We start from the raw sequence: 113,837 nt of genomic DNA, 5'->3' as shown, positions 1-113,837 counted from the left end.
AGCGTCCCGGCGCGCGGCTCGCGCTGCTGGCCGCGCTCGCGCCGTACCGGATCACGGACGAGGACGTGGCGGCCTGGCGGCGGCCGGAGCACACCGACCACTGTCTGGTGCACCTGGTGGCGTACGGGGCCTTCCTGGCCGTGGACCGTGTCGAGTCGGCCCTCAATCGTCCCATCGCCCGGACATAAAGGGGCACATGACGCATCGGCGGCGAGGCGCTGTGACGGCCCGGGCACGGAGCGAGTTGGCACTTCCGTCGCACAGGGAGTCGTGTGAAACTGGCGCCCCGTCCGCAGTGCGGACCGCTTCCGCACCGTCCCCCACGAAAAGTGCGCCGTGCGTTCTCTCTCCCTGCCGCTCGCCCTCACCGCGCGCCTGTCGCCCGTCGTCGTGCTCGCCACGGCGGGCTGGGCGCTGACGTCCGGTCCGTTCGCCGCGACCTCGGCCGCCGAGCACAAGGAGGCGCAGAAGACCGACACGCAGTCCGCGTCCGCGCCGGCGACGGCGGCCGCGTCGAAGGCCTACCCCACCGCACCCGCCCCGTGCGACAGCCTCGCCGAGAAGACGGTCAAGTCGCTCGTGCCGGGCGCCAAGACGGCCGGCAAGGAGATTCCGTCCACGGACTCGAAGCTGCGCCGCACCTGCTCGTGGAACGCCCTCAAGGGGTACGACTACCGCTGGCTGGACGTCTCCTACGAGATCACGGACTCGGACGACAAGGCGCGGCAGTCGTACCAGGGCAACGTGTCGGACAAGAGCGGCGGCGGGGACGTCCCGGGGCTCGGGGACTCGGCGTACTCCGTCGTGAACCTCACCACCGAGGACAAGCAGCAGACCCGCGAGGGTGTGGTGATGGTGCTCGCGTCGAACGCGCTGGTGACCGTCACGTACAACGGCAGCGACTTCGAGTCGAGGAAGGCGCCCAGTACGGACGAGATCAACAAGGGCGCCATCAAGGCCGCCAAGGAGGCGGTCGCGGCACTGGAGGACGGCCGGAAGAGCTGAGTGCCCTCCCAACCGCCCTCCAGCGGCACGGCGTTCGGCCTCACGCCTCCAGGCGGTCCCTTCCACGCGCCAGCATCAGCGCCACGTACAGCACCATCGACGTACCCAGGCCCACCGCCCAGCCGTAGTCGGCCAGCGGTTCCAGCGCCGGGACGGGCCTTCCGTCGATCAGCGGCTTGAAGCTGGCGCCGCCGACGGCGAGCACGCCGCCGACGACGAAGGCGACGACGGCCCGCCAGTTCCAGCCGCCCTCGTACCAGTAGCGGCCGCCCGTGCGGTACAGGTCGGTCAGGTCGAGCTTGCCGCGGCGCAGGATCCAGTAGTCGGCGATGAGGATGCCGGCGACCGTGCCGAGCAGACCGCCGACCAGGCCGAGCCAGGTGAAGATGTAGCCCTGCGGGTCGGAGTACAGCTTCCAGGGGAAGATCAGCACGCCGATGACACAGGTGGCGAGGGCGCCAGCCCGGAAGGTGATCCGGCGGGGCGCGATGTTGGAGAAGTCGAAGGCCGGCGACACCAGGTTGGCCGCGACGTTCACGGACAGGGTCGCCACCAGCACGGTGACCAGTGCGAACAGCAGACCCACGACGTTGTCCGTCTTGGCGGCGAGCTGTACCGGGTCCCAGATGGTCTCGCCGTAGACCGCCTGCGAGCCGGAGGTGACCATCACCGACAGCAGCGCGAACAGCGTCATCGTGGTGGGAAGGCCGAGGGCCTGCCCCCACGTCTGCGCCTTCTGGCTCTTGCCGTACCGGGTGAAGTCGGGGATGTTCAGCGAGAGCGTGGACCAGAAGCCGATCATGCCCATGAGGGACGGCCAGAACAGCTTCCAGAAGTCGGCGCCCCAGCCGAGCTTGGAGGGCTGGTCGAGAAGCGGGCCGAAGCCGCCCGCCTTGTTGCTCATCCAGATCAGCATCACCAGTGCGCCGACCAGCACGAAGGGCGCAGCCCAGTTCTCGAAGCGGCGGATCGTCTCCATGCCCCGGTAGATGATCGCGACCTGGATCGCCCAGAAGATCCCGAACGACAGCCACATGGTCCAGGGGTGGCCGCCGAACGAACCGGCGTCGCTCCAGCCGTTCCCGATGAGCTTCCCGGCGAGGAAGTAGATCGCCTCGCCGCCGATCCAGGTCTGGATGCCGAACCAGCCGCACGCCACCAACGCGCGGACGACGGCGGGGAGGTTGGCGCCGCGGATACCGAAGGAGGCGCGGGCGAAGACCGGGAAGGGGATGCCGTACTTCGGTCCCGCGTGCCCGGTGAGGAGCATCGGGACCAGCACGATCACGTTGGCCAGGGCGATGGTGAACACCGCCTGCTTCCAGTCCATGCCGACGGCTATCAGACCCGAGGCCAGGGTCCAGGACGCCGTGTTGTGGGCCATGCCGACCCACAGCGCGGAGAAGTTGTACGTGGTCCAGGTGCGCTTCTCCACCGGGACCGGCAGCAGGTCCTCGTTGGCGTAGGGGCCGCTCGGGGCGGGGGCGCCCGGGGCGAGCTCCACCCGGCCGTCGGCGAGGGTGACTTGGGCGGACGGCGGTATGGCCGTGGGAGCGGTGTCGGTCATGGGCAGGCCAATCAATGAAGGGTGGGTCCGGAAAGGCCGTGCGGGCTCCGGCTCCCTCCCCCGGGCAGGGGGAGGGAGGAACTGGAGTGGGGGGATGGGGAGTTGAGCGGTGCGGGGCTGGGTCAGGCGTTGACGGCCGGGATCACCTTCGTGCCGTACGCGTCGATGGTGGCTTCCTGGGCGTCGTGCATGTCGTACACGGCGAACTGGTCGACGCCCAGCTCGCGCAGCGCGTGCAGCTTCTCGATGTGCTTCTCGACCGGACCGATGACGCAGAACCGGTCGACGATCTCGTCGGGCACGAACTGGGTGTCGGGGTTGTCGGCGCGTCCGTGGTGGGAGTAGTCGTAGCCCTCGCGCGCCTTGATGTACTCGGTGAGCTCGTCGGGTACGGCCGCGGAGTGCTCGCCGTACTTGGAGACCAGGTCGGCGACGTGGTTGCCGACCATGCCGCCGAACCAGCGGCACTGGTCGCGGGCGTGGGCGAGCGCCTCGGGCGAGTCGTCCTCGGTGACGTACGCCGGGGCGGCGACGCAGATCTTCACCTCGGAGGGGTCTCGGCCGACGGCGACGGCCGCGTCCTTGACCGCCTTCACCATGTACTCGGTCAGGTAGAGGTCGGAGAGCTGGAGGATGAACCCGTCGGCCTCCTCCCCGGTCATCTTCAGCGCCTTGGGGCCGTACGCGGCCATCCAGACGGGGAGTTCGGCGCCGGGCCTGATCCACGGGAACCTGACGACCGTACCGCCGAGGTCGGCCTCGTCGCCGCGGCCGAGCGCCCGGATGACCTTCATGGCCTCGCTGATCCGGGCCAGGGTGTTGGGCTTGCGGCCGGCGACCCGCATCGCGGAGTCGCCGCGGCCGATGCCGCAGACCGTGCGGTTGCCGAACATGTCGTTGAGAGTGGCGAAGGTGGAGGCGGTGACCTCCCAGGTGCGGGTGCCCGGGTTGGTGACCATCGGGCCGACCTTCAGCTTGCTGGTGTTGGACAGGATCTGGCTGTAGATCACGAACGGCTCCTGCCACAGCACGGCGGAGTCGAAGGTCCAGCCGTAGGTGAAGCCGTTGCGCTCGGCCCGCTTCATCAGGCTGATGACCTTCGAGGCCGGCGGGTCGGTCTGCAGGACGAGTCCGAAGTCCATGGGCGCCACTCCTAGTTGAGGTACTGACAGGTGGAGCGGGGGGTGTAGACGCCGTGCCCGGCGTGCCCGGTGTACTCCCGCTCGGTGATGACGAGTTCGCCGCGCGAGAGGACGGTCTCGACACGGCCGGTGAGGCGCTTGCCCTCGTACGCCGAGTAGTCGACGTTCATGTGGTGCGTCTCGGCGGAGACGATCTGCTCGGCGTGCGGGTCGTAGATGACGACGTCCGCGTCGGCGCCGGGGGCGATGGTGCCCTTCTTCGGGTACATGCCGAACATCCGGGCCGGGGTCGCGCAGGCGATCTCGATCCAGCGCCGGCGCGAGATGTGCCCGTCGACGACGGCCTGGTGGAGCAGGTCCATACGGTTCTCGACGCCCGGCAGGCCGTTGGGGATCTTCGAGAAGTCGCCGCGGCCGAGCTCCTTCTGGCCCACGAAGCAGAAGGGGCAGTGGTCGGTGGAGACGACCTGGAGGTCGTTCGTCCTGAGGCCCTGCCAGAGCTTCGCCTGGTGCTCCCTGGGGCGAAGGGGCGTCGAGCACACGTACTTCGAGCCTTCGAAGTCCGGCTCGGCGAGGTTGTCCGTCGACAGGAACAGGTACTGGGGGCAGGTCTCGCCGAAGACGTTCAGGCCCTCGTCGCGTGCCCTGGCCAGTTCGGCGACCGCCTCCATCGCCGAGACGTGCACGACGTAGAGCGGGGCGCCCGCGACCTGGGCCAGCCGGATCGCCCGGTGGGTGGCCTCGGCTTCGAGGAGCGCCTTGCGCACTTCCCCGTGGTAGCGCGGGTCGGTCTCGCCGCGGGCCAGCGCCTGCTCGACCAGCACGTCGATCGCGATGCCGTTCTCGGCGTGCATCATGATCAGGCCGCCGTTCTCGGCGGAGCGCTGCATGGCGCGCAGGATCTGGCCGTCGTCGCTGTAGAAGACGCCCGGGTAGGCCATGAACTGCTTGAAGGAGGTGACGCCCTCCTCCACCAGCAGGTCCATCTCCTTGAGCGTCTCCTGGTTCACATCGGAGACGATCATGTGGAAGCCGTAGTCGATCGCGCAGTTGCCCTCTGCCTTGGCGTGCCAGGCGTCCAGGCCCTCGCGCAGGGAGTGGCCGACGCTCTGTACCGCGAAGTCGACGATGGTCGTCGTGCCGCCCCAGGCCGCCGCCCGGGTGCCGGTCTCGAAGGTGTCGGAGGCGAAGGTGCCGCCGAAGGGCAGCTCCATGTGGGTGTGGGCGTCGACGCCGCCCGGGATGACGTACTTCCCGGTGGCGTCGAGGGTGCGCTCGGCCGTCCAGGCCTCGGCGGCCGCGGTGCCGGAGGCGGCGAGGGCGGCGATGCGGCCGTCCTCGATCAGGACGTCTGCGTGGATCTCGTCGGACGCGGTGACGACGAGGCCACCACGGATGACGGTACGGCTGCTCATGCGTGGACGCTCCGCTGGTTCGTGGTCGAAAGTGCGGGTCGTGGGTGGCTGGTCGCGCGGTGCCCCGCGCCCCGGCCGGGGCGCGGGTACCGGCCTGCTACGGCGCGGTGATCGGGGCGTACGCGTCCGGGCGGCGGTCGCGGTAGAACTGCCAGCGGTCGCGGACTTCTCGCAGCTTGGCCAGGTCCAGGTCGCGGACCACCAGTTCGGTCTCCTTGTCGCCGGCCACCTCGCCGACGAACTGGGCCTCCGGGTCGACGAAGTACGACGTCCCGTAGAAGTCGTTGTCGCCCAGCTCCTCGACGCCGACCCGGTTGATCGCTCCGACGAAGTACTCGTTGGCGGCGGCCGCGGCCGGCTGCTCCAGCTGCCACAGGTAGGCGGACAGGCCGCGTGAGGTCGCCGACGGGTTGAAGACGATCTCGGCACCCTCCAGCCCCAGCGCCCGCCAGCCCTCCGGGAAGTGCCGGTCGTAGCAGATGTAGACGCCGATCTTCCCGACGGCGGTCTCGAAGACCGGCCAGCCGCTGTTGCCCGGGCGGAAGTAGAACTTCTCCCAGAAGCCGGGCACCTGCGGGATGTGGTGCTTGCGGTACTTGCCGAGGTACGAGCCGTCCGCGTCGATCACGGCGGCGGTGTTGTAGAGGACGCCGGGCTGCTCCTCCTCGTACATCGGCAGCACGAGGACGAGGCCGAGTTCCTTGGCCAGTGCCTGGAAGCGCTTGACGATCGGGCCGTTCGGGATCTGCTCGGCGTACTCGTAGAACGCCTTGTCCTGGACCTGGCAGAAGTACGGCCCGTAGAACAGCTCCTGGAAGCACAGGACTTGAGCACCCTGTGCGGCCGCGTCGCGCGCCGCCTGCTCGTGTACCTGGATCATCGACTCCTTGTCGCCGGTCCAGGCGGTCTGGAAGAGGGCGGCACGGATCACTGTGCTCATCGGGACCTCCGGTCGCTCGGTGTGCCGTGAGCCTAGGAAGTCGCGTGGTGGTCTTTGAGTTGCACCGTGTCACGTCTGAGGGCGTGCGGCGTGCCACGGTGTCACTCTGCCGTGGGCCCATGTTTCACCGCCGTTTTCCCAGGTCGTTCCACGTTTCAGCCCTGTTGCGCGTCGTGCGCGAGGAGTGCGATGTGCACCGAGGCGGCCTGCTCGAAGTCGTCGAGGTCGACACCGAGCCGCGCCTGTATCGCCTCCAGTCGGCGGTACAGCGCCGGCCGGGAGACGTGGTGGAGCTGTGCGGTGCGGGACTTGTTGCGGCCGGAGGCGAGGTACGTCCGCAGGACGGCGAGCAGGTCGTCCCCGGTCGCGCACAGCAGCCCGTCCAGTTCGCGCTCCGCGAAGGACTGCACGTGCGGGTCGTCGCGCAGCAGCCGGATCAGCCCGCGCAGATGGACGTCCTTGAGGCGTACGACGGCCGGCAGGTCCAGCACGGCCGAGGAGTCCGCCACGGCGTCGGCGACGTGCTGGGCCTCGCGCAGTCCGGCGGGGACGTCGTCCCAGCCGGTGCACGCGTCGGCCGCCGCCACCACGGCCTTCGACGAGCCGGACTCGGTCCGCAGCCGCGCCACGAAGTGCGCCGTGAGGGCGGGCGCGTCCTGGTCCCGGGCCAGGCTCAGCAGGACGGCGACGGCACCGTCGGCCAGTTCGGCGACGATGCCGGAAAGCCCCAGCATGCGCAGCACGCGGTCGAGCTGGGGCGTCTCACCGTCGCGGACCACCAGCGGGACGAAGGTGCGCCGGTTGACGGGCAGTCCGGCCGCGCGGGCCCGGGGCAGCAGCTGCCGTGCCGGTACGACCCCGCTGACCAGGTCGGTCAGCAGGCCCTGCGCGGACTGTTCCTCCCAGGTGTGCGCGGAGGTGCCGCCGAGCATGCGGTGCAGCACCAGCGCCTCGGCGGCCCGGTCGGCGAGCAGCCGGCCGGTGGCGGTGTCCCCGCGGTAGCCGCACAGCGTGATCCGGCCCCAGCGCTCGCCGCGCCCGGCCAGCTCGGCGCGGATCCAGCCGTCGCCCTCGCTGCCGCCGGCCTGGCGGGCGATGCGCTCCCAGTCGCGCAGCACGTCGTCCACGGCGGGCCGCTCGCCGGCCGTGGCGAGGACGCGGTGCGCGAGGTTGGTGACGACTACGGGGCAGCCGCTGTGCTGGGCGACCTCGTCGAGCAGGTGCTGCAGGGGCGCGCCCGCGGTGATGAGCCCGGTGAGGGCGGTCCGTACGGCCTCGGACAGGCTGACGGCGGCGAACTTCCGCCGGACCAGGCGGGCCTGGACCTCCTCGGTCAGCTCGGCGAAGGGGAAGGGCCGGTGGAGCACGACCATCGGGAGCCCGCACCGCTCGGCGGCCCGCCGCATCACGTCCGGCGTGGCGGGGAACGCGCGGCCCAGGCCCAGGACGACGGCGGCCGCCTCGGCGCGGTGCAGGGACTGGATGTAGTCGGCCTGCGCGCCCTCGTCGCCGGCGAGCAAAACCCCGGTGGTGAGCACCATCTCGCCCCCGCTGAGCATCACGCCCACGTCGGCCGCCTCGGCGACGTGCACCCAGCGCACGGCACGGTCGAGCTGGCTCGCGCCGGCCACCACCTCGGGCTCCCCGGCGAGGACCCGTTCCAGGGCGAGGACCTGGCGGACCGACAGGGTCGGTTCCACTGGCTCCCAGGTGTCCGGGGTGGTGGTCATGGCGGTGTTTCCCTTGCTCGGGATGGTGCTACTGGATGCTCCTCAGAGCGCCTTCGAGGATCGCGGCGCCTTCCTCGGCCTCCGCGACCGTGAGGGACAGGGGCGGGGCGACCCGCAGGGCGCTGGTGTTGTGGCCGCCGCCCTTGCCGATGAGCAGTCCGCCCTCGCGGGCCGCTTCCAGCACGGCCGACGCCGTGTCCGGGTCGGCCTGGTCGGTGCCGGGTTTCACCAGCTCGATGCCGAGCATCAGCCCGCGTCCGCGCACCTCCCGGACGGCCGGAACGTGCGCGGCGACGGCCCGCAGCCGTTCGAGGAGCAGCCCGCCGACCCGCCGGGCGTTGCCCTGGAGGTCGTGTTCCAGCAGGTACGTGAGGTTGGCGAGGCCGGCCGCCATGGTGATCTGGGTGCCGCCGAACGTCGAGATGCTGTTGGCGTCGAGGCAGTTCATGATCTCGCCGCGGGCGACGACCCCGCCGATGGACATGCCGTTGCCGATGCCCTTGGCGAAGGTGAGGATGTCCGGCGGACCGTTCTGCGCGTGCGCCTGCCAGCCCCAGAAGTGGTCGCCGGTGCGGCCCCAGCCGGTCTGCACCTCGTCGGCGATCCACAGGATGCCGCGCTCCTTGAGCACCTCGCGGAAGGCCGCGTACAGGCCGTCCGGCGGTGAGGTGAAGCCGCCGACGCCCTGGACGGGTTCGGCGATCAGGGCGGCGGGCGGGCGGGTGTGACCGAGGACGTCCCTGAGGTCGTCGACGCAGGCGTCGATGAACTCGGCGTCACTCAGCGCCGCGAAGGGGCCCCGTGTCCGCACGCCTCCGTGGACGTACAGGGTCTGCAGCGGGGACAGGGAGGTGGGCGACCAGCCGCGGTTGCCGGTGATGCCGACCGTGCTGAACGAGCGGCCGTGGTAGCTGTTGCGCATCGCCAGGACGGTGTTGCTGCGCCGGTACGTCGTCGCCAGCAGCAGGGCCGTGTCGTTGGCCTCGGTGCCGGAGGTGGTGAAGAAGACGCGGGCGTCCGGGATGCCGCTCAACTGGGCGATGCGCTCGGCGAGTTCGACCATCGGCCGGTTGAGGTACAGGGTCGACGAGTGGATGATCCGCCCGGCCTGTTCGGTCACCGCCTTGGTGATCTCGGGCAGGGCGTGCGCGGTCATCGTCGTCAGGATGCCGCCGAAGAAGTCGAGGTACCTGTTGCCCTCGGCGTCCCAGACGTGGCGTCCCTCGCCGTGGGTGATCTCCAGCGGGTCCTCGTAGTAGAGGGCGAGCCAGTCGGGCAGGACGCTCCGGTGGCGGCCCAGCAGGTCCTTGGTCACGGCTGCACCAGCCCGTCGTAGGCGTCGGGTCGTCGGTCGCGGTAGAACGCCCACTGTTGCCGTACGTCCTCGATGAGGTCGAAGTCGAGGTCGCGGACGACGAGTTCCTCCGTCTTGTCGCTGGCGGTGTCGCCCACGAACTGTCCGCGCGGGTCGACGAAGTAGCTCGTCCCGTAGAAGTCGTTGTCGCCGTACTCCTCGACGCCGACCCGGTTGATCGCGGCGACGAAGTACTCGTTGGCGACGGCCGCGGCCGGCTGTTCGAGGCGCCACAGGTGGGAGGAGAGCCCGCGGTGGGTGGCGGAGGGGTTGTAGACGAGCTGGGCGCCGTTGAGGCCCAGCTGCCGCCAGCCCTCGGGGAAGTGCCGGTCGTAGCAGATGTAGACGCCGACCTTGCCGACGGCGGTGTCGAAGACCGGCCAGCCGACGTTGCCCGGCTTGAAGTAGTACTTCTCCCAGAAGCCCTTGACCTGGGGGATGTGGTGTTTGCGGTACTTGCCGAGGACGGTGCCGTCGGCGTCGATCACGGCCGCGGTGTTGTAGTAGAAGCCCGACTGCTCGACCTCGAAGACCGGGACGACGATCACCATGCCCGTCTCGCGCGCGAGCTCCTGCATACGACGGGTGGTCGGCCCGTCGGGCACCGGCTCGGCCCAGCGGTAGTGCTCCGGCTCCTGGACCTGACAGAAGTAGGGCGCGTTGAAGACCTCCTGGAAACCGATGATCTTCGCACCCCGGCGGGCCGCCTCGCGGGCGTACTCCTCGTGTTTCGCCACCATGGACTCGGTGTCGCCGGTCCAGGTGGCCTGGACGAGGGCGGCACGTACGACGTTGGCCATGAGCTGCTCCTTCGGCGGGTCGTCAGAGCCTCTACGCCCGTAGACGCAGGTCGTAGAGGCACGAACGTAAGCCTCACCGGGAGCCTTGCCAAGACCATCGTCGTTAACCCGCTGAGTCGATCACGTTTCACACTCCTGTGGGTGAGTGAGAAGGGCGGTACGACCGTCTCTCAGGCGGGGTGACCGGCGACCCGCAGGGCGTGCAGCAGGTCCCGGTGGCGCTCGCCCGGGATGCCCCGGGCGGCCTCCAGCAGGAGCGGGAGGAGGGTCTGGGGATCGGGCTCGACGCTGCCGGCGACCTCCTCCGGGGTGCGGGCGCGGACGTACACGTGCAGGAGCGTGCGGGCCTCGCGGTGGCGGCCCTCGGCGGTCAGCCCGAGTACGGCGCGCCCCATCTCGTCGGCGGGCCGCCCCACGCCCTGCCTGAGGATCTGCTCCCCGTCGGCGACGTGCCCGGCGGCGGTCAGGGCGTCGGCCGCGGCCACCAGCCCGCCGGGTGACAGGGAGGCCGCCTCCCACAGCAGGGTCGCCCAGTCGGCGCCGAGGCCGGCGCGCTGCATGTCGGCGGCGAGCAGCGGGTAGCGTGCGGCGGGCCAGTGGGCCAGCTCGGCGAGCAGGGCGTGGGCCTCGCCGCTGCGGCCCTCGCCGCGCAGCCGGCTCAGCCTCTGCACGACCCCGGCGGACTCGCGCCGGGCCGCCTCGTCCAGCGGCTCGGCCTGCGACTGCGGACGTACGTCAGCGTCCGCGGCCCTGGCGTACCGGGCTCCGCGCAGGCCGCGGCCGGTGCGGGCACGGGGGGCGGGCAGGTCCGGTACGGCCGCCGGGGGGACGACCACGGGGGTGGCCTCCTCCTCGGCCATCCCGGCGAACCGGGCACCGCCACGGCGCCGCTTGCGCTGTCTGGCGGCGGGCGCGGGCTGCTCCTGCGGGGCTGGAGCCGTGGGCTGCGGGGCGGCGGGAAGGGAGTGGTGCGAGGCGGCGGCCGCGTGGCCGTGACCGGCCTGCCCGGCGTCGTCCTCCGTTTCGGGTGCGGACCGCTCGTCGCGCTGCTGCGGCATGCTGGGGAACCCGCCGTCGTACGGATCGTCGTACGCGTCGTCGCGCCGGCCCGGTGGTGTGCCGTACCCGTCACGGTCGTCCGGCGGGGCGGGGTGGGACCACGACGGGACGTACGCCTCGTGCGTGTCGGAGACGGCGCCGTCGGAGTCACGACCGCCGGAGGACGTGCCGTACGTGTCATGGACACCCGTGGGACCCGGCGCCTCTCCGTAGGCCGTGCGACCGGCCGGCGGACGGCTGCCGTAGGCGTCGCGCGCCCGGGCCCCCATCGAGCGCTGGTCCAGGTCCTCCATCCGGGCGCGGAGTTCGGCGCAGCGGCGGGTCGCGCGCTCGTGGTCGTCGCGGGCCCAGGCGAGGTCGAGGCGGATGGTGTCGGCCTCTTGCCGGGTGGTGGCGGAGGCGAGTGCGCGGCCCAGTTCGGCCTGCCGTTCGGCGGCGTAGCGCTGTTCGCGGAGCATGACGTCGAAGCGGTCGCCCAGCGCGTCACGGCCACCGGGCCGGGCGTCGTGGGCGACGAGCGCGGCGGCGTGCAGCGGGCGGGCCCGGTCCACCTCGGGGGCGGCCACGGCGGCGCCGTACTCGGTCGCGAAGTCCTGGAGGAGGGCCTCGACCACGTCCCAGGGCGGTATCTCACGCCCGTCGAGGCAGGCCCGCATGCCCTCGGGGTCGCGTTGCCAGAACACGCCGCACCAGCCGGCGCCCTGGTCCAGGCGGGCCAGCAGACCGTCCAGGTAGTTCGCGAACTCCCGCACTCGACCGGGGAGTTGATCCAAAGTCATCGCTCAACTCCCGCCAGACCGGAGCACTCCGCTCCGTAGGCAACACCAGTCGTGTTACGGGGGCGCTACGGGGAGTTTTCCGGCGTAGTGCATGAGGCTCATCGCGCGACCTCGACCGAGTGCGGGTCAGGCGGCCGACGAGCGCCCTTCAGACCCCCGCCAACGCGCACCGTTGGGCCAGTTCGTCCATCGACAGACCGAGCGCGCGGGCCAGCGCCGCCACGGTGAAGAACGCCGGCGTCGGCGCACGGCCGGTCTCGATCTTACGGAGGGTCTCCGCGGAGATTCCGGCCTCGGCCGCGACCTCCGTCATGCTGCGGCCGCCGCGGGCCTCGCGCAGGAGGCGGCCGAAACGTTCGCCGCGTTCGCGCTCTTCGGGAGTGAGGGGGGTGCGCACCATACCGTCATTGTAATACCGGTATAGTAATTGGCATGGTAGAGCTGAAGACGGATACATCGATCGACGCCATGTACGAGGCGGGACAGGTCGTCGGACGTGCCCTGACGGCCGTCCGCGACGCCGCCGACGTGGGGGTCTCCCTGCTGGAGCTGGACGAGGTGGCACACGACGTGCTGCGGGAGGCCGGCGCGGGCTCACCCTTCCTCGGCTACCGGCCCTCGTTCGCGCCCACGCCGTTCCCGGCCGTCATCTGCGCCTCCGTGAACGACGCGATCGTGCACGGCATCCCGACCGCCTACCGCCTGCGCGACGGGGACCTCGTCTCCATCGACTGCGGAGCGGAGCTGGGCGGCTGGGCCGGCGACTCGGCGATCAGTTTCGTGGTGGGCCGAGCGCGCCCGGCCGACGTCCGCCTGGTCGAGACCGCCGAGCGGGCGCTCGCGGCGGGCATCGGGGCGGCGGTCGTGGGCAACCGCGTCGGCGACATCGCGCACGCGATCGGCACGGTGTGCCGGGCCGCGGGATACGGCATCCCGGAAGGCTTCGGCGGTCACGGGATCGGCCGGCGCATGCACGAGGACCCGCCGGTCCCGAACGAGGGCCGGCCAGGACGCGGGCTGCGGTTGCGGCACGGCATGGCCCTCGCGATCGAGCCCATGCTCATCGGCGGCGGCACGGACGGCTACCACGAGGCGCCGGACGGCTGGACCCTGCGCACGAACGACGGTTCCCGCGCGGCCCACGCGGAGCACACGGTGGCGATCACGGACGCGGGGCCCCGGATCCTGACGGCACGCTGAGCGGGGGCGGACGTGGGTGCGACGCGTCCGCCGCCGCCCACGAGCCCGGTGTCGTCGGCCACCAGGGCGATGAGCATCGGCGCGAACAGGGCACCGCCGAGCGCAGGGCACCCTCCGCCTGAACATGCCCCCTCCCACCGATCGTGCGAAGGTGTTCTACGAAGCACGCCCAGGGGTGTAACCGACTGCCACCCGGGTTACCCGACCCCGGCACGTCGATCAGCGAGGGCGTCCCGGGCCCCGTAGGGACGCCGGATGGGAACGCCATGACCAGCGGCTTCACCGGCTCAGAAGGGTACGACCCCTTCGGAGAATTCCTCGCCCGCTTCTTCGGCGGACCGCGTCCCGGTCCGCGCCAGATCGACCTCGGGCGGCTGCTCAGTCAGCCCGCGCGGGAGCTGGTGCGGGGCGCCGCCCAGTACGCCGCCGAGCACGGCAGCCGGGACCTGGACACCCAGCACCTGCTGCGGGCCGCGCTGTCCGCCGAGCCGACCCGGAGTCTGCTCAGCCGCGCCGGTGCGGATCCGGACTCGCTCGCGTCGGAGATCGACGAGCGCTCGGGGCCGGTCCAGCATCCGCCGGGCGAGGTGCCGCCGCCGACCTCGCTGTCGCTGACCCCGGCCGCCAAGCGCGCCCTGCTGGACGCGCACGACCTGGCCCGGGCGCGCGGCGCCGGCCACATCGGCCCCGAGCATGTGCTCAGCGCCCTCGCCTCGAACCCGGACTCGGCGGCCGGGCACATCCTCAACTCGGCCCACTTCGCGCCCTCGGGCCTGCCGCCCGACTCGGCCGCGGACGGCGGACAGTCCCGCAGCGAGCGCCCCGGGCCCGCCGCCACGGGCACGCCCACGCTGGACAAGTACGGCCGCGATCTCACCGACCTGGCCCGGCAGGGCCGTATCGACCCGGTGATCGGGCGGGACCAGGAGATCGAGCAGACCATCGAGGTGCTCTCCCGGCGCGGCAAGAACAACCCGGTCCTCATCGGTGACGCGGGCGTCGGCAAGACCGCCATCGTGGAGGGGCTCGCCCAGCGCATCTCCGAGGGTGACGTGCCGGACGTGCTCGTCGGGCGGCGGGTGTTCGCCCTGGACCTGACCGGGGTGGTCGCCGGGACCCGTTACCGGGGCGACTTCGAGGAGCGGCTGAACAACATCGTCGGCGAGATCAGCGCCAACTCCGACCGGCTGATCGTCTTCATCGACGAGTTGCACACGGTGGTGGGCGCCGGTGGCGGGGGCGACAGCGGGTCCATGGACGCCGGCAACATCCTCAAGCCGGCCCTGGCCCGCGGCGAGCTGCACATCGTGGGCGCGACGACCCTGGAGGAGTTCCGCCGGATCGAGAAGGACGCGGCGCTGGCCCGCCGCTTCCAGCCGATCCTGGTGCCGGAGCCCACCCCCGCGGACGCCATCGAGATCCTGCGCGGGCTGCGCGACCGCTACGAGGCCCACCATCAGGTGCGGTACACCGACGAGGCCCTGGTGGCGGCCGTCGAGCTGTCCGACCGCTATCTCAGCGACCGGCGCCTGCCGGACAAGGCGATCGACCTGATCGACCAGGCCGGTGCCCGCGTGCGGCTGCGGGCACGGACCAAGGGCACGGACGTACGGGCCATGGAGCACGAGGTCGAGCAGCTGGTCCGGGACAAGGACCAGGCGGTCGCGGACGAACAGTACGAGCAGGCCATGCAACTGCGGGACCGCATCACCGAGTTGAAGCAGCGGATCGACGAGGCCGAAGGGGGCGTCGAGGGCGACGAGGGACAGCACCTGGAGGTGACCGCGGAAGCCATCGCCGAGGTGGTGTCCCGGCAGACCGGCATTCCGGTCAGCAGCCTCACCGAGGAGGAGAAGGACCGGCTGCTCGGCCTGGAAGGGCATCTCCACGAACGGGTCGTGGGCCAGGAGGAGGCGGTCCGGGTGGTCTCCGACGCGGTGCTGCGCTCCCGCGCCGGGCTCGCCAGCCCCGACCGGCCGATCGGCAGTTTCCTGTTCCTCGGCCCGACCGGCGTCGGCAAGACCGAGCTGGCGCGGGCGCTGGCCGAGGCTCTGTTCGCCAGCGAGGAGCGGATGGTCCGCCTCGACATGAGCGAGTACCAGGAGCGGCACACCGTCAGCCGTCTGGTCGGCGCGCCGCCCGGGTACGTGGGCCACGAGGAGGCCGGCCAGCTCACCGAGGTCGTGCGCCGGCACCCGTACTCGCTGCTCCTGCTGGACGAGGTGGAGAAGGCGCACCCGGACGTCTTCAACATCCTCCTCCAGGTGCTCGACGACGGACGGCTCACCGACTCCCAGGGCCGGACGGTCGACTTCACCCACACCGTCATCGTCATGACCAGCAACCTCGGCTCCGAGGCGATCATCCGGCGCGGCACCGGCATCGGGTTCGGGGCGGGCGGCGCCGAGGCGGACGAGGAGGCGCGGCGCGAGCAGATCCTGCGGCCGCTGCGGGAGCACTTCCGGCCCGAGTTCCTCAACCGCATCGACGAGGTCGTCGTCTTCCGTCAGCTCACCGCCGCGGAGCTGCGGCGGATCACCAACCTGCTGCTGGAGCGGACCCGCGGGCTGCTGAACGCGCAGGGCATCGCGGTGGACATCACCGACCCGGCCGTCGACTGGCTCGCCGAGCGCGGCTACCAGCCCGAGTACGGCGCCCGGCCGCTGCGCCGCACCATCCAGCGCGAGGTCGACAACCAGCTGTCCCGGCTGCTGCTGGACGACCGGATCGCCGAGGGCGGCCGGGTGACGGTGGACGTCGAGGACGGGCGGCTCGCCTTCCGTACGGAGGAGCTGCCGCCCGCGCCCGAGTTGTGACCGCTAGCCGGCCGGCCGCACGACCATCGCCGAGCCGCCGCCGCGACGTACCTTCTCGGCGGCGGCCAGCCACCTCCCGTCGGACAGCCGCTGAACGGCCGTCGCGGCGCCGATCTCCGGGTTGAGCTTGAAGGAGTGCCCGATGGCCTCCAGCCGCGTCCGCAGCCCACTGTCGTAGAGGCCGGGTTCGAGTTCGGTCTGGGCGGCGTTGCGCTGGCTGGCGCGCGGTGCGGCGATCGCGTCGACCAGAGGCGTCCCGCGGTCCAGGAACCGGGTCAGGGTCTGCAGCACGGTCGTGATGATGGTCGCGCCGCCGGGCGAACCGAGCGCGACGACCGGCTTGTCGTGCCGGTCCAGCACGATCGTCGGGGAGATCGACGAGCGCGGCCGCTTGCCCGGCCCGGGCAGGTTCGGGTCGTGGACGGCCGGGTTGGCCGGTGCGAAGGAGAAGTCGGTCAGCTCGTTGTTGAGGATGAACCCGCGGCCGGGCACCGTGATGCCGCTGCCGCCGGTCTGCTCGATGGTGAGCGTGTAGGAGACGACGTTCCCCCACTTGTCGGCCACCGTCAGGTGCGTGGTGTTCTCGCCCTCGTACGTCGTCGGCGCCGCCGTTCCCCCGGTGGCGCAGGCCGCCGGGTCGCGTGGGTCGCCGGGCGCGACGGGGCTGGTGAGGACCGCGTCGTCCTTGATCAGGCACTCCCGCGAGTCGGCGTAGCGCTGTGACAGCAACTGCTTGGTCGGTACGTCCTCGAAGGCCGGGTCGCCGACCCAGCGCCCCCGGTCCGCGAACGCGATCCGGCTCGCCTCGATGTACCGGTGCAGGTACTGGACGTCGGTGGCCTTCGACAGGTCGGTGTTCTCGAGGATGTTGAGGGCCTCGCCGACCGTCGTGCCGCCGGAGGAGGAGGGCGCGATGGAGTAGACGCCCAGACCGCGGTAGGAGGTCTTCGTGGGCTTCTGGAGCTTGGCGCGGTAGGCCGCGAGGTCCTTCTCGGAGAGGTCGCCCGGGCGGGCGTTCCAGCCGGAGGCGGGGTCCACGGGCGGCTTGTTCACGGTGTCGACGATGTCCTCGCCGAGGTCGCCGTGGTACATCGCACCGACGCCCTCCTTCGCCAACTGGGCGTAGGTGCGGGCGAGATCGGGGTTCTTGAAGGTGGAGCCCACGACCGGGAGCGCGCCGTTGGGCAGGAACAGCTTCGCGGTGTCCGGGAAGTAGCGGAAGCGGGTCTCGTTGGACGCCGTCTGGGAGCGGAAGGTGTCGTCGACGACGAACCCGTCGCGGGCGAGCCGCTCGGCGGGCGCCAGGACGCTGCCGAGTCTCTTGCTGCCCCACTTGTCGAGCGCCTTCTGCCAGGTGGCGGGCGTGCCCGGGGTGCCCACCCCGAGGCCGCTGCTGACGGCGTCCGCGAAGGCGAGCGGTTTGCCGTTCTCCAGGAACAGGCCGGAGTCGGCGGTGCGGGGGGCGGTCTCACGTCCGTCGATCGTGTGGACGGCTCGGGACCGGGCGTCGTAGTAGACGAAGTAGCCGCCCCCGCCGATGCCGGAGGAGTAGGGCTCGGTGACACCGAGCGCGGCGGCGGTGGCGACGGCCGCGTCGACGGCGTTGCCGCCCTTCTTCAGGACCTCGATGCCGGCGGCGGAGGCGTCCGCGTCGACGCTGGCGACCGCGCCGCCGTAGCCGACGGCCAGCGGGACCTTCTGGACGGGTGTGCTCCGGGCCGTGGGTGGCGCGGCGGCCCCCACCGAGACCACGACGGCCGAGACCGCCAGAACCGACAGTTTCCGTGCGACAGGGCGGCGACGCATCCGAACCTCCAGTCAGAGACCGTCCGCGCAGCCTATGCGATCGCCATGCCCTCGTCAGCGTGCCCTCAACGAGTCGGTTTCGAACACTGGTTTGCGTTCGCCCGCTAGCATGCGCGCCCATGAATGACGACGTGCGCAACATCGTTCTGGGTGTGGTGGCCGCCGGTATCAGTGCCGCGCTCGGCTGGCTGGCCCGCACCTACCTGTGGAAGCGGAAGCTCCGCCGCAAGCAGGCCTTCTTCGGGCTGCCCGACAACTCCGAGTCGCTCCTGGTGGTCAACCGCGGCGCCGCCGGCCCCGAGCTGGCGGTGATGCGCTACGACGTGTTCGCACTGCTCGAACTGGCCGCGCTGATCAAGGACTGCAACGCACACGCCCAGGTCGTCCCGCACGACGCGGCACGACAGGGTTTCGGTGAACGCACGGAGTTCTGCGTGGGCGGCCCGGCGTCCAACCGCCGTATGGCAGCCCATCTGTCCTCACTCCTTCCCGGTGTGCGGGTCAACGTGGACAGCGAACCGAGCCCGGACCGCGGCGCGTTCCAGGTCGGCTCCGAGCGCTATCGCGTGGAGGTCGGCCGGGCCGAGTACACACTCCTGGCCCGGCTCACCGTCGACCAGAGCCACGGGACCCGGCCGGTGTTCCTTTTCTGCGGTCAGACCGCCATCACCAACCAGGCGACCACCCGCTATCTCGCCCGCAACCACGAACGCCTGACCCGCAAGTACGGCGACACCGCCTTCGTCCTGCTCCTGAAGGTCGTCAACTCGCAGGCGTACGGCCCCGATGTCGTCGAGCTGGTCGCGGACGTCACCCGGGAGGCACAGGCACCCCTGCCCACGCCCGCGGCTCCGCGCAACTCCCACCGCGCGTCCTAGGTTCCAGCACATTTCAACAATCGTTACTCGCACGTAACTTACTGACGGGTTACCTCCGGTAAGAAAGCGAGGTTACCGTCTGGTCACTTTGCACTGACACGAGTGAACAAGTCAGGAGTGACCCGTGGGACACCATCGCAAGGCCCTGCGTACGACCGCCGTGGGTGCCGTCTCGGCGACGCTGATCGCCGGCAGCGCCCTCGGGCTCGCCCCCGCCGCCCAGGCCGCCACCGCCGTCCGCTTCGTCGACATCACCGGCGACGGCGGAACCGTCCTCAAGGCCAACGTCATCACCCCCGCCGGGGCCGACGGCACGCGCCGCTACCCGCTCCTCGTGCTGCCCACGAGCTGGGGCCTGCCCCAGGTCGAGTACCTCGCCCAGGCCCGGAAACTCGCGGACTCCGGTTACGTCGTGGTCAGTTACAACGTGCGGGGCTTCTGGCAGTCCGGCGGGGAGATAGAAGTCGCGGGCCCACCCGACACGGCCGACGCGTCCCGGGTGATCGACTGGGCGCTCGCCAACACCCCGTCCGACGCGCGGAAGGTCGGCATGGCGGGCGTCTCGTACGGCGCCGGCATCAGCCTGATCACCGCCGCACACGACAAGCGCGTCAAGGCGGTCGCCGCCCTCAGCGGCTGGGCCGACCTGATCGGCTCGATCTACTCCGGCCGCACCCAGCACGTCCAGGCCGCCGGGCTGCTGGACGGCGCCAGCCTGGTCACCGGCCGCCAGAGCGCCGAACTACGGCAGATCTTCGACGACTTCTACGCCTCCGACCTGTCGCGGGAACAGGACATCCTCGACTGGGGGAAGAAACGTTCCGCCGTCACGTACGTGGACCAGCTGAACAAGAACGGCGCCGCGGTCATGATGGCCAACGCGTGGGGGGACACGGTCTTCCCGCCCAACCAGTACGCGGACTTCTACGAGAAGCTCACCGGGCCCAAGAGACTGGAGTTCCGGCCCGGCGACCACGCGACCGCCGAGCTCACCGGACTGTTCGGCCTGCCCAACGACGTGTGGACGGACACCGAGCGCTGGTTCGACCACTACCTCCGGGGCGAGGACAACGGCATCGACCGTGAGCAGCCCGTGCGGCTCAAGTCCCGTTCCGCGGGCGGCTACGAGGGCTATCCGGACTGGAAGTCGGTCGGCGCGACCCGGCAGAAGATCGCCCTCGCGGGCACCACCACGATCCGGGCGAACGTCGACTCCGGGGCGAACGGCGGGGTGGTCTTCCTGTCCAGCATCCTCGACCAGGTCGCCCAACTGCCCCCGCTCGCCTCGATCCCGCTGCTCCCGAGGCGCTGGGCCGCCGTGTGGCAGTCGGAGAAGTACGGCACGGCCCGACAGGTGCGCGGCACCACCAGGTTGCACACCACCCTCACTCCGACCAAGGAGAGCGGCACCCTCGTCGCCTACCTCTACGACGTGGGCCCGCTCGGCCTCGGCAAGCTGGTCAGCAACGCGCCGTACACCTTCCACGGGCAGACACCCGGCAAGCCGTTCGGCGTCGACCTGGAGCTGTACTCCACGGCCTACGACGTCCCGGCAGGGCACCGGCTGGCCCTGGTGGTCGACACGGTGGACCCGCTCTACGTCGAGCACAACCCGTCCGGCGCGCAGCTGACCTTCTCCTCGCCGGTCTCCGACCCGTCGTACGTGTCGATTCCGCTGCGCGAGCAGTGATCTCCGGCTGCCGCCGGGCGGGTATGGCTCTGTGAGCTGCTACCCCCTAGGTCTTCTCGGGGCCGTGGGGACCCCCACCCGGCAGCAGCGGATGAACGGCAAAGCGTAGTCGAGGTTCCACGTGCCGGGTCGGCCGGCGTGGGAGAACCCCTCGTGGGTGAGCGGGAGCCCCAGCGTGAACGCGGCCTTTTTCCGGCCGTGTTCACGGCGTGCACGCCGTGCACGCCGGAGCGGAGCACTTCGGCGAACGCGGGAGGGTGGTAGAGGGTCACCGTGGGTCCGGTGCCGCTGACGGGGTTCGGGGCTCGGGATGTCGTAGGGCGCGGTGGCGGTGGTCATCGGACGACGCCCCACTTCATCCCCGGCGCGGGGAACCGCGCGCGGTCGGTGGGGGTGGTGATCGGGTAGTCGGGGGCCGGGCACACGGGTGGCAGGGGACACGGATCGCGCTCCCCCGCTCAGTGCTTGAGAATCTTGGAAAGGAAGTCCTTGGCACGGTCGCTGCGCGGGTCGGTGAAGAACTCCTCGGGGGTGCGGTCCTCGATGATGCGTCCGCCGTCCATGAACACGACGCGGTGGGCGGCGGAGCGGGCGAAGCCCATCTCGTGGGTGACGACGACCATGGTCATGCCGTCACGGGCGAGTTGCCGCATGACTTCGAGCACCTCGTTGATCATCTCCGGGTCGAGGGCCGAGGTCGGCTCGTCGAACAGCAGGGCCTTGGGCTCCATGGCGAGGGCGCGGGCGATGGCCACACGCTGTTGCTGACCGCCGGAGAGCTGCGCGGGGTACTTGTCCGCCTGGTCGGCGGTGCCCACCCGTTCGAGCAGTTCGCGGGAGCGCCTGTCGGCCTGTTCCTTCTTGGTCCCGCGGACCTTGACCTGAGCCAGGGTGACGTTCTGCAGGACGGTCTTGTGGGCGAACAGGTTGAGGGACTGGAACACCATGCCGATCTCGGCGCGGAGCTTCGCGAGGGCCCGGCCCTCCTCGGGCAGCGGCTGTCCGTCGAGGGTGATGGAGCCGGAGTGGATGGTCTCGAGCCTGTTGATGGCCCTGCACAGCGTCGACTTCCCGGAGCCGGAGGGCCCGATGACCACGACCACCTCCCCCCTGCCGACGGTGAGGTTGATGTCCTGCAGGACATGCAGCTCCCCGTAGTACTTGTTGACGTCACGCAGCTCGATCAACGGATCGATTGCCATGCCCAGCCCTACTCACTCTCAGCCGTGTCGTAGGTGCCGCAACTTATCGGGGCAAGATCGGCACCAGAGCACGACACGCACCTTTCGGGCATTAGCCGTATTTACGTCGGCGCGTGGGCCAGGGACTCACGCTTCGGCGACCTCGGCGTACAGCTGCGAGAGTTCGGGCACGCCGCTGGCGGCCCACTCGTGACCGGTGGCCACCACGTCGAACTCCCGACCGGAGGCGAGCCTGATGACGGGCTGGCCGCTGGGCCACAGGTCCCAGGTGGCGCCGGGGACCGTGCGGACGATGACCGTGCCGAGATAGAGGCCGGCGTCGTTGCCGAGCCAGGGCAGCACCTCCTCGTCGTCCCGCCAGCGCGGCACCAGCTGGTCCAGTGCCTCCAACGAGGCTGCCGTGTCGTCGAGTTGGACGCCCTCCCGAGACGCCTGCGAGCGCAGCAGCTCGCATTCGGCGAGGAGTTCGGCGATGCCCTCGGGGTCGCGGGCGCCGGGCTTCTCCCGCCGGTGGCCCAGAAAAGGGATCTTCATACACCCAGCGTGTCATTGACACCGCCGTGTGCACCACAGGCGCGCAGACGGCTCGGCACCTCGGCCGCACGGCCCGGCTAGGGGCAGCGGGGCGGGGCGAGGGGAATCGAGGCGGGGCGGGGCGAGGGGGGCGGGGCGAGGGGGGCGGGGCGAGGCCGGGGGGGGGAGAGAGAAGGACGCCGGGCATCGCCGCCGCTGTCCGCCGGGGGCCCGGCACCCCCGGGCCGGCCACGCCATGACGTTCGGATGAGTTCGAACGCCGTTCACTCCCACCTCGTTGACGTGCGTCCGTCCCGTCCCTACCTTCAGGCACGCCTGACATCACGTCAGCTTCATGAGGAGAGGAGCGGGACGTGCGTGTGAGTCTCCGAGGCGCGGGGGTCGTGCTCGGCCTGCTCGCGGGTCTGGTGCCGGTCACCTCCGCACGGGCGGCCGGGCCGACGTGGGCCGAGCCGCTCCCACTGGAGCGGCACTTCGACAACAGGGCCGTCAGCGCCGACGACCGGCCGGGCGAGGCGGACTTCGACGGCTCGGGCGCCTCCCTGTCCGCGCAGGACCTCGCGGCCGCGGGCTGGACGCCCGGCCGCGCGCTCACCGTGCAGGGGGCGCGACTGACCTGGCCGGAACGCCAGGCGGGCGAGCCGGACAACGTCCGGGCCGCCGGGCAGGACGTCCGGGTCGGCGGTCGCGGCGACGCACTGGCCTTCCTGGTCGCGGGCACCGCCGGGGAGCAGGTGAGCGGCACCGGGACGGTCGCGTACGCCGACGGCTCGCGCTCCCCGTACCGGCTGACCGCCTCCGACTGGCGCGGTGGCCCGCTCGCCACCAAGGCGGTGGCGCCGCACATCAACACGCCCGACGGCCAACTCACCGAGCGGGCACGGCTGTACGTCGTGACGGTGCCGCTGTTGCCGGGGCGCCGGGTCGTCTCGGTACGGCTGCCGCACGCGAGGGACCTGCATGTGTTCGCACTGTCGGTGCGCGCCTTGACGTCCGGCTGGACGGGGAGTTGGGCGGCGGCGACCTCCGGCTACGCCGCTGTGGGGCCCTGGTCGGACCGGACACTGAGGCTCGTGGTGCACACGTCGGCGGGCGGGCCGCGCGTGCGGCTGCGGTTCGACAACACCTTCGCCTCGGGGCCGGTACGGATCGGGGGCGCGACCGTGGCGGTGCAGGCGGAGGGCGCGTCGGCGCGGGACCTGCCGGTGGCGTTGTCGTTCCGGGGTGCGGCCGGTGTGGAGATCCCGGCGGGGGCGCAGGCGTTCAGCGATCCCCTCGACTTCTCGGTGCCGGCCGACACCAGTCTGCTGGTGAGCTTCCATCTGCCCGAGACGGTGGCGGCGGCACCCCTGCACCGGCTCGCGGCGCAGCGGTCGTACGTGAGCGAGCCGGGTGACCACACCGCGGACGGTTCCCCGGCGGCGTACACCTCGGTGCTGACGAGCTGGCCGCTGCTCACCGGTGTGGACGTGGGCGGCGGCCCGGGATCGGTGGTGCTGCTGGGGGACTCGATCACCGACGGGGACAGGTCCACGGTGGACGCCAACCGACGGTGGCCCAACGCCCTGGCCACCCGCCTGCTGAACCAGGACGCGGTCCCGCCCTACGGGGTGCTGAACCAGGGGATCTCCGCGAACCGTGTGGTCACCGACCGGTACCCCGGCGACGGGGTCTCCACGGACACCGGCGGGGTGAGCGCCCTGAACCGGTTCGACCGGGATGTCCTGGCGCAGACGTCCGCGCGTACGGCGGTGGTGTTCGAGGGTGTCAACGACGTGCGGTGGGGCGCGAGTGCGGAGCAGGTGATCACGGGGCTGCGGGAGCTCGCCGCGCGCGGGCACGCCCGGGGGCTGCGGATGCTGGCGGCGACGATCCTGCCGTGCGAGGGGGAGGCCCGCTGCACGGCCGCCGTCGACGCCGAGCGGGCCGCGGTCAACACGTGGATCCGCGAGAGCGGCGCGTTCGACGCCGTGCTCGACTTCGACGGCGTGGTGCGGGATCCCGGCCGTCCCGCCCGGATGCTGCCCGAGTACGACAGCGGCGACCATCTGCATCCGGGCGACGCGGGTCTGGCGGCCCTCGCCGAATCGGTGGACCTGGAGCTGCTGTGAGGACCGGGGCCCCCTTTGGCGGACCAGGTCACAGGAAATCGGCGGCGCCTCGTCGACGCGGGTGATCGGGGTTCCGCGGCGTGGTCCGCCGGGTCGGCCCTAGACGTCCAGGTCCACGACCACCGGCGCGTGGTCCGAGGCGCCCTTGCCCTTGCGCTCCTCGCGGTCCACGTAGGCGTCGCTGACCGCCTTGGCGAACGGCTCGTTGCCGTACACCAGGTCGATGCGCATGCCGCGGTTCTTGGGGAAACAGAGCTGGCGGTAGTCCCAGTACGTGAAGGGGTGCTCGTACTTCAGGGGCCGCGGGACCACGTCCGACAGGCCCGCCTCGCGCAGGGACGCGAGGGCGGCGCGCTCGGCGGGAGTGACGTGCGTGAGGCCCTCGAAGGCGGCCACGTCGTGGACGTCGTCGTCCGTCGGGGCCACGTTGTAGTCGCCGAGGACGGCGAAGGGGCGGCTGCCCGCCGCGTCGCCCGCGACGGCCGCCTTCAGGGCCTCGAACCACTGGAGCTTGTAGGCGTAGTGGGGGTGGTCCACCTCGCGGCCGTTCGGCACGTACACCGACCAGACGCGGACCGGGCCGCAGGTCGCGGAGATGGCGCGTGGCTCGGGGGCGCCGTCGTAGCCGGGGTCACCGGCCAGGCCCTTGACCACGTCCTCGATGCCGACGCGGGAGATCACCGCCACGCCGTTCCACCGGCCGGTGGCGTGCACGGCCGCCTCGTAGCCCAGCTCGCGCAGCTGGTCGAACGGGAACTGCTCCTCGGCGACCTTGGCCTCCTGGAGGCACAGCACGTCGGTGCCGCTGCTCTCCAGCCAGGCCAGGAGCCTCGGCAGGCGGGCGGTGATCGAGTTCACGTTCCAGGTCGCGATGCGCATGTCCCACAACCTACCGGCCGGGTACGACAACGCGGTCCGGCCGGGGGGCAGGGGGTCGGGGACGTCACACGTCCGTCGAGGCTCCCGGCGCCAGCCGCAGGTGCTCCGAGCCGCCCAGGGCGCCGATCTGCCGGTCGTAGATCGGGCGGGCGAGGTCCGTGAGCAGGGCGTCGTGGATGTCGTAGGCGCGTCGCGGGGCCACCTCGCGTACGTAGTCGATGACCTCGGAGATCTTGCTCCAGGGGGCCATGACGGGGAGCATCAGCGTCTCGACGGTGTGGTCGGGGACGGTGAGGGCGTCGCCCGGGTGGAAGACGCGGCCGCCGTCGACGAGGTAGCCGACGTTGGTGATGCGCGGGATGTCCGGGTGGATGACGGCGTGCAGTTCGCCGTGCACCTGGACCTCGAAGCCGGCGGCGGTGAAGGTGTCGCCGTGTCCGACGGTGTGCACGCGGCCCGGGAAGGCGGCGGACAGCTTCTCCGCGACCGACTTCAGGGTCCAGATCTCGGTGGCCGGGTCGGCGTCCATGGCGGCCCGCAGCCGCCCCTCGTCGAAGTGGTCGGGGTGCTCGTGGGTGACGAGGATCGCCTCCGCGCCGACCGCCGCGTCCTCCTCGCTGAATCCCCCGGGGTCGAGAACGAGCGTGCGCCCGTCCTTCTCGAGGCGGACGCAGGCGTGCGACTTCTTCGTGAGCTTCATGAGTCCATCCTGCCCGGGGGCGCACGCCGGGGCTCACTCGGTGGGTGTGGTCTCCTCCCGGATGACCTGCTGGGCCACCTTGAAGGCGCTGTTGGCGGCCGGTACACCGCAGTAGACGGCCGCCTGCAGCAGCACTTCCTTGATCTCGCCGGGGGTGAGGCCGTTGCGCAGGGCCGCGCGCACGTGGAAGGCGAGCTCTTCGAGGTGGCCTCCCGCGACCAGCGCGGTGAGGGTGACGCAGCTGCGTGAGCGCCGGTCCAGGCCGGGCCGGTCCCAGATCTCGCCCCAGGCGTAGCGGGTGATGAACTCCTGGAAGTCGCCGGAGAACTCGTCCGCCTGCGCCAGCGCCCGGTCGACGTGCGCGTCGCCGAGCACCTCTCTTCGGACCTTGAGGCCGGCGTCGTACGGGTCGGGTCGCCCCATGATCTGCGGTTCCACCGCGGCCGGGGCGATCTCGGGGCGCGGCGCGGGCTGCGGCGGCGCGGCGGACAGCACCGGCTTGACCGGTGGCGCCACGATCGCGGCCATCTGGCCGGTGGTGGAGTCGAAGGCCGGCTGCCATGCGGTGGAGAAGTGCCGCACCAGGAGGTCGGTGACGGCGGCCGGCTGCTCCACCGGCACCAGGTGGGAGGCCCCGGGTACGACGGCGAGCCGGGCGTCCGGGATGCCCGCGACCAGGGTGCGGGCCTCGGCGGGGCCGGTGACCTGGTCGTCCGAGCCGACGAGTACCAGGGTGGGGGCGCCGACGCTGCCGAGTTCGGCCCGTACGTCGAACGCGGCGAGCGCCTCGCAGGCCGCGATGTAGCAGCCGGGGTCGGTGGTGCGCACCATCTGCACGGCCCACTCGGTGATCGCGGGCTGTGCGGCGGCGAATCCGCCGGTGAACCAGCGGTCGGGGGACGAGCGGGCGATGGGGTCGAGACCGTTCGTCCGCACGATCACGCCCCGCTGCCGGAACTCGTCGGCCGTGCCGAAGCGCGGCGACGCGGCGATCAGCGCGAGCGAGGCGAGGCGCTCGGGGTGGCGCAGGGCCAGCTCGATACCGACCGCGCCGCCGAGCGCGCAGCCCGCGTAGCCGAAGCGCTGCACGCCGAGGCTGTCGAGCGTGGCCAGCAGCCTCGCGCTGAGGTCGCCGACCGAACCGGCCGGGTACGCGGGGGCGCCGCCGTGGCCCGGCAGGTCGAACCGGAAGACACGCCACTGCTTGACCAGCTCGGGGACCTGCCGGTCCCACATGTGCCACGTGGTACCGAGCGAGGGCCCGAGGATGAGCACCGGGGCGTCTTCCGGACCGTCGAAGCGGAACTGGAGGGCAGGAGTCTTCGTCTCACTCACCGCTCCACGCTAACCGGCTTTTCGTACGGCCCGACCGCTGGGCCCCCACTCCCCACACCTGCCTCCCGCACATCAGCGGGGAACTCTCACACCGCCTCCACGGTCGGGCGGGGGTGTGCGGCTGAGCCGGCCGTGTCCCGACCCCTCCCTCGCGCTGTCGCCCCTCAGAACTCTCCGGCGGCTCCCAGGCCCGTCAGGGCACCGACCGGGTCCAGGTCGGGGGTGCCGCGGGGCCACCAGTCGTCGTGGCCCGGCTCGGACTCGTAGGCGTACCAGAGACCGTCCCGGCCGAGACGGAGCTGGACATGGCCGCGGGGGTGGGTGAGGTGGTTGTGCCGGGGGCGGAACGCGGGGAGGTCCGCGGCGAGAAGCAGGGGGCGCGCGCGGTCGAATCGGCCGGCCGGCGGGTCCCACGGCTCTTCGAGTACGGCGAGACCCTCCAGCCCGCCCTGCCGCCACGCGGCGACCGCGCGGGCCAGTTCGGACGGGGTGCGGCCGGCCGCGGCGGCGAGGGAGGCGTAGAGGGCTCGGGTGCCGGCGGTGAGTCCGGAGCCGGGGCGGGCCGCGGCGAGCCGCACCGCGTCCTGCCACAGGGTCAGCTCACCGACCGGGTCGAGGCCGGTGGCGAGCAGCGCGTGGGCGCGGGCCGCCGCGTCGGTCGCCAGCTGGTCCAGCGCGAAGGGGTCCGGGCCGCCCGGGGACGCCGGGTACACCGGAGGTTGCTCGGGATGCGGGGGCTGTGGCAGGGGCGCCGGAAGGGGCGGGAGGCGACGGGGGGCGAGGGCGTCACCGGCCCGTACGCCGGGCAGCACGGCAGGTGCCTGGTCCTGCGCGGCTCGGGCGGCGCGGGTGGCGCTCAGCCGGGACAGGGCGTCGAGCAGGTCGCGTTCGCCGCGGCCGCGCAGCAGGAGCAGTACGAAGGGGTCGGCGTCGAGCAGACGGGCCGTCTGGTAGCAGAGGGCTGCGGCGTGCTTGCAGGGGTGACCGCGGTCGGGGCAACTGCAGTGCGGTTCCAGGTCTCCGGGGCCTGGCAGCAGCCGGACGCCACCCTCCGCGAGGGCGTGCGGCATCTCCTTGTCGAGCAGCGCGGCGATGTGCCCCGGCCGCTCGGCGGCGCTGTCCAACAACCGCTCCCAGTCGGCGTCCTCGAGCGTGCGCAGCCGCACCTGTACCCGGTACGGCCGGGGGCGGCTGCCCCGCACGTAGGCGAGGACGAGGCCCGGGGTCACGGTGATGGCGTCCACGTTGCCCTGCTCCGCGTACCCGCGGCCACGCGCCAGCCGCTGGGCGTCCAGCGCGCCCTCCTCCAACGCGGCGACCCACGCGTTGCCCCACCATGTCGCGGCGAAGCCGGTGCCGTCCGACGGCAGGGGCGGGAAGGCGGGGAAGGTACGCCGGAGGTCGCCGTCCCGTGCGGGGGCGGCCATGGACGGCAACGTCGGCGTACTGACGGCGGCGTCGGCACGGTCCCGGTCGTCGGCGGAGGCGGGGGCCGGAACGGGGGCGGGGGCAGGAGCGAGGGCGGGGGCGGGGGCGGGAGCAAAGGCAGAGGCAGAGGCAGGGGTCGCGGAATCCGCCTGCGGTGTGACGTCGTCGTCCCGCGATTCCTGCCCGGGCTCCTCCCGCGGCGCGTCATCGTCCGCGGGCATCCGGAAGGCGTCGGCCAGCAACTCCCGTACGTCACGCGCCCGGCGGGCGGCCTCCTGGCCCGGTGCGCCGCCTCGGGACCGGGAGGCGGCGCCGGGGTCGGCCACTGCCCGGGAGGCGGCGGCCGGGTGGGCTCGACGCGCTCCGCGGCCGGTGCCCGTCCCCTGGGCCAGGGCGTCCTCCCGGGCCTGGCGTGCCGCGTCGCGAGCCGCGCGCAGGGCCTCGCGCGCGACATCCGCCGGCCGCGCACCCGGCCCGGTGCCGTCGGGGCGGTCCTGGCCGGGGCCACCGCGGTCGGCAGCGCCGTCGTTGTCGCTGGCGCCGCCAGGGGTTGCGGACGCGGCTGGGGTGCCTCCTGTCGGGTCGGCTGGAGGCGCGCCTGCTGTGCCGAGAGGTGTCGCCGGCGTTTCCGTCGGGAGGGTGACGTGCGGGTTGGTCGAGTCGTCAGGGCCGTTGTCGTCCTCGGTGACGTCGGCAGCGGCGGTGACGTCGGCAGCAGTGGCGTCGAGAGCCCCGCCACTGTGGCGGGTGGCGGTGGCGCCGGTGTCAGCAGGAGGGTCGATGGCGTCGGCGTCTGCGTCCGCCGTCGGGACACGGCGCTTCGCCGCGACCGCCCGCCGCAGCGCCTCGCGCGCCACGTCCGCCGGCCGGCGCTCCGGCTGCGTCTGGGCACGAGCCTGGGCCTGGGCACGAGCCTGGGCCTGGGCTTCCGCAGGCTCCTCCGGCGCTGCGGGCCATTCGCCTTCCGTCACCGTCTCTGAAGCGTCGGCGTCGCCGCCCGGCATCCGCCCCTCACCGAACACCGGCGCTCCCCCGGTATCCCCGGCCTGCCCGGATACCAGGCCCTCCTGGGCCGCCCCGGCCTCCTGGGAACCCGTCCCCCCGTCAGGCTCCCCGGTACCCCCGGGGGTCCCGGGCTCGTCGGGATCCTCCGTCCCCGGCACTGCGCGGGCCCCCGGCATCGCCCGCCCGGACCTGGCCGCGCGCCCGGCGGCCCCCGGGTCCGACTCCCGCGCCGCTCGCTCTCGCGCTGCCTGCAGGGCGCGGCGGGCCTCGTCGGCGGCTCCGGGGGTCATGTCGGCCTCCGGAGGGACACCAGGTCCGAGAGCTCACGGTCGCCCAGTTCGGTGAGGGCCGACTCGCCGGAGCCGAGGATCGCGTCGGCGAGAGCACGCTTGGCCTCCAGCATTTCGGCGATGCGGTCCTCGACGGTGCCCTCGGTGATGAGCCGGTGCACCTGGACGGGCTGGGTCTGGCCGATGCGGTAGGCGCGGTCGGTGGCCTGTTCCTCCACGGCGGGGTTCCACCAGCGGTCGAAGTGGACGACGTGGCCCGCCCGGGTGAGGTTCAGCCCCGTGCCGGCCGCCTTCAGCGACAGCACCAGGACGGGTGTCGCGCCGCTCTGGAAGCGGTCGACCATGCGCTCGCGCTCCGGCACCGGTGTGCCGCCGTGCAGCAGGTCCACCGGAACGGCGCGGGCGGCGAGGTGGGCGGTGATCAGACGGGCCATCCCGACGTACTGCGTGAAGACGAGCGCCGAACCGTCCTCGGCCAGCAGCGTGTCGAGCAGCTCGTCGAGGAGGGCCATCTTGCCGGAGCGGGCCGGGAGCCGGTCGAGGGCGGACGGGGGAACGTCCTCCTTCAGGTACAGCGCGGGGTGGTCGCAGATCTGCTTGAGGGCGGACAGCAGCTTGAGCACCAGGCCCCGGCGGGCGATGCCCTCCGCCGTCTCGATGGCCAGCATCGACTCGCGCACCACCGCCTCGTAGAGCGCGGCCTGTTCACGGGTGAGTGGAACCGGGTGGTCCGTCTCCGTCTTGGGTGGCAGCTCGGGGACGATGCCGGGGTCGGACTTCTTGCGGCGCAGCAGGAAGGGGCGGACCAGGCGGGCGAGCCGGGTGACCGCCTCGTCGTCCTCGCCGTTCTCCACCGCGCGGGCGTGGCGGGCGCGGAAGGACTTCAGGGGGCCGAGGAGCCCGGGTGTCGTCCAGTCGAGCAGCGCCCACAGCTCCGACAGGTTGTTCTCCACGGGTGTGCCGGTGAGGGCCACGCGCGCGGGGGACGGGATCGTGCGCAGGGCCTTCGCCGTCGCCGAGTAGGGGTTCTTGACGTGCTGTGCCTCGTCGGCGACGACCATGCCCCACGGCTGCTCGGCCAGCCGCGCCGCAGCCGACCGCATGGTGCCGTAGGTGGTGAGGACGAAGCCGCCGTCGAGGTCGTCCAGGGTGCGGTCCGGGCCGTGGAAGCGGCGCACGGGGACGCCGGGCGCGAACCGGGTGATCTCCCGCTGCCAGTTGCCCAGCAGGGAGGCCGGGCAGACCACCAGGGTGGGTTCGGAGTGGGCCCGGCGCAGGTGCAGGGCGATGACGGTGATGGTCTTGCCGAGTCCCATGTCGTCGGCGAGGCAGCCGCCGAGGCCGAGGGAGGTCATGAGGTCCAGCCAGGCCAGGCCGCGGAGTTGGTAGTCGCGGAGGGTGGCGTGCAGGCCGGCCGGCGGCTCGGCGGGCCGGATCCCGGCGGTGAGGCGGTCGCGCAGGGTGGCCAGGGCTCCGGCGGGGACCGCCTCGACGGTCTCGCCGTCGACCTCCGCGCTGCCGGTGAGGGCGACGGACAGGGCGTCGACCGGGTCGAGCAGGCCCAGTTCGCGCTTGCGGGCCTTGCGAACCAGGGCGGGGTCGACCAGTACCCACTGGTCGCGCAGGCGGACGACCGGGCGGTGCGCCTCGGCGAGCGCGTCCATCTCGGCCTCGCTGAGCGGGTCGCCGCCGATCGCCAACTGCCAGCGGAACTGGAGCAGTTCCTCGCTCTCGAAGAAGCCGGTGCCGTCGGTCGCCGAGCCGGGCGCCGGGCGTACCACCGCGGCCGCGGTCAGGTCGTGGGCCAGGTCCCGGGGCCAGTGCACGGCCACTCCGGCCGCCGCGAGCCGGGGGGCGGCCATCCCGAGCAGGTCGCCCAACTCCTCGTCGGACAGGGCCAGTACGTCGGGCACGTCCTGCTCGGAGAGGCGGTCGAGGGGAGGCCACACGCGGGCCGCGCGCCGCACCGCGAGGGCCGCGTCCACCCGGGCGCGGGGGCCGAAGGCCACGTCCGCGTCGCCCGCCCACAGGGCCGCCGCGTCGACCACGAGGGTGGGGTCGGCGAGGCTGTGCACCTGGACGATCGCCGCGCCCGCGTGGCGCGCTCCGTCGCCCTCGTCGTCGAACAGGTTGTACGCGGACAGGTCCAGGCGCAGGGAGATCCGCACGCCCGCGTCCATGCCGGCGGCGACCTCCGCGGCCCAGTCGGCGGCGTCGGGCAGGCGCTGTGGCTCGCGTGCCGCGAAGGGCTTGCCGGAGGCGTACGGAGCGGCCGGGGTGCGGGGCAGGGTGTCCGCGACGGCGTCCAGGAAGGCTCGCATCAGCGCTTCCGGCTCGGGCAGCCGGATCGCGCCCGGGCCGGGCAGCGGGACCGCATGGCCCTCGTAGGGCAGGGCGGCCGCGAGGGCGCGCAGGTGGGCGATGTCGTCCGGGTCGAGCGGTCCGGCCCGCCAGGCGTCGTGGCCGGTGGCGGTGAGGCCGGGCAGCAGCCGGCCGCGGGCGGTGAGCCGCAGCGCGTGCAGCGCGGCGGCGCCCCAGCAGGCGGTGGCGGGATGCGCGGCGGGGTCCCGCCGGGCGCGGACGAGCAGCGGCAGGGCCTCGCCGAGGGTGAGGGACAGCGCCGGCGTGGTGCGGCGGCGCACTCCGGCACCATGGCGTCGGACGACGGTGAGCTCGGTGTCGGCGAGGGGCGGCTGTCCGTCCTGCGGGTCCCAGAAGGCCATCCGGCCCTCGCGCGGGAGGGGCGCGGGCAGGAACACGGCCGCGAGCCGGACGGGGACGGACTCCACCCGTGGCTCGACCGTCGCCGTCATGTCGCTCATACGTCCTGTCACCTCCCGCCCCGTGTGCCGGATCAGTCGTCTTCGACTCTACGGGCGGGGTCTGACAACCGGCCCCGGCGACCGGCTGAGGCCCGTCGTCCTAGGGGACCGTGCGCGAGACGACGTAGACCATGGGGGCGTTCGGGTCGGACGTGTTCACGACGATGTCCTGGGTGGGGGCCGGGTTCTTCTGCGCGTGGACGATGCCGTGCCACGGGCCGGGGCTCTTGAAGGACCAACCGCTGACGCTCTGGTCGCGCGCGCTGATGGTGATCTTGCCCGGTTCGAGGTCCTGGCGGTTGACGCCCACGCCGGTGAGGAAGGCGTCGAGGCCGGCGTTGCTGGTCCGGAACTGGACGTAGAGGCGGCTGGTCTTCCAGTTGTTGGTCTCGTAGTAGGCGGGGAAGTCCGCCGGGTGCGGGACCGGGACCTGGTAGATGCGGCGCTGGACCTTGGAGGGGTAGCCCGGGGTGAGGCCGGTCGCCGAGTACTTCGCCTCCTTGTCCTTGCCGCTGTTGCGGCTCTGGTTGGCGGAGATCACCAGGTAGCCCGCGGGGACGCCGATGAGCAGCACGATGATGAGCAGGGTGAGCGCCCTGCGGCGGATGCGGTGCCGGCGGTCCTCCGGCTCCCGTGGCTCCTCCGGTGACGCGGCCTGGCGCGGCAGGGACGCCGTCACGCCGTGTCCTGGGTGTCCTGGGAAGTACGACGGAACTCGGCGAACCGCTCGTAGCGCTCGAAGCGCTCCACCCGGCGGCGCTTGGCACGGCGGAAGCGGCGGGCCACCAGGCGGGCGAGGTCGGCGGCGCCGACCATGCCCGCCTCGGGGCCGAGCTGGGCGCGGGCGATCCGGGCCTCGGGACGGTAGCCGCGGCCGGTGAGCTGGCGTCTGAACGCGTCCCGGGCGGGGCCGATCAGCAGGTCGTCGGCGGCCGACACGCCGCCGCCGATCACGAAGCAGGAGGGGTCGAGGGCGGCGGCCAGGTTGGCGATGCCGACGCCGAGCCACTGACCGATGTCCTGGAGCAGCTCGATGCACATGGCGTCGCCCTCGCGGGCCAGCTCGGTGATCATCGGGCCGGTGATGTCACCGATGTTGCCCTTGACGTGCTCGATGATGCCGTAGGCCACCGGGGAGTCGGCCGCGGCCAGTTCGCGCGCCTCGCGCACCAGCGCGTTGCCGGAGCTGTACTGCTCCCAGCAGCCGCGGTTGCCGCACGGGCAGCGGTGCCCGCCGGGCACGACCTGCATATGGCCGAACTCACCGGCGACGCCGTACTTACCCCGCTTGACCTGGCCGTCCTCCAGTATGGCGCCGCCGATGCCGGTGCCGAGGGTGATCATGACCAGGTGGTCCTCGCCACGGCCCGCGCCGAAGCGCCACTCCGCCCAGGCGGCGGTGTTGGCGTCGTTGTCGACGAGGACGGGGACCGACAGGCGGCCGGAGAGGCGGTCCCTGAGGGGTTCGTTGCGCCAGGACAGGTGGGGCGCGAACAGGACGCGGTTGCGGTCGGCGTCGACCCAGCCGGCCGCGCCGATCCCCACCGCGTGCACGTCGTGGCGGTCGGACAGGTCCAGCACCAGCTCGGCGATCGTGTCCTCCACGACCTTCGGGCTCTTGGACTTGTCCGGGGTCTCCGTGCGGACCTTCTCCAGGATGTTGCCGTCGGCGTCGACGACGCCCGCCATCACCTTGGTGCCGCCGATGTCGATGCCGACGGTGGGCACGCGGGGTGCGGTCAGGTGCGAGCGGCGCTCCCGTGTGCCGACCGTGCGGAGCGCGGGCGCGCGGCGGGAGCCGATGGGGGCGCTGAAGTTGCCGTAGGTGCTCATCGGCCCCGATTCTGCCGCACGCTCACGCTGTGTGCCGAGCGGGGCGGCATTGCGGGGCGCGCGATTCGTCCCGGGTTCAGGCGCTTTGTGGCTGGTCGTGCGACGCCCGGCACTCCTGAGTACGAAGCCCGGCGCTCCTGGGTGCGACGCCCGGCACTCCTGAGTACGAAGCCCGGCACTCCTGGGTGCGACGCCGGCACTCCTGAGTGCGACGCCGGCACTCCTGGGTGCGACGCATCGGGCCGACCCCGGCCCGGCCCGGTGGTCCCGGCGGAACGTCCGACTCGGTCGCCTTGTCCGGACAATGCGACGAATCGGAACCTGAAATTCAGGGGCGTACGAGCAGCTGGAACTCGAAGGAGTAGCGGCTCGGCCGGTAGGTGTGGCTGCCGAACTCGACCGCGCGGCCCGTGTCGTCGTACGTCGTGCGCTGCATGGTGAGCAGCGGGGCGCCCTCCTTCTCGGCGAGCCGCTCCGCCTCGGCGGCGGTGGCCGCACGGGCGCCGATGGACTGGCGGGCGCTGTGCAGCGTGATCCCGGCGGAGCGCATCATGCGGTACAGACCGGTGACCTCCAGCTGCTCGGTGTCCAGGTCGAACAGTCCGGGCGGCAGGTGGTTGCAGAGGTACGCCATCGGCTCACCGTGCGCGAGACGCAGCCGCTCCACCCGGTGCACGTCGCTGTCCTCGGCCACACCGAGCGCGGCCGCGATCTCGGCGGTCGCCGGCACGACGGTGTTGACCAGGACCTTCGTCGCGGGGCGCTGGCCGGCCGCCTCCAGGTCATCGTAGAGGCTGCTGAGCTCCAGGGGTCGCTTGACCTGACTGTGCACGACCTGGGTGCCGACGCCGCGACGGCGCACCAGCAGGCCCTTGTCGACGAGCGACTGGATGGCCTGGCGGACGGTGGGCCGGGACAGGCCGAGCCGGGCGGCGAGCTCGATCTCGTTGCCCAGCAGGCTGCCGGGGGTGAGCGCCCCGTGTTCGATGGCCGCCTCCAGCTGCTGGGACAGCTGGAAGTACAACGGCACCGGGCTGCTCCGGTCCACACTTAGCTCGAGCGTCACGGTCGGGTCCACTTCTGGTTTCGGCACGGCCCGAGCGTAGCTCTGTGGATGGTTGACGGGAAGTTGTGTAGTTCGGTTGTCCGGACATGCGCATTGACAGCGCGCCCGGTCCGACCGCAGTTTGGTCACATGCGCATCGGAGTCATCGGTACGGGTCGCATCGGCACCATCCATGCGAACACCCTCAGCCGGCACCGGGAGGTCGGTTCCCTGATCCTCACGGACGTGAACCCCGCGCGGGCCCAGGATCTCGCGCACCGCCTGGGCGAGACGGCGGCCCCGGGAATGGACGAGATCTTCCGGTGGGGCGTGGACGCCGTCGTGATCACGACGGCGACGTCGGCTCACGCCGAACTGATCGGTCGGGCAGCACGCTCGGGCCTTCCCGTGTTCTGCGAGAAGCCGATCGCGCTCGATCTGGCGGGGACCTTACAGGCGATCGGTGAGGTGGAGTCGGCGGGCACGATCCTGCAGATGGGCTTCCAGCGCCGCTTCGACACCGGCTACACGGGCGCGCGGGAGGCCGTGCGTTCGGGACGGCTCGGGCGGCTGCACACCGTGCGGGCCCTGACGTCCGACCAGTCACCGCCTTCGGCAGCGTGGCTGCCGCTGTCCGGCGGGCTCTACCGGGACACCCTGATCCACGACTTCGACGTGCTGCGCTGGGTGACGGGGCGCGAGGTGGCCGACGTGTACGCGGCCGGGTCCGACGCCGGTCCCGCGATGTTCCGCGAGGCGGGTGACGTGGACACGGGCGCGGCACTGCTCACGCTCGACGACGGCACGCTCGCCACCGCCACGGCCACCCGGATGCACGGGGCGGGGTACGACGTGCGCATGGAGCTCGCCGGGGAGCTGGACCAGATCGTGGTCGGTCTCGACGACCGCACGCCGATCGCGTCCACCGAGCCGACCGGGCCGCCGGCGGCCGACAAGCCGTGGTCGGGGTTCCTGGAGCGGTTCGGGCCCGCCTACGAGGCTGAGCTGTGCGCGTTCGTGGAGGTCGTACGGGGGGAGCGGGCCAACCCCTGCGACGGGCGGGAGGCGCTGCAGGCGCTGCGGATCGCCGAGGCGTGCGAGATGTCGCGGCGGGAGCGGCGGGGCGTGTGGCTGGCGGAGGTCCCGGGAGGGACGGGCGCCGCCACGATCTAGACGGACCGTGGACCCCGAGGCGCGCCTTCGCCTCAGCTCATCCTCGTGTCCACACCTCCTCGTGTCCGTTCGTCGTCATGTCCGTTCCTCGTCGTGCCCCCACCCCGTCGTGTCCGCACCCCCTCACCACCGCATTCCCTCACCACCGCATTCCCTCACCACCGCACCCCCTCACCACCGCACCGGCAGTCGCCGCAGCCCCCGCATGAGCATCCCCGGCAGCCAGTCGCCGGGCTGTCCGTCGAGGGCGAGGCCCGGGGCCCGCTCCAGCAGGGTGCGGATGGCGGTGCGGGCCTCCAGGCGGGCCAGGGGCGCGCCCAGGCAGAAGTGGATGCCGTGGCCGAAGGCGAGATGGCCGCGGGTGTCTCGGCGGATGTCGAAGCGGTCCGGGGCCGGGTAGCGGGAACCGTCACGGTCGGCCGCCGTGAGGCCGATCATCACGCCGTCGCCCTTCGCCACGGCGGTACCGCCGATCTCCAGTGGCTCGGCGGCGAACCGGAACGTCGCGTTCTCGACCGGGCCCTCGTAGCGCAGGGTTTCCTCTACCGCGGCGTCGATCAGGTTCATGTCGGCGCGCAGGACGGCCAGTTGATCCGGGTGGGTGAGCAGGGCGTGGATGCCGGTGGTGATGAGGTTGACCGTCGTCTCGTGGCCCGCGATCAGCAGGATGAAGGCCATGCCGCGCAACTCCGGCGCGGACAGCCGGTCGCCGTCCTCGGCGGTGGTGCGGATGAGGTCGCCGAGCAGGTCGTCGCTCGGTCCGGAGCTCCGCTTGTCCTCGATCAGCTCGGTGAGGTACTCGCCGAGCCGCACTAAGGCGTCGTACTCGCTGTCCGCGCTGGTCGGCGCGACCGCCTCCGTGGACAGCTTCCGGAACTCCGCGCGGTCCAGCTCGGGCACTCCGAGGAGCTCGCCTATCACGGTGATCGGCAGCGGGTAGGAGAACGAGTCGACCAGGTCGGCGCGGCCGAGTGGCAGCATGGCGTCGAGCAGTTCGTCGGTGATCTGCTGGATCCTGGGCCGCAGTTGCTCCACCCGGCGCATGGTGAAGGCCCGTGCGACGAGTCCGCGCAGCCGGGTGTGCTCGGGCGGGTCGGCGATCAGCAGATACTGCCCGATCAGCTCCTCGTCGAGGAACCGCATCCCGATCTTGCGTCCGTCCTTGGCCAGGCGCGGGTCGGCGAGCGCCGCGCGCGCCTCCTCATGCCCCACGACGAGCCAGGTCTCGTGGTGGGCGTCGGGGCCCGGCAGCCGCACCCGGTGCACGGGGCCACGCTCACGCAACCGCGCGTACACGGGGTGCGGGTCCCTGCGGAACGCGTCTCCGTACCGCCCGAGTTCGATCACATCTGCCATGTCATTCCCCCCTCGTACCGGACAACGCGCCGGCCGGCACGCTAGTGCCCGCTGTCGCCCTGTTCCTCGAGCAGTCCCGCGTCGTAGGCCAGCAACGCGATCTGCACCCGGTTGTTGAGGTCGAGCTTGGTCAGGATGCGGGAGACGTGCGTCTTGACCGTGGCCACGCTCATGAAGAGGCCGGCGGCGATCTCGGCGTTGGACAGGCCGCTGCCGACGGCGACCGCCACCTCGCACTCGCGGTCGTTGAGGACCGCGACGCGGGCACGCGCACGCGTGCGGCGCGTGTCGACGGCGTTGCCGGCGGCGTGCGCCATCAGCCGGCGGGTCACGGTGGGCGACAGAACGGGGTCGCCGGCCGCCACCCGGCGTACCGCGTCGAGGATGTCGGCGGGCGGGGTGTCCTTGAGGACGAATCCCGCTGCGCCCGCGCGCAGCGCCCGCAGCACCTGCTCGTCGGCGTGGAAGGTGGTCAGGACCACGACCTGCGGGGCGTCCGGCCGGCCGCGCAGCAGCTCGGTGGCGGTCAGACCGTCCACCGACGGCATCCGGATGTCCATGAGGACGACGTCCGGACGGGTGCGGTCGACGAGCGCCTCGACCTCGTCGCCGTCGGCGGCCTCACCGACGATCTCGATGTCGTCGGCGCCGCCCAACATGAGGGACAGCCCGGCCCTGACCAGCGGGTCGTCGTCGACGAGGAGCAGTCTGATCGCAGTCATGGGCCTACGTAACCACGGTTGTGCGGTACGGGTTCACGGTTGCGCCACATGAGGTGCGCACGGGGACAACTCCCTTACCTCGCCGCCGGGTTCACCCCCACGGCAGCCATGCTCGCACCCCGAACCCGCCGTCCCCCTGCGGGCCGTGCTCCAGGCGCCCCCCGGCCAGCGTCGCGCGTTCGGTCAGACCGATCAGGCCCTGGCCGGAGCCGGGGACGTGCGGGATCTCGCCGTCGGGCCGTGGGTTGCGGACGGAGATGGTCAGACCCTCCCCCGGGGCTCCGGAGACGGACACCGTGACCTCGGCTCCCGGGGCGTGTTTCCGGGCGTTGGTGAGGCCCTCCTGGGCGATGCGGTAGGCGGTACGGCCGACCGAGGCGGGGACGGCCGCGGGGTCGGTGACCCGGTTGTCGAGGGTGACCTTCGCGCCTGCCTCGCGGGACTCGGCGGCCAGGTGGTCCAGGGCGGCCAGCGTCGGCTGGGGACGGCCCGCGTCGTCGGCTTCACCCGCCCGCAGGACGCCGATGATCTCCCGGAGGTCCTGCAGGGCCTCGTGCGCGCTCTCCCGGATGACACCGGCAGCGCGGGCGACCTCCGCGTGGGGCGCGTCCGGCCGGAACTCCAGGGCGCCGGCGTGCACGCTCAGCAGGGTCAGCCGGTGCGCGAGGACGTCGTGCATCTCCCGGGCGATGGCCTCCCGGGCCAGCTGCTGCGCCTGCTCCGCCCGCAGTCGCGCCTCCGTCTCGGCACGCCGGGAGCGGTCGCGCAGGCTGAGCATCAACTGCCGCTTGGCGCGTACGAGCAGGCCCCAGCCGACCAGGACAGCGGTCAGCAGCACGAAGATGACGACCGCGACGAAGTACGTCAGCTCGGGGTCGGGGCGCAGCCAGAAGTAGAGCGGGATCAGCGCGATGGTGACGCCACCCACCCAGGCCACGTACCGGAAGGGCCGGTGCACGGCGAGGGTGAACAGGGCGATCATGCACGCCCCGCCCGCGGTGTCCGAGAACATCCCGACCGGAATCGTCGCCACGGCCAGCCCGACCGGCCAGCGTCGGCGCAGCCACACCGCGGCACAGGCGAGCGCGCCGGTCCACTGGTCGACGACGGCGAGCGCGTGCGGGACGTGCGGGTTGTCGGTCACGGCGTCGGCGCCGACGATGCCGACGAGGACGGCCAGCAGGAAGCAGGTGAAGTCGACGATCCAGTCGCGGGCGGTACGCCGGGGCCGCCGTCCGGGCCGGGAGGCGTCGGGTTCGAACTCGTGGATCACAGCGGAGGGCAGCAGCCAGTGCCGCCCTGAGTGTTCCGGCGGTTCTGGCACCCTCACGTCAGCACTCACGGTCGACAAATCTATGCGGCCGCGGCCCGTGCCACTCCCCCGCGCGCGGGATCGTCGACCAAAGTCGTGACAGCGGAGACTTTCGGCGCGGGCCGGCCGGCGGACCGGGACTTCCGTCGGACGTGCCTCGCCCCGCGGCCGATGTGGGTGGGGGGTCCGCGGGGCGAGGGTCTTGGCATGAAACAGCTGCTGGAGCTAATCGGTTTCCTTGCCCTGGTACAGGGCGTGATGGGCCTCTTGCACGAGTTCACCGACTGGAACATCGGCTTCGTGCAGCGGGTCGGTTTCCTCGACGGCTACGAGATCTTCGCGAGCGTCACCCTGGTCGTGCTGGCGTTCGCGCTGTTCGCCGTCGCGGAGAGCCAGAGGTGAGGGCAAGCGAGTTCAGCAGCCGTGGTCGACCAGGTCGAACGACTCGTAGTGGTCGGCCGTGTAGTAGTCCTCCTGGTTCTCCTCACCGGTCACGATGCGGCGGGCACCGCGCGTGGAGGATCCGGGCGTGATGACCGTGTACTCGTGGTAGTAGCCGGTCGACTGGCCGGGCAGGACGCCTTCCCGGTTCTGGAACACGGTCCCGTCCTGCGAGTACGGGTAGGGACCACCCTGCTCGATCAGGTCGAGCGTGTCGTGGGCCTGGGAGGGCAGGTCGCTGTAGCAGATGCTGCCGACCGCCGTGGCGGCCGCGTTCGCCGACGTGGCGGTGACGGTGCCGCCCACGAGGAGGGCGGACAGGAGCGCGGCTGCGGCGCCGATACGAGCGGTGCGTGGGGGGAATCTCATGACCTCATGATGACGCGCGTAGACGATGGCATGTCAATGTCAACCTGGTGGATTTTCACGTCAAGTCCGAGGAGTTTTCGGGAAGTTAACCTGCGGGGAGCTCGTAGGAGCCGTACTCCGGGCGGCCCGTCACGTCGTACGACTGGATGGAGACGCCCGCCCCGGTGACGCGTCCGTCGACGTGCCGGAGGGCGGTCGGTACGGCGCCGTCGGCGAACAGGCGGTGACCGGCGCCGAGCACGACCGGGAAGGTCAGCAGGTGCACGGTGTCGACGAGGTCGAGGGCGAACAGGGACCGTGCCAGGGCGCCGCTGCCGTGTACCTGGAGCTCGCCGTCGGTGCGCTCCTTGAGGGCGGTCACCTCCTTCGCCAGGTCGCGGCCGATCACGGTGGTGCCGGCCCAGCCGGGCTCGGTGAGGGTGGAGGAGGCGACGTACTTCGGCAGGGCGTTCAGCTTCGAGGCGACCGGGTCGGCCGGGTCGGTGTTCTTCGGCCAGTACGCGGCGAAGATGTCGTAGGTGCGACGGCCGAGGAGGAAGGCGCCGACGCGGCCGAAGACCTCCTCGACGAACCGGCCGAAGTCGTCGTCCCAGTACGGGACGGTCCAGCCGCCCTGCCGGAAACCGTCGCGGGTGTCCTCCTTGGGACCACCGGGGGCCTGGTGGACGCCGTCGAGGGTGACGAACGAGGTGAGGACGAGCTTGCCCATGACGGGTGCCTGCCTTTCGTGGTGGGGTCCGCTTTCATCAGGGCAGACCCCGTAGGCCCTCGCAACTCATCGGTCGGCGTGTCGGTCGGCGGTGTCGGTCGGCGGTGTCGGTCGGCGGCCGGGCCGTAGCGTGAGCTCCGCGTGCTCGTGAGCTCGGCGTCCGTTTGCCGCCAGCGTCCGGAGTCGGCCGCCGCTGAGATGGGCCCATGACGAAAACCAGCGGCACCAACGGGATCAACGGCGGGATCAACGAAATGGGCGGGCGCGACGGGATCGGCGGGAACGACGGGCTCTTGAACGGCAAGGTGGCCCTGGTGACCGGCGGCAGCCGTGGCATCGGCGCCGCGACGGCTCTGCGGCTGGCCCGGGAGGGCGCCGACGTCGCCCTGACCTATGTGAACGGCAAGGAGGCGGCCGACGACGTCGTACGGGCCGTCGAGGCGCTGGGGCGCCGGGCGGTGGCCCTGCGGGCCGACTCCGCCGACGTGGAGGAGTCGGCCGGGGCGGTGGCTCGGACGGCGGAGGCGCTCGGAGGACGGCTGGACGTGCTCGTGAACAACGTGGGGGTCGGGCTGCTGGGGCCCTTGGAGAGTCTCTCCGTCGCCGATGTGGACCGGGTGCTCGCGGTGAACGTGCGCGGGGTCTTCCTGGCGTCCCAGGCGGCCGCGGGCCTGATGGTGGCGGGTGGGCGGATCATCACCGTCGGCACGTGCATGACCCAGCGGGTGCCGGGGCCCGGTGGGGCGCTGTACGCGATGAGCAAGTCCGCGCTGATCGGCATGACGAAGGCGCTGGCGCGGGAGTTGGGGGCGCGGGGGATCACCGCGAACATCGTGCATCCGGGGCCGATCGACACGGACATGAATCCGGCGGACGGGGTGTTCGCGGAGGGGCAGGCTGCGATGACGGCGCTGGGGCGGTTCGGGACGGCGGAGGAAGTGGCGGGGACGGTGGCCTATCTGGCGGGGGCCGCGTATGTGACGGGGGCGGAGTTCTCTGTGGACGGGGGGCATGCGGCGTGATGGGGCGGTTTTATCGCCCCCGCCGCCCCTTCTCGTCCCTCCTGAAGGGGCTCCGCCCCTTCGACCCCGCCGGGGCTGCGCCCCGGACCCCCTTCGGCCCGAAGGGCCTCGTCCTCAAACGCCGGACGGGCTGGTAGTGCCGAGCGCCTTGCCATGTGGCCCACCGAGTCGGGCGGGGGGGTGGGCATAGGCCAGGATGCGCGCGCAGGATGTCCGCCCCGCTCAGCCGCCCAGTTCCCGGTGACGGGACGCCAGCGTCGTCGCGCCCGTTTCGGTCAGGGTGCCGAACAGGCGCAGGCGGGAGATGCCGCCGTCCGGGTAGATGTCCACGCGCGCGTGGGTGCCGACGGCCGGGGCCGGGAGGACGAAGCGGTGGTTGGTGTCGGGCTGGAGGCGGGTGCGCGGGAGGATCTCCGTCCACTCGCCGTCGCCGTCCCTGACCGACACCGACGCCCAGCCCGCGCTGTTGCCCTTGAGATACGCCGTGTCGATCTCCAGGGCGCGGATCCGGGACTGCGCGGCCAGGCGGTAGCGGATCCAGTCGTTGCCCTGGTCGCGGCGGCGCCGGGTCTCCCAGCCGTCGTCCATCTTGCGGGAGCGGCCCGGCTGGATGGTGTTGGAGGCCGGCGAGTAGAAGAGGTTGGAGGCGTCCTCGGCACTGCCGCCGTTCTCCAGGGCGACCACGTCGAAGGTGCCGAGGGCCTCCAGCCACTTCGGGTCGGGGACGACCTCGCCGTGGACGCGCAGCCGGGCGATGCCCCCGTCGGGATGCTGGTTGACGCGCAGATGCGTGAAGCACTGCTCGGCCGCGACGGCGAAACCGTTCGCCGCGTGGCCGCCCACCGCCGTGCGAGGGACCAGCGTCGTCCACTTCACGTCGTCCCCGAGGAGGTCCTCCGGCGACGGGGAACCCGGCACCGACGTGCCCTCGACGGACACCGCCTGCGGGTAGTTGCCGCGGAAGTGGGCTGTGTCGACGACGATGCCGCGGACCACCCCGGGCGCCCCGAGGCGGACCAGCGCCCAGTCGTGGTCCTCCGGCGTGGGCCAGGGGTGGGCGGCGGAGGCACCGCGCCGCCGCCGCGTCTCCCAGCCGTCCATGATCTTGCCCTTGTGCCCGAAGTGCTCGGGGTCGAACTCGGCGGCCCCGGGCATCAGCAGGTTCTCGCGCTGGGCGAAGAACTCGTCGTTGGCGGCGATCACTCCGGCGCCGAGCTGCCGGTCGGCGAGGTTGGCGTACTGGGTGAAGGGGAAGTCGGCGGTGCGGTAGTCCGCGTAGGGGTCACCGCCTCCGTAGGGGTTCGCGTCGCCGGTGAAGCTGGGTATCGCCGTCACGAGATGTGCCTTTCGGGAGTCGGCCGCTGCGGGTGCGGGAGGGTGGCTCAGGGGGTGCGGGTGAGGAGTCGGCCCTTCGGGTCGGTGAACTCGCCGTCCACGACGATGCGTTCGCCGCGCAGCCAGGTCGACTTCACCACGCCGTGCAGGGTCCTGCCCGCGTACGCCGTGACACGGTTGCGGTGCTGGAGGGCCGCCGGGTCCACGGTGAACGTCTCGTCCGGTGCGAGGACCGCGAAGTCGGCGTCGCGGCCCGCCTCGATGGCTCCCTTGCGCGCGTCGAGACCGACCAGACGCGCCGTCCCCGTCGACATCCAGCGGACCACGTCCTCCAGGCCGTGACCGCGCCTGCGGGCCTCGGTCCACACGGCCGCGAGGCTCAGCTGGAGGCCGGAGATGCCGCCCCACGCCGTCGCGAAGTCGTCGGTCTTCAGGTCGGTCGTCGAGGGCGAGTGGTCGGTGACCACGCAGTCGATGGTGCCGTCGGCCAGCGCCTGCCAGAGCAGGTCCTGGTTGGCGGACTCCCTGATGGGCGGACAGCACTTGAACTCGCTGGCGCCGTCAGGGACTTCCTCGGCGGTGAGGGTCAGGTAGTGCGGGCAGGTCTCGACCGTGATGCGGACGCCCTCCGCCTTGGCCGCCGCGATCAGCGGCAGTGCGTCGGACGAGGAAAGGTGCAGCACGTGCACGCGCGCGTCGAGACGCCTGGCCTGGGCGATGAGCTGGGCGATCGCCGTGTCCTCCGCGTCCCGCGGACGGGAGGCCAGGAAGTCGGCGTACTTGGGACCGCCCTGCTGCGGGGCGGCGTCCAGGTGGTGCGGATCCTCGGCGTGCACGATCAGCAGACCGCCGAAGGCGGCGATCTCGGCGAGGGACTGGGCGAGTTGGTCCTGGCCCAGGTGCGGGAACTCGTCGACGCCGGACGGCGACAGGAAGGCCTTGAAGCCGAAGACCCCGGCCTCGTGCAGCGGGCGCAGGTCCTTGACGTTGTCGGGGAGGGCACCGCCCCAGAAGCCGACGTCGATGTGGGCCTTGTCGGCCGCGACCTCCTTCTTGGTACGGAGGTGGTCGACCGTGGTCGTCGGCGGGAGGGAGTTGAGCGGCATGTCGACGAGGGTGGTGATACCACCGGCGGCCGCGGCCCGGGTGGCGGTCCAGAAGCCCTCCCACTCGGTGCGACCGGGGTCGTTGACGTGCACGTGGGTGTCGACCAGGCCGGGCAGCAGGACGTGGTCGCCGACGTCCTCCAGGCGGGCGCCGGCCGGCACCTCTGCGTCGTACGGCAGGACGGCCGTGATCGTCCCGGCGGCGACCGCGACCGAGGCGGCGCGCGTCCCCTCCGGGGTGATGACGCGCGTCGAGCGCAGCACCAGTTCTACGTCGGACACCCGGACCCCTCTCGCTGTGCCGCTGTCTCCGTCCGCTTCCGTTACTTCCGGGAAACGGGATTTACGTCCACGTAACGGAATTCAACGTTCTGTTGAAGGAGTCTTCACTCCCGCCCTCGCGCCGTCAAGGGCACACTTCTTCAGGGGACCACAACGGCGCCCACTCTGGACGTTTCCACAAGGCGGAATTAGAATTCCGGCACGCAGAACGTAGCTACGCACAAGCGGGGAGTCAACCGACCGGCGGGTAGGCTTCTGCTCTTCCCGCCTGTCCCGAAAGGAACGCGCCGTGCCGACGTCCAGCGCCAGCACCACCGACTCCGCGAAGTCCGCCAGCGGCGGAGTCCAGTCCCTCGAGCGCGCCTTCGATCTGCTGGAGCGCATGGCGGACGCGGGCGGCGAAGTCGGCCTGAGCGAGCTCTCCGCGAGCAGCGGGCTGCCTCTGCCGACCATCCACCGCCTGATGCGCACCCTCGTGGCCTGCGGATACGTACGCCAGCAGCCCAACCGCCGCTACGCGCTCGGCCCCCGCCTGATCCGCCTCGGCGAATCCTCCTCCCGACTGCTCGGCACCTGGGCGCGCCCCTACCTCGCCCGCCTGGTCGAGGAGACCGGCGAGACGGCGAACATGGCGCTTCTGGACGGCGACGAGATCGTCTACGTGGCACAGGTGCCGTCGAAGCACTCGATGCGGATGTTCACCGAGGTCGGCCGGCGCGTCCTGCCGCACTCCACGGGCGTCGGCAAGGCCCTGCTCGCCGACACCCCGGACGCCGAGGTGCGCGCCCTCCTCGCCCGCACCGGCATGCCCGCCGCCACGGAAAAGACGATCACCACACCGGACGGGTTCCTCGCCGCGCTGGAGGATGTACGGCGCCAGGGCTTCGCGATCGACGACAACGAGCAGGAGATCGGGGTCCGCTGCCTCGCGGTGTCCGTCCCCAACTCCCCCACCTCGGCGGCCATCTCCATCTCGGGCCCGGCAGGCCGGGTCACCGAGGCGGCGACGGAGAGGATCGTGCCGGTGCTCCAGCAGGTGGCGGTGGAACTGTCGGAGGCACTGGCGACCTCGACGCCGAACACCTGAACCGCCCCGACGGAACCGTCACACCCGATCCGCCATCCCTGAACCGCTCCACCCGGACCGTCACACCCGATCCGCCACCCGTGATCCGCGGCACCGAAGCCGCGGCGCCGGAGCCGCGGCGCCCGGACGGCCACCGGACGTTTTCACCGCCGCGGCGGCTCCCCGAACAGGTCCACCGCGTCACGCACCTTGGACAGGCCCCCCGACAGGGCGCTGACCGAGCCGATCGCGCCCGCGATCACCAGCAGCGACCGGCGCAGCCGGGAGACCTCGGGCGTTCCATCGACGGTCATCGCGGCCAGCGCCGCGAGTTCGTCCTCGGCGATACCGCGGTCGGGGAACTCGGCCGGATGCGCGGCGAGTTCGCGGCGCAGGCGGGAGACCGCGGTCCGCAGTGCCGCCACCCTCAGGTCCTCGTCGCTGCCGCTCACCGGCCTGCGCCCCAAGCTCCGCAACACGGCACTCCCCCTCGCACTCCGTTGTGCGCCTGCACACTCTCCGGTCCCTTCGCGCGTCCCCGCGCGCTGGTCGGGCGCCGGGGGGACGCGGGTCAGTAAACGCCACGCCGTGGCGGCCGCGCCACTGCGCGGACCGAAATTCAGCCCTGGGAACCCGGCGCTCGCCGGAGCGTCGGGTATGCAGGACGCATGACGGACAACGCACCGATGGTGGCCGGGCTGCTCCTCGCCGCGGGAGGCGGACGCCGGCTCGGCGGCCGCCCCAAGGCCCTGCTCGAACACCGGGGACGGCCACTGGTCGAGTACGCGGTCGGCGTGCTGCGCGCGGCCGGCTGCACCCGCGTCCACGTGGTCCTGGGGGCGGCGGCGGGCACCGTACGGGAGCGGGCGGAGCTCGGCGACTGTGTGCTCGTGGAGAACCCCGGCTGGGCCGACGGCATGGGTTCGTCCCTGCGGGCCGGGCTGGACTCGCTCACCGGCACGGGAGCCGGGGCCGCCCTCGTCTCCCTCGTCGACCAGCCCGGCATCGGGGCGGACGCGGTCGGCCGGGTGCGCGCCGCGTACGAGTCCGACCGGTCGCTGGCCTGCGCCGCCTACGACGGCGTCCGCGGCCACCCGGTCCTTCTCGGCGCCGCGCACTGGGCGGGGATCGCCGCGACCGCCACCGGCGACCGGGGGGCACGCGCCTACCTGAAGGCGCACGAGGAGGCGATCACGCTCGTCGAGTGCGGAGACGTGGCCGAGCCGTACGACATCGACACGGCCGTGGACCTGAAACACCTTGAGTGAGCGGGGTGGCACCGAGCGCCACCTTGCCTCGACTCGGAGAATCTCGACATCAACAAACTATTGAAGTTCCACGATGAGGAAACTAGTATCCACTGTTCAGAAGCGCTCGGCGGCTCCCGGGCGCTGCCCGCCCTACCGTGGTCGACTGGCACCCGGTGCCACGCTCGCTGAAGGAAGTGACAGCTCATGTCCGCACCAGCGCCGTCCCCGCTGGCCATCGTCGACGCCGAGCCCCTGCCCCGGCAGGAGGAGGTCCTCACCGAAGCGGCCCTCGCCTTCGTGGCCGAGCTGCACCGCCGGTTCACGCCCCGGCGTGACGAGCTCCTCGCCCGCCGTGCGGAGCGCCGCGCCGAGATCGCCCGTACCTCCACGCTCGACTTCCTCCCGGAGACCGCCGCGATCCGCGCCGACGACTCCTGGAAGGTGGCCCCCTCCCCTGCGGCCCTGGACGACCGCCGGGTCGAGATCACCGGCCCCACCGACCGCAAGATGACCATCAACGCCCTCAACTCGGGTGCCCGGGTCTGGCTCGCGGACTTCGAGGACGCCTCGGCGCCGACCTGGGAGAACGTGATCCTCGGTCAGGTCAACCTGGCCGACGCCTACACCCGCGCCATCGACTTCACGGACCCGGTGTCCGGCAAGTCGTACGCCCTCAAGGGCGACGACGAGCTCGCCACGGTCGTCATGCGCCCGCGCGGCTGGCACCTGAACGAGCGTCACCTCGTCGCCGCGGACGGCAGCCAGGTTCCCGGCGCCCTCGTCGACTTCGGCCTGTACTTCTTCCACAATGCCCAGCGGCTGCTGGACCTCGGCAAGGGCCCGTACTTCTACCTCCCGAAGACGGAGTCGCACCTGGAGGCCCGCCTGTGGAACGAGGTGTTCGTCTTCGCGCAGGACTACGTCGGCATCCCGCAGGGCACCGTCCGCGCCACCGTGCTGATCGAGACGATCACGGCCGCGTACGAGATGGAGGAGATCCTCTACGAACTGCGCGACCACGCCTCCGGCCTGAACGCGGGCCGCTGGGACTACCTGTTCTCCATCGTCAAGAACTTCCGTGACGGCGGCGCCAAGTTCGTCCTCCCGGACCGCAACGCGGTCACGATGACGGCCCCGTTCATGCGCGCGTACACCGAACTCCTCGTCCACACCTGCCACAAGCGCGGCGCGCACGCCATCGGCGGCATGGCGGCGTTCATCCCCTCCCGGCGCGACGAAGAGGTCAACAAGGTCGCCTTCGAGAAGGTGAAGGCCGACAAGGACCGCGAGGCCGCCGACGGTTTCGACGGCTCCTGGGTCGCCCACCCCGACCTGGTCCCGATCGCCATGGCCTCCTTCGACGCGGTCCTCGGCGACCGGCCGAACCAGAAGGACCGGCTGCGCGAGGACGTCGACGTCAAGGCGGCCGACCTGATCGCCGTCGACTCCCTCGACGCCAAGCCGACGTACAACGGTCTCGTCAACGCCGTCCAGGTCGGCATCCGTTACATCGAGGCCTGGCTGCGCGGTCTCGGCGCGGTCGCCATCTTCAACCTGATGGAGGACGCGGCGACCGCAGAGATCTCCCGCTCGCAGATCTGGCAGTGGATCAACGCGGGCGTCGAGTTCGAGAACGGCGAGAAGGCCACGCCGGAGCTGGCCCGCAAGGTCGCGGCGCAGGAGCTCGCCGAGCTCCGCGCCGAGCTCGGCGAGGACGCGTTCAACGCCGGTCACTGGCAGCAGGCCCACGACCTGCTGCTGGAGGTCTCCCTCGACGAGGACTACGCGGACTTCCTGACGCTGCCGGCCTACGAGCAGCTCAGGGGCTGAGGCTCAGGACGCCGGCTGGTCCGAGTGGCCCAGGGACTTGCCCGGGGCCACTCGGTCGCGTACCGCCTGCTTCACGGCGGTGGGCTCCGGGAAACCCTGCTCGCGGCGGTCCCACACCACCTCGCCGTTCACCCGGACGACGAAGACGCCGCCCTTGCCGGGCACCAGGGACAGCTCCGTGAGCTCGTTCTCGAACGTCGTCAGCAGTTCCTGGGCCAGCCAGGCGGCCCGCGGCAGCCAGCGGCACTGCGTGCAGTACTCGATCTCGACGCGCCGCGGCCCGCCCGAGGAGGTCTCCGTCATCCGAGGTGTACCGACCAATCCTGTTCCGCCGCCGGCTTGCCGTGCAGGTCGGGGACCCGCTTGAGCCAGTCCGGCCGGCCCTGTTGCGTCCTCGCCGCCCGGACTTCCTCCTCGGCGGCGAGCTCCTCCCGGGTGGGGAAGTCGGTGGGCAGCCACGCCTCGGAGGCGCGTACGCGCGCGTGGAGGTGGTCCACGTACGCCGTGCGGGCGTCCTCCGGCGTCGCGAACCCGTCGTCGCCGGTCAGCCAGGCGTCCGGGACCTCCGCCAGGATCTCCCGCAGCAGCCGCTCGGTCACCAGCGGCGCCAGCTCCGCGTCGGCTGCGCGCACGTCGGGGGCGTAGTGGCCGAGTGCGTGGTGCCGGAAGTCGTACGCCTTCGCGGGGTCCGAGCCGTCCCAGCGGTGGTGGAACACCAGAGCGGCCCCGTGGTCGATCAGCCACAGGCGCGGCGGTACGGTCCCGAAGGTGGGCCAGACCATCAGGTTGGAGCTGTGGACCGTACGGTCCACGTTGGCCGTCAGGGCGTCCAGCCAGACGACCCGGCCGGCCTCCAGCGGGTCCACGCGGAAGGCTCCGGCGATCTGCGGGGTGAAGTCCTTCGCGCCCGGCAGGAAGTCCATGCCGAGGTTGATTCCGGCGCTCGCGGCGTGGAGTTCGCGCACCTCCTGGTGCGGCTCGCTGTCGGCGATCGCCGGGTCGAAGTGCACGAGGACCAGTTCGGGGAAGCGCAGTCCCAGGGCGCGGGCCAGCTCGCCGACGACCACCTCGGCGACCAGCGCCTTGCGGCCCTGCGCGGAGCCGGTGAACTTCACGACGTACGTGCCGAGGTCGTCGGCCTCGACGACGCCGGGGACGGAGCCACCGGACCGCAGGGGTTCGACGTAGCGCGTTGCGGTGACCTCTCTCAGCACCTGGGCATCCTAACCGGGCAGGCAGGCGGGGCGAGTGGTGAGCGGGGCCCTGCGCACGGGGCCCTGCACCGGTCGCCGCCCGGGCAGGTGTCAACGCCCCGGCCGCTGCCCCCTGATGCGCCGGCCCACCTCGCCGTTCTCGGTCTCCCACCACGGATGGACGACCTCCGGCCCTGATGCCGGCCCCGGTGCCGCGGGCGTCACCGGGACCGACTCCGCGTCCAGGCGACGGTCCAGGGCGGCGGTCTCGGCACGTTCGGTGTGCGCCCACTGCACCAGGAGGGCGAGCAGGAAGGGCAGCGCCACCAGCTCGGCGATGCCGATCATCGCGCCGCCGCCGAGCTGCTGGTCGTGGTGTACGTCCGGCGCCCAGGAAGGGGCGTGGCGCAGGTACCAGGTGCCGGCGATCAAGGTGCCGTGGGTCATCACCACGATGCCCGGCACGGCGTCGACGACCCCGTCGAGGAACACCAGCGCCGCCCGCACCGGATGAGTGCACCACCTCGGCAGGGCCTCCTCGCGGGTGAGCACCGGCACCACGAAGAGGCTGCCGGCGAGCAGGAGGTGCAGATACATCAGCTCGTGCAGCCAGTCGTCCCGCAGGGCGGTCTCGAAGTAGGGAGTGAAGTACACCGTCAGTTCGGTCACGAGGACCAGGACCGTGCTGACCAGGGGGAAGGTCAGCAGGCGCACCAGCCGTCCGGTCATCACCCGCCGCATCCGGTCGGCGGCCGGTGGGGACAGGGCTCGCAGGGCCAGGCCCAGCGGATCGCCCAGCGCCAGCCCGAGCGGGGCGACCAGGTCGAGGAGGACGTTCTGGACGGCGGCCGGCCAGAACAGGGCACGGTCGTACACGGCCAGCGGGGACATCGTGGCCACGACGAGCGCGCCGAGGCCGAGCGACGTGAAGGCCACCACGCGGGCCACCGGCCAGCGCTCACCCCGTCGCCGCAGCCGCAGCACTCCGCGCGCGTACAGCGCGCCCAGCAGGACGACCAGCAGCAGGGCGGGCACGTCCAGGTGCCATGAGGTGAGCAACCGCCCCGTGGTGAGCTCGGGCGGACTCTCCATGGCGACCTCCCACCGCACAAGGGCTACAGACGTCCCGAGACCCTACGCGGCACCCTCACCCGGATCGGTCGCGTACGGGCCTGAGTAGCCCTCGTCATACCTGCCTCATACCGAGTTCGAAACCGAACCCCCCTTCGTCCGCGTTCACACTCGACTCTTAACCAGGCTCCAACCCCCTTCAGGAGCAGCCGGGTTGAGCGCGGCGAGGCCCAGGCGCCGCGTGTTCCGACGGCACCGCCCTCGTGATCGGCGGTTAGGTTTGCCTGCACTAAGCGCGGCCTGGCCGGTATGCGGCCGGGCCGTCGTGTGCCCGAGAGGAGTTGCCTGGTGTGGGACAACGCGCTCCCGAGCTTCCTGATCGGCCTGCGGGAGGGGCTGGAAGCCGGCCTGATCGTCTCCGTTCTGGTCGCAGCCCTGGTCCGCTCCGGCCACCGCTCCCGGCTGCCCCACGTATGGACCGGGGTGCTGGCCGCGGTGGGCGTGTCGATGGGGTTCGGAGCGGTACTGACGTTCACCGCGGCCGACCTGTCGGGACGGGCGCAGGAGGCGTTCGGCGGTGTGCTCAGCGTGGTCGCGGTCGTCTTCGTCACCGCGATGGTGTTCTGGATGCGCCGGTCGGCGCGGAGTCTGTCCGGTGAGCTCGAAGAGCGGGTGAGCGCGGCCGTGGGCATGGGCGCCGGCGTGCTGGTCGTCACCTCGTTCCTCGCGGTCGGGCGCGAAGGTCTGGAGACCGCGCTGTTCCTGTGGACGACGGGACAGGCGGCCGGGGAGTCGGCCGGTCCGCTGACCGGCGCGGGGGCGGGTCTGCTGCTGGCCGCCGCGGTGTGCCGGGGCCTGTACCGGCGGGTGCTGCACCTCAATCTGACCCGGTTCTTCACCGTCACCGGCGCCGGGCTCATCGTGATCGCGGCCGGGGTCCTCGGCTACGGGGTGCGTGACCTGCAGGAGGGCGGTGTCCTGCCGGGGGCGGCGGCGTTCGCCTTCGACCTGTCGGCGCGGGTCGATCCCGCTTCCTGGTACGCCACTCTGGCCGCCGGCATGTTCAACCTGACGCCGCAGATGACATGGCTGCAGGCCACGGCCTACGGCACCTACCTCCTCGTGGTGATGGCGCTGTTCGTTCGCGGGGTACGCGGCACGGCCGTCTCCGCCGCGGCGTCGCCCGTCTCCGGCACGGCCTCTCCCGTTCCCACCACGATCTCTCCCGGCCCCGCCGCAGCCTCTCCCGGCCCCGCCGCGGCCTCTCCCGTCTCCACCGCGGCCTCTCCCCCGGCGGCGGCACCCTCTTCGACGCCCGCCGCCGAACCGGCTGCTTCGCAAGACGAGCCCCAGCCCGTCCAGGCCGGGTCCGCAGCGGCGCCGACCGCGGGACGACGCCTGCCCCGGTGGGTGGTGCCGGTGGCCGCGCTGGCCGCTCCGGCCGTCCTCGCGGGCCTGCTGGTGGCCGTCGGCGGCGACAAGCCCGCCTCCGCCGCCACCATCACCGTCTCCCCCGCGGACTGCGGCGGGGGATTCACCGCGCCCAAACCCGGCCGTCAGTCCTTCCAGGTGCGCGACACCGGCCGCGGCACCGTCGAGGCCTACCTGATCGATCCGGTCACGGCGGCCGTCTACGGCGAGGTCGAAGGCGTCGCCCCCGGCACGACCCGCACGTTGACCGCCACGATCGGCACCGGAAGCTACGCCTGGCGCTGCGTGCCCGCCTCGGGCAGGGCCGTCACCTCCGCCGCGGTCCGGGTCACGGGCGGCGGTACGAGGACGGCCGTACTGCCGGTGGCGGCGAAGGACCTCGCCGCACCGCTGGCGTCCTACCGCGCCTACGTACGGCAGGGCCTGGCCGGTCTGCTGACCAGGACCCGGACCCTGCAGCGCGACGTCGACGCCGGACAGCTCGGGAGGGCCCGGAAGGACTGGCTGCCCGCGCACGAGGCGTACGCCGCGCTCGGCGCCGCCTACGGAACGTTCGGGGAGTTCGACGCGAAGATCAACGGGACGACGGCCGGGCTCCCCCGCGGGGTGAAGGACAGCGGCTTCACCGGGTTCCACCGCGTCGAGTACGGCCTGTGGCACGGCGAGTCGGCCGCCTCCCTCACCGGGGCCGTACGGCAGCTCACCGCCGACGTCACCGCCCTGCGGAAGGACTTCCCCCACCAGGACTTCGACGCCGGCGACCTCCCGCTGCGCACCCACGAAATCCTGGAGGCCACCCTCCAGCAGGAGCTGACCGGCGCCACCGACTACGGCAGCGGAACGGCTCTGGCGACCGCCGAGGCCAACATCAGGGGCACCCGGGTCCTGCTCGGCCTGCTGCGCCCCCTGATCCGGCAGCGCGACCCCGAGGTCCTGACGAACGTGGACAGGTGGCTGCGACGCACCGAGCACCTGGTACTCGCCGCCCGCCACCCGGACGGCAGTTGGACACCCCTCGCGAGCCTCTCCGGCGCCGCGCGCCGACGGCTCGACGGTGCCATGGGCCAGTCGCTGGAGGAACTCGCCCCGATCCCCGACCTGCTGGAGATCCGGCGGGCGGCCTGAACCCCGTATCCGCGTAAGCGAGCCCGAGCCCGCCGCCCCAGGCACCCGCGCCCAACCACCCGCGCCCAGCCACGCCCGCACCAGTGCGACACCAGGAGAGGACCATCTCGATGCCCACCCAGCAGCCGGGCCCCGCAGCGGGTTCGGAAGGCGCTTGTCCCACCGGCCGCCGCACGTTCGTCCGGACCGCCCTCGGTGTCGGCGCGGCGGGTGCGGCGCTGGCCGGAGCCGGGTTCGCCGGCGGGCGCGCCAGTGCCGCGGAAGGCGGCATCCCGGCCGCCGGCGCGGTGGCCTTCCACGGCGCCCACCAGGCCGGGATCATCACCCCGCAGCAGCGGGCAGCCGCTTTCGTCTCCTTCGACGTGATCGCCGAGAACCGCGGTGAACTCACCGACCTGCTGCGCACCCTCACCGCCCGGGCCCGGTTCCTGACCGCCGGCGGCACCCCCGAGGACCTCGGCGTGGGCGCCCCGCCGTCCGACAGCGGCATCCTGGGCCCCGACGTCCCGGCCGACCGTCTGACCGTCACCGTGGGCCTGGGCGCCTCGCTCTTCGACGACCGGTACGGTCTCGCCGCCGCCAAACCGCGCCACCTCACGGCGATGCGCACCTTCCCCAACGACGACCTCGACCCGGCCGAGTGCCACGGCGACCTGTCCCTGCAGATCTGCGCGGGCCACTCCGACACCGTGCTGCACGCCCTGCGCGACCTCGCCCGTCACACGCGCGGCGCCATGCAGGTCAAGTGGCGCGTCGACGGCTTCCAGAACCCCGCCCGCCCGTCCGGCGCGCAGCGCAACCTCCTGGGCTTCAAGGACGGCATCGCCAACCCCGACACCTCCTCCGCCCGTGAGATGGACCGGCTGGTGTGGGTCACGGCGGCCGACGGCGAGCCGTCCTGGGCGGTCGGGGGCAGCTACCAGGTGATCCGCGTCATCCGTATGCGGGTGGAGTTCTGGGACCGGGTCTCCCTCACCGAGCAGGAGAAGATGATCGGCCGTCGCCGCGACACCGGCGCCCCGCTCGACGGCGCCCGCGAGACCGACACACCCCGCTACTCCAGGGACCCGCGCGGCGAGGCGATCCCGCTGGACGCCCACATCCGCCTCGCCAACCCGCGCAGCGCGAGAACGGACTCCTCGCGTCTGCTGCGCCGCGGCTACAACTACGACCGGGGCGTCGACCGGGCCGGCAACCTCGACATGGGTCTGGCGTTCTGCTGCTACCAGCAGGACGTGGTCCGCCAGTTCGAGGCCACCCAGGTGCGTCTGATCGACGAGCCCCTCGTGGACTACATCACCCCCACCGGCGGCGGCTACTTCTTCGCCCTCCCCGGCGTCCGCGACCACTCCGACTGGCTCGGCCGCTCCCTGCTGCACGGCTGACGCGGCCGGGGCGTGCGGGAGTGCCGGCGCTCACCCGGCCAGCGGGTTGGGCAGCGGAAGGTAGCGGGCGTCGGCGCCGTCCGCGCCCGTCCAGCGCAGCAGCAGGTTGGTCTTGCCGGGCAGCGTGGGCGAGGCGAGCAGGGCGGCGATCTCGGGCAGGTCGTGCCGGGACAGTTCCCGGCGGACGGCGGGCCAGGGGTCCAGGCCGGCGTGGCGCTCGGCGAGGGCCCCGGCCACCTCGCAGAGGTGGTTGACGACGAGGCAGTACACCAGCCGCTCCCAGCCGGCCTCACGCGACACCTCCGGCAGCAGCTTCACGCCCTCGGCGTCCCGGAACAGCGCCTGCACGGGGGTGCCGTGCGCGTCCACGGCGACCAGCGCGTTCTGCAGATGTGCCTCGAGGACGACGCCGTGGTCGGCGAAGGCCGCCAGGGCCGGGGGCACGACCTGGGCCAGGTAGGCCTCCCACCACGCCGCCGGGTCCTCGGCGCCGTCGAGAGGGCTGCCGGGGAAGCCCTCCACGAGCCCGGCGGCCAGCAGCGGGGTGGCGCCGGGCAGCAGCCGGTCGCGCAGTCCGTCGCGGACCAGGACGGCGAGTTGTTCGAACGCGAAGTCCGCGGTGCGGTAGCCCCGGTCGCTCAGCCAGGCCGCCGGGCCGTCGACCGCGTCGAGGGCCCGCCGCGCGGCGGTGTCGGTACGGCGGAGTCTCAGCAGGTCGTGGCGCCAGAGCCGGCGGATGTCGTTGGTGATGCGCACGTCGAGGCTGAACTTCAGGAAGAGGTCGTGTCCGGGCGCGTAGAGCGTGCGGATCGCGGCCGTGGGCCAGGCGTCGGAGGCGGTCGTGCCGAGGTGGATCAGGCGGCCGTCGGCGAAGGCCGGGGCGAGGTCGCGGGCGGCGAGGGCGAGCTGCCAGGGGTGGGCGGGCAGCAGCCGGTAGCCGGGCGGGGCCTCGCCGAGCGTGTCGAGGGCCGAGGTGTCGCCGTCCTCGACGACGGCGTCCGCGCGCAGCCCGAGCAGGGTCAGCGGGAAGCGGGCGTGCGCCTCGGGGGCGTAGGGCAGCCAGGCGGCGACCGGGCCGCCGCCGCGGGCCTTGGGTGCGGGGTGGTGGGGGTGCCCGGTGATCAGGGACTGCTCGGAGAGCAGGTACGGGTCCTCGGGTGGCGTCGTCCGGGCGCGGGCGGCGAGCAGCGCGGCCACCGCGTCCCGGCTGTCGATCATCTCGGCGGGCAGCTCGTGGTTGGACAGGCCGGTGTGCCCGACCAGTTCCTCCGCGACGAGCTTGACGAGTTCGGGATGGCTCAGGCGCTGCCGGCCGTCCGCGGTGCGGACCTCGGGTTCGGCGGGCCGCCTGCTTCCGCGCACCCGCAACACCCTGCCCCCCGGCAGCCGGTACTCGTGGTGCCCGCCGGGTCCGTCGGGGGGTGGCAGGTGTTCGGCCACCTCCCGCAGCAGGCAGTTGAGGAGGGGCGCCGCCGCGAAGGCGTCGGCGCGCTCCGCCACGTCGTCGCGCGAGGCGGCGTCGTCGGCGGGGGGCGGGGGGATGAGATCCACGCGTTCCACTCGTTCTCTACGGTCCGTTCGGGCGGAGACGATCAGTATGTCTGTCGTCACCGCCTGTCGTGACACCCCCTTCGTACCCGAGGAGCCCGCCCGTGCACCGTCCCTTCACCGCCGAGGCCGAGGTCGCCGGCGAGCTGGCCGCCCTGCGGCCGGGCCTCGTGCCGCGGTACTCGGCCGAGCTGCCCGGTGCCCGGGCGGCCGTGCTGACCCGGCTGTGGCGTGCGTTCACCCATGAGCCGCTGCCCTGGCTCGCGGGGCGCGCGGCCGGCCGGGACGGAGTCACCCTGCGTCTTGCCGACGGGCGTCGGCTGCACGGCCCGCACCCGGACCCGTACGCCACCTCCGGGTACGTCACCGAGGTGCGGCTCGACGACCGGCCGTACGCCGACCCGGTGCGGCTGGTGACCGCGCTGGGGGTAGCGCACGGTACGGACTTCGCCGCCGAACTCGGCCACAGCGCCGCCTCGTTGGCACTCTCGCGGGCCGGGCGGCCGGTCCACCCGAAGGAGTGGCCCACGGACGACTGGGAGTGGGAGCAGCGGGTGGTGGACGGGCATCCGTACCACCCCAACTGCCGCTCGCGGCCCGGCTTCTCGGTGGCCGAGCAGCTCGCCTACGGGCCGGAGCACGGTCCGGTCGTCCAGCTGGGGACGCTGCCGGTCCCGGCGGGCGACTGCCTGGTGACGGGCGAGTGGCCGGACGGGATGCGGGACGGGGGGCGACTGTTGGTGCCGGTGCATCCGTGGCAGGCGGAGCACGTGCTCAAGCGGCCCTGCGGGGAGGGGTTCGCGGCCCACCCTTTGATGGCGCTGCGCACCCTCGCCGAGCCGGACGGACGGCACGTGAAGACCGCGCTGAGTGCCCGGCTCACCTCCTCGGTGCGGGACATCTCCGTCTACTCCGTAGGCCAGTCCGCGACCCTGTCGGCGTTCGCGCACGCGGCGGCGGCCCGCATGGACGGGCTGCTGCACGTGACGCGCACCCTGGGCGCGGTCACGGCCGACTCGCCCGACCTGGCGGCGGTGCTGCGCGAGTCGCCGCAGGCGTACGCGGACGCGGGGCGCGGCGAGCGGGTGCTGCCGGTCGCCGCCCTCACCACCACCGGCCTGCCCGACTCCCCCGCCTGGCTGGCCGGGTTCACGCGCCTGGCCCTCACGGTGGGCCTGAGCATGCTGGAGCTCGGGGTGGCTCTGGAGGCGCACGGACAGAACCTCCTCGTCGTGCTGTCCGCGACCGGCGACCCGCTGCGTCTGGTCTACCGCGATCTCGCCGACATCCGTGTCAGTCCTGCCCGGCTGGCCCGGCACGGGGTCTTGGTACCGGAGCTGACCGGACGGACCGTCACGGACGACGAGAGGGCCCTGCGGCGCAAACTGTTCGGCTCGCTGGTGGCCGGGGCGCTGGCAGCCACGGCCGGGTCGGCGGGGGCGCTGCGGGAGGCGCTGGCGTCGGCCGTACGGGAGCTGCCGCGCACCCCGGATCTCGTGGCCCTTCTCGAAGAGCCCCTGCCCACCAAGGCGTTGACACTGATGCGGCTGTCACCGGGGACGCCCGGGGATCAGTGGGCCCAGCTGCCCAACCCCCTGCGCTGACGCACCCCCGGAGCGCTGGGCCGGCTTCCCCGATCGAGGACCCTGTGCCGGCCTTCCGGTGTCCGCTCCTCACGGCCGTTTTGGATCCCGGCACCCCTGATCAATAGGATCCGCCGATGATCACAAGTAAACGGCTGGCGGCAGGAGTGTGCGCCCTGCTCGCCGCCCTGACGGCCGGGGTCGCCTTCCCGGCCGCGGCCCTCGCCGGTGAACCCACGGGCGAGGCCACGCCCCAGGTCGACCTCGTCCTCGACGTCAGCGGTTCCATGCGGACCCGGGACATCGACGGCGGGACGCGGATGGCGGCGGCGAAGCAGGCGTTCAACGAGGTGCTGGACGCCACGCCGGAGGACGTCGAGCTCGGCATCCGGACCCTCGGCGCCAACTACCCGGGCGACGACCAGAAGACGGGCTGCAAGGACACCGCTCAGCTCTACCCGGTGGGTCCGCTGGACCGCACCGAGGCCAAGACGGCGGTGGCCACCCTCTCCCCCACCGGCTGGACCCCGATCGGCCCGGCGCTGCTCAAGGCGGCCGACGACTTCGACGGCGACGGCTCCAAGCGGATCGTGCTGATCAGTGACGGCGAGGACACCTGCGCCCCGCTCGACCCGTGCGAGGTGGCCCGCGAGATCGCCGCCAAGGGCATCGGGCTGACCATCGACACCCTCGGCCTGGTCCCGAACGCCAAGATGCGGCAGCAGCTGAGCTGCATCGCCGAGGCGACCGGCGGGACGTACACCTCGGTCGAGCACACCGACGAACTCACCGACCGGGTGAACCAGTTGGTGGACCGCGCGGCCGATCCGGTGGTGACGCCGGTGGCCACCGAGGGCGCCGCGTCGTGCGCGAAGGCGCCGACCCTGAAGTCCGGTCTGTACACGGACCGCGAGGAGTTCGGGCAGCAGCGCTGGTACCGGGTCGACGTGGAGCCCGGCAAGGAGCTGCGCGCCTCGGTCAGCGTGGGCGCGGACCGGGCCGTGAACCCCTCCTACGGGGTGCTGCTGCGGGCGGTCACGGTGCGCGGCCGGGAGATCGTGCGCGGCGAGGCGGCGGGGGACGGTCGTACGGACGCGGTCTCGACGGGACTGCGTTATCCCAAGGCGGAGAGGGAGAACGAGGACGAGGCGGCGGCCGAGTCCGTCTGCCTCCAGGTCACCAACTCCTTCTCGGCGGCCTCCGGTGTGAAGACCACGCCGGGTCTGCCGCTGGAGCTGACCGTGGACGTGGTGGACGGGCCGTCCCAGGCGAGTGACGTGGCCTCCTTCGGCCTCGGGCGCGGCTGGTGGCTGCTCGGCGCCCTGATCCTCGCCGGCTTCGTCGCCGGTCTGCTCTGGGGCTGGCTGTCGCGCTGGCGGGTCGCGGTCTGGAGGACCAACTGATGCGGATCACACGTGTGCTGGGCGCCGCGGCGCTGATGTTCGGCCTCGCGGCCACCCCGGCGGCGGCCGACTCCTCGCCGTCCCCCTCGGCTTCGACGGACAGCGAGGCCCCCACCACGGCGGGTACCTCCTTCCGCACGGCGACCGAGATCGAGCAGGGCCAGACGGCCACCGCCGACGGCTCGGCCGGTGACTACCTGTACTGGTCGTTCCCCGCGGACGCCGGGCAGCGCCCCACCGTGCGGGCGACGGTGAAGCTGCCCGAGGCGCACGCCGCCGAGACCTGGCAGGTCGACGTGTACGACGGTCTGCGGCGCCGCCAGGCCTGCCAGTACGGGGCGCAGACGCGCACCGCCGCCGCGGGGGCCGGCTCCGTGGAACTGGCCTGCGTGCTGCGCACGGTCCGTGCCTGGTCGGAGCCGTGGGCGAACGACCCGCTGCCCGGGACGTACTACGTCCGGCTGACGGTCGTCGACCTGACGACGGGCGACCTGGGTCTGCCCGTGCGGGCCGAACTCCGGGCCGACTCGAAGGACGTCGGCGGCGCGGCCGCGGTCGACGGCTCGCTGGCCGAGCCGCTGGTGCCCGGGATCGCGGTCACCTCGGCGGACGACGAGGACGGTTCGTCCGCCTCCGCGGTGCTGTCCAGCATCGAACCGGACGACGGCTGGTCCTCCGGCTGGTGGTCCGACCGCTGGGTGTGGACGGCCCTCGGCGGGGCGCTGGCCGCGCTCGCGGGAGTCGGCGGGTACGCGCTGACGCGCGGCGCGGGGCGGCCCTCGCGGGTGCCGCCGGGCGCCTGATCCGACGCTCCGGCAGGAGGCCCGCGGGCGGCGTGGTGACAGAAGGTCCGCCGTCAGCGGGCCTTCTGTCGTCTCACGCCTCGCGCAGCGCCTTCGCCAGGGTGCCCTCGCCGGTCACCTCGACCCGCCCGCCCCCGATCGCGTCGGCCAGGGTCAACTCCCCCCGGCCGACGGCCGTACAGGTGTCGGTGTCCATCACCAGCCGGGCGTCGGGCTCGCCGGGTGCGGGCCCGTCGCCGTACACCGGGCCGCCCTCCGCGCCGACGCGCACATGGAAGTCCCCCTCCTCCAGCCGGACTTCGACCAGCCCCTCGTCCTTGGGCCCCGCGCCCTCCAGCGCGCGCAGCAACGGCAGCGCGAACCAGTGCGCGCGGACGGCGTCCGTGGGCCGCCGCTCGCCCAGCTCGGCCTGACCCCAGGTGCCGAGCGCCTGCAGCACGGGCAGCAACTCCCTTCCGCGCCCGGTGAGTTCGTAGACGTACGCGGCGCCCGGCGGCGGCAGCCGGCGCCGGGTGGTCAGCCCGTCCCGTTCCATGTCCTTCAGCCGAGAGGCGAGTACGTCCGTGCTGACGCCCGGCAGGTCGGCGTGCAGGTCGGTGTAGCGGCGCGGACCGGCCAGGAGCTCCCGGACGATCAGCAGCGTCCAGCGGTCGCCGACGACGTCGAGCGCCCGGGCGGCGGAACAGTACTGGTCGTAGCTTCGGCGAGGTGACATGCGACGCAGTCTAGACATGTTGTTGGACTTTCCAAGCTCGAACTTGGTAAAACCAAGTAACACCACAACCGGAGGGGCGTAAGCGCATGGAGTTCCGGCAGTCGAGCAAGCTGAGCGAGGTCTGTTACGAGATCCGCGGCCCGGTGATCGAGCACGCCAACGCGCTGGAGGAGGCGGGCCACAGCGTGCTTCGCCTCAACACCGGCAACCCCGCGCTGTTCGGCTTCGAGGCGCCGGAGGAGATCCTCCAGGACATGATCCGCATGCTGCCGCAGGCGCACGGCTACACCGACTCCCGTGGCATCCTCTCCGCCCGCCGGGCTGTGGCCGGGCGCTACCAGACGCTCGGTCTCGAGGTAGGCGTCGACGACGTCTTCCTCGGCAACGGCGTCTCCGAGCTGGTCTCCATGGCCGTCCAGGCGCTGATCGAGGACGGCGACGAGATCCTCATCCCCGCCCCGGACTTCCCCCTCTGGACGGCCGTGACGACCCTCGCGGGCGGCAAGGCGGTCCACTACCTCTGCGACGAACAGGCCGACTGGTACCCGGACCTGGACGACATGGCGTCCAAGATCACCGACCGCACCCGGGCCGTGGTCATCATCAACCCGAACAACCCCACCGGCGCGGTCTACCCGAAGGAGATCGTCGAGGGCATCCTCGACCTCGCCCGGCGGCACGGCCTGATGGTCTTCGCCGACGAGATCTACGACCAGATCCTGTACGACGACGCCGTGCACCACTCGGCCGCCGCGCTCGCCCCCGACCTGGTCGTCCTGACCTTCTGCGGACTGTCGAAGACGTACCGCGTGGCCGGCTTCCGCTCGGGCTGGATGGTCGTCACGGGTCCGCGGCAGCACGCGAAGAACTACCTGGAGGGCCTGACGATGCTGGCCTCCATGCGGCTGTGCGCCAACGCGCCCGCGCAGTACGCCATCCAGGCCGCGCTCGGCGGCCGCCAGTCGATCCGCGAGCTGACCACACCCGGCGGGCGTCTCCACGAACAGCGCACCGTGGCCTGGGAGAAGCTCAACGAGATCCCGGGCGTGTCGTGTGTGAAGCCGAAGGGCGCGCTGTACGCGTTCCCGCGCCTCGACCCCAAGGTGCACAAGATCCACGACGACGAGAAGTTCGTCCTCGACCTGCTCCTGCGGGAGAAGATCCAGGTGGTGCAGGGCACCGGGTTCAACTGGCCCACCCCCGACCACTTCCGCATCCTCACGCTGCCCTACGCGGACGACCTGGAGGCGGCCATCGGGCGGATCGGGCGCTTCCTCAGCGGGTATCGGCAGTGAGGTGGACGCAGGCGGTGGGGGCGGCTCGGCGGAGGGAGCCGGGAGCGGTGGGAGCGGCTCGGCGAATGCCGCCGCGAGCGGTGGGCTCGTAGCCTGTGACGCATGGGTGATCTCTTCCTGGTCCGGCATGGCGAGACCGCGTGGTCGCGGTCCGGACGGCACACCGGCCGCACGGACGTGCCGCTGACGGAACGCGGGCGGCAGGAGGCGCGCGGCCTGGTGCCCCTGATCCGCTCGCACCGGATCGGGGCCGCGTTCGTCAGCCCGCTGCAACGGGCGCGGGAGACCGCCGAGCTGGTCGGGCTGCACGACGTGCGGATCGATCCCGACCTGCGGGAATGGGACTACGGCGGGTACGAGGGCATCACCACCGTGGAGATCCAGCGCACCCGGCCGGACTGGTTCCTGTTCACGGACGGGGTCGCGCCCGGGCCGCCGGACCGTCCGGGGGAGAGCCCGGAGCAGGTGGGCGAGCGGGCCGACCGGATGCTCGCCAAGGTGGACGCGGCGCTCGCCAACACCGAGGGCGTGGTCGTCCTGGTGGCTCACGGGCACTTCCTGCGGGTCCTCACCGCCCGACGGCTGGGGCTGCCGCCGTCCGGCGGGGCACTGTTCCAGCTGGCGACCGGAACGGTGTGCCGGCTGGGCACGGAGCACGGGCGGCCGGTGATCGCCGGGTGGAATGTCAGACCGCCGTCGTAGTCTCGTAGAGGTTGATCGCATCCGCCCCGGGCGGCGGATCGGACCGCTTCGAGCAGGCCGTTCACCGGGAGGAGCACGCCGTGACCCGACCGCCCACCGCAGCGCAGCGGCGTGTCATCGACGCGGCCGAACCGGTCACCGGGCGGCTGAAAGGGACGGAGACGCAGCTCGCGGCGCTGGTGAAGCGGGGGCTCGCCTTCCGCCACCCGCGGCCGCCGCACGACCACTTCCTGACGCCCGCGGGACATCGGATACGGGACACGCCTCCGGAATCCCCGGTGTCCCCGGCGTCCCCGGAATCCGCCGCCTCCGTCGAGCCGCGTCCGGCGGCCGGTGTCTTCGCCGCCCGCATCGGTGACGCAGAGGAGCCGGAGGCCGGGCCGGGCCGCGACCGCGAGGTGCACAGCGCCTGGCAGGGGCTGCTGGAGCTGCGCAGGATGACCAATCCGGACGGTTCCGTGGACCGGCCGTGCGGCTGGGAGCGCGCGCACCTGGTGCAGGCGGCGGCGCTCGCCCTGGAGGCGGCGGGCCACCGGCCGTCGGGACGCGAGTCCGAGGGGTACCGGGTGCGCGCCACCCCGCAGCCGGAGGCCGTCGCCGTGCACGCGCCGGACACCGGCCCGCTGCGGGCCTGCGCGGCCACGCTGGAGGGAGCGGGCTGGCAGGTCGGCGAGCACACCGAACCGCGCACGCGCGCCCGCTATCTGCTGGCGTCCCCGCGCCGCACGTGATGAGCATGCCAAGATCGGTCGATCAGATGATCCACGATCAGAAGGGGCAGCCGTGACCGACCCGTTTTCCGTCCCGGTGACCGTCCGTGGCTATGAGACGGACGTGCAGGGACACCTCAACCAGAGCGTGTACATCAACTACGCGGAACACGCCCGCTGGTCCCTGCTCCGGGCCGCCGGGATCAGCCAGGCGGGCCTCATCGGCAGGGGCGTGGGCCCGGTGGCCCTGGAGACCACCATCCGCTACCGGCGGGAGTTACTGGCGGGCGACGAGGTCGAGGTGACGTGCGACTTCGAGTGGGGCGAGGGCAAGACGTTCCGCATGCACCAGACGATCCGGAAGACCGACGGCACCGTGGCGGCCGAGATCACGGCCGTCGGCGGGCTGATGAACCTCAAGGAACGCCGGCTGGTGGCGAATCCGCGGGACCACTTCAAGGAACTGGCCTCGGATCCGAGCCTGTTCGGGCTCTGAGCGGCACCGAGCAACCCGGGGCCACGCCTCGACCAGCTCCGTCGGAGCGCTCTCCCCCTCACCCGTGCCGGGATAAGGCGAGTCGCTCACCGGCACGGGCTTCCGGCCGGCCCCCGATCGCCAGTGCTGTGACCGCATAGACAACTCAGGGTTCTAAGGCGTCGAGTCCTCGTCGGTGAGTCCGTGGTTTCCCCAGCGATTCCAGAGCGTGCGATGCCAGTCGTCGGCGTCGGGTCCCGGGCGTGTCACGGCTGGCAGTGGTCCTGAGCTGGTCTCGATCAGGTGCAGCAGCGACCAGGCGACGCCATAGCAGTCATCGGGGCCGAAGCAGCCGGCCAGAGCATGAGCCTCGTCGGGTGTGACTGGCGCGGAGATGGCCTCGATTTGCCGGAATCGGCGGTCAACGAGCTCCTCGTCGTCGGTGTCCCAGTCGGGGAGGGGGCCATCGGCGACGAAGGCCTGAACTTCGGGTCTCATCCTTGAATGATCGACTGCTGTGGGTGATCTGAGCAAGGTAGCCGCAGGTCAGGCGGCCGCCGTTTCCACCGTCGAGGACGGTGCGGGGAAGGCAGCCTGCTCGTCGGACGTTCGCCGTGCTGGAGGCAGTGATAGAGCCGGCCGAGCGCGGTTGAAGAGGTTCCTCTGAGCGGCTGTTCGCACCCAGCGGCGCGGGCGGGTCACCTTGGACGGGCCTGCGAGGGACCGCGGTGCTGCGGTCCCGGGTACTCAGGGGAGGAACGTCACTGCTGGGAAGGCCGGGGACGGCCCGTCGAGCAGGTGCCCCCGACGGTGGCGCAGGTGCTCGTCGAAGAACGCGAGCGGGTACGCCTGCTGGATCTTCACCCCCTGGTCGGGATCGAGGGTGCCGATCACCTCCTGGAGCTGCTGCGCGCTCCATCCGAACAGCTTCGCCACCTGCGGGAACAGTGCCTCATTGTCGCCGTACGAGACGTGGACGGCGCCCTGGGCCTGAATGTCCAGCCGCCAGCCCCGCAGGTGCGACCAGAATGCGGCGGCCTCGGGATCCGTGGCCCGGGTGAACGCGGCGGACATCATCATGAACGGTCGGTCCAAGTCGCCGGCCAGTGGCGGGTTCATCTGCATCGGGCCGTCGAGGCTCAGCCCGGCCCGGATGCGCTCGTCCGCGAGCATGGCGCAGGCGGTGGCCGTCCCGCCCTTCGACCAGCCGAACGCGCCCATGCGCCGCGGGTCGAGGGAGCCCAGCAGCCCGGCCGGCAGTTCCCTGTGGTCGACGTCGGGATTGCACCCGGCGGCGAGCTGCTCGACGCAGTCGAGGACGAAGCGCAGGTCAGCAGCGAAGTCCCCGGGCAGCGTCGGCGCCTGCCTGTCGCGGAGCGGGACGGCGATCCGGCCGTCGGGGAACTCGGTGTACGTGTCGTACTGGTGAGCCACCGTCACAGCTGCGTATCCGTGGCTGGCGAGCTCTTGGACCATGACGGTGTGGTCGCCCTGGTGACTGTGCGCGCCATGCGAGAACACGACGACGGGCAGCCGTCTGCCAGATCGCCGCATCGGAGCGCCCACGTGGCCGGCAGTGAGCAGCTCCAGGGGGGTCAGAGCGCCGAACCCGGCGTCGGCGAGGAACGCCTGAAGTGCGCCGGCTGGCATCCAGGGCGCCACCGGGTACCGCTGGACGTCCCGGGCGGGGTACCAGACGGTGGCCATCAGCTCGCGGAAACGCCCAGGGCCCGCGATGTCGTCCGGACGCGACCGGTCGACGAGGTGCAGCTGGACCGTGCCCACCGGGTGCGGCCCGGTCGGCACGGGCAGCATGAACCGTGTCGCGGCCGGCTCGGCCCACGCGGGGCCGCCGACGGCGGCAAGCGGCACCGCGGCCCCGGCGGCCAGCGCGGCTCCCAGCATGCTGCGGCGCGTCATGCCCTTCCGGCTGATGAACGGTGTGGTGGTCATGGGCCCTCCGTGGTGATGGATCGTCAACCGTGCCGCGATGGCTAGTCCGTGGGCACAGGGGAACGCTGCCACGTGCCCCTCCCGCGGAGCATCGGCCCACCGTTTGATTACTCGCGGGGCATAGGCCCACGGGTTTACGCCCTGGGGACGATGAGGTCAGCGGTGTCGTCCGCTTGCGAGGCCACCCCGATCACCTCGGGCTCGCGGTCCAGAAGGATCAATCGTTCCCGCTCCAGCCACGACTCGTAGCTCACGTGGTCGCTCACTGTTGCCGAGGAGAAGATCCCGCGAGGGTGGCCGCCCTTGGCCAGCGGAACTCGCGTACCGAATCGGCAGTCGAGGTCCTCTGACTGAAACCCTGCCCGAGCGGATCGCGTTCGGCGACAGGGACTCCGCGGGCGGCGTACATCCGGTCCATGCCGTAGAAATGCCGCCAAACCACGGTCAGGGGCACCACTGACAACGGGCCCTGCCGTGATGCGGGCAGCGCCCGTTTCCCTGCCGGGCTGCGCTCCCCTGCCAGGGAGTGTCCGGTGTTGGAGAGCCTGCTGCCGCAGCTGCCCCAAGGGTCGCAACCTTCAACTTTCAACCGGAGTGGCCGATTTCGGACTTGTTCGTCTCATGCGTCCCGAACAACCCTGAAGTCAGATTGACCCCCAGACATCCGAGGGGTCATCAGAAACGGGGGAACGCACCATGCGCATACCCATGCTGGCGGTCGTGACTGCGACCGCTGCCCTCCTGTTCGGAACCGGGGCGACCGCTGCCACCGCCGCGCCGGGCTCCGACACAACGCGCGTCTCGGCGGCAAGCGCCGGACAGCCCTTCGCGGACCAGGCCGCGAAGGCGCACCTGACGAAGGCCCAGACCACATCGCTCCAGGCGAAGGTCGACCGATATGTGAAGCGGACCGGCGGGAAACAGGTCGCACTCAACGAGATCGACCTCGGCGGCGACGCCACACTGATGGTCGCCCTGCCCGGAGAGAAGCACCCGAGGGACTTCGCGTCCGGCGACAGCTCTCGGGCCGCGTTCGACCCCTGCCTGCAAGGACAGGTCCACAGTGGCTGGTTCTGCGCCTACAGCCGGGAGGGATTCAACGGCGACGCCCTGCGCTGGTACGAATGCGGAAGGCGTGGCATGCCGTGGGGAGACTGGGGGTCGTGGATCAACGATCAGACCCCCGGCACGAGGGCGATCTTCTTCGGTGCGGACGGATCCGCCTACGACGCCACCCCGGCACCGTACAGCTCCAACTCCCGCTACTACTGGACGCCCGTCTGGAGCATCAAGAACTGCTGACGGCGATTCCGGGCGCGGCCCGTGTGTACGGCGCTGGGGGCTCCGGCAATGGCCGGAGCCCCCAGCGCCGTTCCGTCGCCCCCCTTAGACCGGGAGAAGCAATGCGCAAAGCCATACTCGGCTTGTTCGTGGCACTGACCGCGGTGCTCGCGGCAGCACCCCTCGCCGGCTCCGACCAGACCCAAACCGTCGCCTGCTGCGGCGGCACACCCGGCTTTCCGTAAGCTTGTCGTTTGACTTCAGGCGCTCGGTGGGGTCGTGGCAACGGTGACCTGAGCTGTCCAGGACCCGGGCTCCCGGGGCGGATCCCAGGTCACATCGAGGTCAGCGTCGTGGAAGTCGTGTGCGAGCCCCACCACCATGGCAGCCACGGCGGCCTGTGCCTCGGCTGGGTCGGTGTCGGCCGCCACGTCGGCAAGGCGTCCGCAGAACATCCCGCCTTCCTCGGTGAGAACACTGTGGCGCCAGCCGTCCGGCGTCGCCAGCAGGACGATGCCTCTCGGCATGCCGAAGGGAGGCCGTCTCTTCGTCACGCGCTCTCGTCGCACCATGGAGCTATCCAACCTCGTGGGGTTCCTGGAGGTGCGTGCGGGCGGAAGTCCAGGCGCCGCGGCGGGGTTCGGTGCCGACCTTGCGGTGGGCCGGCCGTATGCCTCGCCGGTGGCGAGGACCCGCCCGACTCGTGGCGGGGTGCCGATCGCTGGTTTCTCGAACCCGGTGGCCGACCCGGACCCGGTCGGGAAGCTTGCGGTGCACCAGCCGGGGAGCCGGTCCTTGTCCGTCCGGATCGGTACCCGCCGCCGGTCACCCCTCCCCCGTGAACACCTGCCTGTGGTCCTCGGCCCACTCCCGGTACGTCCGCGCCGGCCGCCCCAGGGCCTGCCGTACGTCGTCCGTGACCAGGGTGTTGCCGCCCTCGCGGGCGAATCCCACGCCGCCCACGACGCCCTCGACGGCCGCCTCGTCCAGGCCCGACGCGGTGAGCTGCGCGCGGATCTGATCCGGCGTCAGGGTGAGGGTCCGCACCGGGCGCCCGAGGACGGCGGCGAGCACGGCGGCCTGGTCGGCGGCGCGGATCGCCTCGGGTCCGGTCAGTGTGTAGGTCCGCCCGGAGTGCCGGGAGTCGGTCAGCGCCTCGACGGCCGTCTCGGACACGTCACGCGGGTCGACCACGCCCTGCCGGCCTTCCCCCGTCATGTCGGGCACGGGCCGCCCCGCCCGGATCGGTTCGGCCCAGCCGAGGGTGTTGGAGGCGAAGGACGAGGGCCGCAGGATCGTCCACTCCGCCTCCCCGGCCCGCAGTGCCTCCTCTCCCGGCAGATGCCAGGTGCCGAAGGGACCGTAGGCGGGGTCGCCGGTGCCGATGGAGGAGAGCTTCACCAGGCGGCCGACACCGGCCGCCCGCGCCAGCTCCACCAGCCGTGCGTCCCGGCCGCCGTCGGCCGGTCCGAGCACCGCCACCAGGAAGGCGGCCGTCGCGCCCTCCAGTGCCACCTCCAGGGACTCCTGGTCCAGGAAGTCCCCGCGCACCACCTCCACTCCGGCCGGCATCCGGGCGCCTCCCGGGTTCCGGGTCATGGCGCGCACCTTCTCGCCGCGCGCCGCGAGCTGTCGTACGACTTCGCTGCCGATGGTGCCCGTGGCACCGGTCACTAGGATCATGGCCTCCACGCTGGCGGGCGGCAGGCGCCGGCCGCTAGGAGATTCCGGCACGGTTGTGGCGTACCCGAGAGCGGGGCGCGCGTTTACCGTGGGTGGGTGACCAACGCCCTCGCCGAGCGCACCGCGACCGTTCCCACCGCTCTGCGTCCCTGGATCACCGGCATCGAGTCCGTGGCCGCCAGGGACGCACTGCCGGCGTCCTTCACCCATGTCCCGGACACGGCGACGAAGTTGGTGGTACGCGTCGAGGAGGGCGGCCGTCGTGACGCGGTGGTCGTCGGCCCGCGCACCCGTGCCTCGTACTACGCGGACGCGGACCGGCGGGTGGCGTCCTGCGTCCAGGTGAGCCTGGGGCCGGGCACGGCCCGTCCGCTGCTCGGGACGCCGGCCGCCGACCTCGTCGGGCGGGTCGTGCCGCTGTCCGCGCTGCCGACCGCCACGGCACGTCAACTAGCCTCCGACATCGTCGACTTGGAGACCGAGGAGGTGATCGCCCACCTGGCGGAACTGCTCCCCGGCCTGCCGGCCCCGGCCGGCGACCGCTCACGCACCCGGGTGCTGCGGGCCGCCGTGGCCGCCCTGTCGACGCGCTCGGGCCACGCGCCCGCCCAGGTCCAGGACGTGGCCCGCGAACTCGCGGTGAGCGAGCGGCAGTTGCGCAACCTCTTCACGGAGGGCGTCGGGCTCTCCCCCAAGCACTACGCCCGCATCGACCGCGTACGGCATGTACTGACGCAGGCGCCGCGGGGTGACTGGGCCGAACTGGCCGCCGCCACCGGCTACTACGACCAGTCCCACATGACGGCCGACTTCCGCACCCTGATGGGTGTCCCGCCCCGCTCGTACTTCACCGGGCGGCTGCCGAGCGCCCGGCCCTGTCAGGCGTTCCGGCAGGTGTGAGGCGCGCTCAGTGCGCGCCGGCCGGGCGGGCCCCGGCGATCTCCTCCCCCGCCTCCATGGGATGCGTGACGTCCTGGGCGTCCCGGTCCCTGCCGAGGTGGTTGAAGACCAGGTTGAGCAGCACCGCGGCGACGCAGCCGGTCGATATGCCCGAGTCCAGGACGATCCTGGCGGTCTCCGGGAAGGCGTGGTAGAACTCCGGCGCGGTGATCGGGATGATGCCGACGGCGAGTGAGACGGCCACGATCAGGACGTTGTTGTCCCGGTCCAGGCCGGCCCGTACGAGGGTCTGGATACCGCTGGCGGCCACCGAGCCGAACAGGACGACACCCGCGCCGCCGAGCACCGGGCGCGGTACGACGGCGATGAGCGAGGCGGCCATCGGGCACAGGCCCATCAGTACCAGGAAGGCTCCGCCGGTGGCGACGACGTACCGGCTGCGGATCCGGGTCATGGCGACCAGGCCGATGTTCTGTGCGAAGGCGCTGCACATGAAGCCGTTGAAGAAGGGGCTGACGGCCGAGCCGAGGGTGTCGGCGCGCAGGCCGGCCGCGATGGTCCGTTCGTCCGCGGGGCGTTCGACGATCTCGCCCAACGCCAGCATGTCCGCGGTCGATTCGGTCATCGAGACCACCATCACCACGCACAGGGAGAGGATCGCGGCGAGCTGGAACTGCGGTGCGCCGAAGTGGAACGGGGTGGGGAAACCGACGAGGTCCGCGTCGGCGACCGGCCCGAAGTCCGTGACACCGAACGGGATCGCCACGAGTGTGCCGACCACCAGACCGAGCAGCACGGCGATCTGTTTGACGAAGCCGCGGGTGAAGCGGCGCAGGAGCAGCACGATCACGAGCGTCGCGGCCGCCAGGCCCAGAAAGGTCGTCGAGCCGTAGTCGGCGGCCGCCGGATCGGGGCCCTGCGCCCAGCCGAAGGCGACCGGCAGCAGCGAGACGCCGATCAGTGTGATCACCGTGCCGGTGACGACGGGCGGGAAGAAGCGGACCGCCTTGCTGAAGAAGGGGGCGGCGAGGAAGCCGAGCAGGCCGGCCACCATGACGGCGCCGAAGATGATCGGCAGGGCGTCGGACTTGTCCTCGGTGGAGGCGACGACGGCGGTCATGGGGGCGACACCGGCGAAGGTGACGCCGTTGACGAAGGGCAGCCGGGCGCCGATCCTCCAGATGCCGAGCGTCTGGAGGAAGGTGGCGAGCCCCGCCGTGAAGAGGCAGGCGCCGGTGAGGAAGGTGAGTTCGGTGCCGGTCAGGCCGATGGCGGCGCCGACGATCAGAGGCGGGGCGACGACCCCCGCGTACATGGCGGCCACGTGCTGCAGACCACTGGTCGCCATCTTGAGCGCGGGGAGTTTCTCGTCGACGGGATGGACGGGGACGGTACTGACGGACACTGCGGCTCTCCTCCGGTCGGTTACACGTCGGCTCTGACGTGGGTGTCAGGGAGGTGGTGCGGTGGTCGTGCGGGACCGGGACGGAGACCGTTCGACAAGAACGGTGGCCGTTCGACAAGAACGGTGGCCGTTCGAAGGAACGGTGGCCGTTCCGGGGCGCGCACGTCCATGCGCGCCCCGGACCCGGCCGCCATGGACCCGCTGGGGTCCACGGCCACCGGTCGAGGGCCGTCCCCCTCGACCGGAGATCTTCAGCTGGTCAGCTCCGCCCGGCGATCTCCGCCAGCCGCCGCGCCTCGGCCCGCGTGGAGCGGGCGATCGCGTCCTCGTCGGCGGTCAGCAGCCGGTTGTCCTCGACGATCTGGCGGCCGTTGACGAAGGAGGCGGTGACCGGCGCCGCCGCGCCGAAGACCAGCGCGGTCACCGGGTCGGCGATGGAGGCGTGGGCCAGTGTGTCCAGCTTCCACAGCACCAGGTCGGCGAGCTTGCCGGGCTCCAGGGAGCCGATCTCGGCGCTGCGGCCCAGTACCTGGGCGCCGCCGTAGGTGCCCAGGCGCAGGGCCTGACGGGCGTTCAGGGCGGCCTCGCGGTGGGCGCCGAGGCGGTTGATGAGGAGGGCGTTGCGCAGTTCGGTGTGGAGTTCACCGGACTCGTTGGACGCGGTGCCGTCGACGCCGAGGCCGACGGGGACGCCGGCGGCGAGCATGTCGGGGACGCGGGCGATGCCGGCGGCCAGCCGGGCGTTGGACGAGGGGCAGTGGGCGACGCCGGTCCTGGTACGGGCGAAGGCGGCGATGTCGGAGTCGTTCATGTGGACGCAGTGCGCCATCCACACGTCCTCGCCGAGCCAGCCGGTGGACTCGAAGTAGTCGGTCGGACCCATGCCGAACAGTTCCTTGCAGAACTGCTCCTCCTCCACGGTCTCCGAGCCGTGGGTGTGCAGCCGTACGCCGAGACGGCGGGCCAACTCGGCGCCCTGCCTCAGCAGTTCGGTCGACACGGAGAAGGGCGAGCAGGGGGCCACGGCGACCTGCGTCATCGCGTCGAAGGAGGCGTCGTGGTGCTGCCCGACGGTCTCCTCGGTCGCGGCGAGAGCACCGTCCAGGGTCTCCACGGCGAAGTCCGGCGGCAGGCCGCCGTCCTTCTCGCTGCGGTCCATGGAACCGCGGGCGAGGGTGAAGCGGACGCCCATCTCGCGGGCGGCACCGATGATCGCGCCGGACAGGTCGCCGGAGCCCTTCGGGAAGACGTAGTGGTGGTCCATGGCGGTGGTGACACCGCCGCGGGCCATCATGGCGAGGGAGCCCTCGGCGGCCGCCCGGACCATCGGCTCGTCGATGCGCGCCCAGGTCGGGTAGAGCGCGACGAGCCAGTCGAAGAGGTTGTGGTCGGTGGCCAGGCCCCGGGTGATCCACTGGTAGTAGTGGTGGTGGGTGTTGACCAGGCCGGGGGTCACGAGGTGGCCGGTGGCGTCGATACGGCGGTCGACGTTCTCCAGGTTGTCGGGGGCCCTGCCCGCGCCGAGCGACTCGATGCGGTTGCCGGCGACGACGACGTGTCCGCTCGGGTACTCGGTGTCGTGGGCGTCGACGGTCGCGATCGCACAGTTCTCGATGACGAGGCGCCGGTCTGCTGCCATGATGCGTCCTTTTCGCTCAGTGGACTCAAGAGAGAGGGCACGGCAGGACCCTGGAGATTTGAGTGCCGTGGCCGGTGCGGGTGCCCCGGCCACGGGTGCCGAGAAATGGAGTTGATCAGAGGTTGGTGAGGTCCACGGGGATCCTCGGCTCGCAGCCGTCCCGCAGGACGGTCGCCTCGATCAGGCCGTAGGGCCGGTCGGCGGCGAAGTACACCTCGTTGTCGTTCTTCAGCCCGAAGGGCTCCAGGTCGACGAGGAAGTGGTGCTTGTTCGGGAGCGAGAAGCGGACCTCGTCGATCTCGCTGCGGCTGTTGATGATCCGTGAACCCATTTGGTAGAGGGTCTGCTGGAGCGAGAGGGAGTAGGTCTCGGCGAAGGCCTGGAGCATGTGCTTGCGCGTCTGCTCGTAGGACTTCTCCCAGTGGGGCATCCGCTGCTCGTCGTCGGTCCAGTTGAAGCGCCAGCGGGCGGAGACCTGGGTGGCCAGGATGCGGTCGTACGCCTCCTTGAGCGTCGTGTACCTGTCCTTGACGTAGCCCCAGAACTCGGAGTTGGTCGAGTTCATCACCACGAGGTCCTTCAGCCCGGAGACGACCTCCCACGACTGGCCGTCATAGGTGATCTGCGTCAGCCGGGTCTCCTGGCCCTTGCGGACGAAGGAGTGCTTGACCTCGTCGGCGCCGATGAACCGGGAGTCGGCGTCGGAGGCCTCGATCCGCTCCCAGGCGTACTCCTCGATGCGGATCCGCGCCGTCGTGATCGGCTCCTGCGACGTCACGAAGTGGCGCGCGAGGTGGATGCCGAACTGCTCGGCGGACTCGATGCCGTGCTCCTTGGCGAACGCGTACACCGTGTTCTTGGTGGTGTCGGTCGGCAGGACGTTGGCGTTCGAGCCGGAGTAGTGGACCTCCTCCATGTCGCCGGAGAGGGCGACGGAGACGTTCAGGTCCTTGATGTGGTGGGTGGCGCCGTCCCGCGTGATCCTGACGACTCGGTTCTCGGCCTTGCCGTACTGGTTCTGTCCCAGGAGCACCGGGCGGGCAGGGCGGGAATTGTCTGTCATCTGTAGCTAGCTCCCTCGGTATACGGAGTAGCCGAACGGGTTGAGCAGCAGCGGTACGTGGTAGTGCTCGCCGGGCTTGACTGCGAAGGTGATCGCTACCTCTGGAAAGAACGCATCGCTGTCCCGATTCGCGGGGGCGTCCTGCTGCGCATCGGCTTGCTTCTTCTCACAACGCTCGAAATACGCCTGGACGGCGAAGTCGAGCCGTACATGGGTGGTGCCCTCCGGCAGGGCCGGCAGGTCCTTGCACCGGCCGTCCGCGTCGGTCACGGAGCCGCCGAGCGCCTGCCAGTCCGCGTCACGCCCACCGCGGGCGGACAACTGGACGGCCACCTCCCCGGCGGGGCGGCCGATGCTGGTGTCCAGGATGTGGGTGGACACCGAGGCGGTGGTGCTGGTGCTCATGCTGCTCAGTCCTCTTCGACGATGCGGGCGAGGCGGATACGGTTGATCCTGCCCAGCTCGGTGCGGACGATCTCCCGCTCCCGCTCCGGCGTGTTGCCTATCCGCTCCTTCACCGCGTCGCGCATCTGCTCGCCGGTCCGGCCGGTGGCGCAGATCAGGAAGACATGGCCGAACCTCTCCTGGTAGGCCAGGTTCAGTTCCAGCATCTGCGCCTTGAGCCCCTCGGAGGCGCCGGCCATGCCGCGCTGTTCCCGCGCCGAGGCGGGGTCGCCCGGCTTGGGGCGGCCGATGGGCGGGTGTCCGGCCATCGCCTCGGCGAGGTCCTCGGCGCTCAGGGCCGCCGTGGCGGCGTCACTGGCGGTGTAGAGGTCGTCGGGGGTGGCGTAGGGGCGGGCGGCGAGCAGCCGCTCGGCCCAGGCCGTGGAGGCGCACGCCTCGCGGAGTGCGGCGAAGGCGGTGTGCTCCTCCAGGGCGTTGAACCGGGCCAGGCCCGGGGGCGTGGAAGTCGACGTCACGGGAGCCTCCGTGGCCGCGAACGGCCTTCGTGCTGATCGGGCTGCCGCTAGCTAACGCCCTCCCGAAGGCCGCGTCAACACTTTGTTGAAAATTCCGGGTTACGGGACCGGGGCGGCCCCGCGGACTGCCCAGCGGCCCGCTCAGCCCTCTTTCTCACGGTTGAGGTAGTTGTAGACCGTGAAGCGGCTCACGCCGAGCGCACCGGCCACGGTCTCCACGCCGTGCCGTACGGAGAAGGCGCCGCGCGCCTCCAGTATGCGCACCACCTCCTGCTTGGCCTTGCGGTCCAGGTCGGCCAGGGGCCTGCCCTTCTTGCGCTCCATGGCGGCCAGGATGTGATCGAGGGAGTCGGCGAGCTGCGGCAGACGCACGGCGACCACGTCGGCACCCTCCCAGGCGAGCACCACGTCGTCGGGGCCGGCCTCGTCCGGCGGGAGCAGTTCGCCCCCCATCGCGTCGACCAGCGGTTTCACGGCCGCGATGAAGGGCTCGTCCCCGGTGCCGGTCACTTCCCACCCTCCCCGCCCACGCCCTCGTCGAGCACGCTCTCGTCGAGCACGTTGAGCTGGAGCGAGATCCGGGTGGCGCCGGACTCCAGGGTCCGGCGCAGCAGGGCGTCCACGGCGGTCAGCACGGCCTCGGAGCCACCCTCCGCCGTGTTGCCGAACGGACCGACGTCCACCGCGTCCAGCTCGGCCGCCTCGATGACCTCCCGGGCCACCACCGCGTGCGCGGGCGCCTCGTCGAGGTCGAAGGGCTCGGTCGTGAACTCCACTCGCAATCGCACGCGCACAACCTAACGCGCGGTGCCGTTTTCCGCCGAGCCCTCTTGACAAGCTCCGATCCCCGACGGCAATCTTCCATTAAGCAGAAACAAACTTCCGTAATACGGAAAAAGCAATCACACGGAAGGGAGCGCCGCACCCGATGCCAGGTTTTGAGTCGAGCACCGCCGCAGGCCAGCGCTTCAACGTCAACCTGTCGATCCTCTTCACGGAACTCCCGCTTGTGGAGCGCCCCGCGGCCGCCGCCGCGGCCGGCTTCACCGCGGTCGAGCTGTGGTGGCCCTGGACCGACTCCCCCACGCCCGAGCGGTCGGAGCTCGACGCCCTGAAGGGGGCGATCGAGGACGCGGGCGTCCGGCTCACCGGCTTGAACTTCTACGCCGGACAGCTGCCCGGACCGGACCGGGGCGCCCTGTCCGTCCCCGGCGAGGAGTCGGAGCGCTTCCGCGCCAACATCGACGTGGCCGCCGACTTCGCCGAGTCCCTCGGCTGCACGGCGCTCAACGCCCTGTACGGCAACCGCGTCGAGGGCGTGGACCCGGCCGAGCAGGACGCGCTCGCCCTGCGGAACCTGGTCCTCGCGGCCCGGGCCGCCGACCGGATCGGCGCGATCCTGCTGATCGAGGCCCTCAACAAGCCCGAGTCGCCGCGGTATCCACTGGTGAGCGCCCCCGCCGCGGTGGGGATCGTCGACAAGGTCAACGAGGCCTCGGGGCTGGGCAACGCGCGGTTCCTGATGGATCTGTACCACCTGTCGATGAACGGCGAGGACCTGCCGTCGGTGATCGAGCGGTACGCCTCGAAGACCGGCCACGTGCAGATCGCCGACAACCCCGGGCGCGGGGCGCCGGGCACTGGCTCGCTTCCCCTGGAAGACCTCCTCGACCAGCTCCGGAAGGCCGGTTACGAGGGCTGGGTCGGCCTGGAGTACAAGCCGGGCGACCGTCCGAGCGCGGAGGCGTTCGACTGGCTGCCGGCCGAGGCACGCGCCGCCCGCTGAGTGGCGACCCACAGACGTAGAACAGCAGTCAGAGAGGCACCCTCATGAGCACGAACCTCCCCAAGATCGCCTGGATAGGCCTCGGCATCATGGGTTCCCCGATGTCCGAGAACCTGGTCAAGGCGGGTTACGACGTCACCGGCTTCACCCTGGAGCAGGACAAGCTCGACCGCCTGACCGCGGCCGGCGGCACCGCGGCCGGCTCGATCGCCGAGGCGGTCCGGGACGCCGACGTCGTGATCACGATGGTGCCCGCCTCACCGCAGGTCGAGGCCATCGCGTACGGCCCGGACGGCATCCTGGAGAACGTCAGGGCCGGCGCGCTGCTGATCGACATGTCCTCCATCACCCCGCAGACCTCGGTCGACCTCGCCAAGGCGGCGGCGGACAGGGGCATCCGTGTCCTGGACGCGCCCGTGTCCGGCGGTGAGGCCGGCGCGATCGAGGCCGTGCTGTCCATCATGGTGGGCGGCGCCCAGGCCGACTTCGACCAGGCGGCGCCGATCTTCGAGGCGCTCGGCAGGACCATCGTGCTGTGCGGTCCGCACGGCTCGGGCCAGACCGTGAAGGCCGCCAACCAGCTGATCGTCGCCGTGAACATCCAGGCGTGCGCCGAGGCCGTGGTCTTCCTCGAGAAGTCGGGCGTGGACCTGGAAGCGGCCCTCGACGTCCTCAACGGCGGCCTCGCCGGCTCCACCGTGCTGACGCGCAAGAAGGACAACTTCCTCCACCGCGACTTCAAGCCGGGCTTCCGTATCGACCTGCACCACAAGGACATGGGCATCGTCACCGACGCCGCCCGCAACGTCGGCGCGGCCCTGCCCGTCGGCGCCGTGGTCGCCCAGCTGGTCGCCGGCCTGCGCGCGCAGGGTGACGGCGGCCTCGACCACTCGGCCCTGCTGCGGGCGGTGGAGCGCCTGTCCGGCGCCCGGATCTGACGCCCTTCCCCAAGCCCCGGGCGGCGTCGGCGCTGACATCTGTCCTGTCGCGCCCAGGCGTCGGCGCCGCCCGGAATCCACTTCAACAAATTGTTGACGTCCAGATCGCCCCAAACCCAGGCTCCACGAAGCGGAAGCACTTTTCCGAAGACTCCGCTGACTCTCGTACGGAAGGTCCACGATGTCGAAGCGCGTGCTCACCACCGAGTCCGGCGCCCCGGTCGCCGACAACCAGAACTCAGCCTCCGCCGGCGCCGGCGGCCCGCTCCTCCTCCAGGACCAGCACCTCGTGGAGAAGCTCGCCCGCTTCAACCGCGAGCGCGTCCCGGAGCGCGCGGTGCACGCCACACCCAGCTCGCGGTGAACGCCCCGAAGGCCGCGCCGGTCAGCAACCACGGCCGGGACGGCCTCATGGCCTCCAACTCCCAGGGCCGCGCGGCCAGGAACTACGAGCCCAACTCGTACGACGGCCCTGCCGAGACCGGCCGGCCCCTGTCGGCCCCGCTGGCGGTGGACGGCTGGACAGGCACCCACGAGGCTCCCCTCCACACCAAGGACGACGACTTCTTCCAGGCGGGCGAGCTGTACCGGCTGATGTCGCAGGAGGAGCGGTCCCGGCTGGTCGCGAACATCGCCGGTGGCCTGTCCCAGGTCTCCCTCGATGCCGTGATCGAGAAGAACCTCACCCACTTCCACGCCGCCGACCCGGAGTACGGCAGGCGCGTGGAGGAGGCGGTCCGCGCCCTGCGCGAGGACTGAGCTCGAGCTCCCTGACCGCGCCCGACCGCCGGCGACCCGGATGAGGGGTGGTCGACCGGTACCGGGCACGGGCAGGGAACGGACCGCGGCGGCGTGCGAGCCAGTGCGGTGGTGAAGGACCCGGACCCCCTTCTCGACCTGAGGGAAGGGCCTCGGGGCTCCGTCGCAGCCGCCGCGGTCCCAGATCGACGACGAGCGCCGGACGCGGACCGTTCCGCACCGGCGCTCTCGGCGTTCCGTCACGAGCGCGGGGCGGCCGCCGGGGTGCGGATCCCCGGCGCCCGCAGGAGCCTGAAGGCATGGCACCTCCAGCACACCCCGCGCAGCACCCGCACATCGTGGTCCACGCCCCCGCCCTGGACGGCTCCCGCCGCGTCACCCGGGACGACGAGAACCTCGGGGTCGCCTCCCACCTGGACGACGTCGTCGAGCTCCTGCGGCTGGCCGACCTCGACCAGGTCGAGGTCGAGGAGAGCGACATCGTCGAATGGCAGGGCGGCGGCCCCGACGACTGGCCGGGGCTGTCCGACCACCATGAGGAGTGAGCCCCGCAGCGCGGGCACACCTCCCCGCACGACCCACGTACGTCACCGGACGTACGTGGGCTACGGAATCCTCAAATCCACCTCTGAACCGGGCCCGGGAGGCTTCACCAGCCCCCGGGTCCGGGCACATTCTCATCAGGCGGGGCCCGCCGGCACGGGGGCGGCGGGCTCCGCACCCACCGACGGCGCACCGCTCCGGGTCGTGGCACCCACCGCGAGGGGCGGCCCATCCACGGATGGGCCGCCCCTGGACGGCTGAGGACCGGCGTCAGACCTTCAGCGTCCTGATCGAGGTCGGGGCGTGCCCCGGCTCGGTGGCGATCTCCTCGAACTCGACGACGTTGCCGATGTCGTTGGTGGTCGACATCGAGATGTTGGTGACGCGCTCCAGGATCGCCTCGACGACCACCGGCACCTGGAACCGGGCGGCCAGCTTCTTCGCCTGCTCGAGGGCCGCGCCCAGTTCGGCCGGGTCGGTCACCCGGATCGCCTTGCAGCCGAGGCCCTCGGCGACCTTGACATGGTCGACGCCGTAGACGCCCAGCTCGGGCGAGTTGATGTTCTCGAACTCCAGCTTGACCTGGAAATCGATGTCGAACGCCCGCTGCGCCTGGCGGATCAGGCCCAGGTAGGAGTTGTTGACGAGGACGTGGACGTAGGGGATCTTGTGCTGCGCGCCGACCGCCAGTTCCTCGATCATGAACTGGAAGTCGTAGTCGCCGGAGAGGGCGACGACCTGCGCCTCGGGGTCGGCCTTCGCGACGCCGAGCGCGGCCGGGATCGTCCAGCCCAGGGGGCCCGCCTGTCCGCAGTTGATCCAGTGGCGCGGCCGGTAGACGTGCAGCATCTGGGCGCCGGCGATCTGCGAAAGGCCGATGGTGGAGACGTACCGGGTCTCCGGTCCGAAGGCCTTGTTCATCTCCTCGTAGACGCGCTGCGGCTTGATCGGGACGTCGTCGAAGTGCGTACGGCGCTGGAGGGTCGCCTTCTTCTCCTGCGCGGCGGCGGCCCAGTCGGAGCGGTCGGGCAGCCGGCCGGCGGCCTTCAGCTCCCGTGCCACCGCGACGAACAGCTCCAGCGCGGCCCTGGCGTCGGACGCGATGCCGTAGTCCGCCGCGAAGATCCTGCCGATCTGGGTGGGTTCGACGTCGACGTGGACGAACTTCCGTCCGGCCGTGTAGACGTCGAGCCTGCCGGTGTGGCGGTTGGCCCAGCGGTTGCCGATGCCGAGGACGAAGTCGGACTCCAGGAAGGTCGCGTTGCCGTAGCGGTGCGAGGTCTGCAGGCCGACCATGCCGGCGTTCAGCTCGTGGTCGTCGGGCAGGACTCCCCAGCCCATCAGGGTCGGCACCACCGGGGTCCCGGTCAACTCGGCGAACTCGACGAGGAGTTCGCAGGCATCGGCGTTGATGACACCGCCACCGGCGACGATCAGCGGGCGCTCGGACGCGTTCAGCATCCCGATCGCCTTCTCGATCTGGGCGCGGGTGGCGGCCGGCTTGTAGACCGGAAGCGGCTCGTAGGTGTCCGGGTCGAACTCGATCTCCGTCAGCTGGACGTCGATCGGCAGGTCGATCAGGACCGGGCCGGGACGGCCGGAGCGCATCAGGTGGAAGGCCTGCTGGAAGACGCCGGGGACCTGTGCGGCCTCCAGCACCGTGACCGCCATCTTCGTCACCGGTTTGGCGATGGAGGCGATGTCGACGGCCTGGAAGTCCTCTTTGTGGATCACGGTGGTCGGGGCCTGGCCGGTGATGCACAGGATCGGGACGGAGTCGCCGATGGCCGAGTACAGGCCGGTGATCATGTCGGTGCCGGCCGGACCGGAGGTGCCGACACAGACGCCGATGTTGCCGGGGTGGGCACGGGTGTAGCCCTCGGCCATGTGCGAGGCGCCCTCCACGTGGCGGGCGAGGGTGTGGTGGATTCCACCGGAGGCCCTGAGCGCGGCGTAGAACGGGTTGATCGCCGCGCCCGGGACACCGAACGCGTCGGTGACGCCCTCGCGCCTGAGAATCTCAACTGCCGCGCGGGCAGCGGTCATTCGAGCCATCGAGTACTCCTGCTTCGGCTGTCGGATCCGCACTCCCGTCGCGCCCCGCGGTGAGCACTTCCCGTGTCTTCCCTCCCGCACTGTTTCCACATTGCGGAAAGTATTTTCTACTATCTGGAAGTAATGTAAGTGGGTGGGCCAAGGCCGTCAAGAGAAGGACAAACGGGGGTCGGCTGGAGGACGATGGGGGCCATGTCCGAGAGCGTGTCGGTGCGCTGCCCGGCCTGCAGACGCGAGCACTTCTACGAGGCACCCTCCTACCCGTGCGTGTGCGGGGCGCCCGTCGCCCCGGCGCTCGACGGGCACGGGACGGCCACCGCGGTCGCCCACCGCGCCTGGGACGAGGAGTGGGTCACCGTGCGGTGCGCCGACTGCGGCCGCGACAGCCAGTGGCCGTACCCCGAGCTGGGCTGCGGGTGCGGGACGGTCCTGCGCGTCCCGGTGGCCACGACGTCCGCCGTCCCGAGCCCCGAGGCCGCCGCCCCGGTCCGTCGCCGTGCCTTCCAGCCCGTCGCGATCCGTACCGCCCGCGACGCGGTCACCGCGGCGGCCCTGTACCTGCGCTGGCTCGGCTACCGGAACATCCGCCGTGCCGACCAGCGGCCTCCGGCGGGCATCGGGCTCGCCGCGGCCGGGCTGCTGGCCCAGGTCGAGCCCACCGTGCGCCCGGCGTCCCGGCGGGACGTGGAGTGCCTGTGGCTGACGGCCATGACGGAGTCCGCGAGCTGTGTCTACTTCTCCCTCGCCGGCTACTCCCCCGACGCCCGCACCCGCGCCGACGCCCTGGGCGTCCCGCTGTTCGTACTGGACCTCACGGGCACCCCGCAGGCGGTGAACGCGCACGCGGACGAGCTGGACGCGGCGGGGGCCTGAAATCCGGTCGCGCCGCGGGAGCGCACGGCCGACACTCGGCCCATGCCCATCCGTCCCGTCACCGCCGACGAGCTCCCGCTGCTCCAGGACATCGAGCGCGCCGCCGGCGCCCCCTTCCGCGACCTCGGCATGGCGGCGGTCGCCGACGACGAGCCACCCGCCCCAGACGTCCTGGAGCGATACCGCCGGGAGGGCCGCGCGTGGGTCGCGGTGGACGACGCTGACGCACCGGTCGCCTACCTCGTCTGCGAACCGGTGGACGGCGCCCTGCACGTCGAGCAGGTCTCCGTCCGTCCCGACGCGGCCCGCCGGGGCGTCGGCCGGGCCCTCCTCGCGTACGCCGCCGACCGTGCCCGCGAGGAGGGCCTGGCCGGCCTCACGCTCACCACCTTCACTCAGGTGCCGTGGAACGCGCCGTACTACGCGCGCCTCGGCTTCCGCGTGCTGGAGGAGGCCGAACTCACCCCCGGTCTGCGGAAGATCCGCGCCCATGAGCGGGAGCTGGGCCTGGACCGCTGGCCCCGGGTCTGCATGCGCCTGCCGGACGGCGCCCGGCCGGCGTCACCGCGGCCCTAGGCCGTGCCGATCCCCGTGCTCTCGGCGTGCAGTTCGGAGCGGACGAGTTCGAGGAGGCGGCCGGTCCAGTTGCGGCCGCGGCCGCCGTTGTCGCCCCAGTAGCCCGAGTCGCCGTCGTCGTAGACGATCGTCGCGTCGTCCGTGGCCAGCAGGATCCGGGCCAGGGCCGGGTGCTGGGCGAACTTGGCCCGCAGCAGGCGGGTCATGACCGCGGTACGGGCCTGCTCCCAGCCCTCGCGCCTGGGGGCGTCGGCGGCCAACTGCTGGGCGGCGTAGGCCTGTTCCGCCTCGGCGATCGCGCTGCGGACGTCGGGGTCGGACGTCGACAGGGCCCAGTAGGCGTGGGCGACGGAGGGGTAGGTGACCCCGTCGACGTCGACGGGGGCCGGGTAGTTGTTGCGCAGGGCCCTGGCGTCCGGGTCGTCGGACGGCTTCAGCGGGTAGCTCTCGTAGAGCTGGATTGCGGGAGCCGTCGGGGTCACCGGGCCGTCCGCCGGGACCCGCTCGGACCGCTCGGAGAACAGCTTCGCCCGGTTCTCGAAGTAGCGGACGGCCTCGTCGTACCACTCCTGCGTGACCACCTTGTCCTCGGGCCGGTACGTGCGGCCGCCCGGTCCCGCGACGAGGACCTGCAGCGGCCAGTCCTTGCGGTCCATGTCGCCGAGCGCGTAGTGGCGCCGCGTGCGCGGGATCGCGAGATAGGCGTCGCGGGCCGCCTCCCGCCTCTCCTCCGTCCGGTCGGCGAGGAACGCGTCGACGGCGGCCAGGCAGCGGTCCGTAGAGTCGGGCCGCCCGTTGAGCTGGTCCACGGTGTCGCGCACCTCGGCGAGCAGCAGCTCGGGGGTGAGCCAGGTGCGCGGCTCGGCGAACGTCCAGCCGGCGAGTTCGTGACCGGAGGCGACGGCACCCTCGGGAAGCTCGGTGGCGACCCACCCGGACCGCAGCTTCTCCTCGAACTGCTCCAGGGTGACCAGGCCCCAGCAGTCGACGAGCCCGTCGGCGTAGATGAACAGGTCGGTCAGGTGGTAGTCGAAGTTGTGGATGAAGACGTGCCGCCAGGTCCCGGGTACCCGTATGCCGTCCGCCATGCGGTAGGTGGTGCGTCTGCCGATCATCGCGACAGTCTGACCGACCCGTCAGCCGTCCGCCGCGTGTTTCTGCCGCAGTTCGATCTTGCGCACCTTCCCCGAGACGGTCATGGGGAAGGAGTCCAGGATCTCGAGCCGGCTCGGGATCTTGTAGTGCGCGAGCCGTCCCTCGCAGAAGGCCCGCACCTCCTCCAGCGTCGGCGGCCGGGCCGCGTCGCGCGCGATCACGCAGGCCAGCACCTCCTCGCCGTACCGCTCGTGGGGGACGCCGACGACCTGGACGTCCGCGATCTTCGGGTGGGTGTGGAGGAACTCCTCGATCTCGCGCGGGTAGATGTTCTCGCCACCCCGGATGATCATGTCCTTGATGCGGCCGACGATCTCGACGTACCCGTCCTCGCGCATCACCGCCAGATCGCCGGTGTGCATCCAGCGGCCGGGGTCGACCGCCTCGGCGGTCTTCGCGGGTTCGTTCCAGTAGCCGAGCATCACGCTGTAGCCGCGGGTGCACAACTCGCCCGCCGCGCCACGGGGCCGGGTGACACCGGTGGCCGGGTCGACGACCTTGACCTCGATGTGCGGCAGGACGCGGCCGACGGTGGCCGTGCGGTGCTCCAGGTCGTCGTCGCGGCGGGTCTGCAGGGACACCGGGGAGGTCTCGGTCATGCCGTAGCAGATGGAGACCTCCGCCATGTGCATCTCGGCGACCACCCGTTTCATGACCTCCACCGGGCAGGGCGAGCCCGCCATGATGCCGGTGCGCAGGGAGGACAGGTCGTAGGAGGCGAAGCCGGGGAGGTTCAGCTCCGCGATGAACATCGTCGGGACGCCGTACAGGGAGGTGCAGCGCTCCTGCTGGACGGCCTCCAGCGTGGCCTCGGCGTCGAAGGACGGGGCCGGGATGACCATGCAGGCGCCGTGCGAGGTGGCGGCCAGGTTGCCCATCACCATGCCGAAGCAGTGGTAGTAGGGCACGGGGATGCAGATCCGGTCCTGCTCGGTGTAGGAGAGCGTCTCGCCCACGAAGTAACCGTTGTTGAGGATGTTGTGGTGGGAGAGCGTCGCTCCCTTCGGGAAGCCGGTCGTGCCCGAGGTGTACTGGATGTTGATCGGGTCGTCGCAGGACAGGTCCTCGGGGCGGGTGCCGGGGGTGCCGCGCCGCAGCAGCGCCTCCCAGCTCGGGTCGCCGATGTACACGACCTCGCGCAGCCCGGGGCACTTTCCCCGCACCTGTTCGACCATCGCCCGGTAGTCGCTGCTCTTGTGGCCGAGCGAGGCGAACAGCAGCGAGACGCCGGCCTGGCCGAGGACGTACTCGACCTCGTGGGTGCGGTAGGCCGGGTTGATGTTCACCATGATCGCGCCGATGCGGGCGGTGGCGTACTGGACGAGCACCCACTCCGGGCAGTTGACCGCCCAGATGCCCACCCGGTCGCCCTTGGCCACCCCGGCGCCGAGCAGCGCGGCCGCCAGCTGCTCGACGTCCGCCCCGAACCGTGCGTACGTCCAGCGTCGTCCGGACGGCACGTCGACCAGTGCCTCACGGTCCGGCCAGGCCGCCACGGCCCGGTCCAGGTTCGCGCCGATCGTGTCGCCGAGCAGCGGTGTCCCGCTCGTGCCGTGCGTGTACGACGGTTGGCTCATCGGAAGTCCTCCTCGCGGTACTCGGCGTCGGACCCGGCGGCCGTGGCCTCGCGCAGCTCGATGCGGCGGATCTTGCCGGAGACGGTCTTGGGCAGGGGCGCGAACTCCAGGCGGCGGACGCGCTTGTAGGGCGCGAGGGCCTGCCGGGCGTGCTCGAAGAGGACCTTCGCGGTGTCGGGTCCCGGCTCCCAGCCCTCCGCCAGCACCACATAGGCCTTGGGGACGGCGAGCCGCAGTTCGTCCGGCGCGGGGACGACGGCCGCCTCCGCCACCGCCTCGTGTTCCAGCAGGGCGCTCTCCAGCTCGAAGGGGCTGATCTTGTAGTCGGAGGCCTTGAAGACGTCGTCGGCCCGTCCGACGTAGGTGATGTAGCCGTCGGCGTCGCGTGCGCCGATGTCCCCGGTCCGGTAGTAGCCGCCGGCCATCGCCTCCGCCGTACGGTCGGCGTCGCCGTGGTAGCCCGTCATCAGGCCGACCGGGTGGGCCGACAGATCGAGCGCGATCTCGCCCTCGGCCGCGCCCGGCGCGCCGGAGACCGGGTCGAGGAGTTCGACGCGGTAGCCGGGGCCGGGGCGGCCCATGGAGCCGGTCTTCAGGGGCTGGCCCGGGCTGTTGGAGACCTGGACTGCGGTCTCGGTCTGGCCGAAGCCGTCCCGGATGGTCACGCCCCAACTCCGGCGGACCTGGTCGATGACCTCGGGGTTGAGGGGCTCGCCGGCGGCCACGGCCTCGCGCGGCGGCGTGCGCAGCTGGGTGAGGTCGGCCTGGATGAGCATGCGCCACACGGTGGGCGGGGCGCAGAAGGTGGTCACGCCCGCGCGGTCCATCTCCGCCATCAGCCGGGACGCGTCGAAGCGCGTGTAGTTGTAGAGGAAGACCGTAGCCTGCGCGTTCCACGGCGCGAACAGGTTGGACCAGGCGTGCTTGGCCCAGCCCGGCGAGGAGATGTTCAGGTGCACGTCACCGGGCTTGAGGCCGATCCAGTACATGGTCGCCAGGTGGCCGATCGGGTAGGAGACGTGCGTGTGCTCCACGAGCTTGGGGCGGGCCGTCGTACCGGAGGTGAAGTACAGCATCAGCGGGTCGTCGGCGAGGGTCGGCCCGTCGGGCAGGAACTCGGCCGAGGCGGCGTACGCGTCCTCGTAGGGCTGCCAGCCCTCCGGCACCCCGCCGACGGCGGTGCGCGTGTAGTCGCCGGGCACGTCGTCGAACTTGGCGGTGTCCTCGGCCCTGACCAGGACGTGGCGCACCTGTCCGCGTTCCACCCGGTCCCGCAGGTCGGCGGGGCCCAGCAGCGGGGTGGCCGGGATGACCACGGCCCGCAGCTTCATGGCGGCCAGGGCCGTCTCCCACAGCTCGACCTGGTTGCCCAGCATGACGAGGATCCGGTCCTCGGCGCCGACCCCGCGCTCGCGCAGCAGGTTGGCGAGCCGGTCGGACCGCTCGGACAGTTCGGCGAAGGAGAGCCGGATCTCCGAGCCGTCCTCCTCGACGATGTGCAGCGCGGTCCGGTCGTTCCCGTCCGCGATCTCGTCGAACCAGTCGAGCGCCCAGTTGAAGTACCGGGGGCGGGGCCACTGGAAGCCCGCGTACGCCGTGGCGTAGTCCTCGCGGTGTTCCAGCAGGAAGTCCCGCGCGCTGCGGAAGAGCTCCGTCGCGGTCGCCGTCGTCATCTGTCCTCCTCGGTGCCGGACCATTGCCGGGCGGCTCTCTGCCATCGTGTAATCCGTGATGCAGGTCTCACTACCCCCGAACGGGGGTGTGTGCCGCGGTGAAGGAGCGAGTTCGTGGCAGCAGAGGGAACGGCGTCGGTGGAGATCCGGCGCGCGCTGGTACGGCTGCGGCGCACGACGGGGCTCCCGGTCGCCTTCGGCGGTCTGGTCGAGCCGGGCCGACGGCAGATGCGGATCAGTGAGCTGAACGGCACCGCCACGCGCGCCCTGAGCGCCCTCGCGGTGACCTCCGGCAACGGACTGGGCGGCAAGGCGGTCGCGCTCGCCCGGCCGTGCGCCGTCACGGACTACTCCTCCTCACGGCAGATCAGCCACGAGTACGACGCCGCGGTCAGCGCGGAGGGGCTGCGCTCGGTGGTGGCGGTGCCCGTCGTCGTACGGCGCCGGGTGTGCGGGGTGCTGTACGGCGCCCTGCGGGACGCCCGGCCGCTGGGCGACCGCGTTCTCACGGCGGCGGTGGCGGCCGCGCGGGACGTCGAGCAGGCGCTGGTGCTGCGGGAGGAGGCGCGGGGTCTGCGGGACGAGACGCGGGGGTTGGTGGCGGCGGCGGGCGTGGATACGGCGCGGCCCTCGGCGGACGGCTCCGCCTGGGAGCAGGTGCGGGAGGCGCACGCGGCGTTGCGGGCACTCGCGCCGCGCATCTCCGACGAGGCGCTGCGGGGCGAACTGCTGGCGGCGTGCGGGCTGCTGACGTCCCCGGGCACCGGGCCGGCGCGGGAGGTGGGGCTGACGCCCCGGGAGGTGGACGTGCTGGCCTGCGTCGCCGCGGGGGCCACCAACGCGGCGGCCGCCGAGCGGTTGGGGGTGACCGCCGAGACGGTGAAGGGATACCTGCGCTCGGCCATGCGCAGGCTCGGGGCGCGTACCCGCGGGGAGGCTGTCGTCGCCGCGCGCAGGGCGGGGTTGCTGCCCTGACAGCGTCGACGTTTCATTCATGCGCCGAACCTGTGAATTTCTCTATGCCTGCCGCTGTTATTTCCCTCACCACGTCGCCCGGCCGAATTCCAAAGCCTGTTGCCTAATATTGGCCAGGACACGACACACGGAGGGGAGCGGTGACCGTGCGACGGGACTTCGAGGAGCCTGCCAGATGCCGCCCCGACCTGGTGATCGGCAGGGAGGAGCTGTTCGCGGGGGCCCGTGAGCGGCTGGCCGACGGCGGCAGCGTGCTGCTCCACGGCCCGGCCGGAATAGGAAAGTCGACCGTGCTGCGGGCATTGACCGCGGATTACTCCGGCGCGGCCAGGACCGTGTTGCGCTGCTCGTCGACCGAGTCCGAATCCCATCTCCCGTTCCTGGCGCTCGCCGACCTGCTCGGGCTGGTCGTGGACGAGGTGTCCGACCGGCTGCCCGCCGCCCAGCGCACCGCACTGGAATCGGCCCTCACCGGCCGCGGCGAGTCCACCCTCCAGCGCGACGGGCTGGCCCTGCGTCTGGCCGTCCTGTCCGTGCTGCGCGCCCTCGCCGCCGAGGGCCCCGTCCTGGTGGTCGCGGACGACCTGCAGTGGCTGGACCCGGCGAGCGCGGAGCTCCTCGGCTTCGCCGCCCGCCGCCTCGGCGACACCCCGGTCCAGCTGCTGTGCGCGGTACGGACCGACGGGCAGGAGTACGACCACCATCTACGCGCGTTGCCACCGGACAGTCTCGCCGTCCGCCTCAACCCGCTCTCCCGCACCCAGGTGTCCGCGCTCCTCGACCACCGCGGCTACACCGGCCTGCCCCGCTCCACGGTCCGGGACATCCACCGCACCAGCGGCGGCAACCCGCTCTTCGCCCTCGAACTCGGCCGCGCACTCGCCGAGGATCCCACCCCGCCCCGGCCGGGCGAGCCGCTGCACGTGCCCACCTCGCTGCGGGCCCTGGTGCTCAGCCGCCTGGACATGGTCTCGGCCGAGGTCCGCCGCACCCTGCTGGTGGCCAGCGCGGGCGCGCGCCCCACCCTGGCCCTTCTGCACGCGGCCGGCCGGCACAACGCCGAGGCAGAGACCGCCCAGGCGGCCGCCCTCGGCCTGCTCGCGACGGAACCCGAGGGCCCCACCGTGCGGTTCGCGCATCCGCTGATCTCGGCCGCGCTGTACGCGGAGGCCCCGGCACTGGACCGGCGGGCCGCGCACGCCGCGCTGTCCACGGCGGCCTCCGACCCCATCGAACGGGCCAGGCACCTGGCGCTCGCCACCTCCGGCACCGACCCGGAGGTGGCCGCGAGTCTCGCCGAGGCGGCGGCGCAGGCCCGGGACCGCGGGGCGCCCTCGGTGGCCGCCTCGCTCGGACTGCTCGCCGCCCGGCACACCCCGGCCGACGGCGTGCCCGGCCCGGACGAGCGGCGGTTGCAGGCCGCCGAGGACGCCATCACCGCCGGCGAGGTGGACCTCGCGCGGGACATCGCCCGCGACGTGCTGACCCGGGCCACCGTGCCGGCGGACCGGGTGCGGGCCTGGATGGTCGTCATCGAGGCGGCCGGCCAGGCCCTCGGCGACGTCGACGCAGCCTTCCCACAGGCCCTGGCCGACGCGGGCGAGGACCCCGGGCTGCTCGCCCTGGTCCACTACCAGCTGGCCTGGCGCGGCCTAGTCGTGCAGGGCGACTTCGCGCAGGGCCGGGAGGAGGCCGCGCACGCGGCACAGCTGGCCGCCCGGGCCGGCGACCGGCGCACCGAACTCCTGGCGCTCGCCTTCCAGGCCCAGACCGAGACGCTGATGGGCCACCCGGACGCCCCCGTGACCATCAAGCGGGCCCTCAGGGAGCCCCAGGACCCGCAGGTGGCCTGCCACCACAACGGCCCGGGCCTGGCCCGGTTCCGCTGGCTGCTCATGAGCGACCAGCTGACCGAGGCCCGCACCACCGTCACCGCGCTGCTGCGCGAGGCACGGCGACGCGGCATGGTCGAGAGCGAGGTGCACTTCCTGCGCCTGCTCGCCGAGACCGAACTGCGTTCCGGGCACTGCGGCCGCGCCCTCGACCTGGCCCGCGAGAGCCTGCGGACGGCCCGCGACACCGGCATCGGCAGGGTGGCCTCAGCGCTGCTCACCTCGTTCGCGGAGGCCTCGGGCGGGGACGTGGACCGGGCCCTGGCGCTGGCCCGGGAAGCGGTGCAGCACGCCGAGGAGGAGGGCGACCAGATGTACGTCTCCCGCGCCCTGGCCGCCCTCGGACACGCCCAGTTGGTGGCCGGGGACGCCGAGGGGACCGTCGCCTCGCTGCGCCGGGTGCGGGAGCTGGAGCAGGGGCTCGGCATCACCGACCCGGCACGCGGCCGCTGGCACGCCGACCTCGCCGAGGCCCTCGTCAGGGTCGGCGAGCCCGCGGAGGCGCAGGACGTCATCGCCGTGACCCGCGCACACGCGCTGCGGCTGGGCCGGGAGAGCGTGCTGGCCGTGCTGGACCGGGCCGAGGCGCTGGTGCGGGCCCGGCGGGGTGAACACGAGGCCGCTCTGAGCCAGTTGACGTCGGCGCAGGACCGGCTCGGCAAGCTGGGCTACGGCCTGGAGGAGGCCCGTGCCGCCTTCGCGCTGGCCGCGCTGCGCACCCACCGCCCGGGGCCGACCTCCTACGACGAGGCCGCCCGGCTGTTCCGGCGCTGCCGTGCGCTGCCCTGGCTGCGCCGGGCCGAGGCGGCCGCGGTGCCGGCACCGGCCGAGCCGGTCGCGGCGCCGGCCCCCGCCCTCGACGCGCTGGACTCCCTCGCCTCGATGGAACGTCAGGTCGCCGCGCTCGTCATGGAGGGCGCCACCAACCGGGAGATCGCCGCGCGGCTGTTCATCAGCGTCAAGACGGTCGAGGCGACCCTCACCCGGGTCTACCGCAAGCTCGGGATCCGATCGCGGGTCGACATCGTCAGACTCGCGGCGGGCCGTCGTACGAAGTGAGGACCCGGCAGGTTCACCGGCCGGGCGGGTTTGATGGGGGCCGACCGAGGGTTATCCCTGCCCAACTCGCCTAGGGGGTTCCCTCATTGGGAAGGGCGTCTTCCGGGTTCTAGCTTATGGGTGTGCCGCTCGCTCGGGCACACGGGGGTCGGTCCCGCGACCCCCGTGCACCACCCCCACACCCGTGCGACCCCCCACCGGCAATTCCCAATGAGGAGACTCATGTTCGGGCTCAACCGCGCCAAGAAGACCGCTGCCGCGCTCGCGGCCACCGCCGCTGCCGCGACCGCTCTGGTCAGTGCTCCGGCCGCCGTCGCCGCCCCGCAGCCCATCGTCGGCGGTTCGACGACGACCACGACCTCGTACCCGTTCATGATGCAGATCACGGACGCCTCGCAGAGCCAGTTCTGCGGCGGCACCCTGGTCTCGGCCACGAAGGTCGTCACCGCGGCCCACTGTATGGTCGGCGAGACCACCAGCAGCGTCAGAGTCGTCGGCGGGCGCACCTACCGCAACGGCACCAACGGCACGGTCAGCCGGGTCAGCAAGATCTGGATCCACCCGAGCTACACCGACGCCACCAACGGCGACGACGTGGCCGTCCTGACGCTGTCGACGTCGATGCCGTACACCACGGCCTCCTACGTCTCCTCCTCGAACACCTCCGTGTACGCGGCCGGCACCACCGCCCGCATCGTCGGCTGGGGCACCACCTCCGCGAACGGCAGCTCCTCCAACCAGCTGCGCACCGCGACGGTGCCGATCGTCTCCAACTCCAGCTGCGCGAGCTCCTACGGTTCCAGCTTCGTCGCGAGCGACATGGTCTGCGCCGGATACACCTCCGGTGGCGTCGACACCTGCCAGGGCGACAGCGGCGGTCCCCTGCTCATCGGGGGCGTCCTGGCAGGGATCACTTCCTGGGGCGAGGGCTGCGCCGATGCCGGTTACCCGGGTGTCTACACCCGCCTGACCACCTTCTCGAGCCTGGTGACCACGCAGGTCAACTCGTAGGGCTCGACCTCACCCCGGAGTTCTCCTGAGCACCCCACCTCAGGTGAGAGAACCAGGGGGCGTTGCGGGCCTCCACGAGCGGCCCGCAACGCCCCCTGTCCATGTCTGTGGCCCAGAGCGACCCGGCTGACATCAGCCGGGTCGCGGCATGAGGTGACGGTTACCGTACGACGGTCCCGAAGCGGATGTCGTACGACGTCCCGGGGTGCATCACCGTCAGCATCCGCTCCCCCTCCGTGCGGACCTCCTCCCGCTGTGCCCCGGTGAGCCGGCCGAAGGGCTCCACGACGAGCGCGTCGCCCTCCAGTTTCCACACGCCGGCCAGGAAGCCGTCGACGAGGAGCGTGCAGTGGGCCTGGTTGCCCTGCCAGGTGCGGCCGTAGTACTCGGGCGGAACGACCCGGGTGCGGTCGGCGTGGGAGAGCAGCAGGTTGTCGAACTCGGGCAGGAAGCGCGGCGGTGCGGGGGTGTCCGCGTCGGGGCGGGGCGCGTCCGGGAGGTCGAAGAGCTCGACGCCGTGCTCGTCGCGGAAGGTCACCAGGCCCGGCCGGAGACGTTCGAAGGCCTCGCGCAGCCGGGTCAGGCCGGCCCAGGTCTGCATGTCCTTGACGGACGCGGGCCCGAAGGCGGCGAGGTAGCGCAGCACGGTGGCGTCGGGGGCGGGGGTGGGCTGGGCGGGCCGATTCAGCCAGTGCTCGGCGGTGGTGAGGGCGACCTGGCCACTACGACCCCACAAGCCGCGCGGGGTGACCTGGACGAGTGGGAGCTTGCAGCGGGCGGCGATGGCGAGGGCCTGCGGGTCGGCGTCCGGCCACTCGACGAGCAGAGCCTCGCGCAACTGCTTCATGGTGCGCGGCTCGGCCTCGACGAGCTCGCGGGCGAGGTCGGCGAGCCGGTCGAGGTCGACACCCTGAAGCCCCTTGCGGAACTGGGTGAGTTCACGGTCCCGGGCGGGCTGCACCAGGGGGCGGAGGGTGAGGCAGTCGTCGGCGGTGTGCGTGTGGATCGTCGAGCGCATACTGACGATGCGGACGACCTCACGATCCGCCATCAGACCGGACAGCTCCGCCGGGGCGAAGCCTTCGAGGCGGGCGGCGAGGGCGTAGTACGGCGGCTTCACGTTCTGTGCCTGCAGGCCGAGGAGATGCTTTACGGCCACCTTGGCGGACATCGACGCGGGGCGAAGGAGCAGCTGCCGGTCGAGGGTGGCGCGGTTGAGGGCGCGGTTGCCGAGCACGGGGGCCGTCGTCGTCTTCGTCATACCGCGTACGCTAGCGAGGCTTGCGGACATGTTCTGTCCGCAACTCTCGCGGTTCACCGAAGGGGCAACACGAACCGGCATGTGAACGGGCGCCACGAACGGGTGCCACGGGCCGATTCCACGAACCGGCGCCACAAGCCGACTCCACGAACCGGCGCCACAAGCCGACTCCACGAACCGGCGCCACGAACCGGCTTGGGGCCCATGCCGAACGCCCCGTACAAATGCCGCGTATATCCTGCTCCGTGATCACGCAGCCGTTGGCTCGACCCGAGAGGCAGCCGCGATGCCCGAGCGAAAGAACCCGAAGAAGTCCGCCTGGCGCCGGGCTCTGACTCCGCCGCCCGCGCAGCACCCGGACGACCGGGTGACGGCACGTGCCGAGGCGTCCGGTGGCGAACCGGAACCGGCGAGCATCGTCCAGGCGGCCCTGTACCGGGACGGGGTCCGCGTCTCCGCCCCCGCCACCCTCGCCGACACCTTCCGCGAACTGCGCGAGCAGCCCTCCGGCATGGCGTGGATCGGCCTGGCCCGCCCCACCGAGGCCGAACTCCTCTCCCTGGCTGCGGAGTTCGACCTGCATCCGCTGGCCGTCGAGGACGCGATGGAGGCCCACCAGCGCCCGAAGCTGGAGCGTTACGGCGGCACCCTCTTCGTCGTCCTGCGCGCGGCCCGCTACCTCGACGCCCCGGAGGAGGTCGACTTCGGCGAACTGCACGTGTTCGTCGGCCCCGACTTCGTCATCACGGTCCGCCATGGCGCCGCCCCGGACCTCTCGGCGGTACGCCACCGCATGGAGCAGACACCGGAACTGCTGGGACTGGGCCCGGAGGCGGTGCTGTACGCCATCCTGGACGCGGTCGTCGACGGCTACGCGCCCGTCGTGTCGGGTGTCCAGAACGACATCGACGAGATCGAGACGGAGGTCTTCCGCGGGGACCCCGAGGTCTCCCGCCGCATCTACGAACTCTCCCGCGAGATGGTCGAGTTCCAGCGGGCCACCCGCCCCCTCGTCGGCATGCTGCACTCCCTGATCGCCGGCTTCGCCAAGTACGGCACGGACGAGGAACTCCAGCGCTACCTGCGGGATGTCGCCGACCACGTCACCCACACCAGCGAACGCGTCGACGGCTTCCGCCAGGCCCTCACCGACATCCTCACCGTCAACGCGACCCTGGTCACCCAGCAACAGAACGCGGAGATGCGGGCGTTGGCGGAGGCGGGGTTCGAGCAGAACGAGGAGATCAAGAAGATCTCGTCCTGGGCGGCGATCCTGTTCGCCCCGACGCTGGTCGGGACGATCTACGGAATGAACTTCGAGCACATGCCCGAGTTGCACTGGGTGTTCGGATACCCCTTCGCCATCGTCCTCATGGCGGTGGTCTGCACCGGCCTGTACGTCGTCTTCAAGCGGCGGGACTGGCTCTGAGCGGCCGCCCGGGACGACCTCGTAGCCGTGGGGACAGAGGGCCGCGTCGGCGACAACGTTCACCCGCGGCGAGTCGGGTCGCCGCGGGTGAGCTCCGGGGGGTCGGGGCCGGGCGGGCGTCGCGAGCGCCGCGGTGGCACCTGTCTAGGAGACGGCCAGGCGCCTGAACCGGCTGTTGTGGAACACCAGGGGCTCCCGGTCGGGCTCGGCCCGCAGGCCGTGGATCTCGAGGAGCACGATCGTGTGGTCGCCGCCGGGCAGCTCGGCGTACAGGGAGCAGTTCAGCCGGAGACTGGCGCCGTGGATGTAGACACCGCCGTCCTCGTCCGCGTCCCAGTCGACGCCCGCGAACCGGTCGGCGCCCGTGCCGGCCAGTGACCGGCAGATCTCGTCCTGCCCCTCGGCGAGCACGCTCACGCCCACTCTGGACCGCTGACGCAGTCTGGGCCAGGTCGTCGAGGTGTCCTGCATACAGACCGATATGAGAGCGGGTGACAGGGAGACCGGCGTGAACGTGCTCGCCGCCATGCCCACCGGGCTGCCGGAGTCGAGTGCGCACACGGCCGTCACCCCGGAGGGGAAGCAGCCGAAGGCCTGGCGCAGCAGGGCGGGGTCGGCCGGGGTCGCGTGGAGAGGGCTCATCGCAGACCACCCGTCCGGCGTCGCGGGGTGGAGTGCGAGGGCCTTGCCGCGGAGCCCGTGCCCGCTTGCCGCGGGTCGGGGGTGAGTGACGTGTACATGGGTTTCTCCCGGAAGGGTGAGGAGGGTTCTCGGTGCGGGCCCGGATCGGGGCGGGCGGCGTTTCGAGCGAACAGGCGGCGGCAGGCGTCAGTTCTGGCCCGACAGGGCCGCGCCCAGCTTCCGCATCGCCCCGTTGTTGCCGACCACGTGCTGGGAGACACAGCGGACGTCCCGCCAGCGGCGCTGCAGTGAGCTGCTGCTGTAGAGGCCCGCGCTGCCGGAGAGGGTCATGATCTCGTTGAGGATCCGGATGCCGTCGTGGTGGATGTGCTGGGTACTGCCGGTGTAGGTGAACCACTCGGCCGGGGTGGGCTCCTCTCCGGCGAGGGCACGGTCCATGACGACGCGTCCGGTGTGTTCCGACAGGGCCGCCAGGGCCGCCGTACGCACGTGCAGTTCGGCGAACCTCTCCTGGAACACCGGGTCCTCGCCGAGCAGTGCCCTGGGGTTGAACGCGGGCCGCTTGGTGGCGGCGAGGGCGGCGAGATCGGCGAGCGCACCGTCCAGGGCACCGAGGACGACGGCGTCGTGCGAGGCCCCCGTCGGGGAGTACGGCAGGTCGTAGAGGGGGGCGGGGATGTTGTTGTCGCCGAACATCGGCCCCGTGTGGTGTTCCGGCACGAAGACGTCGTCCATCGTGAAGTCGGTGCTCTGCGTGGCACGCAGACCGACCGCGTCCCACGTGTCGAGGAACGTCACCTGCTCGGGCCTGAACAGTGCCACCCGCATGTCCTGGCGGCCGTCCGGCAGCGGAGGCGCCCCCTCGACCAGGAAGCCTCCGAGCATCCAGTCCGGGGTGAAGGGTCCGCTCGCCAGCGGCCAGCGGCCACTGAGCCGATAGCCGCCGCGCACCGGCGTCGCCAGGCCCTTGGGAGCCACCGCTCCGCGGAGCATCAGGTCGGCACCGCCCGCGAACACCTCGTTCTCCAGCGTCTCCCGGGGCAGCGACCGCAGGAAGTACCAGGCCATCGAGGCGGCCTGGACGGTCCAGCCCGTCGAGCCGTCGGCCCGGGCGATCTCCCGCACCACCCGGGCACCCTCCACCAGCCCGAGCTGCTCTCCGCCCCACGCCGCGGGCAGGGCCATCCGGAATACGCCCGCCTCGCGCAGAGCGGCGACAATCTGCGCCGGAACGGCCCGGGCATTCTCACCTTCGGCAGAACGTTCCGCGATCTCCGGAAGAAGTGCGCGAACACGGCTCAGCACAGTTTCGCCGGTTCCTCGTTCCTGGGATTGCGCGTGGTCGAGAAGCGTGGTCATGACGGCTCCTAGCTGGTGGTTCGAGGGCTGGCCGCCGACCGAGCCTTTTTCGGAAGGCGACTTCGGACTAGAATGACATCCGCGTTACAGCCAGGAAAAACAAAACTTTCTTATAAGGCTTATCAGGAACTCCCACAGCGGCAGGAGAGAAATGGCGGCCAGTTTTTCCCTACGCCAGTTGGAGTACTTCGTCGCGGTCGCGGACACCGGCTCCATGAGCGCGGCGGCGGTGCGGTGCCATGCCTCCCAGGCGGGCATCTCCACGGCGATCGCCGATCTGGAGCGCCGCCTCGGGGCGCAGTTGCTGGTACGGCGCCGGGCGAAGGGAGTCTTCCTCACGGAGGCCGGCAACCGGATCCTGGGGCGCGCCCAGGAGTTGCTGGCGCAGGCCGACGAACTCACGGCGAGCGCCCAGGCGGAGGAGGGCCGGCTGGCCGGGCGCCTGACGATCGGCTGTTACGCGGCTCTGACCCCGTTCCTCGTCCCCCGCCTGGTGGACGGGTTCACGCAGGTCCATCCGGCGGTCAACCTCGAACTGATCGAGGGTCAGCTGGACGAGATGCGCCAGGCCCTGCTCCAAGGAGCGTGCGATCTGGCCCTGTTGTACGCGTTCGGCGCCCCGGCGGGTCTGTCCTGTACGACCCTGCGCTCCAGCCGTCCCTACGTCATCGTGTCCGCCGGTCATCCGATGGCGGGGCGTGAGTCCGTCTCGCTCGCCGAACTGGCCGACGAGCCCCTGATCGTCTACGCCGAACCGCCGGCCCAGCAGAACGCGGACCACTGGTTCTCCCTCGCGGGGGCGCAGCCGAACATCCGGTACCGGACGTCGAGCATCGAGGCGGTCCGCAGCATGGTCGCCCGCGGTCTCGGCTTCGCGACCCTCATCCAGACGTGGCCGACCGACACCAGCGTCGAGGGGCTCCCCTTGGCCTCCGTGCGCCTCAGCGACCCGCTGGACGACGTCGAACTCGTGATCGCCCACGCGGCACACGTCACCCCCACCCACCGGGCGCGCGCCTTCCTCCAGTACGCCCAGGAGACGCTCGCCCGCCCGGACGCGCCAGGGACAACCGGCTGACGGCGGTCGGGGGTTCCTCGCCGATCACCCCGGGTGCCGCCCGCTGCGGGATGGGGCGGTCGACGGAACGCGAGCAGAGAAACCTCGGGCCGCCGCACCCCGCGCAGGAGTGGGCGGCCGAAGCACCGCACGGCGGCACCATGCCCCGGAGGCACCATGCCCGGGAGGCATCACGCCCCGGAGGCAGCGCGACAGGGCAGTGGAGCAACAGAGCAGTGGAGCGACAGAACGGTGGCACGACTGAGCGTTGGAGCGTGAGGCCGGCGGAGCACGGGGACCGTGAAGCTAACCCCTGCCGCGTCAGCCGTCGCGGTCCGCGCCGATGAGGACGAAGGCCATCGTGACCGGCTGGTCGCCGCGGTTGCGCCAGCCGTGCCGGGTGCCGTTCTGGATCACGATGTCCCCTGCCGAGAGGCGGGTGCACCGGCCGTCGTCGAGTTCGAGGTCGATCTCGCCCTGCAGCACGATGCCGTAGTCCACGGTCGGGGTCGCGTGCATGCCGTCGGGCTCGATGAGGTCCGCGAGGCCGGGTGAGTCCGCGCGCTGTTCGCGGTCGAAGGCGACGGGGTCGAACGCCGGGTCGGCCATCGCGGTGTCCGGCGGGAAGGTCAGGACGATGAACCGGGTGCCGCCGGGCGCCGGGAGGAGGCTGGTGACCTGCGGGGTGGGGTCCTGTCCGGTCCGGCTGACCCGCTCGCCGGGTTCGGTGGCCCAAGGCAGGCGGGAGACCCAGCCGGGCAGGCTGGTGAACTCCCGGCTGCGCGGGACGGGGCCGTCGCTGACGACGACCGACCTGCCGTTCTCGTCATGGCCGGTGACGACTCTGCGCATACGTCTCTCCTGGATGATGTCCGTGGGATCCGCCGGGTCCGGCCGGACCCGGCGGTCCGGTGGGTCAGTCGGGGCGGCCGCTGCCCGCTTCGGTCGAGGGCCCGAGCGCGGTCGCCCAGGCGTCCAGGACGTCCGTCACGGTGGGAGCGGGTGCGCGGAGCAGGGCCGACGCCACCGTGCGTACGAACAGTCGGTGCCGGTCGTCGGTGAGGTACTCCACCGGGGACTTTCCGTCCACGCGCGCGAGCAGCAGCGCCGGCAACAGTGACGCGGCCCGCGACTCGACGGCCGACCGGGGCTCCCAGTCGACGCACCGGACGTACTCCTCGGTCAGCACCCGGGCGGACCGCAGGAGATCGGCGCGGTGGCCGGGCACCACCAGGCTCTTGAGGAGCAGATGGTTGACGCAGAAGGCGAGGTCGAAGGCCGGGTCTCCGTACCAGGCGCACTCGGCGTCCAGCAGCACCGGCCCGGACGGGCCGACGAGGATGTTCTTGGGGCTGACGTCACCGTGCACCAGGGCCAGACGCGTCGTGGCCGTACGGTCGGCGACGCCCTGGAGGACGTCGCGCAGTCCGGGGTGTGCGGCAGCGGTGGCCAGCAGGTACGGCTCGATGCGCAGCGCGTGGAAGTTGTCGTCGGTCGCGAACTCCGCGGCGAGGGCGGCATCGCCGGCGCTCGCCGCGTGCAGGGTGCCGAGCAGCTCCCCCACGGCGGCCGCGGTCGCCACCCGCACCTCGCCGCGCAGCAGCTCCGCCTTCCACACGGGGTGGTTCTCAGGGGGCAGGAACGCCATCGCGAAGAGGCCGACGTCGGGGTCGTGGGCAAGCAGTTCGGGCACGCTGTCAGGCCGGTGCCCGGACGCGAACCGCATCCACGCCCATTCGTAGGCGTTGCGCGACACCGGTGCCTGCCAGTCGGCGGCGACCTTCAGCTTGGCCAGGGCGCGTTTGACGCACAGGGAGCGTCCCGGCAGGTCCACGCGCCACAGGTCGGACGAGACACCGCCGGTCAGCGGCGTCCAACGGGCGGCCTCACCGGGTCGGGCGAGCATGTGGGCGGTCAGGAAGTCGCTCAGCGCGGGTTCCGGGCCCGTCTGCGCGAAGGGCGGCCGGCTCATCGCCGGTCCCCGGCGGGCTGACCAGGGGTGTTGCAGGCGTGGGCCGGCGCCTCACCCGCCAGGATCCGTACGACCTCCTCGGCGGCGCGGCGGCGCAGCTCCGTGACCGAGGCGTCGGAGGAGAAGGCGATGTGCGGGGTGAGCAGAGCGCCCGGCTGGTCCAGCAGCCCGGCGGGGACGTGCGGCTCGGTCTCCAGGACGTCGAAGGCGGCCCCGTCGAGGTGCCCGCCGTCCAGCGCCTTGACGACCGCGTCGGTGTCCACCAGGCCACCCCGGCTGACATTGACCAGCAGGCCGCCGGGCGGCATCAGCGCGAGCTGCTCGGCGCCGATGACGTGGTGTGTGCCGGGCGTGAGGGGTACATGGAGAATCACCACGTCGCTGCGGCGCAGCAGCTCCTCCAGGCCCACCATCTCCACGCCGGGGGCATCCTTGGGCGGGTACGGGTCGTGGGCCAGGATCCGGCAGCCGAACGCGCCGAGCTTGCGCACGGTGGCGCGCCCGATGCGCCCGTATCCGACGACGCCGCAGGTCAGTGTCGACAGTCGGCGCAGCCGTGCGCCGGCGGGGTCCCAGCGGCCCGCGCGGACCTCCCGGTCGGAGACGGCCAGGCCGCGCGTCCAGGCCAGCACCATGCCGACGGCGTGGTCGGAGACCTCCTCCACGCAGTAGTCCGGCACGTTGGTGACCCACACCCCGCGGTCGGTGGCCGCGTCCACGGCGATGTTGTCGAGGCCGACCCCGAGCCTGGCCACGATCCGCAGATCCGGCGACGTGCCGATCGCGGTGGCGGAGACGGGAGCCCAGCAGGTCAGGATCCCGGCGGGCCGGTGCTCGGCCACCAGCTCCTCGATCGCCTCGGCGGAGGCGGGGTCGGCGGGACCGGTCACCAGGGTGTGGCCGGCCCCCTCGATGACCGACCGTTCGACGGAGTCGTCGGGCCAGGCGTAGTCGGTGAGCAGCACGGTGCCGGGGCGGCTCGGTGGTTTCATGGCAGGTCGTCCTCGCAGAGTCGTGCGGCCGCCGCGGACCGCCGGTGACGTCCGGTCGCATCCGATGAGCGGGTCTGAATCGCCACCCGGAGAGGCGGCCGTCGGCCTGTCCGTAGGGCCGTCGGCCGCCGTGGGCGGGGTGGAGGGGGTCGCTGGGCTCGGGTGGGGTGTCGTCGGCGCTCGCCGACTTGTGGTCGGTGCGGGCGCCGCGGTACGTCCCTGGAACGGGTCTCGGGATACCGGGGCACGTCGAATTCACTTTGTCACAGCCACGTGGTGCTAACGATAGCATTCCGGGTCTTCGCCCCGTCAAGAGTGCGAGCCCGACCCGATCACCCAGCCCGCGGCGGCAAGGTCCGACCGGGGCAGGGGAACCCGGCCGTCACGGGAAATGCGGTCACACCGAAGAAATCCGGCGTTCACATCTTGACGCGCCCGACCGTTCCCCTTCATGGTTCTGCCAGCGCCGACCGTGTGACCGATAGATGTCCGCACGGGGTCCGGCTGTCGAAGACGCCATAGCCACGGACGTCCCCGACGAGCGATAAACGGCTGACTTCCGCATGCGGCAACCGACCGCGCGGCAGCCCTTCACCCCTATTTCGCCAGTCGACGAGCACTGCCGTCGTCGACTCGGGTCCGTGTTCAGCTCACCGCTTTATCGTCATCTCCGTACGCCCCCGTGCGGCGATGGATCCGCCGCGGCCTGCCGTGGCCCATTCCTCCTCAGGAGCCGCTATGACTCACGCAGCGCAAGTCGACACCGGTGCGGTGCCCGCAAGCGACACGCAGGAAAGCAGCAGTGCCCCCATCTCCCGCCTCATGATCGGTGTGGGCTTCCTGCTGGTGGTCCTCTCCTACATGGTCAACGCGATGGACCGCCAGGTCTTTCCCCCGCTGCTCCCCAACATCCGCGCGGAGTACGGCTTCTCCCTGGAGCAGGGCGGGTTGCTGGCGACGAACTTCACCCTCGGCATGGCGCTGGCCGGCCTGCCCGCCGGCTATCTCCTGGACCGCTTCCGCCGCAAGACCGTGCTGCTGGTCAGCATCGTGATCTACTCCCTCGGCACGATGGCCACGCCGCTGGCCACCGGTTTCGCCGACATGACCCTGTACCGGGTCGTCTCGGGCTTCGGAGAGGGCATGCAGTCCGCCGCCATCTTCGCGGCGATCGGCGCCTTCTTCGCCCACCGGCGGGGCCTCGCCTTCGGCGTCATCGGCATGGGCTACTCCATCGGCGTTTTCATCGCCCCGCTCATCGGCGTCCGGCTCATGAGCATGCACGGCACCTGGCACTCGCCGTTCTACCTGTTCGGCGCGGCCGGGCTGCTGATCGCCGCCGTCTCCCTGTTCCTCGTGAAAGCCGGTCTGACCGAGCACTCCGCCGAGAAGGTCGTCTCGACCAGGACCTACGAGTACATGCCCGCCTCCGCCTACAACCGCAACTCCATCGCGCTGGCCGTCCACTCGGTCGTCAGCGGCGTGGCCATCTACGGCTTCCTCGGCCTCTACCCGACGTACCTCATCACCTCGCTGAACTACACCGCCGAGCAGGCCGCACTGGCCATGAGCTTCCTCGGCTTCGGCGGCATGCTGGGCGTTCTCGGCGGCTGGCTCGGCGACCGCGTGAACCAGCGCAACCTGCTGATCCTGAGCATGGTCGCCGTCTCCGCCATCAGCCTGTGCATCTACGAGACGCACCCCGGTATCGGCCTGCAGTACACGCTGGCCTTCCTCATGGGCGCGTTCGGCCTGGGCTTCATCTACCCCAACACCAACAGCGCGATGCAGCGGTCCGTCCGCCCCGGGCAGATCGGACGCGCCTCCGGCCTCTTCGTCACCAGCTACTACGGGACGGCGGCGTTCTCGGGCCTGCTGTTCGCCGCCTTGGTGGACGCCTTCGGCTGGAGCCGGGCAGGACTGCTGCAGGTCACGCTCCTGCCGCTGGTGGGCGCCCTGGCGCTGGCCTTCGTCCGTCCCTCGCGGTTCAACAACGCGGTCCGCTAGCGGGCCCGCCCACGACCCAGGGCCCGAACGCCACCGGGGCCTGTCCACCGCCGAGCGGTGGACAGGCCCCGTTGCCGGTCGCCCGGCGGGCGTCCGACGTCAGTGGCTCTCCGCCATGACCTCGGACGTCCGGAGTCACGAGCTCTCGGCCACGACCGGATTGCGCAGCACACCGATGCCCTCGATCTCCACCTCGACCTCGTCCCCGGGACGGATCGGCCCGACGCCGGCGGGTGTGCCGGTCATGATCGCGTCGCCGGGCAGCAGCGTCAGATAGCGGCTGAGGTAGCTGACGAGTTCGGGAACGGTGAGCAGCAGGTCGGCGGTGCTCGCGGACTGCGCGACGGCTCCGTTCACACGGGTCGTCAACGACAGCGCCGAGGGGTCGAGGGCGGTCGCGATGACCGGCCCGAGGGGAGCGAACGTGTCCTGCCCCTTGCCGATCAGAAGCGTGCCGTACGCGCTTTCCCTGCGCTGGACGATGCGGTCGCTGACGTCATTGCCGCACGTGTAGCCGAGGATGTGGTCATGGGCCTCGGAAGGCTTCACATGACGGGCCTCCTTTCCGATGACGACAACCAACTCGCCTTCGAAATGGATGAGTTCACCATCCGCCGGATAGACAATGGCCTCGCTTGGGCCAATCACCGCGGTGCTCGGCTTCATGAAGCACACGGGCACGTCCGGAAGCTCGCGATCGGTCTCGTCGACGTGCGCGGCGTAGTTGTAGGCGAACCCGAAGATCCGGGGTCGTTCGAGCGGCGCGAGAATGACCGCGTCGCCGAATTCGTCGACGTGCCCCGTAGGGGACAGTCCCGTGAAGGGGTCACCCTCGAATCTCGCGATTCTGGCGTCACCCTTTTCCAGCTCTCCGTAGTGACGCACGCCGTCGACGGCATACCTGACGATCCGCACGGAAACCTCCGCAACTAGGCAGCCGCGGGCGGCTGCACGGCCGATCCAGTAGTGCTAACGTTAGCACGAAGACGATGATCGATCCGATACCCTCACTTCTTCCGACCACGGAGCGCGACGATAATGCTATCGTTGGCAACGGAAAGTGACGGCGGATCAGTCAGCTCGAGGGGGCCCTTACGTGATCACGACCCGGGACATCGCCGAACGCCTCGGAATCTCCGTCTCGACGGTCGGCCGGGCCCTCTCCGACGACCCCCGCATCAGCGAGGAGACCAAGTTCCGGGTCCGCCAGGCCGCTTCCGAGATGGGCTACGTCGGCAACCGCGCGGCCCGGATGATGCGCGGAGCGTCCAGCAACGTGGTCGCGCTGGTGATCCCGGACATCCGCAACAGCTTCTACTCGACCATCGCGCACGAGCTGTCGAAGAACATGGAGGCCGAGGGCTTCCAGCTGATGCTCTCGGAGACCGACGACGACCGGATGGTGGAGCTGCGCCACCTGCGCGAGCTGTCCGCCAACCGGGTGGCAGGCGTCATCATCGTGCCCACCGCCCGCCCGCACGGCGACTCCGTCAAGCTCCTGCGCGGCCTGCCGCACCTTCAGTTGCTGCGCCGCCACCCCTCGCTCGGTTCCCAGTGGTTCGGTGTGGACGACCACGAGGCGCTGCGCCGGGGCACGGCCCACCTGGTGGCCCAGGGCCACACCCGCATCGCGTACGTGGGCGGTCCCACGGAGCTGCCCACGGGCGCGGAACGTCTGCGCGGCTTCCGCAGCGCCCTGAGCGAGGGCGGACTGCCGGACGACGCCGGGCGTACGGAGCTGGCGCCGCCGTCATCCGTGGACCACGGGCGCCAGGCGGTCCGCCGGCTGCTGAAGGGACCGGACGCGCCCACCGCGCTCGTCCTGGGATCGATCCAGCTCACCCTCGGGGTTCTGGAAGAGCTGTCCGAGCAGGGCGTGAAGGTGCCCGGGGAGCTGTCCGTGGTCGGGTTCGGGGACGAGCCGGGCTTCTCGTGGTGGGGTCCCGGGCTCACCACGATCGGTCTGCCGATCCAGGAGATGGCCACCGGATGCGCGCTCTGGCTGATGCGCAGGCTCAAGGCCAAGGGGGACAACGACGGCCCCTACACGTCGGTCTCCCCCGGATCGCTGGTGGTGCGCGGCAGCACGGCGCCCCCTGACGGAAAGACCCCGGCCACGTCCGACTGAGCCGAGGGCCGGCCTCGGCCGCCCCGCTCGCGCACCCGCTCACCACACCTGCCCACCGCACCGCACAGCCGACGGCGCCCGGAGTCCCCACTCCGGGCGCCGTCGGCTGTGCGGTGCGTGTCAGTAAGGGCGCGTCAGTCAGACGTGTCGGAAAGGCGCGTCAGTCAGCCGTGCGGTAAGGCGTGTCCGTAAGACGTGTCGGCAGTCGCGTCAGCAGCCTCCGCCGCGCAGCCGCCGCATGACGGTGGCGGTGCGGGCGAGTTCGTCGAGCACCTGCTCGGCGGCGGCCTCGTGTATCTTGCCGGGCCTGAAGTCGCCGTCCTCGACGAGCCGGCTGACGAACGGGATGCTCACGGTCGGACCGATCGGCAGCATCCTGAGGTTCGCCACCACCTGCTTGCCCATCTGCACCGCCCGGGTGCCCGCCGAGACGCCCCCGTAGCTGACGAACGCGGCCGGCTTGTGCTGCCACTCCACGACGAGGTAGTCCCAGGCGTTCTTCAACGGGGCGGGGAAGCCGCCGTTGTACTCCGGGGTGACGAAGACGAACGCGTCCGACTCCTCGACGATCCGGCTCCACTCGCGGGTGTGGCTCTTGGTGTACGTCCGCTGGGCGGGGGGATGCGGCTCGTCGAAGAAGGGGAGCGCGAGTTCGTACAGGTCGACGGTGTGCGACTCGAAGCGGTCGTCGTCCGCGGCCCGCAGCGCGAACCAGTCCGCGACGGATCTGCCCACACGTCCGGGGCGGGTGCTGGCCACAACGGTGGTGAGGGTCATGGGCGCCGCAGAGGGCTGGGCTGTCATGTCGGGCTCGCTTTCCTGTCGACCGGGGCCCGGCCCGGCGGACCCGCGCAGCCTGTGCTGTCCGTCCGTCCAGGCGAGCGCGGGTCCGCCGGAGTTCTTGCTGTCGCCCCGCGGGTTGTGCGAACGATAGCATTCGGGTTCCGACGGACCAAGAGCCCACAGATGGACCCCGAGACCAAGGGATCGATGTGCGGGCACCCTCTTGACAGACCCATCGCTTCTTTGCACGATTGCGCTATCGTTAGCACGACGAAGCCGCAGAGACAGGCAGTGGACGAGCACCCCTCGTCAACCCCCGTCTCCTCGCTCGCGCTCGGCTCCGCCGCGCCACCGCGCCGGTTCAGGTGCCGCCCCGCTGGTGCCGTCAGCCCGATGGTCCGTACGGACCTCGCCCCTACGCCTCCGACATCGGGGACGCATCGACATCCCTCCGACGTCCCTCCACTGCCAGGCGCGGGCAGCTTTCACCACCCCGATTCGTCCGAACTCCGAAAGGTTGCACCGCAATGACAGACGCGCGGATCGCCCAGCTCTACGGCCGCAGGGTGTGGGACTCACGCGGCCGGCCGACCGTCGAGGTCGAGGTGCACCTCGCTGACGGCGCGACCGGGCGGGCGATCGCACCGGCGGGGGCCTCCACGGGCCAGGGCGAGGCGCTCGACCTGCGTGACGGCGGCAGCCGCTTCGGTGGCCTCGACGTGCGGCGCGCGGTCGGTTCGGTGAACCAGGAGATCGCGCCCGCCCTGCTGAACCATGACGCGGCCGACCAGGAAGCCGTCGACCGCCTTCTGGTGGACCTGGACGGCACCCCCGACCGCAGCCGTCTGGGCGGCAACGCGATCGTGGCCACGTCCATGGCGGTCCTGCACGCCGCCGCCGCGTCGGCGGGCGTACCCCTGTGGCAGCACCTGGCGGGCGGACGACCGGTCCGGATTCCGCTGCCGGAGATCCAGATCTTCGGCGGCGGGGCGCACGCGGACCGCCGCGTCGACGTCCAGGACTTCATGGTGATGTGCCCCGCGGCGCGGAGCTTCTCCGAGGCCCTGGACTGGACGGCGGAGATCTACCGGGCGGCCGGCAGTCTGATGCGGAAGGCGGGCAAGGCCCAGGGGGTCGCGGACGAGGGTGGCTTCTGGCCGGCGTTCGACTCCAACGAGGAGGCTCTGGAGACCCTGACCCGGGCCATCGAGAGCGCGGGCTTCGCCCCCATGACCCAGGTCGGCATCTCGCTGGACGTCGCGGCCTCCCAGTTCGGCAGCGGCGGGCGGTACACGCTGGCCCTGGACGACCGCACGCTGGACACCACCGCGCTCATCGACATGCTGGGCGGCTGGGTCGAGCAGTACCCGATCCTCTCCGTCGAGGACCCGGTGGGCGAGGACGACCACGAGGGCATGCTGGAGTTCACCCGGCGCCACGGCCACCGCTGCCAGGTGATCGGCGACGACTACCTGGTCACGAACGCCAAGCGGGTCGAGGCCGCGGCGACCGGCGGAGCGGCGAACGCCGTCCTGATCAAGCCGAACCAGGCCGGGACGGTCACGGAGGCGTTCCAGGCCCTGAGAGCCGGGAAGGACGCCGGCTTCGGCACGATCGTCTCGGCGCGTTCCGGGGAGACCGAGGACATCACCATCGCCCATCTCAGCGTCGGCTGGGACGCGGGCCAGCTGAAGGTGGGCTCGTTCACCCGCTCCGAGCGCATGGCCAAGTGGAACGAGGTCCTGCGTATCGAGGAGTCCCTCGGTGAATCCGCGGAATTCACGGGATGGTCCGCATTCACGTTCGCCGGGGCCGAGCCCACGACGACAAAGCCGTAAAACCACCCCGAAGTATTAAAGTCATCGAAATCCAGAGCCGTCCCGAGCACGGAGACCAGCATGCTGCCACCCGTCAATCTGCGCCCGAGTTTCAACATCACCCGCTCCAGTCACGTTCGCCTCACGGTCGCGGATCTGGCGGAGAGCCGGAACTTCTACGTGAACGTGCTGGGACTGGTCGTCAGCGACGAGGACGAGCGCACCTGCTACCTGCGCGGCCTGGCCGAGGCCTGCCACCACAGCCTCGTCCTGGAACTGGACGAGGAGAACGCGGGCTCCTGCCGGAGGGTCGGCTACCGGGTCTTCTTCGACGAGGACCTCGACCTCGCGTACACCTGGTTCCGTGAGCGGGGACTGCCCGCCGAGTGGGTCGACGCCCCCTACCAGGGCCGCACCCTGCACGTCAGCGACCCGATCGGCACGCAGATCGAACTCTGCGCGCACATGGAGACCCGGCCGCGGCTGCACATCGACTTCGCGCTCCACAAGGGTGCCCACGCGCAGCGGCTGGACCACTACCAGATCTTCGCGCCGGACACCTATGAGCTGTGCGCGTTCTACAGCGAGCTCGGCTTCCGCAACTCGGAGTACCTGGAGCACGGCGACAAGCTGCTGGGCGCGTTCATGTACCGCAAGGGCACCTGCCTCGACCTCGCGATCGTCGAGAACGCCGGGCCCGCCCTGCACCACTTCGCCTACACCGTCTCCGAGAGCCATGACATCTTCACCGCCTGCGACTGGGCGGGCATCCAGGGCTACGGCGACGGCGTGGAGCGGGGCCCGGGCCGGCACGGTCCGGGCGGGATGCTCTTCGCCTACCTCCGCGACCCCGACGGGCACCGGGTGGAGGTCTTCAACAGCCACTACCAGACGATCGACACCGAGATCGAGCCGGTGCGCTGGGACGCGGGATCGCTGAGCACCAACGCGCGCTGGGGCCTGCCGGCCCTGGAGAAGTGGTACTTCGAGGCGTCGCCCTTCGTCGGCGTGCCGCAGATCCCGCCGGCCGAGCCGCCGAAGCCGATGTCGCTCGAGCGGTTCCTGCTCGACCAGTCCGCGCACTGACCCTCACCACGCCCAGGAGTCACCATGGCACGAGTCCCCTACCTGCACCGCGAGGACGCGGAAGCGTCGCACAAGCCCCTGTACGACCGGCTGGAAGCCGAGCGCAAGGTACCGACGGCGAACATCTTCCTCGCCCTTGCCAACGCGCCGACCCAGCTGGACGGCTTTCTGACCTACGCCAACTCGCTGCGCGCCGCCGACCTCAGCCCCAAGCTGCGTGAACTGGCGATCCTGACCGTCGGGTACGCGACCCGGTCGGCGTACGAGGTCGCGCACCACCAGTCGCACGGGCTGGGCGCAGGGCTCACCGCGGAGCAGCTCGCCGCGGTGGCCGACTTCGAGTCGTCAGACCTGTTCGACGTAACGGAGAAGGCGGTGATGCGCCTCGCCAAGGAGTCGACTCTTCACGTCGACGTCTCCGAGGAGACATGGCGTGCCGCCGCCGACCACCTGACGGACAAGCAGATGGTCGAACTGTCGTTGTCCATCGCCTGGTACAACTCCGGCGTCCGCATCATGGGGCTGCTGGACATCGACCTCGAGGACAACTACCCGAACCCCTTTCCCGGGCCGCGGGAATAAGTGCCGTAAAGGCACGTCTCCCCATTGAGCCGTGAATTTCTAGGAGTATTTCGATGGCGAAAATGCTCGCTGCCCGACTGCACGCCCTCGGCGAGCCGATGTCGGTGGACACGATCGACGTTCCCACGCCGCGCCCGACCGACGTACTGGTGCGGGTGAAGGCGTGCGGGATCGTGCCGAACATGGCCAACGTGATCAACAACTGGCCCACCTGGTTCCCGCACCAGCCGTTGCCGAAGTTCCCCGCCATCTTCGGCCTGGACGCCGCCGGCGTGGTCGAAGCGGTCGGTGAGGCGGTGCTGCACACCAAGCCGGGCGACCGGGTGTACGTCAACCCCCTGCGTTCCTGCGGCAGTTGCCAGGTGTGCCGGGGCGGCGAACTGAGCCGGTGCCGCTACTTCACGTTGAACGGCTACTTCAGCACCTCCCGTGACGGCCAGCGGATCTTCGACCTGTACCCGTACGGCGGCTTCTCGCAGTACATGACGGCCCCGCAGCACTCGATCGTCAACCTCCCGGACAACATGACGTTCGAGCAGGCCGGCAAGCTGGGCTACATCGGCACGTCCTACGGGGCCCTCAAGAACGCGGCCGCCGGCCCCGGCCAGGTCGCGCTCATCGACGGGGTCACCGGAACCCTCGGGGTCGCGTCGACCGTGCTCGCGCTGGCCTCCGGCGCCTCCCGCGTCCTCGGGACCGGCCGCAACGAGGAACTCCTCAAGCGGGTCAGGGAACTGGACCCGGAGCGGGTCGAGGTCTTCCGGCTCGGTGACGGCTCCACCGGCGAGTGGGCGAAGTCCCGCACGGGCGGCGAGGGCGCGGACTACGTGATCAGCGCCCTGGGCGCCAAGGCCCCGGTGGAGACGATGCTCGACTCCATGCAGGGTGTCCGTCGGGGCGGCAGGGTGGTGAACGTCGGAGGCGTGGCCGACCGGCTGCCCGTGGACGTGAAGTGGCTCATGGACGAACAGGTCCAGCTGATCGGCTCCAACTGGTTCAGCACCGCTCAGGGGCAGGAGCTGGCCGACATGGTGGCCACGGGAGCCCTGGACCTGTCCTACCTCCAGGCCAAGCCCTTCCCGCTGTCCCGGGTCAACGAAGCGATCTCGGGCCTCGAGGACCGGGACGGCGGGTTCAGCAACTACGTCGTCCTTCCCTGAGCCGCGGTCACACCGTACTCACCCCGCGGTGGTCCTGTTCTGCCCTGACGCCACCGCGGGGTGTACCACTAGGCGGCCGCGGCACGGCCGCCGTTCTCGTCGGCACACGCACAGCAGGACGGAGGAGCCGGTGGAACTGCGCTGGTTGGAATCGTTCGTCACCGTCGCGGAGGAACTGCACTTCGCGCGGGCCTCGGACCGTCTGCATCTCGCTCCGTCGGCGCTCAGCGCCCAGATCAGGGCGCTGGAGTCACATCTGGGCGTCCGTCTGATCGACCGCGGACGACGCACCCGCCCGGCGCTGACCAGCGCCGGGCTGCTGTTCGTCGAGGAGGCGCGGCTGACCCTCGCCCAGGCGGCGCGGGCCGAGGCCGTGGGCCGACGTGCCGGCCGCGGGGAGCTGGGCCACGCCCAGATCGCGTACGTCGCCTCGGCCGCGTTCTCCGGGGTGCTGACCGACGTGCTCACCCGCTGCGCGGCGCCGGGCACCCAACTCGTCGTGCAGGTGCGCGAGTTGGAGACGCCGGCGCAGCTGGAGGCGCTGGCCTGCGGGGACGTCGACGTCGGCTTCCTGCGCTGGCGGCCGGAGTACCCGCCCGAGGTCACGGCCACCTGTCTGCTCACCGAGAAGGTCGTCCTGGCGCTGCCGGCCGACGCGCCGCTGGCGGCGTACGAGACGGTACCGGCGGCGAAGCTGCGCGACGAGCAGTTCGTGGCCCCGCACTTCGACGAGGAGTACGGCTGCCGGGACCAGATTATGGAGGTGGCCGAGCGTGGCGGTTTCAGTCCTCGGTGCGCTCCGCCCGTACGGGACTTCATCGCGGCTCTGACCCTGGTGGGCGGTGGTCTCGCGGTGTCCCTGGTCCCCGACTCGCTGCGGCGCGTGCAGATTCCGGGGGTGGCCTACCGCCCGCTGGCGGACGTGCCGCTGACCACCCGGCTGGTGGGCGCCTACCGTCGGGGCGAGACCTCGCCCGCGGTGCGCGGCGTGATCCGCCGCCTGCGGGAGGCCGCCGGCGCCACGGTCGCCACCGCCTGAGGCCGCGGCGCCCGGGAGGGGCCGGCACGGACGGCACGGCCTCGCGCCCGCCTCCGCTGCCACGCATCTTTGTACGTGGATAACGCACCATCTGAGCAGGTCAGAGTGGGTATGCCCGCCCTAGGCTCAGATCGGCGCCACAGACCGTGGCGGCGTCCGTCGACTGCCGTCGGACGGAGAGGGACAGGCGGAGAGACACATGACATCGATCAAGCACGTGGGCGTCGTAGGCGCCGGACAGATGGGCCGGGGCATAGCCGAGGTCTGTGCCCGGGCCGGGCTGCACGTCACGTTGTGCGACGTGAGCGAGGACAGGGCCCGGGCGGGACTCGTGGGCGTGGCGGACTCCCTGCTCAAGGCGGAACGACGGGGTTCCGTCACCTCGGGGGACCGCGCCCATGCCCTGACCAGGATCTCGGTCGGCGCCGATCTCTCCAGCCTGGCCGGAGCGGACCTGGTCGTCGAGGCGGCCGTCGAGGACGAGCACGCCAAGACCGAGCTGTTCAGGCAGCTGGACAAGGTGGCCGGCCCGGGCGCCGTGCTGGCCACCAACACCTCCTCCATCCCCATCGCCCGGATCGCGGCGGCGACCGGGCGCCCCGAGTCGGTGATCGGCCTGCACTTCTTCAACCCGGTCCCCGTCATGCCGCTGGTCGAGGTGATCCCCTCGCTGCACACCTCGCAGGCCACACGGCAGCGCGTGCGCGCCTTCGCCGACGAGGTCCTGGGCAAGCAGGCGATCGTCACCCAGGACCGCGCCGGCTTCGTGGTGAACTCCCTGCTGATTCCCTACCTGTTGGCGGCCGTGCGGATGGTCGGTTCCGGCGCGGCGACGGCCGAGGACATCGACACGGGGATGACCGCCGGCTGCGCCCACCCGATGGGCCCGCTGCACCTCGCCGACCTGATCGGGCTCGACACCGTGGCGGCGATAGGCGAGGCGCTGTACGAGGAGTACCGCGAACCGCTGTACGCCCCTCCCCCGTTGCTGCGCCGCATGGTCGAGTCGGGTCTGCTGGGCCGTAAGTCGGGACAGGGGTTCTTCGACTACCAGCCGGCCTGAGACGGACGTACCGAGGCCTGCCGCCCATCCTCTGGGCGGCAGGCCTCGGCTTTTTCGACCGGCGGGGTGGCGCGTCAGCCGACCGCGCGGCGGGCGGCCACTTCCCTGGTGAGCTGGGGTGCCACCGCGAACAGGTCGCCCACCACGGCGTAGTCGGCGAGGTCGAGGATCGGCGCCTCAGGGTCCTTGTTGACCGCGACGATCGTCTTGGACGTCTGCATCCCCGCGAGGTGCTGGATGGCCCCGGAGATGCCCAGGGCGACGTACAGCCGCGGAGAGACGGACGCGCCGGTCTGCCCGACCTGGAACTGGTGCGGGTAGTAGCCGGCGTCGACCGCGGCGCGCGAGGCGCCCACCGCGCCTCCCATGGCGTCGGCCAGTTCCTCCACCACCTCGAAACCCTCCGCTCCCGCGACACCGCGGCCTCCGGAGACGACGACGGCGGCCTCGGTGAGGCCGGGCCGGTCCCCCGCGGGTGCGGCACGCCGGTCGGTGACGCGGGCGGAGGCCGCGGGGTCGACCGCCGGCAGGGTGAGTGTCCGCTCCACGGCCGTCCCGGGATGCTCGGCCGGCTCGAAGGACCCGGGCCGCACGGTGATGACCGGTATGCCGTGGGTGACCTGGGAGCGGACGGTGTACGAGCCGCCGAAGACGATCTGGGTGACCACGCCGGAGGCGTCCAGGTCGACCGCGTCGATCAGCAGTCCGGCGTCCAGCCGTGCCGCGAGACGCGCGGCCACCTCACGTCCGTCCGTCGTCGCGGAGACCAGGACGGCGCTCGCGGCGGTTTCCCGCACGGCGAGTTCCAGGGCGTCGACGGCCGGCGTGAGAAGGAACTCGGCCGCTTCGGCGGACTCCGCCGCGAGGACGCCTGTGGCGCCGTGGCGGGCGAGGGACTCCCCAAGGCGCGCCGCTGTGCCGGGGGTTCCGACGACGAGGGCGGCCGGGTCTCCCAGGCGCCGTGCCG

General features: G+C 71.8%; 102 protein-coding genes and 1 pseudogene (2 of these 103 cut by a window edge). 45 read left to right on the top strand and 58 right to left on the bottom strand.

From position 1 onward, the window contains the following. A protein-coding gene (locus AQJ84_RS02300; RefSeq protein ID WP_053190283.1) for a carboxymuconolactone decarboxylase family protein crosses the window boundary here: on the top strand, positions 1-188 show its end. The gene continues 817 nt to the left of window position 1, outside the view; 188 of the gene's 1,005 nt are visible here — the last part of the coding sequence; its start codon lies off the left edge, out of view; the stop codon is at positions 186-188. A gap of 148 nt (positions 189-336) precedes the next feature. Next, entirely contained in the window at positions 337-1,005 is a 669-nt protein-coding gene (locus AQJ84_RS02295; RefSeq protein ID WP_030040828.1) for a hypothetical protein, read from the top strand. Between the two features lie 40 nt (positions 1,006-1,045). On the opposite strand, the gene AQJ84_RS02290 is transcribed toward AQJ84_RS02295, so the two are convergent. From AQJ84_RS02290 to AQJ84_RS02250, 9 genes are all read right to left on the bottom strand, one after another. Beyond that, positions 1,046-2,572, bottom strand: coding sequence for an NCS1 family nucleobase:cation symporter-1 (locus AQJ84_RS02290; protein ID WP_030040829.1), 1,527 nt, complete (start codon positions 2,570-2,572; stop codon positions 1,046-1,048). Between the two features lie 122 nt (positions 2,573-2,694). Then, positions 2,695-3,714, bottom strand: coding sequence for a TIGR03842 family LLM class F420-dependent oxidoreductase (locus AQJ84_RS02285; protein ID WP_053190284.1), 1,020 nt, complete (start codon positions 3,712-3,714; stop codon positions 2,695-2,697). Between the two features lie 11 nt (positions 3,715-3,725). After that, on the bottom strand, positions 3,726-5,129 hold the full coding sequence (hydA, locus tag AQJ84_RS02280; protein WP_030040831.1) for a dihydropyrimidinase: 1,404 nt from the start codon (positions 5,127-5,129) through the stop codon (positions 3,726-3,728). Between the two features lie 97 nt (positions 5,130-5,226). Beyond that, a complete protein-coding gene (locus AQJ84_RS02275; protein ID WP_053190285.1) occupies positions 5,227-6,069 on the bottom strand; it encodes a nitrilase-related carbon-nitrogen hydrolase in 843 nt (280 codons plus the stop codon). A gap of 155 nt (positions 6,070-6,224) precedes the next feature. After that, entirely contained in the window at positions 6,225-7,799 is a 1,575-nt protein-coding gene (locus AQJ84_RS02270) for a PucR family transcriptional regulator (RefSeq protein ID WP_053190286.1), read from the bottom strand. Positions 7,800-7,827: 28 nt separating this feature from the next. Further along, positions 7,828-9,114 carry an aspartate aminotransferase family protein gene (locus AQJ84_RS02265; RefSeq protein WP_030040834.1) on the bottom strand — a complete coding sequence of 429 codons (1,287 nt, stop codon included), beginning with the start codon at positions 9,112-9,114 and terminating at the stop codon, positions 7,828-7,830. Continuing rightward, on the bottom strand, positions 9,111-9,953 hold the full coding sequence (locus AQJ84_RS02260) for a nitrilase-related carbon-nitrogen hydrolase (protein WP_030040835.1): 843 nt from the start codon (positions 9,951-9,953) through the stop codon (positions 9,111-9,113). The genes AQJ84_RS02265 and AQJ84_RS02260 overlap by 4 nt, the downstream gene beginning before the upstream one ends. A gap of 170 nt (positions 9,954-10,123) precedes the next feature. Beyond that, positions 10,124-11,791 carry a hypothetical protein gene (locus AQJ84_RS02255; protein ID WP_053190287.1) on the bottom strand — a complete coding sequence of 556 codons (1,668 nt, stop codon included), beginning with the start codon at positions 11,789-11,791 and terminating at the stop codon, positions 10,124-10,126. A gap of 148 nt (positions 11,792-11,939) precedes the next feature. Further along, the gene (locus AQJ84_RS02250) at positions 11,940-12,191 is read right to left on the bottom strand and encodes a helix-turn-helix domain-containing protein (RefSeq protein WP_030040838.1); all 252 of its coding nucleotides are present in this window, start codon (positions 12,189-12,191) and stop codon (positions 11,940-11,942) included. Positions 12,192-12,223: 32 nt separating this feature from the next. Between AQJ84_RS02250 and map the strand changes: the two genes are divergently transcribed. Further along, positions 12,224-12,991 carry a type I methionyl aminopeptidase gene (gene map, locus AQJ84_RS02245; RefSeq protein WP_030040839.1) on the top strand — a complete coding sequence of 256 codons (768 nt, stop codon included), beginning with the start codon at positions 12,224-12,226 and terminating at the stop codon, positions 12,989-12,991. A 266-nt stretch (positions 12,992-13,257) separates the two neighbouring features. Then, positions 13,258-15,807 (top strand): ATP-dependent Clp protease ATP-binding subunit, encoded by a 2,550-nt coding sequence (locus AQJ84_RS02240; protein ID WP_030040840.1) that lies wholly within the window; start codon positions 13,258-13,260, stop codon positions 15,805-15,807. A 3-nt stretch (positions 15,808-15,810) separates the two neighbouring features. Here AQJ84_RS02240 and ggt read toward each other — a convergent pair whose 3' ends face one another. Beyond that, on the bottom strand, positions 15,811-17,613 hold the full coding sequence (gene ggt / locus AQJ84_RS02235; protein ID WP_198536260.1) for a gamma-glutamyltransferase: 1,803 nt from the start codon (positions 17,611-17,613) through the stop codon (positions 15,811-15,813). Between the two features lie 119 nt (positions 17,614-17,732). Here ggt and AQJ84_RS02230 point away from each other — a divergent pair, with 119 nt between their 5' ends. Both AQJ84_RS02230 and AQJ84_RS02225 read left to right on the top strand, forming a co-directional pair. Next, positions 17,733-18,491 carry a hypothetical protein gene (locus AQJ84_RS02230; protein WP_030040842.1) on the top strand — a complete coding sequence of 253 codons (759 nt, stop codon included), beginning with the start codon at positions 17,733-17,735 and terminating at the stop codon, positions 18,489-18,491. Between the two features lie 124 nt (positions 18,492-18,615). Continuing rightward, positions 18,616-20,181: a CocE/NonD family hydrolase gene (locus tag AQJ84_RS02225; protein WP_030040843.1), complete on the top strand. Its 1,566-nt coding sequence runs from the start codon at positions 18,616-18,618 to the stop codon at positions 20,179-20,181. 458 nt (positions 20,182-20,639) lie between these two features. On the opposite strand, the gene AQJ84_RS02220 is transcribed toward AQJ84_RS02225, so the two are convergent. Both AQJ84_RS02220 and AQJ84_RS02215 read right to left on the bottom strand, forming a co-directional pair. After that, the gene (locus AQJ84_RS02220; protein WP_030040844.1) at positions 20,640-21,383 is read right to left on the bottom strand and encodes an amino acid ABC transporter ATP-binding protein; all 744 of its coding nucleotides are present in this window, start codon (positions 21,381-21,383) and stop codon (positions 20,640-20,642) included. Between the two features lie 126 nt (positions 21,384-21,509). Further along, on the bottom strand, positions 21,510-21,917 hold the full coding sequence (locus AQJ84_RS02215) for a DUF6278 family protein (protein ID WP_030040845.1): 408 nt from the start codon (positions 21,915-21,917) through the stop codon (positions 21,510-21,512). 353 nt (positions 21,918-22,270) lie between these two features. Here AQJ84_RS02215 and AQJ84_RS02210 point away from each other — a divergent pair, with 353 nt between their 5' ends. Continuing rightward, positions 22,271-24,028, top strand: coding sequence for an SGNH/GDSL hydrolase family protein (locus tag AQJ84_RS02210; protein WP_053192157.1), 1,758 nt, complete (start codon positions 22,271-22,273; stop codon positions 24,026-24,028). Between the two features lie 99 nt (positions 24,029-24,127). Here the strand turns inward: AQJ84_RS02210 and AQJ84_RS02205 are convergent, their stop codons facing one another. The 8 genes from AQJ84_RS02205 to AQJ84_RS02170 all read right to left on the bottom strand — a co-directional run bounded on the left by AQJ84_RS02205 (position 24,128) and on the right by AQJ84_RS02170 (position 35,386). Beyond that, the gene (locus tag AQJ84_RS02205; protein WP_030045814.1) at positions 24,128-24,907 is read right to left on the bottom strand and encodes an exodeoxyribonuclease III; all 780 of its coding nucleotides are present in this window, start codon (positions 24,905-24,907) and stop codon (positions 24,128-24,130) included. Between the two features lie 64 nt (positions 24,908-24,971). Beyond that, positions 24,972-25,607, bottom strand: coding sequence for an MBL fold metallo-hydrolase (locus AQJ84_RS02200; protein ID WP_030045812.1), 636 nt, complete (start codon positions 25,605-25,607; stop codon positions 24,972-24,974). A gap of 33 nt (positions 25,608-25,640) precedes the next feature. Then, on the bottom strand, positions 25,641-26,942 hold the full coding sequence (gene pcaDC / locus AQJ84_RS02195; protein ID WP_030045811.1) for a bifunctional 3-oxoadipate enol-lactonase/4-carboxymuconolactone decarboxylase PcaDC: 1,302 nt from the start codon (positions 26,940-26,942) through the stop codon (positions 25,641-25,643). Between the two features lie 164 nt (positions 26,943-27,106). After that, complete coding sequence (locus AQJ84_RS02190) at positions 27,107-29,227, bottom strand: SWIM zinc finger family protein (protein ID WP_225889066.1); 2,121 nt, start codon at positions 29,225-29,227, stop codon at positions 27,107-27,109. Positions 29,228-29,661: 434 nt separating this feature from the next. Further along, complete coding sequence (locus tag AQJ84_RS02185; protein WP_053192166.1) at positions 29,662-32,487, bottom strand: DEAD/DEAH box helicase; 2,826 nt, start codon at positions 32,485-32,487, stop codon at positions 29,662-29,664. Positions 32,488-32,587: 100 nt separating this feature from the next. After that, positions 32,588-33,166 (bottom strand): hypothetical protein, encoded by a 579-nt coding sequence (locus AQJ84_RS02180; RefSeq protein ID WP_030041623.1) that lies wholly within the window; start codon positions 33,164-33,166, stop codon positions 32,588-32,590. Next, positions 33,163-34,320: an ROK family glucokinase gene (locus AQJ84_RS02175; protein ID WP_053192169.1), complete on the bottom strand. Its 1,158-nt coding sequence runs from the start codon at positions 34,318-34,320 to the stop codon at positions 33,163-33,165. The genes AQJ84_RS02180 and AQJ84_RS02175 overlap by 4 nt, the downstream gene beginning before the upstream one ends. 328 nt (positions 34,321-34,648) lie before the next feature. Further along, positions 34,649-35,386, bottom strand: coding sequence for a GntR family transcriptional regulator (locus AQJ84_RS02170; protein ID WP_107082768.1), 738 nt, complete (start codon positions 35,384-35,386; stop codon positions 34,649-34,651). Between the two features lie 129 nt (positions 35,387-35,515). Here AQJ84_RS02170 and AQJ84_RS02165 point away from each other — a divergent pair, with 129 nt between their 5' ends. Continuing rightward, positions 35,516-36,538 (top strand): Gfo/Idh/MocA family protein, encoded by a 1,023-nt coding sequence (locus AQJ84_RS02165; RefSeq protein WP_030041626.1) that lies wholly within the window; start codon positions 35,516-35,518, stop codon positions 36,536-36,538. Between the two features lie 171 nt (positions 36,539-36,709). On the opposite strand, the gene AQJ84_RS02160 is transcribed toward AQJ84_RS02165, so the two are convergent. From AQJ84_RS02160 to AQJ84_RS02150, 3 genes are all read right to left on the bottom strand, one after another. Beyond that, positions 36,710-37,894, bottom strand: coding sequence for a cytochrome P450 family protein (locus AQJ84_RS02160; RefSeq protein WP_030041627.1), 1,185 nt, complete (start codon positions 37,892-37,894; stop codon positions 36,710-36,712). A gap of 41 nt (positions 37,895-37,935) precedes the next feature. Further along, positions 37,936-38,616: a response regulator transcription factor gene (locus tag AQJ84_RS02155; RefSeq protein WP_053192171.1), complete on the bottom strand. Its 681-nt coding sequence runs from the start codon at positions 38,614-38,616 to the stop codon at positions 37,936-37,938. A gap of 91 nt (positions 38,617-38,707) precedes the next feature. Beyond that, positions 38,708-39,967 (bottom strand): sensor histidine kinase, encoded by a 1,260-nt coding sequence (locus AQJ84_RS02150; RefSeq protein ID WP_037803288.1) that lies wholly within the window; start codon positions 39,965-39,967, stop codon positions 38,708-38,710. Between the two features lie 168 nt (positions 39,968-40,135). Between AQJ84_RS02150 and AQJ84_RS02145 the strand changes: the two genes are divergently transcribed. Beyond that, the gene (locus AQJ84_RS02145) at positions 40,136-40,330 is read left to right on the top strand and encodes a hypothetical protein (RefSeq protein WP_030041631.1); all 195 of its coding nucleotides are present in this window, start codon (positions 40,136-40,138) and stop codon (positions 40,328-40,330) included. A 12-nt stretch (positions 40,331-40,342) separates the two neighbouring features. Here AQJ84_RS02145 and AQJ84_RS02140 read toward each other — a convergent pair whose 3' ends face one another. Both AQJ84_RS02140 and AQJ84_RS02135 read right to left on the bottom strand, forming a co-directional pair. Further along, positions 40,343-40,738: a ribonuclease domain-containing protein gene (locus AQJ84_RS02140; protein WP_030041632.1), complete on the bottom strand. Its 396-nt coding sequence runs from the start codon at positions 40,736-40,738 to the stop codon at positions 40,343-40,345. Between the two features lie 85 nt (positions 40,739-40,823). Further along, positions 40,824-41,447: a dihydrofolate reductase family protein gene (locus tag AQJ84_RS02135; RefSeq protein WP_030041633.1), complete on the bottom strand. Its 624-nt coding sequence runs from the start codon at positions 41,445-41,447 to the stop codon at positions 40,824-40,826. Positions 41,448-41,701: 254 nt separating this feature from the next. Between AQJ84_RS02135 and AQJ84_RS02130 the strand changes: the two genes are divergently transcribed. Continuing rightward, the gene (locus tag AQJ84_RS02130) at positions 41,702-42,469 is read left to right on the top strand and encodes an SDR family oxidoreductase (RefSeq protein ID WP_053192198.1); all 768 of its coding nucleotides are present in this window, start codon (positions 41,702-41,704) and stop codon (positions 42,467-42,469) included. A 222-nt stretch (positions 42,470-42,691) separates the two neighbouring features. Here the strand turns inward: AQJ84_RS02130 and alc are convergent, their stop codons facing one another. Together alc and allB are read right to left on the bottom strand one after the other, a co-directional pair. Further along, positions 42,692-43,804 (bottom strand): allantoicase, encoded by a 1,113-nt coding sequence (gene alc, locus AQJ84_RS02125; protein ID WP_030041635.1) that lies wholly within the window; start codon positions 43,802-43,804, stop codon positions 42,692-42,694. A gap of 47 nt (positions 43,805-43,851) precedes the next feature. Further along, positions 43,852-45,192, bottom strand: coding sequence for an allantoinase AllB (gene allB, locus AQJ84_RS02120; RefSeq protein ID WP_030041636.1), 1,341 nt, complete (start codon positions 45,190-45,192; stop codon positions 43,852-43,854). A 289-nt stretch (positions 45,193-45,481) separates the two neighbouring features. Between allB and AQJ84_RS02115 the strand changes: the two genes are divergently transcribed. Continuing rightward, a complete protein-coding gene (locus tag AQJ84_RS02115) occupies positions 45,482-46,279 on the top strand; it encodes an IclR family transcriptional regulator (protein ID WP_030041637.1) in 798 nt (265 codons plus the stop codon). A gap of 143 nt (positions 46,280-46,422) precedes the next feature. Here AQJ84_RS02115 and AQJ84_RS02110 read toward each other — a convergent pair whose 3' ends face one another. Next, entirely contained in the window at positions 46,423-46,710 is a 288-nt protein-coding gene (locus AQJ84_RS02110) for a DUF5955 family protein (protein WP_030041638.1), read from the bottom strand. 216 nt (positions 46,711-46,926) lie between these two features. Between AQJ84_RS02110 and AQJ84_RS02105 the strand changes: the two genes are divergently transcribed. Both AQJ84_RS02105 and aceB read left to right on the top strand, forming a co-directional pair. Then, positions 46,927-47,526 carry a nucleotidyltransferase family protein gene (locus AQJ84_RS02105; protein ID WP_030041639.1) on the top strand — a complete coding sequence of 200 codons (600 nt, stop codon included), beginning with the start codon at positions 46,927-46,929 and terminating at the stop codon, positions 47,524-47,526. Between the two features lie 186 nt (positions 47,527-47,712). Next, positions 47,713-49,338: a malate synthase A gene (gene aceB, locus AQJ84_RS02100; protein ID WP_030041640.1), complete on the top strand. Its 1,626-nt coding sequence runs from the start codon at positions 47,713-47,715 to the stop codon at positions 49,336-49,338. A gap of 3 nt (positions 49,339-49,341) precedes the next feature. Here the strand turns inward: aceB and AQJ84_RS02095 are convergent, their stop codons facing one another. The 3 genes from AQJ84_RS02095 to AQJ84_RS02085 form a co-directional block, all read right to left on the bottom strand. Then, positions 49,342-49,641, bottom strand: coding sequence for a SelT/SelW/SelH family protein (locus tag AQJ84_RS02095; RefSeq protein WP_030041641.1), 300 nt, complete (start codon positions 49,639-49,641; stop codon positions 49,342-49,344). Further along, positions 49,638-50,552, bottom strand: a complete 915-nt coding sequence (locus AQJ84_RS02090; RefSeq protein WP_030041642.1) for a HipA family kinase — start codon at positions 50,550-50,552, stop codon at positions 49,638-49,640. Before AQJ84_RS02090 ends, AQJ84_RS02095 begins: the two co-directional genes overlap by 4 nt. A gap of 90 nt (positions 50,553-50,642) precedes the next feature. Continuing rightward, on the bottom strand, positions 50,643-51,623 hold the full coding sequence (locus AQJ84_RS02085; protein ID WP_030041643.1) for a cytochrome c oxidase assembly protein: 981 nt from the start codon (positions 51,621-51,623) through the stop codon (positions 50,643-50,645). Positions 51,624-51,950: 327 nt separating this feature from the next. Here AQJ84_RS02085 and efeU point away from each other — a divergent pair, with 327 nt between their 5' ends. Continuing rightward, positions 51,951-54,158 carry an iron uptake transporter permease EfeU gene (efeU, locus tag AQJ84_RS02080; RefSeq protein WP_053192174.1) on the top strand — a complete coding sequence of 736 codons (2,208 nt, stop codon included), beginning with the start codon at positions 51,951-51,953 and terminating at the stop codon, positions 54,156-54,158. A gap of 110 nt (positions 54,159-54,268) precedes the next feature. After that, the gene (gene efeB / locus AQJ84_RS02075) at positions 54,269-55,543 is read left to right on the top strand and encodes an iron uptake transporter deferrochelatase/peroxidase subunit (RefSeq protein WP_030041645.1); all 1,275 of its coding nucleotides are present in this window, start codon (positions 54,269-54,271) and stop codon (positions 55,541-55,543) included. Between the two features lie 30 nt (positions 55,544-55,573). Here efeB and AQJ84_RS02070 read toward each other — a convergent pair whose 3' ends face one another. Further along, complete coding sequence (locus AQJ84_RS02070) at positions 55,574-57,103, bottom strand: IucA/IucC family protein (protein WP_030041646.1); 1,530 nt, start codon at positions 57,101-57,103, stop codon at positions 55,574-55,576. A 92-nt stretch (positions 57,104-57,195) separates the two neighbouring features. Between AQJ84_RS02070 and AQJ84_RS02065 the strand changes: the two genes are divergently transcribed. The 3 genes from AQJ84_RS02065 (at position 57,196) to AQJ84_RS02055 (ending at position 60,880) form a co-directional block, all read left to right on the top strand. Then, complete coding sequence (locus AQJ84_RS02065) at positions 57,196-58,695, top strand: IucA/IucC family protein (protein WP_053192176.1); 1,500 nt, start codon at positions 57,196-57,198, stop codon at positions 58,693-58,695. A gap of 116 nt (positions 58,696-58,811) precedes the next feature. Next, positions 58,812-60,077 (top strand): vWA domain-containing protein, encoded by a 1,266-nt coding sequence (locus AQJ84_RS02060; RefSeq protein ID WP_030041647.1) that lies wholly within the window; start codon positions 58,812-58,814, stop codon positions 60,075-60,077. Next, a complete protein-coding gene (locus tag AQJ84_RS02055; RefSeq protein WP_053192178.1) occupies positions 60,077-60,880 on the top strand; it encodes a hypothetical protein in 804 nt (267 codons plus the stop codon). The genes AQJ84_RS02060 and AQJ84_RS02055 overlap by 1 nt, the downstream gene beginning before the upstream one ends. Positions 60,881-60,953: 73 nt before the next feature. On the opposite strand, the gene AQJ84_RS02050 is transcribed toward AQJ84_RS02055, so the two are convergent. Beyond that, positions 60,954-61,595 (bottom strand): winged helix-turn-helix transcriptional regulator, encoded by a 642-nt coding sequence (locus AQJ84_RS02050; RefSeq protein WP_030041649.1) that lies wholly within the window; start codon positions 61,593-61,595, stop codon positions 60,954-60,956. Between the two features lie 86 nt (positions 61,596-61,681). Between AQJ84_RS02050 and AQJ84_RS02045 the strand changes: the two genes are divergently transcribed. The 4 genes from AQJ84_RS02045 to AQJ84_RS02030 all read left to right on the top strand — a co-directional run bounded on the left by AQJ84_RS02045 (position 61,682) and on the right by AQJ84_RS02030 (position 64,798). Next, positions 61,682-62,890, top strand: a complete 1,209-nt coding sequence (locus tag AQJ84_RS02045) for a pyridoxal phosphate-dependent aminotransferase (RefSeq protein WP_030041650.1) — start codon at positions 61,682-61,684, stop codon at positions 62,888-62,890. A 102-nt stretch (positions 62,891-62,992) separates the two neighbouring features. Then, positions 62,993-63,592: a histidine phosphatase family protein gene (locus AQJ84_RS02040; protein ID WP_030041651.1), complete on the top strand. Its 600-nt coding sequence runs from the start codon at positions 62,993-62,995 to the stop codon at positions 63,590-63,592. A gap of 80 nt (positions 63,593-63,672) precedes the next feature. Beyond that, on the top strand, positions 63,673-64,323 hold the full coding sequence (locus AQJ84_RS02035; protein ID WP_053192200.1) for a hypothetical protein: 651 nt from the start codon (positions 63,673-63,675) through the stop codon (positions 64,321-64,323). Between the two features lie 52 nt (positions 64,324-64,375). Further along, positions 64,376-64,798 (top strand): acyl-CoA thioesterase, encoded by a 423-nt coding sequence (locus AQJ84_RS02030; RefSeq protein ID WP_030041654.1) that lies wholly within the window; start codon positions 64,376-64,378, stop codon positions 64,796-64,798. Between the two features lie 153 nt (positions 64,799-64,951). On the opposite strand, the gene AQJ84_RS02025 is transcribed toward AQJ84_RS02030, so the two are convergent. From AQJ84_RS02025 to AQJ84_RS44655, 3 genes are all read right to left on the bottom strand, one after another. Next, the gene (locus tag AQJ84_RS02025; RefSeq protein ID WP_030041655.1) at positions 64,952-65,275 is read right to left on the bottom strand and encodes a hypothetical protein; all 324 of its coding nucleotides are present in this window, start codon (positions 65,273-65,275) and stop codon (positions 64,952-64,954) included. A 249-nt stretch (positions 65,276-65,524) separates the two neighbouring features. After that, positions 65,525-66,730 carry an alpha/beta hydrolase family protein gene (locus AQJ84_RS02020; RefSeq protein ID WP_053192180.1) on the bottom strand — a complete coding sequence of 402 codons (1,206 nt, stop codon included), beginning with the start codon at positions 66,728-66,730 and terminating at the stop codon, positions 65,525-65,527. Between the two features lie 134 nt (positions 66,731-66,864). Continuing rightward, positions 66,865-66,996, bottom strand: coding sequence for a hypothetical protein (locus AQJ84_RS44655; protein ID WP_259294350.1), 132 nt, complete (start codon positions 66,994-66,996; stop codon positions 66,865-66,867). A 454-nt stretch (positions 66,997-67,450) separates the two neighbouring features. Here AQJ84_RS44655 and AQJ84_RS02015 point away from each other — a divergent pair, with 454 nt between their 5' ends. Further along, positions 67,451-68,032, top strand: coding sequence for a hypothetical protein (locus AQJ84_RS02015; RefSeq protein ID WP_157874990.1), 582 nt, complete (start codon positions 67,451-67,453; stop codon positions 68,030-68,032). Positions 68,033-68,133: 101 nt separating this feature from the next. Next, entirely contained in the window at positions 68,134-68,256 is a 123-nt protein-coding gene (locus tag AQJ84_RS44650) for a hypothetical protein (RefSeq protein WP_259294351.1), read from the top strand. 15 nt (positions 68,257-68,271) lie between these two features. Here the strand turns inward: AQJ84_RS44650 and AQJ84_RS02010 are convergent, their stop codons facing one another. Together AQJ84_RS02010 and AQJ84_RS02005 are read right to left on the bottom strand one after the other, a co-directional pair. Then, positions 68,272-68,565 (bottom strand): hypothetical protein, encoded by a 294-nt coding sequence (locus AQJ84_RS02010; RefSeq protein ID WP_157874991.1) that lies wholly within the window; start codon positions 68,563-68,565, stop codon positions 68,272-68,274. Between the two features lie 271 nt (positions 68,566-68,836). Then, positions 68,837-69,703 carry an NAD(P)H-binding protein gene (locus AQJ84_RS02005; RefSeq protein ID WP_030041659.1) on the bottom strand — a complete coding sequence of 289 codons (867 nt, stop codon included), beginning with the start codon at positions 69,701-69,703 and terminating at the stop codon, positions 68,837-68,839. Between the two features lie 87 nt (positions 69,704-69,790). Here AQJ84_RS02005 and AQJ84_RS02000 point away from each other — a divergent pair, with 87 nt between their 5' ends. Further along, the gene (locus tag AQJ84_RS02000; protein WP_030041660.1) at positions 69,791-70,594 is read left to right on the top strand and encodes an AraC family transcriptional regulator; all 804 of its coding nucleotides are present in this window, start codon (positions 69,791-69,793) and stop codon (positions 70,592-70,594) included. Positions 70,595-70,601: 7 nt separating this feature from the next. On the opposite strand, the gene AQJ84_RS01995 is transcribed toward AQJ84_RS02000, so the two are convergent. The 7 genes from AQJ84_RS01995 to AQJ84_RS01965 form a co-directional block, all read right to left on the bottom strand. Next, positions 70,602-71,999 carry a nucleobase:cation symporter-2 family protein gene (locus tag AQJ84_RS01995; protein ID WP_259294352.1) on the bottom strand — a complete coding sequence of 466 codons (1,398 nt, stop codon included), beginning with the start codon at positions 71,997-71,999 and terminating at the stop codon, positions 70,602-70,604. A gap of 259 nt (positions 72,000-72,258) precedes the next feature. After that, positions 72,259-73,638, bottom strand: coding sequence for an 8-oxoguanine deaminase (locus AQJ84_RS01990; RefSeq protein WP_053192184.1), 1,380 nt, complete (start codon positions 73,636-73,638; stop codon positions 72,259-72,261). A 115-nt stretch (positions 73,639-73,753) separates the two neighbouring features. Beyond that, the gene (gene pucL, locus AQJ84_RS01985; RefSeq protein ID WP_030041664.1) at positions 73,754-74,701 is read right to left on the bottom strand and encodes a factor-independent urate hydroxylase; all 948 of its coding nucleotides are present in this window, start codon (positions 74,699-74,701) and stop codon (positions 73,754-73,756) included. 6 nt (positions 74,702-74,707) lie between these two features. Continuing rightward, positions 74,708-75,106 carry a hydroxyisourate hydrolase gene (gene uraH, locus AQJ84_RS01980; RefSeq protein ID WP_030041665.1) on the bottom strand — a complete coding sequence of 133 codons (399 nt, stop codon included), beginning with the start codon at positions 75,104-75,106 and terminating at the stop codon, positions 74,708-74,710. A gap of 5 nt (positions 75,107-75,111) precedes the next feature. Continuing rightward, positions 75,112-75,621 carry a 2-oxo-4-hydroxy-4-carboxy-5-ureidoimidazoline decarboxylase gene (uraD, locus tag AQJ84_RS01975; RefSeq protein WP_053192186.1) on the bottom strand — a complete coding sequence of 170 codons (510 nt, stop codon included), beginning with the start codon at positions 75,619-75,621 and terminating at the stop codon, positions 75,112-75,114. A gap of 141 nt (positions 75,622-75,762) precedes the next feature. Next, a complete protein-coding gene (locus tag AQJ84_RS01970) occupies positions 75,763-76,131 on the bottom strand; it encodes a helix-turn-helix domain-containing protein (protein WP_030041668.1) in 369 nt (122 codons plus the stop codon). After that, positions 76,128-76,409 (bottom strand): hypothetical protein, encoded by a 282-nt coding sequence (locus tag AQJ84_RS01965; RefSeq protein ID WP_078632030.1) that lies wholly within the window; start codon positions 76,407-76,409, stop codon positions 76,128-76,130. Before AQJ84_RS01965 ends, AQJ84_RS01970 begins: the two co-directional genes overlap by 4 nt. Positions 76,410-76,549: 140 nt before the next feature. Between AQJ84_RS01965 and AQJ84_RS01960 the strand changes: the two genes are divergently transcribed. From AQJ84_RS01960 to AQJ84_RS01940, 5 genes and pseudogenes are all read left to right on the top strand, one after another. Next, positions 76,550-77,407 (top strand): TIM barrel protein, encoded by an 858-nt coding sequence (locus AQJ84_RS01960; RefSeq protein WP_030041670.1) that lies wholly within the window; start codon positions 76,550-76,552, stop codon positions 77,405-77,407. Between the two features lie 44 nt (positions 77,408-77,451). Further along, positions 77,452-78,345 (top strand): 2-hydroxy-3-oxopropionate reductase, encoded by an 894-nt coding sequence (locus AQJ84_RS01955; protein WP_030041671.1) that lies wholly within the window; start codon positions 77,452-77,454, stop codon positions 78,343-78,345. 181 nt (positions 78,346-78,526) lie between these two features. Beyond that, complete coding sequence (locus tag AQJ84_RS41945) at positions 78,527-78,709, top strand: catalase (RefSeq protein WP_030041672.1); 183 nt, start codon at positions 78,527-78,529, stop codon at positions 78,707-78,709. Continuing rightward, positions 78,682-79,104: pseudogene (locus tag AQJ84_RS41940) on the top strand (catalase-related domain-containing protein); the annotation flags it as partial. The gene AQJ84_RS41945 and the pseudogene AQJ84_RS41940, both read left to right, overlap by 28 nt. A 299-nt stretch (positions 79,105-79,403) precedes the next feature. Further along, positions 79,404-79,649, top strand: a complete 246-nt coding sequence (locus AQJ84_RS01940) for a hypothetical protein (RefSeq protein ID WP_030041674.1) — start codon at positions 79,404-79,406, stop codon at positions 79,647-79,649. Positions 79,650-79,917: 268 nt separating this feature from the next. Here AQJ84_RS01940 and gcl read toward each other — a convergent pair whose 3' ends face one another. After that, a complete protein-coding gene (gene gcl, locus AQJ84_RS01935) occupies positions 79,918-81,702 on the bottom strand; it encodes a glyoxylate carboligase (protein WP_030041675.1) in 1,785 nt (594 codons plus the stop codon). 183 nt (positions 81,703-81,885) lie between these two features. Between gcl and AQJ84_RS01930 the strand changes: the two genes are divergently transcribed. Together AQJ84_RS01930 and AQJ84_RS01925 are read left to right on the top strand one after the other, a co-directional pair. Continuing rightward, positions 81,886-82,575: a hypothetical protein gene (locus AQJ84_RS01930; RefSeq protein ID WP_053192188.1), complete on the top strand. Its 690-nt coding sequence runs from the start codon at positions 81,886-81,888 to the stop codon at positions 82,573-82,575. A 42-nt stretch (positions 82,576-82,617) separates the two neighbouring features. Then, entirely contained in the window at positions 82,618-83,151 is a 534-nt protein-coding gene (locus AQJ84_RS01925; RefSeq protein WP_053192190.1) for a GNAT family N-acetyltransferase, read from the top strand. Here AQJ84_RS01925 and AQJ84_RS01920 read toward each other — a convergent pair. The 3 genes from AQJ84_RS01920 to AQJ84_RS01910 are packed head-to-tail and all read right to left on the bottom strand — an operon-like array spanning position 83,148 to position 87,556. Continuing rightward, on the bottom strand, positions 83,148-84,266 hold the full coding sequence (locus tag AQJ84_RS01920) for an NADAR family protein (RefSeq protein WP_053192192.1): 1,119 nt from the start codon (positions 84,264-84,266) through the stop codon (positions 83,148-83,150). The two genes, AQJ84_RS01925 and AQJ84_RS01920, sit on opposite strands and share 4 nt — an antisense overlap. Positions 84,267-84,287: 21 nt before the next feature. Next, on the bottom strand, positions 84,288-85,883 hold the full coding sequence (locus AQJ84_RS01915) for an AMP-binding protein (RefSeq protein WP_030041677.1): 1,596 nt from the start codon (positions 85,881-85,883) through the stop codon (positions 84,288-84,290). Further along, positions 85,880-87,556: an AMP-binding protein gene (locus AQJ84_RS01910; RefSeq protein WP_030041678.1), complete on the bottom strand. Its 1,677-nt coding sequence runs from the start codon at positions 87,554-87,556 to the stop codon at positions 85,880-85,882. The genes AQJ84_RS01915 and AQJ84_RS01910 overlap by 4 nt, the downstream gene beginning before the upstream one ends. Before the next feature lie 114 nt (positions 87,557-87,670). On the opposite strand from AQJ84_RS01910, the gene AQJ84_RS01905 reads away from it, so the two are divergent. From AQJ84_RS01905 to AQJ84_RS01895, 3 genes are all read left to right on the top strand, one after another. Beyond that, positions 87,671-88,531 (top strand): helix-turn-helix transcriptional regulator, encoded by an 861-nt coding sequence (locus AQJ84_RS01905; protein WP_053192194.1) that lies wholly within the window; start codon positions 87,671-87,673, stop codon positions 88,529-88,531. Positions 88,532-88,671: 140 nt separating this feature from the next. Continuing rightward, positions 88,672-91,482, top strand: coding sequence for a helix-turn-helix transcriptional regulator (locus AQJ84_RS01900; protein ID WP_053192196.1), 2,811 nt, complete (start codon positions 88,672-88,674; stop codon positions 91,480-91,482). 222 nt (positions 91,483-91,704) lie between these two features. Continuing rightward, positions 91,705-92,493 carry a S1 family peptidase gene (locus tag AQJ84_RS01895; protein WP_030041681.1) on the top strand — a complete coding sequence of 263 codons (789 nt, stop codon included), beginning with the start codon at positions 91,705-91,707 and terminating at the stop codon, positions 92,491-92,493. 160 nt (positions 92,494-92,653) lie between these two features. Here the strand turns inward: AQJ84_RS01895 and AQJ84_RS01890 are convergent, their stop codons facing one another. Continuing rightward, on the bottom strand, positions 92,654-93,754 hold the full coding sequence (locus tag AQJ84_RS01890; protein WP_059198791.1) for a winged helix DNA-binding domain-containing protein: 1,101 nt from the start codon (positions 93,752-93,754) through the stop codon (positions 92,654-92,656). 286 nt (positions 93,755-94,040) lie between these two features. On the opposite strand from AQJ84_RS01890, the gene AQJ84_RS01885 reads away from it, so the two are divergent. Next, a complete protein-coding gene (locus tag AQJ84_RS01885; RefSeq protein ID WP_030043656.1) occupies positions 94,041-95,183 on the top strand; it encodes a magnesium and cobalt transport protein CorA in 1,143 nt (380 codons plus the stop codon). A gap of 144 nt (positions 95,184-95,327) precedes the next feature. On the opposite strand, the gene AQJ84_RS01880 is transcribed toward AQJ84_RS01885, so the two are convergent. Both AQJ84_RS01880 and AQJ84_RS01875 read right to left on the bottom strand, forming a co-directional pair. Beyond that, positions 95,328-95,825 (bottom strand): flavin reductase family protein, encoded by a 498-nt coding sequence (locus AQJ84_RS01880; RefSeq protein WP_030043655.1) that lies wholly within the window; start codon positions 95,823-95,825, stop codon positions 95,328-95,330. 186 nt (positions 95,826-96,011) lie between these two features. After that, on the bottom strand, positions 96,012-97,184 hold the full coding sequence (locus AQJ84_RS01875; RefSeq protein ID WP_053192322.1) for an acyl-CoA dehydrogenase family protein: 1,173 nt from the start codon (positions 97,182-97,184) through the stop codon (positions 96,012-96,014). 151 nt (positions 97,185-97,335) lie between these two features. On the opposite strand from AQJ84_RS01875, the gene AQJ84_RS01870 reads away from it, so the two are divergent. Then, positions 97,336-98,262 (top strand): LysR family transcriptional regulator, encoded by a 927-nt coding sequence (locus AQJ84_RS01870; RefSeq protein ID WP_063753175.1) that lies wholly within the window; start codon positions 97,336-97,338, stop codon positions 98,260-98,262. Positions 98,263-98,562: 300 nt separating this feature from the next. Here AQJ84_RS01870 and AQJ84_RS01865 read toward each other — a convergent pair whose 3' ends face one another. From AQJ84_RS01865 to AQJ84_RS01855, 3 genes are all read right to left on the bottom strand, one after another. Next, entirely contained in the window at positions 98,563-99,093 is a 531-nt protein-coding gene (locus tag AQJ84_RS01865) for a cupin domain-containing protein (protein ID WP_030043651.1), read from the bottom strand. A 64-nt stretch (positions 99,094-99,157) separates the two neighbouring features. Further along, positions 99,158-100,213 (bottom strand): phosphotransferase family protein, encoded by a 1,056-nt coding sequence (locus AQJ84_RS01860; RefSeq protein ID WP_030043650.1) that lies wholly within the window; start codon positions 100,211-100,213, stop codon positions 99,158-99,160. After that, positions 100,210-101,205 carry a C-terminal binding protein gene (locus AQJ84_RS01855; protein WP_030043649.1) on the bottom strand — a complete coding sequence of 332 codons (996 nt, stop codon included), beginning with the start codon at positions 101,203-101,205 and terminating at the stop codon, positions 100,210-100,212. The genes AQJ84_RS01860 and AQJ84_RS01855 overlap by 4 nt, the downstream gene beginning before the upstream one ends. A 738-nt stretch (positions 101,206-101,943) precedes the next feature. Between AQJ84_RS01855 and AQJ84_RS01850 the strand changes: the two genes are divergently transcribed. Further along, the gene (locus AQJ84_RS01850) at positions 101,944-103,212 is read left to right on the top strand and encodes an MFS transporter (protein ID WP_030043648.1); all 1,269 of its coding nucleotides are present in this window, start codon (positions 101,944-101,946) and stop codon (positions 103,210-103,212) included. Between the two features lie 135 nt (positions 103,213-103,347). Here the strand turns inward: AQJ84_RS01850 and AQJ84_RS01845 are convergent, their stop codons facing one another. Then, positions 103,348-104,127 (bottom strand): fumarylacetoacetate hydrolase family protein, encoded by a 780-nt coding sequence (locus AQJ84_RS01845; protein WP_030043647.1) that lies wholly within the window; start codon positions 104,125-104,127, stop codon positions 103,348-103,350. A 181-nt stretch (positions 104,128-104,308) separates the two neighbouring features. Between AQJ84_RS01845 and AQJ84_RS01840 the strand changes: the two genes are divergently transcribed. Then, on the top strand, positions 104,309-105,340 hold the full coding sequence (locus AQJ84_RS01840; protein WP_030043646.1) for a LacI family DNA-binding transcriptional regulator: 1,032 nt from the start codon (positions 104,309-104,311) through the stop codon (positions 105,338-105,340). Positions 105,341-105,550: 210 nt separating this feature from the next. On the opposite strand, the gene AQJ84_RS01835 is transcribed toward AQJ84_RS01840, so the two are convergent. Continuing rightward, positions 105,551-106,144, bottom strand: coding sequence for an NADPH-dependent FMN reductase (locus AQJ84_RS01835; RefSeq protein WP_078632303.1), 594 nt, complete (start codon positions 106,142-106,144; stop codon positions 105,551-105,553). 506 nt (positions 106,145-106,650) lie between these two features. On the opposite strand from AQJ84_RS01835, the gene eno reads away from it, so the two are divergent. The 6 genes from eno (at position 106,651) to AQJ84_RS01805 (ending at position 112,870) form a co-directional block, all read left to right on the top strand. Then, complete coding sequence (eno, locus tag AQJ84_RS01830; RefSeq protein ID WP_053192320.1) at positions 106,651-107,961, top strand: phosphopyruvate hydratase; 1,311 nt, start codon at positions 106,651-106,653, stop codon at positions 107,959-107,961. 60 nt (positions 107,962-108,021) lie between these two features. Continuing rightward, on the top strand, positions 108,022-109,026 hold the full coding sequence (locus AQJ84_RS01825) for a VOC family protein (RefSeq protein WP_030043643.1): 1,005 nt from the start codon (positions 108,022-108,024) through the stop codon (positions 109,024-109,026). Between the two features lie 24 nt (positions 109,027-109,050). Next, complete coding sequence (locus AQJ84_RS01820) at positions 109,051-109,608, top strand: carboxymuconolactone decarboxylase family protein (protein ID WP_030043642.1); 558 nt, start codon at positions 109,051-109,053, stop codon at positions 109,606-109,608. A 53-nt stretch (positions 109,609-109,661) separates the two neighbouring features. Further along, positions 109,662-110,768, top strand: a complete 1,107-nt coding sequence (locus AQJ84_RS01815; protein WP_030043641.1) for an alcohol dehydrogenase catalytic domain-containing protein — start codon at positions 109,662-109,664, stop codon at positions 110,766-110,768. A 130-nt stretch (positions 110,769-110,898) separates the two neighbouring features. Beyond that, positions 110,899-111,807: a LysR substrate-binding domain-containing protein gene (locus tag AQJ84_RS01810; protein ID WP_030043640.1), complete on the top strand. Its 909-nt coding sequence runs from the start codon at positions 110,899-110,901 to the stop codon at positions 111,805-111,807. 199 nt (positions 111,808-112,006) lie between these two features. After that, on the top strand, positions 112,007-112,870 hold the full coding sequence (locus AQJ84_RS01805) for a 3-hydroxybutyryl-CoA dehydrogenase (protein ID WP_030043639.1): 864 nt from the start codon (positions 112,007-112,009) through the stop codon (positions 112,868-112,870). A gap of 74 nt (positions 112,871-112,944) precedes the next feature. Here the strand turns inward: AQJ84_RS01805 and AQJ84_RS01800 are convergent, their stop codons facing one another. Then, a protein-coding gene (locus AQJ84_RS01800) for an electron transfer flavoprotein subunit alpha/FixB family protein (protein WP_053192318.1) crosses the window boundary here: on the bottom strand, positions 112,945-113,837 show its 3' portion. 73 nt of this gene lie beyond the right edge of the window; only the last 893 of its 966 coding nucleotides appear in the window; its start codon lies beyond the right edge, outside the window; its stop codon occupies positions 112,945-112,947.

The organism is Streptomyces resistomycificus, from assembly GCF_001514265.1.
GTDB lineage: Bacteria > Actinomycetota > Actinomycetes > Streptomycetales > Streptomycetaceae > Streptomyces > Streptomyces resistomycificus.
The sequence above is the reverse complement of the archived record's forward strand: the minus strand, read 5'-3'. Positions and strand labels throughout refer to the sequence as shown.

Coding starts and splice junctions, on each gene's coding strand:
- AQJ84_RS01920 (WP_053192192.1), bottom strand. CDS start 84,266: ATGATCGGCAGACGCACCACCTACCGCATGGCGGACGGCATACGGGTA.
- AQJ84_RS01990 (WP_053192184.1), bottom strand. CDS start 73,638: ATGGCAGCAGACCGGCGCCTCGTCATCGAGAACTGTGCGATCGCGACC.
- AQJ84_RS02155 (WP_053192171.1), bottom strand. CDS start 38,616: ATGACTGCGATCAGACTGCTCCTCGTCGACGACGACCCGCTGGTCAGG.
- AQJ84_RS02095 (WP_030041641.1), bottom strand. CDS start 49,641: ATGACGGAGACCTCCTCGGGCGGGCCGCGGCGCGTCGAGATCGAGTAC.
- AQJ84_RS02025 (WP_030041655.1), bottom strand. CDS start 65,275: ATGAGACCCGAAGTTCAGGCCTTCGTCGCCGATGGCCCCCTCCCCGAC.
- uraH (WP_030041665.1), bottom strand. CDS start 75,106: ATGAGCACCAGCACCACCGCCTCGGTGTCCACCCACATCCTGGACACC.
- AQJ84_RS02230 (WP_030040842.1), top strand. CDS start 17,733: ATGAATGACGACGTGCGCAACATCGTTCTGGGTGTGGTGGCCGCCGGT.
- AQJ84_RS02130 (WP_053192198.1), top strand. CDS start 41,702: ATGGGCGGGCGCGACGGGATCGGCGGGAACGACGGGCTCTTGAACGGC.
- AQJ84_RS02165 (WP_030041626.1), top strand. CDS start 35,516: ATGCGCATCGGAGTCATCGGTACGGGTCGCATCGGCACCATCCATGCG.
- AQJ84_RS02045 (WP_030041650.1), top strand. CDS start 61,682: ATGGAGTTCCGGCAGTCGAGCAAGCTGAGCGAGGTCTGTTACGAGATC.
- AQJ84_RS02270 (WP_053190286.1), bottom strand. CDS start 7,799: ATGACCACCACCCCGGACACCTGGGAGCCAGTGGAACCGACCCTGTCG.
- AQJ84_RS02240 (WP_030040840.1), top strand. CDS start 13,258: ATGACCAGCGGCTTCACCGGCTCAGAAGGGTACGACCCCTTCGGAGAA.
- AQJ84_RS02175 (WP_053192169.1), bottom strand. CDS start 34,320: ATGAGCACCTACGGCAACTTCAGCGCCCCCATCGGCTCCCGCCGCGCG.
- AQJ84_RS02185 (WP_053192166.1), bottom strand. CDS start 32,487: ATGAGCGACATGACGGCGACGGTCGAGCCACGGGTGGAGTCCGTCCCC.
- map (WP_030040839.1), top strand. CDS start 12,224: ATGGTAGAGCTGAAGACGGATACATCGATCGACGCCATGTACGAGGCG.
- AQJ84_RS01940 (WP_030041674.1), top strand. CDS start 79,404: ATGGCACCTCCAGCACACCCCGCGCAGCACCCGCACATCGTGGTCCAC.
- AQJ84_RS02040 (WP_030041651.1), top strand. CDS start 62,993: ATGGGTGATCTCTTCCTGGTCCGGCATGGCGAGACCGCGTGGTCGCGG.
- AQJ84_RS41945 (WP_030041672.1), top strand. CDS start 78,527: ATGTCGAAGCGCGTGCTCACCACCGAGTCCGGCGCCCCGGTCGCCGAC.
- AQJ84_RS01890 (WP_059198791.1), bottom strand. CDS start 93,754: ATGACGAAGACGACGACGGCCCCCGTGCTCGGCAACCGCGCCCTCAAC.
- AQJ84_RS02105 (WP_030041639.1), top strand. CDS start 46,927: ATGACGGACAACGCACCGATGGTGGCCGGGCTGCTCCTCGCCGCGGGA.
- AQJ84_RS02260 (WP_030040835.1), bottom strand. CDS start 9,953: ATGGCCAACGTCGTACGTGCCGCCCTCGTCCAGGCCACCTGGACCGGC.
- AQJ84_RS02290 (WP_030040829.1), bottom strand. CDS start 2,572: ATGACCGACACCGCTCCCACGGCCATACCGCCGTCCGCCCAAGTCACC.
- AQJ84_RS44650 (WP_259294351.1), top strand. CDS start 68,134: ATGCGCAAAGCCATACTCGGCTTGTTCGTGGCACTGACCGCGGTGCTC.
- AQJ84_RS01880 (WP_030043655.1), bottom strand. CDS start 95,825: ATGAGCCCTCTCCACGCGACCCCGGCCGACCCCGCCCTGCTGCGCCAG.
- AQJ84_RS01865 (WP_030043651.1), bottom strand. CDS start 99,093: ATGCGCAGAGTCGTCACCGGCCATGACGAGAACGGCAGGTCGGTCGTC.
- AQJ84_RS02205 (WP_030045814.1), bottom strand. CDS start 24,907: ATGCGCATCGCGACCTGGAACGTGAACTCGATCACCGCCCGCCTGCCG.
- AQJ84_RS01875 (WP_053192322.1), bottom strand. CDS start 97,184: ATGACCACGCTTCTCGACCACGCGCAATCCCAGGAACGAGGAACCGGC.
- AQJ84_RS02050 (WP_030041649.1), bottom strand. CDS start 61,595: ATGTCACCTCGCCGAAGCTACGACCAGTACTGTTCCGCCGCCCGGGCG.
- AQJ84_RS01930 (WP_053192188.1), top strand. CDS start 81,886: ATGGGGGCCATGTCCGAGAGCGTGTCGGTGCGCTGCCCGGCCTGCAGA.
- aceB (WP_030041640.1), top strand. CDS start 47,713: ATGTCCGCACCAGCGCCGTCCCCGCTGGCCATCGTCGACGCCGAGCCC.
- AQJ84_RS02250 (WP_030040838.1), bottom strand. CDS start 12,191: ATGGTGCGCACCCCCCTCACTCCCGAAGAGCGCGAACGCGGCGAACGT.
- eno (WP_053192320.1), top strand. CDS start 106,651: ATGACAGACGCGCGGATCGCCCAGCTCTACGGCCGCAGGGTGTGGGAC.
- AQJ84_RS02285 (WP_053190284.1), bottom strand. CDS start 3,714: ATGGACTTCGGACTCGTCCTGCAGACCGACCCGCCGGCCTCGAAGGTC.
- AQJ84_RS02275 (WP_053190285.1), bottom strand. CDS start 6,069: ATGAGCACAGTGATCCGTGCCGCCCTCTTCCAGACCGCCTGGACCGGC.
- AQJ84_RS01925 (WP_053192190.1), top strand. CDS start 82,618: ATGCCCATCCGTCCCGTCACCGCCGACGAGCTCCCGCTGCTCCAGGAC.
- AQJ84_RS01895 (WP_030041681.1), top strand. CDS start 91,705: ATGTTCGGGCTCAACCGCGCCAAGAAGACCGCTGCCGCGCTCGCGGCC.
- AQJ84_RS02145 (WP_030041631.1), top strand. CDS start 40,136: ATGAAACAGCTGCTGGAGCTAATCGGTTTCCTTGCCCTGGTACAGGGC.
- AQJ84_RS02060 (WP_030041647.1), top strand. CDS start 58,812: ATGATCACAAGTAAACGGCTGGCGGCAGGAGTGTGCGCCCTGCTCGCC.
- hydA (WP_030040831.1), bottom strand. CDS start 5,129: ATGAGCAGCCGTACCGTCATCCGTGGTGGCCTCGTCGTCACCGCGTCC.
- AQJ84_RS02255 (WP_053190287.1), bottom strand. CDS start 11,791: ATGACTTTGGATCAACTCCCCGGTCGAGTGCGGGAGTTCGCGAACTAC.
- AQJ84_RS02200 (WP_030045812.1), bottom strand. CDS start 25,607: ATGAAGCTCACGAAGAAGTCGCACGCCTGCGTCCGCCTCGAGAAGGAC.
- AQJ84_RS01820 (WP_030043642.1), top strand. CDS start 109,051: ATGGCACGAGTCCCCTACCTGCACCGCGAGGACGCGGAAGCGTCGCAC.
- AQJ84_RS01870 (WP_063753175.1), top strand. CDS start 97,336: ATGGCGGCCAGTTTTTCCCTACGCCAGTTGGAGTACTTCGTCGCGGTC.
- AQJ84_RS02220 (WP_030040844.1), bottom strand. CDS start 21,383: ATGGCAATCGATCCGTTGATCGAGCTGCGTGACGTCAACAAGTACTAC.
- efeB (WP_030041645.1), top strand. CDS start 54,269: ATGCCCACCCAGCAGCCGGGCCCCGCAGCGGGTTCGGAAGGCGCTTGT.
- AQJ84_RS01910 (WP_030041678.1), bottom strand. CDS start 87,556: ATGACGACGGCGACCGCGACGGAGCTCTTCCGCAGCGCGCGGGACTTC.
- AQJ84_RS02140 (WP_030041632.1), bottom strand. CDS start 40,738: ATGAGATTCCCCCCACGCACCGCTCGTATCGGCGCCGCAGCCGCGCTC.
- AQJ84_RS01860 (WP_030043650.1), bottom strand. CDS start 100,213: ATGAGCCGGCCGCCCTTCGCGCAGACGGGCCCGGAACCCGCGCTGAGC.
- pucL (WP_030041664.1), bottom strand. CDS start 74,701: ATGACAGACAATTCCCGCCCTGCCCGCCCGGTGCTCCTGGGACAGAAC.
- AQJ84_RS01955 (WP_030041671.1), top strand. CDS start 77,452: ATGAGCACGAACCTCCCCAAGATCGCCTGGATAGGCCTCGGCATCATG.
- AQJ84_RS01825 (WP_030043643.1), top strand. CDS start 108,022: ATGCTGCCACCCGTCAATCTGCGCCCGAGTTTCAACATCACCCGCTCC.
- AQJ84_RS01855 (WP_030043649.1), bottom strand. CDS start 101,205: ATGAAACCACCGAGCCGCCCCGGCACCGTGCTGCTCACCGACTACGCC.
- AQJ84_RS01850 (WP_030043648.1), top strand. CDS start 101,944: ATGACTCACGCAGCGCAAGTCGACACCGGTGCGGTGCCCGCAAGCGAC.
- ggt (WP_198536260.1), bottom strand. CDS start 17,613: ATGCGTCGCCGCCCTGTCGCACGGAAACTGTCGGTTCTGGCGGTCTCG.
- AQJ84_RS02085 (WP_030041643.1), bottom strand. CDS start 51,623: ATGGAGAGTCCGCCCGAGCTCACCACGGGGCGGTTGCTCACCTCATGG.
- AQJ84_RS01915 (WP_030041677.1), bottom strand. CDS start 85,883: ATGAGCCAACCGTCGTACACGCACGGCACGAGCGGGACACCGCTGCTC.
- AQJ84_RS01885 (WP_030043656.1), top strand. CDS start 94,041: ATGCCCGAGCGAAAGAACCCGAAGAAGTCCGCCTGGCGCCGGGCTCTG.
- AQJ84_RS01815 (WP_030043641.1), top strand. CDS start 109,662: ATGGCGAAAATGCTCGCTGCCCGACTGCACGCCCTCGGCGAGCCGATG.
- AQJ84_RS01960 (WP_030041670.1), top strand. CDS start 76,550: ATGCCAGGTTTTGAGTCGAGCACCGCCGCAGGCCAGCGCTTCAACGTC.
- AQJ84_RS01835 (WP_078632303.1), bottom strand. CDS start 106,144: ATGACAGCCCAGCCCTCTGCGGCGCCCATGACCCTCACCACCGTTGTG.
- AQJ84_RS02055 (WP_053192178.1), top strand. CDS start 60,077: ATGCGGATCACACGTGTGCTGGGCGCCGCGGCGCTGATGTTCGGCCTC.
- AQJ84_RS02135 (WP_030041633.1), bottom strand. CDS start 41,447: ATGGGCAAGCTCGTCCTCACCTCGTTCGTCACCCTCGACGGCGTCCAC.
- AQJ84_RS01805 (WP_030043639.1), top strand. CDS start 112,007: ATGACATCGATCAAGCACGTGGGCGTCGTAGGCGCCGGACAGATGGGC.
- AQJ84_RS02020 (WP_053192180.1), bottom strand. CDS start 66,730: ATGACCACCACACCGTTCATCAGCCGGAAGGGCATGACGCGCCGCAGC.
- AQJ84_RS02215 (WP_030040845.1), bottom strand. CDS start 21,917: ATGAAGATCCCTTTTCTGGGCCACCGGCGGGAGAAGCCCGGCGCCCGC.
- AQJ84_RS02160 (WP_030041627.1), bottom strand. CDS start 37,894: ATGGCAGATGTGATCGAACTCGGGCGGTACGGAGACGCGTTCCGCAGG.
- gcl (WP_030041675.1), bottom strand. CDS start 81,702: ATGGCTCGAATGACCGCTGCCCGCGCGGCAGTTGAGATTCTCAGGCGC.